The organism is Hominisplanchenecus murintestinalis, assembly GCF_943193015.1.
In the GTDB taxonomy this organism is placed as follows: domain Bacteria; phylum Bacillota; class Clostridia; order Lachnospirales; family Lachnospiraceae; genus Hominisplanchenecus_A; species Hominisplanchenecus_A murintestinalis.
In genome coordinates this window covers 1-115,343 of sequence record NZ_CALPCM010000005.1, presented here as the reverse complement: position 1 = coordinate 115,343, position 115,343 = coordinate 1, and the positions used below count along the sequence as shown (strand labels likewise).

At 46.6% G+C, this 115,343-nt stretch carries 89 protein-coding genes, 2 pseudogenes and 2 riboswitches (1 of these 93 running past the window's edge); of the genes and pseudogenes, 14 read left to right on the top strand and 77 right to left on the bottom strand.

The features are described 5' to 3' along the window. The 6 genes from rimO to NFR99_RS03610 form a co-directional block, all read right to left on the bottom strand. A protein-coding gene (gene rimO / locus NFR99_RS03635) for a 30S ribosomal protein S12 methylthiotransferase RimO (protein ID WP_251352782.1) crosses the window boundary here: on the bottom strand, positions 1-1,193 show its 5' portion. The gene continues 133 nt to the left of window position 1, outside the view; 1,193 of the gene's 1,326 nt are visible here — the first part of the coding sequence; the start codon lies at positions 1,191-1,193; its stop codon lies beyond the left edge, outside the window. Between the two features lie 17 nt (positions 1,194-1,210). After that, positions 1,211-1,474: a DNA-directed RNA polymerase subunit omega gene (gene rpoZ, locus NFR99_RS03630; RefSeq protein ID WP_120483204.1), complete on the bottom strand. Its 264-nt coding sequence runs from the start codon at positions 1,472-1,474 to the stop codon at positions 1,211-1,213. A gap of 4 nt (positions 1,475-1,478) precedes the next feature. After that, positions 1,479-2,111 carry a guanylate kinase gene (gene gmk / locus NFR99_RS03625; RefSeq protein ID WP_120483206.1) on the bottom strand — a complete coding sequence of 211 codons (633 nt, stop codon included), beginning with the start codon at positions 2,109-2,111 and terminating at the stop codon, positions 1,479-1,481. After that, positions 2,101-2,376, bottom strand: coding sequence for a DUF370 domain-containing protein (locus NFR99_RS03620; RefSeq protein ID WP_120483208.1), 276 nt, complete (start codon positions 2,374-2,376; stop codon positions 2,101-2,103). The genes gmk and NFR99_RS03620 overlap by 11 nt, the downstream gene beginning before the upstream one ends. Positions 2,377-2,439: 63 nt before the next feature. Then, entirely contained in the window at positions 2,440-3,318 is an 879-nt protein-coding gene (locus NFR99_RS03615; protein WP_120483349.1) for a YicC/YloC family endoribonuclease, read from the bottom strand. A gap of 199 nt (positions 3,319-3,517) precedes the next feature. Continuing rightward, positions 3,518-8,332: a glycoside hydrolase domain-containing protein gene (locus NFR99_RS03610; protein WP_251352775.1), complete on the bottom strand. Its 4,815-nt coding sequence runs from the start codon at positions 8,330-8,332 to the stop codon at positions 3,518-3,520. 433 nt (positions 8,333-8,765) lie between these two features. Between NFR99_RS03610 and NFR99_RS03605 the strand changes: the two genes are divergently transcribed. After that, positions 8,766-10,505, top strand: coding sequence for an Rqc2 family fibronectin-binding protein (locus NFR99_RS03605; protein WP_120483211.1), 1,740 nt, complete (start codon positions 8,766-8,768; stop codon positions 10,503-10,505). Positions 10,506-10,588: 83 nt separating this feature from the next. Here the strand turns inward: NFR99_RS03605 and NFR99_RS03600 are convergent, their stop codons facing one another. From NFR99_RS03600 to leuS, 3 genes are all read right to left on the bottom strand, one after another. Then, positions 10,589-15,913, bottom strand: coding sequence for a C1 family peptidase (locus tag NFR99_RS03600; RefSeq protein WP_251352773.1), 5,325 nt, complete (start codon positions 15,911-15,913; stop codon positions 10,589-10,591). Between the two features lie 155 nt (positions 15,914-16,068). After that, entirely contained in the window at positions 16,069-17,055 is a 987-nt protein-coding gene (locus tag NFR99_RS03595) for a hypothetical protein (RefSeq protein ID WP_251352771.1), read from the bottom strand. Positions 17,056-17,588: 533 nt separating this feature from the next. Continuing rightward, the gene (leuS, locus tag NFR99_RS03590) at positions 17,589-20,003 is read right to left on the bottom strand and encodes a leucine--tRNA ligase (protein WP_251352769.1); all 2,415 of its coding nucleotides are present in this window, start codon (positions 20,001-20,003) and stop codon (positions 17,589-17,591) included. Between the two features lie 300 nt (positions 20,004-20,303). Here leuS and NFR99_RS03585 point away from each other — a divergent pair, with 300 nt between their 5' ends. Continuing rightward, a complete protein-coding gene (locus tag NFR99_RS03585) occupies positions 20,304-20,945 on the top strand; it encodes a TIGR01906 family membrane protein (protein WP_251352767.1) in 642 nt (213 codons plus the stop codon). 81 nt (positions 20,946-21,026) lie between these two features. Here the strand turns inward: NFR99_RS03585 and rbr are convergent, their stop codons facing one another. The 7 genes and pseudogenes from rbr to scfA form a co-directional block, all read right to left on the bottom strand. Further along, positions 21,027-21,569, bottom strand: coding sequence for a rubrerythrin (rbr, locus tag NFR99_RS03580; RefSeq protein WP_251352765.1), 543 nt, complete (start codon positions 21,567-21,569; stop codon positions 21,027-21,029). 45 nt (positions 21,570-21,614) lie between these two features. Beyond that, a pseudogene (locus tag NFR99_RS03575) lies at positions 21,615-22,087 on the bottom strand (Uma2 family endonuclease). A 49-nt stretch (positions 22,088-22,136) separates the two neighbouring features. Further along, positions 22,137-23,729: a CvpA family protein gene (locus tag NFR99_RS03570; protein ID WP_251352763.1), complete on the bottom strand. Its 1,593-nt coding sequence runs from the start codon at positions 23,727-23,729 to the stop codon at positions 22,137-22,139. A 24-nt stretch (positions 23,730-23,753) separates the two neighbouring features. After that, positions 23,754-25,487 (bottom strand): single-stranded-DNA-specific exonuclease RecJ, encoded by a 1,734-nt coding sequence (gene recJ / locus NFR99_RS03565; protein WP_251352761.1) that lies wholly within the window; start codon positions 25,485-25,487, stop codon positions 23,754-23,756. Between the two features lie 121 nt (positions 25,488-25,608). Then, a complete protein-coding gene (gene secD, locus NFR99_RS03560) occupies positions 25,609-27,756 on the bottom strand; it encodes a protein translocase subunit SecD (protein ID WP_120483225.1) in 2,148 nt (715 codons plus the stop codon). Between the two features lie 3 nt (positions 27,757-27,759). Beyond that, positions 27,760-29,133 carry a thioether cross-link-forming SCIFF peptide maturase gene (scfB, locus tag NFR99_RS03555; RefSeq protein ID WP_251352759.1) on the bottom strand — a complete coding sequence of 458 codons (1,374 nt, stop codon included), beginning with the start codon at positions 29,131-29,133 and terminating at the stop codon, positions 27,760-27,762. 97 nt (positions 29,134-29,230) lie between these two features. Next, on the bottom strand, positions 29,231-29,374 hold the full coding sequence (scfA, locus tag NFR99_RS03550; protein ID WP_120483228.1) for a six-cysteine ranthipeptide SCIFF: 144 nt from the start codon (positions 29,372-29,374) through the stop codon (positions 29,231-29,233). 165 nt (positions 29,375-29,539) lie between these two features. Here scfA and tig (NFR99_RS03545) point away from each other — a divergent pair, with 165 nt between their 5' ends. Next, positions 29,540-30,742: a trigger factor gene (tig, locus tag NFR99_RS03545; protein WP_251352757.1), complete on the top strand. Its 1,203-nt coding sequence runs from the start codon at positions 29,540-29,542 to the stop codon at positions 30,740-30,742. A 78-nt stretch (positions 30,743-30,820) separates the two neighbouring features. On the opposite strand, the gene NFR99_RS03540 is transcribed toward tig (NFR99_RS03545), so the two are convergent. The 5 genes from NFR99_RS03540 to NFR99_RS03520 all read right to left on the bottom strand — a co-directional run bounded on the left by NFR99_RS03540 (position 30,821) and on the right by NFR99_RS03520 (position 36,400). Continuing rightward, positions 30,821-32,911 (bottom strand): elongation factor G, encoded by a 2,091-nt coding sequence (locus NFR99_RS03540; RefSeq protein ID WP_120483232.1) that lies wholly within the window; start codon positions 32,909-32,911, stop codon positions 30,821-30,823. 262 nt (positions 32,912-33,173) lie between these two features. Further along, entirely contained in the window at positions 33,174-34,265 is a 1,092-nt protein-coding gene (mnmA, locus tag NFR99_RS03535; protein ID WP_135976050.1) for a tRNA 2-thiouridine(34) synthase MnmA, read from the bottom strand. 10 nt (positions 34,266-34,275) lie between these two features. Beyond that, positions 34,276-34,719: a Fe-S cluster assembly scaffold protein NifU gene (nifU, locus tag NFR99_RS03530; protein ID WP_120483233.1), complete on the bottom strand. Its 444-nt coding sequence runs from the start codon at positions 34,717-34,719 to the stop codon at positions 34,276-34,278. 28 nt (positions 34,720-34,747) lie between these two features. Next, entirely contained in the window at positions 34,748-35,932 is a 1,185-nt protein-coding gene (gene nifS / locus NFR99_RS03525; RefSeq protein WP_120483235.1) for a cysteine desulfurase NifS, read from the bottom strand. A 12-nt stretch (positions 35,933-35,944) separates the two neighbouring features. After that, positions 35,945-36,400, bottom strand: a complete 456-nt coding sequence (locus tag NFR99_RS03520; RefSeq protein WP_120483237.1) for an RrF2 family transcriptional regulator — start codon at positions 36,398-36,400, stop codon at positions 35,945-35,947. A gap of 189 nt (positions 36,401-36,589) precedes the next feature. Here NFR99_RS03520 and NFR99_RS03515 point away from each other — a divergent pair, with 189 nt between their 5' ends. The 3 genes from NFR99_RS03515 to NFR99_RS03505 are packed head-to-tail and all read left to right on the top strand — an operon-like array spanning position 36,590 to position 38,608. Continuing rightward, a complete protein-coding gene (locus NFR99_RS03515) occupies positions 36,590-38,128 on the top strand; it encodes a putative polysaccharide biosynthesis protein (RefSeq protein ID WP_120483239.1) in 1,539 nt (512 codons plus the stop codon). Positions 38,129-38,161: 33 nt separating this feature from the next. Next, complete coding sequence (locus NFR99_RS03510; RefSeq protein WP_120483353.1) at positions 38,162-38,347, top strand: hypothetical protein; 186 nt, start codon at positions 38,162-38,164, stop codon at positions 38,345-38,347. Positions 38,348-38,359: 12 nt separating this feature from the next. Beyond that, the gene (locus tag NFR99_RS03505; protein WP_120483241.1) at positions 38,360-38,608 is read left to right on the top strand and encodes a spore coat protein; all 249 of its coding nucleotides are present in this window, start codon (positions 38,360-38,362) and stop codon (positions 38,606-38,608) included. Between the two features lie 564 nt (positions 38,609-39,172). Here NFR99_RS03505 and NFR99_RS03500 read toward each other — a convergent pair. The 3 genes from NFR99_RS03500 to NFR99_RS03490 form a co-directional block, all read right to left on the bottom strand. Then, on the bottom strand, positions 39,173-40,657 hold the full coding sequence (locus tag NFR99_RS03500; protein WP_135976049.1) for a glutamate synthase subunit beta: 1,485 nt from the start codon (positions 40,655-40,657) through the stop codon (positions 39,173-39,175). 12 nt (positions 40,658-40,669) lie between these two features. Continuing rightward, positions 40,670-45,223 carry a glutamate synthase large subunit gene (gene gltB / locus NFR99_RS03495; protein WP_120483245.1) on the bottom strand — a complete coding sequence of 1,518 codons (4,554 nt, stop codon included), beginning with the start codon at positions 45,221-45,223 and terminating at the stop codon, positions 40,670-40,672. A 121-nt stretch (positions 45,224-45,344) separates the two neighbouring features. Then, positions 45,345-45,965 (bottom strand): CPBP family intramembrane glutamic endopeptidase, encoded by a 621-nt coding sequence (locus NFR99_RS03490; protein WP_120483248.1) that lies wholly within the window; start codon positions 45,963-45,965, stop codon positions 45,345-45,347. 84 nt (positions 45,966-46,049) lie between these two features. On the opposite strand from NFR99_RS03490, the gene NFR99_RS03485 reads away from it, so the two are divergent. After that, entirely contained in the window at positions 46,050-46,460 is a 411-nt protein-coding gene (locus tag NFR99_RS03485) for a NusG domain II-containing protein (protein WP_158604837.1), read from the top strand. Positions 46,461-46,477: 17 nt separating this feature from the next. Continuing rightward, positions 46,478-46,984: a Gx transporter family protein gene (locus NFR99_RS03480; RefSeq protein WP_120483250.1), complete on the top strand. Its 507-nt coding sequence runs from the start codon at positions 46,478-46,480 to the stop codon at positions 46,982-46,984. A gap of 8 nt (positions 46,985-46,992) precedes the next feature. Here NFR99_RS03480 and rho read toward each other — a convergent pair whose 3' ends face one another. Next, entirely contained in the window at positions 46,993-48,456 is a 1,464-nt protein-coding gene (rho, locus tag NFR99_RS03475) for a transcription termination factor Rho (RefSeq protein WP_251352755.1), read from the bottom strand. A gap of 257 nt (positions 48,457-48,713) precedes the next feature. On the opposite strand from rho, the gene NFR99_RS03470 reads away from it, so the two are divergent. After that, positions 48,714-49,943, top strand: coding sequence for an AI-2E family transporter (locus NFR99_RS03470; RefSeq protein ID WP_120483255.1), 1,230 nt, complete (start codon positions 48,714-48,716; stop codon positions 49,941-49,943). Between the two features lie 212 nt (positions 49,944-50,155). On the opposite strand, the gene NFR99_RS03465 is transcribed toward NFR99_RS03470, so the two are convergent. Further along, complete coding sequence (locus NFR99_RS03465; protein ID WP_251352753.1) at positions 50,156-53,926, bottom strand: YDG domain-containing protein; 3,771 nt, start codon at positions 53,924-53,926, stop codon at positions 50,156-50,158. A gap of 181 nt (positions 53,927-54,107) precedes the next feature. Between NFR99_RS03465 and NFR99_RS03460 the strand changes: the two genes are divergently transcribed. After that, positions 54,108-54,302: a GHKL domain-containing protein gene (locus tag NFR99_RS03460; protein WP_120483259.1), complete on the top strand. Its 195-nt coding sequence runs from the start codon at positions 54,108-54,110 to the stop codon at positions 54,300-54,302. A gap of 27 nt (positions 54,303-54,329) precedes the next feature. On the opposite strand, the gene NFR99_RS03455 is transcribed toward NFR99_RS03460, so the two are convergent. The 3 genes from NFR99_RS03455 to nrdR all read right to left on the bottom strand — a co-directional run bounded on the left by NFR99_RS03455 (position 54,330) and on the right by nrdR (position 55,705). After that, complete coding sequence (locus NFR99_RS03455; RefSeq protein WP_158604838.1) at positions 54,330-54,470, bottom strand: hypothetical protein; 141 nt, start codon at positions 54,468-54,470, stop codon at positions 54,330-54,332. Between the two features lie 82 nt (positions 54,471-54,552). Next, positions 54,553-55,221, bottom strand: a complete 669-nt coding sequence (gene trmB / locus NFR99_RS03450) for a tRNA (guanosine(46)-N7)-methyltransferase TrmB (protein WP_120483261.1) — start codon at positions 55,219-55,221, stop codon at positions 54,553-54,555. A 34-nt stretch (positions 55,222-55,255) separates the two neighbouring features. Then, positions 55,256-55,705 carry a transcriptional regulator NrdR gene (gene nrdR, locus NFR99_RS03445; protein ID WP_120483263.1) on the bottom strand — a complete coding sequence of 150 codons (450 nt, stop codon included), beginning with the start codon at positions 55,703-55,705 and terminating at the stop codon, positions 55,256-55,258. A 137-nt stretch (positions 55,706-55,842) separates the two neighbouring features. Between nrdR and NFR99_RS03440 the strand changes: the two genes are divergently transcribed. Further along, a complete protein-coding gene (locus NFR99_RS03440) occupies positions 55,843-56,103 on the top strand; it encodes a PRC-barrel domain-containing protein (protein WP_120483265.1) in 261 nt (86 codons plus the stop codon). Positions 56,104-56,151: 48 nt separating this feature from the next. Here the strand turns inward: NFR99_RS03440 and NFR99_RS03435 are convergent, their stop codons facing one another. The 36 genes from NFR99_RS03435 to secA all read right to left on the bottom strand — a co-directional run bounded on the left by NFR99_RS03435 (position 56,152) and on the right by secA (position 102,785). After that, positions 56,152-56,790, bottom strand: coding sequence for a TetR/AcrR family transcriptional regulator (locus NFR99_RS03435; RefSeq protein ID WP_251352750.1), 639 nt, complete (start codon positions 56,788-56,790; stop codon positions 56,152-56,154). 1 nt (position 56,791) lies between these two features. Then, on the bottom strand, positions 56,792-60,853 hold the full coding sequence (locus NFR99_RS03430; RefSeq protein WP_251352748.1) for an efflux RND transporter permease subunit: 4,062 nt from the start codon (positions 60,851-60,853) through the stop codon (positions 56,792-56,794). A 102-nt stretch (positions 60,854-60,955) separates the two neighbouring features. Next, a complete protein-coding gene (gene yihA, locus NFR99_RS03425) occupies positions 60,956-61,549 on the bottom strand; it encodes a ribosome biogenesis GTP-binding protein YihA/YsxC (protein WP_135976139.1) in 594 nt (197 codons plus the stop codon). Positions 61,550-61,562: 13 nt separating this feature from the next. Then, positions 61,563-63,881, bottom strand: a complete 2,319-nt coding sequence (lon, locus tag NFR99_RS03420) for an endopeptidase La (protein ID WP_251352746.1) — start codon at positions 63,879-63,881, stop codon at positions 61,563-61,565. A gap of 38 nt (positions 63,882-63,919) precedes the next feature. After that, complete coding sequence (gene clpX, locus NFR99_RS03415; RefSeq protein WP_120483359.1) at positions 63,920-65,212, bottom strand: ATP-dependent Clp protease ATP-binding subunit ClpX; 1,293 nt, start codon at positions 65,210-65,212, stop codon at positions 63,920-63,922. A 90-nt stretch (positions 65,213-65,302) separates the two neighbouring features. Then, positions 65,303-65,884 carry an ATP-dependent Clp endopeptidase proteolytic subunit ClpP gene (clpP, locus tag NFR99_RS03410; protein ID WP_120483273.1) on the bottom strand — a complete coding sequence of 194 codons (582 nt, stop codon included), beginning with the start codon at positions 65,882-65,884 and terminating at the stop codon, positions 65,303-65,305. Between the two features lie 55 nt (positions 65,885-65,939). Next, positions 65,940-67,220: a trigger factor gene (gene tig / locus NFR99_RS03405; protein WP_120483275.1), complete on the bottom strand. Its 1,281-nt coding sequence runs from the start codon at positions 67,218-67,220 to the stop codon at positions 65,940-65,942. A 180-nt stretch (positions 67,221-67,400) separates the two neighbouring features. Then, entirely contained in the window at positions 67,401-69,215 is a 1,815-nt protein-coding gene (pepF, locus tag NFR99_RS03400; protein ID WP_251352738.1) for an oligoendopeptidase F, read from the bottom strand. A gap of 105 nt (positions 69,216-69,320) precedes the next feature. Then, positions 69,321-69,869, bottom strand: coding sequence for a hypothetical protein (locus NFR99_RS03395; RefSeq protein WP_251352736.1), 549 nt, complete (start codon positions 69,867-69,869; stop codon positions 69,321-69,323). Between the two features lie 4 nt (positions 69,870-69,873). After that, positions 69,874-70,266, bottom strand: coding sequence for a hypothetical protein (locus NFR99_RS03390; RefSeq protein WP_251352734.1), 393 nt, complete (start codon positions 70,264-70,266; stop codon positions 69,874-69,876). Positions 70,267-70,307: 41 nt separating this feature from the next. Continuing rightward, entirely contained in the window at positions 70,308-70,979 is a 672-nt protein-coding gene (locus NFR99_RS03385) for a hypothetical protein (protein ID WP_135976135.1), read from the bottom strand. 371 nt (positions 70,980-71,350) lie between these two features. Then, positions 71,351-72,529, bottom strand: coding sequence for a phosphoribosylaminoimidazolecarboxamide formyltransferase (locus NFR99_RS03380; RefSeq protein WP_120483285.1), 1,179 nt, complete (start codon positions 72,527-72,529; stop codon positions 71,351-71,353). Positions 72,530-72,541: 12 nt separating this feature from the next. Further along, the gene (locus NFR99_RS03375; RefSeq protein ID WP_120483287.1) at positions 72,542-73,255 is read right to left on the bottom strand and encodes an IMP cyclohydrolase; all 714 of its coding nucleotides are present in this window, start codon (positions 73,253-73,255) and stop codon (positions 72,542-72,544) included. 64 nt (positions 73,256-73,319) lie between these two features. Beyond that, positions 73,320-73,403: riboswitch (ZMP/ZTP riboswitch) on the bottom strand. A gap of 51 nt (positions 73,404-73,454) precedes the next feature. Further along, complete coding sequence (locus NFR99_RS03370; protein WP_120483289.1) at positions 73,455-74,306, bottom strand: AraC family transcriptional regulator; 852 nt, start codon at positions 74,304-74,306, stop codon at positions 73,455-73,457. A gap of 136 nt (positions 74,307-74,442) precedes the next feature. After that, the gene (locus tag NFR99_RS03365) at positions 74,443-75,936 is read right to left on the bottom strand and encodes a methyltransferase (RefSeq protein WP_251352732.1); all 1,494 of its coding nucleotides are present in this window, start codon (positions 75,934-75,936) and stop codon (positions 74,443-74,445) included. Further along, positions 75,937-76,683 carry a peptidoglycan recognition protein family protein gene (locus NFR99_RS03360; RefSeq protein ID WP_251352730.1) on the bottom strand — a complete coding sequence of 249 codons (747 nt, stop codon included), beginning with the start codon at positions 76,681-76,683 and terminating at the stop codon, positions 75,937-75,939. A 151-nt stretch (positions 76,684-76,834) separates the two neighbouring features. Next, positions 76,835-78,289, bottom strand: coding sequence for an IMP dehydrogenase (guaB, locus tag NFR99_RS03355; protein ID WP_120483363.1), 1,455 nt, complete (start codon positions 78,287-78,289; stop codon positions 76,835-76,837). Between the two features lie 143 nt (positions 78,290-78,432). Continuing rightward, positions 78,433-78,939, bottom strand: coding sequence for a DUF6106 family protein (locus NFR99_RS03350; protein WP_120483293.1), 507 nt, complete (start codon positions 78,937-78,939; stop codon positions 78,433-78,435). Positions 78,940-79,054: 115 nt separating this feature from the next. Beyond that, complete coding sequence (locus NFR99_RS03345; RefSeq protein WP_251352728.1) at positions 79,055-79,741, bottom strand: hypothetical protein; 687 nt, start codon at positions 79,739-79,741, stop codon at positions 79,055-79,057. 119 nt (positions 79,742-79,860) lie between these two features. Next, positions 79,861-81,483 carry a chaperonin GroEL gene (gene groL / locus NFR99_RS03340; protein WP_120483297.1) on the bottom strand — a complete coding sequence of 541 codons (1,623 nt, stop codon included), beginning with the start codon at positions 81,481-81,483 and terminating at the stop codon, positions 79,861-79,863. Positions 81,484-81,501: 18 nt separating this feature from the next. Continuing rightward, entirely contained in the window at positions 81,502-81,786 is a 285-nt protein-coding gene (locus tag NFR99_RS03335; protein WP_120483299.1) for a co-chaperone GroES, read from the bottom strand. Between the two features lie 343 nt (positions 81,787-82,129). Then, positions 82,130-82,915: a GTP-sensing pleiotropic transcriptional regulator CodY gene (codY, locus tag NFR99_RS03330; RefSeq protein WP_120483301.1), complete on the bottom strand. Its 786-nt coding sequence runs from the start codon at positions 82,913-82,915 to the stop codon at positions 82,130-82,132. 144 nt (positions 82,916-83,059) lie between these two features. Next, the gene (topA, locus tag NFR99_RS03325; protein WP_120483303.1) at positions 83,060-85,126 is read right to left on the bottom strand and encodes a type I DNA topoisomerase; all 2,067 of its coding nucleotides are present in this window, start codon (positions 85,124-85,126) and stop codon (positions 83,060-83,062) included. A 23-nt stretch (positions 85,127-85,149) separates the two neighbouring features. Further along, a complete protein-coding gene (gene dprA, locus NFR99_RS03320; protein ID WP_135976131.1) occupies positions 85,150-86,262 on the bottom strand; it encodes a DNA-processing protein DprA in 1,113 nt (370 codons plus the stop codon). An 18-nt stretch (positions 86,263-86,280) separates the two neighbouring features. Next, positions 86,281-87,828 (bottom strand): YifB family Mg chelatase-like AAA ATPase, encoded by a 1,548-nt coding sequence (locus tag NFR99_RS03315; protein WP_277613449.1) that lies wholly within the window; start codon positions 87,826-87,828, stop codon positions 86,281-86,283. 131 nt (positions 87,829-87,959) lie between these two features. Beyond that, positions 87,960-92,303, bottom strand: a complete 4,344-nt coding sequence (locus NFR99_RS03310; protein WP_251352726.1) for a GDSL-type esterase/lipase family protein — start codon at positions 92,301-92,303, stop codon at positions 87,960-87,962. Between the two features lie 213 nt (positions 92,304-92,516). Beyond that, complete coding sequence (spoIIID, locus tag NFR99_RS03305) at positions 92,517-92,774, bottom strand: sporulation transcriptional regulator SpoIIID (RefSeq protein WP_120483311.1); 258 nt, start codon at positions 92,772-92,774, stop codon at positions 92,517-92,519. Between the two features lie 119 nt (positions 92,775-92,893). Further along, positions 92,894-93,340, bottom strand: coding sequence for a LamG domain-containing protein (locus NFR99_RS03300; protein ID WP_251352724.1), 447 nt, complete (start codon positions 93,338-93,340; stop codon positions 92,894-92,896). A 328-nt stretch (positions 93,341-93,668) separates the two neighbouring features. Beyond that, positions 93,669-94,316, bottom strand: a complete 648-nt coding sequence (locus NFR99_RS03295) for a transglutaminase-like domain-containing protein (RefSeq protein ID WP_251352722.1) — start codon at positions 94,314-94,316, stop codon at positions 93,669-93,671. Then, entirely contained in the window at positions 94,216-94,848 is a 633-nt protein-coding gene (locus tag NFR99_RS03290) for an SH3 domain-containing protein (RefSeq protein ID WP_251352720.1), read from the bottom strand. Before NFR99_RS03290 ends, NFR99_RS03295 begins: the two co-directional genes overlap by 101 nt. Before the next feature lie 12 nt (positions 94,849-94,860). Beyond that, positions 94,861-96,249 carry an alginate O-acetyltransferase AlgX-related protein gene (locus NFR99_RS03285; RefSeq protein ID WP_120483319.1) on the bottom strand — a complete coding sequence of 463 codons (1,389 nt, stop codon included), beginning with the start codon at positions 96,247-96,249 and terminating at the stop codon, positions 94,861-94,863. Between the two features lie 12 nt (positions 96,250-96,261). Next, positions 96,262-97,656, bottom strand: a complete 1,395-nt coding sequence (locus NFR99_RS03280; protein WP_120483321.1) for an MBOAT family O-acyltransferase — start codon at positions 97,654-97,656, stop codon at positions 96,262-96,264. 12 nt (positions 97,657-97,668) lie between these two features. Continuing rightward, positions 97,669-98,307: a hypothetical protein gene (locus NFR99_RS03275; protein WP_120483323.1), complete on the bottom strand. Its 639-nt coding sequence runs from the start codon at positions 98,305-98,307 to the stop codon at positions 97,669-97,671. A 77-nt stretch (positions 98,308-98,384) separates the two neighbouring features. Next, positions 98,385-98,951 (bottom strand): transglutaminase-like domain-containing protein, encoded by a 567-nt coding sequence (locus tag NFR99_RS03270; RefSeq protein ID WP_135976129.1) that lies wholly within the window; start codon positions 98,949-98,951, stop codon positions 98,385-98,387. Between the two features lie 65 nt (positions 98,952-99,016). Further along, positions 99,017-100,154, bottom strand: a protein-coding gene (prfB, locus tag NFR99_RS03265) for a peptide chain release factor 2 (RefSeq protein ID WP_416388083.1) whose coding sequence is annotated in 2 segments (ribosomal slippage) — positions 99,017-100,090 and positions 100,092-100,154 — 1,137 coding nt in all. Because the reading frame shifts where the segments join, the coding sequence is not laid out codon by codon here. A 72-nt stretch (positions 100,155-100,226) separates the two neighbouring features. After that, on the bottom strand, positions 100,227-102,785 hold the full coding sequence (gene secA / locus NFR99_RS03260) for a preprotein translocase subunit SecA (protein ID WP_120483327.1): 2,559 nt from the start codon (positions 102,783-102,785) through the stop codon (positions 100,227-100,229). Positions 102,786-103,087: 302 nt separating this feature from the next. On the opposite strand from secA, the gene hpf reads away from it, so the two are divergent. Further along, positions 103,088-103,615, top strand: coding sequence for a ribosome hibernation-promoting factor, HPF/YfiA family (gene hpf, locus NFR99_RS03255; RefSeq protein WP_120483328.1), 528 nt, complete (start codon positions 103,088-103,090; stop codon positions 103,613-103,615). 278 nt (positions 103,616-103,893) lie between these two features. On the opposite strand, the gene ribH is transcribed toward hpf, so the two are convergent. The 11 genes and pseudogenes from ribH to NFR99_RS03200 form a co-directional block, all read right to left on the bottom strand. Next, positions 103,894-104,358 carry a 6,7-dimethyl-8-ribityllumazine synthase gene (gene ribH / locus NFR99_RS03250; RefSeq protein ID WP_251352718.1) on the bottom strand — a complete coding sequence of 155 codons (465 nt, stop codon included), beginning with the start codon at positions 104,356-104,358 and terminating at the stop codon, positions 103,894-103,896. Positions 104,359-104,376: 18 nt separating this feature from the next. Beyond that, positions 104,377-105,576, bottom strand: a complete 1,200-nt coding sequence (locus NFR99_RS03245; RefSeq protein WP_120483332.1) for a bifunctional 3,4-dihydroxy-2-butanone-4-phosphate synthase/GTP cyclohydrolase II — start codon at positions 105,574-105,576, stop codon at positions 104,377-104,379. 11 nt (positions 105,577-105,587) lie between these two features. Continuing rightward, positions 105,588-106,232 (bottom strand): riboflavin synthase, encoded by a 645-nt coding sequence (locus tag NFR99_RS03240; protein ID WP_120483334.1) that lies wholly within the window; start codon positions 106,230-106,232, stop codon positions 105,588-105,590. Further along, on the bottom strand, positions 106,213-107,319 hold the full coding sequence (gene ribD / locus NFR99_RS03235; protein ID WP_120483336.1) for a bifunctional diaminohydroxyphosphoribosylaminopyrimidine deaminase/5-amino-6-(5-phosphoribosylamino)uracil reductase RibD: 1,107 nt from the start codon (positions 107,317-107,319) through the stop codon (positions 106,213-106,215). Before ribD ends, NFR99_RS03240 begins: the two co-directional genes overlap by 20 nt. 154 nt (positions 107,320-107,473) lie before the next feature. After that, positions 107,474-107,621: riboswitch (FMN riboswitch) on the bottom strand. 65 nt (positions 107,622-107,686) lie between these two features. Continuing rightward, the gene (locus NFR99_RS03230) at positions 107,687-109,714 is read right to left on the bottom strand and encodes a DUF6449 domain-containing protein (protein WP_135976128.1); all 2,028 of its coding nucleotides are present in this window, start codon (positions 109,712-109,714) and stop codon (positions 107,687-107,689) included. Next, positions 109,689-110,591: an ABC transporter ATP-binding protein gene (locus NFR99_RS03225; RefSeq protein ID WP_135976127.1), complete on the bottom strand. Its 903-nt coding sequence runs from the start codon at positions 110,589-110,591 to the stop codon at positions 109,689-109,691. The genes NFR99_RS03230 and NFR99_RS03225 overlap by 26 nt, the downstream gene beginning before the upstream one ends. After that, positions 110,578-110,958: a GntR family transcriptional regulator gene (locus NFR99_RS03220; protein ID WP_120483367.1), complete on the bottom strand. Its 381-nt coding sequence runs from the start codon at positions 110,956-110,958 to the stop codon at positions 110,578-110,580. The genes NFR99_RS03225 and NFR99_RS03220 overlap by 14 nt, the downstream gene beginning before the upstream one ends. A gap of 672 nt (positions 110,959-111,630) precedes the next feature. Beyond that, positions 111,631-112,020: pseudogene (locus NFR99_RS03215) on the bottom strand (peptidoglycan-binding domain-containing protein); the annotation flags it as partial. Positions 112,021-112,236: 216 nt separating this feature from the next. Beyond that, complete coding sequence (locus NFR99_RS03210) at positions 112,237-112,710, bottom strand: hypothetical protein (RefSeq protein WP_135976125.1); 474 nt, start codon at positions 112,708-112,710, stop codon at positions 112,237-112,239. A gap of 350 nt (positions 112,711-113,060) precedes the next feature. Further along, positions 113,061-113,207 carry a hypothetical protein gene (locus NFR99_RS03205; protein WP_251352716.1) on the bottom strand — a complete coding sequence of 49 codons (147 nt, stop codon included), beginning with the start codon at positions 113,205-113,207 and terminating at the stop codon, positions 113,061-113,063. Positions 113,208-113,293: 86 nt separating this feature from the next. Beyond that, a complete protein-coding gene (locus NFR99_RS03200; protein WP_251352713.1) occupies positions 113,294-113,476 on the bottom strand; it encodes an AbrB/MazE/SpoVT family DNA-binding domain-containing protein in 183 nt (60 codons plus the stop codon). 202 nt (positions 113,477-113,678) lie between these two features. On the opposite strand from NFR99_RS03200, the gene NFR99_RS03195 reads away from it, so the two are divergent. Both NFR99_RS03195 and NFR99_RS03190 read left to right on the top strand, forming a co-directional pair. Beyond that, positions 113,679-113,900, top strand: a complete 222-nt coding sequence (locus tag NFR99_RS03195) for a hypothetical protein (RefSeq protein WP_251352711.1) — start codon at positions 113,679-113,681, stop codon at positions 113,898-113,900. Between the two features lie 48 nt (positions 113,901-113,948). After that, on the top strand, positions 113,949-114,227 hold the full coding sequence (locus NFR99_RS03190) for a hypothetical protein (RefSeq protein ID WP_120484131.1): 279 nt from the start codon (positions 113,949-113,951) through the stop codon (positions 114,225-114,227). Between the two features lie 21 nt (positions 114,228-114,248). On the opposite strand, the gene NFR99_RS03185 is transcribed toward NFR99_RS03190, so the two are convergent. Next, a complete protein-coding gene (locus NFR99_RS03185; RefSeq protein ID WP_251352709.1) occupies positions 114,249-115,070 on the bottom strand; it encodes a peptidoglycan recognition protein family protein in 822 nt (273 codons plus the stop codon). Positions 115,071-115,343: the final 273 nt, after the last annotated feature.

The window sequence follows — 115,343 nt, the reverse complement described above, 5'->3', positions numbered from 1 at the left end:
GTGCGGGCAATATAGGCATTTTCATCCGCCACTTTTCCTTCTACCATAGCCAGCAGCGTCCTGCCCGCCATATCTTCATTTTTGTCAAACGAAATCTCCTGCTGCAGCTCCATCAGTTCATCCCTGCGCTCTTCTTTGATTTCTTCCGGTATCTGTCCTTCCATCTGGGCCGCCGGGGTATCTTCTTCCGGCGAGTAGGCAAACACGCCCAGACGCTCAAATTCCATCTCGTCCACAAACTGCATCAGCTCTTCATGGGCTTCCTGTGTTTCTCCCGGAAAACCGCTGATCAATGTTGTGCGTAGTACAATATCAGGAATTTCCCGGCGCAAATGCGCCACGATTTCCTGCAGAGCCTTTTTCGTAGTTCTGCGCCCCATCCGTTTCAGCACATCATCGTTCGCATGCTGAATCGGCAAATCCAGGTAATGGCAGATCTTCGGCTCTGTCTTTATAGTCTGAATCAGCTCTTCATAAATTTCTTCGGGATAGCAGTACAAGACACGTATCCATCGGATGCCCTGAATACTGCACAACTCCCGAAGCAGTTTATGTAAGGATTTCTTTCCATAGATATCTACTCCATATAACGTAGTCTCCTGGGCAACCAGAATCAGTTCCTTTACACCCTGCGCCGCCAAATCCCGCGCTTCTTGCACCAGCTCTTCCATCGGAACGCTCCGGTACTTCCCACGCACGGCAGGTATGATGCAGTATGTACAATGCTTATCACATCCCTCTGCAATTTTCAGATGGGCATAATGCCCACCTGTTGTAAGCAGTCTCTCCCGTTTCCCGTCTGGTGTGCTGTTGATGTCATGAAACTCCAAAAGCCGTTTCCCTTCCAGGGCATCCGCCGCTGCTTTTACAATCTCTTCATACGTGGACGTGCCAAGAACCGCATCCACTTCAGGAATTTCATCCACAATTTCCTTCTGGTAACGCTGCGCCAGGCACCCTGTCACAATCAAGGCTTTACAGTTTCCGGATTTTTTATACTCTGCCATTTCCAGAATCGCCTGTACGCTCTCTTCCTTCGCATCATTGATAAAACAGCAGGTATTGATAATTATGACATCCGCTTCACTTTCGTTGTCCGTCAGGCTATAGCCCTGCCCATTCAGAAGGGCAAGCATCACTTCTGAGTCCACCAGGTTCTTATCGCATCCCAGAGATACAAACAGTAATTTCATATTTTATGCTGCCCTTTCTATTCTGCCAGCTCAATTTCATCTTCTGATTTCTCTTCCTCTGCCATAATCTTAATCTTCGCTTTATCCAGCTCCTCCACTGCTACAGACAGAGGCTTCTTTCCTGAACTGTATACCAGCGGATCTGCCCCTCCGATGATTTCCCGCGCTCTTTTTGCTGTTGCAAGCACGATTGAATATCTGCTATTCACCACCGGAGTCTCATTTTCCCCTACTTCACTATTTACTACATTCATTAAATCTGTATAAGATGGATGTAACATTCGCCTATTCTCCTTTCGAAAACCTCTCTAAATCTTTTCTTATCATTTTTACAAACCCTGTATTTCTTCTTATACGGTAATGCTCGCCCTGGATGATTCCATGCATCTCTTCCACTGCCGTATCCAAATCGTCATTTACAATCAGATAATCGTAATTCTCTATCCCTTCCGCCTCTTCCACTGCCCGCGCCAGACGCGACGAAACTACCTCTGCCGTCTCTGTTCCCCTGCCCAGAAGCCGCAGCTTAAGCGTAGATGCATCCGGTGTAGTCACAAACATCAGAAGCGCATCCGGATATTTTTCTTTTACCTTCAGGGCGCCCTGAATCTCTATTTCCAAAATCACATCTTTCCCTTGCTCCAGCATTTCTTCTACATAGGCTCTTGGCGTACCGTAATAATTCTCCACATACTGGGCGTACTCAATAAAAGCATCCTCATCTATCATACGGCGGAATTCCTCTACCCTTTTAAAAAAATATGCCTTTCCTTCCTCTTCCCCGTCCCTCGGCTGCCTAGTAGTTGCTGAAATAGACAGGGCATAACCATCATATTTTTTCCTAAGTGCATTCACCAGCGTCCCCTTTCCTGCGCCGGAGAAACCGGAAAGCACTATTAAAATTCCTCTATGGCTCATCTTCTTCCCCCTTCATCCCTATAATTGCAGCATTCGAGAACCGCTTTATCAGAGTGTCTGGCTGCAACGCAGACAATACTATATGATCCTCCTGGGTTACAAGCACAGACTTTGTTCTCCTCCCCTGGGTAGCATCAATAACCCTTCCGTTCTCTTTCGCCTGCTGCACCATACGTTTAATCGGCGCTGCGTCCGGATTCACCACTGCCACTACCTTATCCGTATTCACCGCATTACCAAAACCTATATTCATTAATCTCGCCACTTTATACTCCTGCCCCTAAACTTTAAGTAACCGTTCAGCTTTGCCAACCTGTCACAAACTTAACTACTCGATATTTTGAATCTGTTCGCGTACTTTCTCGATTTCTGTCTTTAAACTAATGGCGATATTTGAAGTCTCCAAATCATTTGCTTTGGACAAAATCGTGTTCGCTTCCCTATTCATTTCCTGTGCAATAAAATCCAGCTTCCTGCCGATGCCGCCGCCTTCTGTCAACGCATCCTTCATACTTTCAATGTGGCTTCTCAAACGCACAGTCTCCTCATCTGTACAGATTTTATCCGAATACAGTACCACCTCCGTGGCAATGCGTCCTTCCTCTATCTGAAAATCCCCCAAAAGCTCCCTGACCTTTTCTTCCAGTTTCCTGCGGTAGTTCTCCATAATCTCAGGATAGCGTTTCTCAACTGCTTCCACATCCTTCAACATACCGTTAAGCTTTCCAAGCAAATCATCCTTCAAAGCTTCTCCTTCTTTGAGCCTGGATTCTACAAACTGTTCACTGGCACACCGCATGGTTTTCTCAAGAGCCGCCCACAATTCCTTCTCATCTACGGCCTGCTCTTCCATCGTCAGTACCTCCGGACTCCTTGCAACCAGAGAAGTCCGAATATCATTTTCCAGTCCGAATTGCTCCGCAATCTGCCCATAATATTTCACATATTCTCTGGCAATTCCTTCATTATACTTCAAGGAAACATTGCTCTCGGCATAATCTTCATACGTAATAAAAACATCCACTTTCCCTCTCTGGATGTATTCTTTCAGTACATTCCGCAATGCCGACTCAAAAAAGCTGAGCTTCTTGGGCATCCTGATATTCACGTCAAAGTACCTGTGGTTCACGGCCTTCATTTCTACCGTGAATTTCCTGTCGCCCTGGAGATTCTCACACCGTCCAAAGCCTGTCATGCTTTTTATCATTTTTTCCTCTTTCTGACACATCTGCTGCGCCATCCTGTCGGATTTAGAAGTTTCCTTCCAAACTTACCTTCCATCCATTCATTAACAGTATAATCCAAATCCGTACAAGCGTCAATTCCCTTTTTCCTGTCATATAAGCCCTATAAAATAGCCATAGGTTAGACATTCCTCTTCCCCATGGCTATTTTCTATCCACTCACTATTTCACCTTAACTTTTTTGCTGCTTCCAGATTTCTTCAAGGCTTTCAGGAGCTTTGCTTTCTGCTTCTTATTCATCTTCTTTGCACTTACTTTCAGCTTCGCTGAAGTCTTCTTAAATGCCCTCGGACGTATGTTCTTCAAATCTTTCCCTTTTAGCTGAACATTCGCCAGTTTCTTACAATTCATAAATGCCTGTTTTCCGATTGTAGCGACATACTTGCCAAGGACTACTTTCCTCAGCTTGGAGTTGCCTTTCATGACTTTCTCTCCAACCTCCGTCACCTTACATATTTCGCCATTAATCTTAACTGTTGCCGGAACGCTCAAAGTAGTCTTTTTCTTATTGATTACTTCTACCAGCCTGGCGGTCTTCCGCTTTTCATCAATCACCTGGTAACGGCCGTTGCCCGCTTTGACGACAATGCCCTTCTTGAACGGCGGCTGCGGGGTTGGGGTTGGATTAGGCTGTGGCCCTGGATTTGGCCCCGGATTCGGGGTTGGTTCCGGTTTCGGCTCTGGGTTCGGGGTTGGTTCCGGTTTATCTCCTCCGGAACTCCCTGCCGGTTTTAACCCTTCGATTGCCGTTGTAAGCTTATTCAGCGCTTCTTCCAGTTCCTCCTTCGTACTTTTCGGATTACTCTGTATTTTTTTGATTTCATCCAATGCCGCCTGATATTTATCCCAGCTCTCTTTTTCATACTTGGAAGCATCTGACGGCTTCTCTTTATCGTTCAGGATATTCGAAATTTCATCGTCCAAATCATCTCGTTCATCCGTACCTGCAACCAACAGGGAATATCTCGCATCTTTCAGCGCGTCTCGTGCCGCATAACATTCATTCTGCGTACTGCTGCTGTTGTCTAATACCTGCTGTGCTTTTGCCAGTGCATCCTGGTATACTGCCCAAGTGCGCTTTGAATATCGTGACTCCTCAGACAGAGGAATTGCCTTTTCAATTTCTTTCTCCAGGCTGTTCCGCATCGATGGCAATACGAGCTCATCTAAATCAGACAGTTTAAATTTTGCCTGTTTAATATAGCACAGATCATTATAAACATTATACCCGCTCAGGCTTCCATGCTTCTCAGCCCACCACTCTTTATCCCAATGCCCATAAGCGTCCATGATAAAGGTTCCGTCCGGCTGCACAACAAGCCCCGTATACCCTGTATCACCGGATTTGGCATTATGCGCCCAATCTTCACAGAGCAAAATGCGGTACTCTCCCTGCTCCTGATTCATAATATCATCATAGGTGCCTACCCAGGCAATCCAGTCTCCTGCCACCCAATCGCTGCCCCCATTGAACTCATTGTTATCATTCAGATCATAGCAGATTTCACGGAAAGTCACAATCAGACGCTGGCCTGTCGGGTCTGTCGGGTCATACATGGCTTTATGGCGTTCACCCGCCAGTGATCCCGGAAGGTCCACCGGCTTGCTCCACGTCTCGCCTTCATCATCAGAATAAAACATAGTCGCCGGACCATTATGTGACTGATTTCTTGCCAATGCCACAATCCTCTTTCCGTCCGGTGAGCGGAACATTCCCACTTCACAAATCTGATGCGACGATTCGATAGAACGGTACTCGCTCAGATAGGGAACCGGCGTTGTCCACTGCTCATTACCTTCTTCATCAAACGTCAAATATGTCTTATAATTTACAAATGTGGTACCATTATGGTACACGCCCATCCATTTATCAATGTAATTTCCTTTTTCATCCTTTAACTGAATCAGGCTTGCCATCGCCACCACTGTCTCATTCCTGGTACCGTCCGCAAAGTTCTCGCAGAAAGTCTGATATTCTGACCATGTGATTCCGCCATCTTCAGATATGGAAGTATCCCATCCCCCTGTAGGTGCGCCAAAGCTTTCCGGTCTTCCTGAAATCATAATCAATTTTGTCGTCCCGTCTGTCATATTCAATTTGTACAGTGTCGGCGTTTCATAAGATGTTTTCCATGAGACAGGTGCAGACGGCCATAAATCTTCCCCTGTTTCTTCATCCTTCACCACCGGCTCCTGCGTTCTTTCTATCCATGTTTCTCCGGCATCATAGCTAATCTGCATGATAACTGAACCTTTCCCATGCCCTACCGGATAAACAGTAATCAATGTCTTCTCATCATCCAGCATTACCATATCCGGCTGTCCCAAATAGAGACGGCTATTCGGATTCGACTCTGATATTGGTTCATGGTCTGCATGTTTTTCAACATCTGAAAGATATTTTTCCGGCAGTTTATAATCCGTCAGCTTGTTACTGATATACATCACTTTCTTTGTAACAGTAACTTCTACCATATCCGCGTATCCGCTTGCTTTATTCATAGCTGTGATAGTAACCGCTCCCGGTTTCCTTGCGGTTACCACACCGTTTGCATCCACTGCAGCCACAGACGTATCTGAAGACTTATAAATCACTGTCTTATCCTCAATATCGCTCCGTAACGTTACCGGAATCTGCCAGGTAGTATCCTGTACCAGTTCCTTACTGGATTCTTCGATATAAAGGCCATCTACTGTTTCTTTCAGATATTTCTTCGTAATTCTTGCAACGCCTTCTTTAAAGGCATTCATTTCCCCCTCAAGCTGTGTCTTTTCTGCTGCTGAGAGATATGTTCGGCCTGTACTTGCCGTTGTGAGTATTCCCGCATACAACGTTTCAATTTCTTCGGAAAGCTCTGGCACCTCCTTTTCTATCAGACGCAGCTTATTTACGTCACGTACACCCTCCGCCATGCGTTCCAGGCGCACTGAACTTTTACATGTCTTATCTGCCGCGTCTTTCTCGGCCGGATATATAAGGAAACAGTCTCCCGGCTCAAAAGCATTGTGAGTAGCGTCATTCAGCGGATCTGCAACCCATGCGTCATACGCCCAGCGCAGGAACCCTGCCGTACCCGCTTTTCCCGCATTTACAATAGACCAATAGCTCTCCATCGGCGTGCTCAGAGAGAAATTGCCCGGACGGTGTTCCGTACAGGAATACAGTGTAGTACGGAGTCCTGCCGCCTCCCTGTCAGCCAGAAGCTGCGCAAAGTCATCCGCATGCGCAACAGCAGCATTATCGCCTATATTCAAATCATCCACACGCATAGCCAGATCTCGCTTACCTACGAAATTGTCCATCGCGCCTGCTGTCTTTAAACTTTCGCCGTTGCTGTTCTCCACTGAATCTACCAAATCAAATGCCGCCGTACTGAACCCTCTCTCATCAATTCCAATATAAGCGTCATCAAACCACTCATTTTCCTCCAAATGCTCAATCAGATTCTCCAGAAAATCCGTCCATACTTCCCTATATCTGTCGCTTCCGGCAGTAAAACTCTCATATTTCAGCTCTTCCCCCTCCCAGTACGTAAAGGAATTATGCCATGGAGCGATGCTATAAAGAACAATTTTATCTCCGATTCCAAGAGATTTGCAGAAATTTACCCATGCATCAAAGTCTTTATAATCATATGCAAAACTGCCGTCCGCCTTCTTTGTCCATTTCACCATAGAGGGGTAATGGACTTCGTTTGCACTGTACGTCTGTCCGCTCCACGCCTCTTCTACAATGGTCGTGGTAATCGCATGACCGCCTACCTCTTTATATTTCAGCATAGAAGAACGCATGATATTAAGATGCTCTTCTGAAAACGGAGTTACATTATAGTATTCCGCACTCGCATAAGGATACTGCCACAGCTCTACATCAAACGCACCCGCCATCTCCTCAATATCCGGCAGAACTGCATTCTGCACAGTTACTGTATAGTTAAATACTATAGGGTTCTCAATACCGTCCGCCGTCGCTTTCAGCGTTCCGGTATAAATTCCTGCCGCTGCATCCTTTGGAATATTGAATTCTACCCATACCGGCTGCAATTTGTTCCACCCGATGTCAACAGGCGTAGTCTGATAAAGAATATCGGAAGACTCGCTCCTGTTGGATGCAGTCGCCGCAGGAACTTCGCGGTCTTTACTTCCATATCCTAAGTAACTGCCATTGTATGCTTTTGTTGATTTGATAAATGTCGCTGTAATGTTGTCCGCCGGAATCGTATCACTCCCATTTGTCAGCGCACCGGCTTCAATGCTTACATTTTCCAGGCTGCAGTTTTTAGAATACAGAACCAGCTCACTGACTGCCTTATCATTTTTCCATGCCGTCAATTTCGCAGATGTCGTGCTTTTCGCCGAAATTTCGCCGTAACGCTCCTGTGTATACTGCGTATTCGTGTCTTCAATCGTACCTCCAAGATTTGGAATGCCGCCCTTATACGGCTGGTGCGTAATTTCTGCATAAGATACCTGATTTACAATACTTCTTCCGCTTTTCTCCGTCTGCGTTATCGCTTTCAGTACATGTTCTCCTTCCGAAAGACCGCTGACTTCATACACGAGCTGCTCGGATCGTGAAGAATTGTACAAATCTACCATCTGGCCTTCTTCTCCATCCACTGTAAACGCTACTTTCCCATGATTAGATGCCTTTACGGCATACACCTTAATCCCGCTTCCGCGAAAATGAATCTCATAGTAGCATTCATTTGCCTTGGCATCAGACGCCCCCAAATCAATGTACGATTCGTTTGCATTCAATGTCCAGGATTTCCCGCTATAAGCCGTATAGCTAAAATAATTAAGCTGTGTCGAATCTACTATACCGCTTTTCAGAGCGGTAACTTCATCCGCTGCACGCCCTATCTTCCTCTCTTCCGGCAAGCTATCCGCTGCCTGTACCCCTATCAAATTCAGGGGCAATGCCAGCAGCAATGCCAAAAAACCACATAGTATCTTTTTTACAATTTGTTTCATTTAGCTTTCTCCCTTTCATAATTTTAGCGGAACGGCCCTAAACCTATGCGCATTGTACAATTCACCATTAAATTTACGACCATATTCCTAAAAAAAGTGCCAAACTCTTCTCTATATTATAAAATTATTTTATTCATTATGCAATACTAACTTTATTAATTTTGTCAATAAACGTAGCCGTTCAGCCCAGGACTTTGCACCTGCTGCAAAGTCCCTGAGAATGCGTAAATTCAGCCAGAGAATCCAGCCCTTTGCGAACAGCAAACTTTAAATGGGCTGGATTCCGTAACAGTGAAGCCGAAGGCTGAAATGTTACCAATAAACATAAACAGCACATAACGAGGAAATCTATGCGCGTCTGTAGCCAAAAAACAACTTTTCTGCTATACTGGCTGATATATATTTCATGAATCTATCACAGAAGGAGAAACTTATGGCACTTGACGGAATCGTAATCGCAAATATGGTAAAAGAACTGAATGAATCCATACTTGGAGGAAAAATCAACAAAATCGCACAGCCGGAAAATGATGAATTGCTGATTACTATAAAAAACAACAAAACTCAATACCGCCTGCTGATTTCAGCGGGCGCAAGTCTTCCGCTTATTTATTTTACACAAAAAAACAAACCCGGCCCTTTGACCGCCCCTAATTTCTGCATGCTGCTGCGCAAATATATTGGCAGCGGAAAGTTCACAAAAATATGGCAGCCCGGCCTGGAACGTATTATCCATTTTGAGATTGAACATCTCAATGAAATGGGTGATCTATGCCGGAAAGATTTGATTGTGGAGATTATGGGAAAACACAGCAATATCATTTTCTGCGACGATAAGGGCATGATTATTGACAGCATTAAACATGTAAGCGCACAGATGAGCTCTATCCGCGAAGTGCTTCCGGGACGAAACTACTTCATCCCGGCCACATCAGAAAAATATGATCCCCTCATCATTTCAGAACGGGATTTCAAGGCATCTGTGTGTACCAGGCCCATGCCGCTGGCAAAGGCATTGTATATGACGCTGACAGGAATCAGCCCTCTGATTGCAGAGGAAATTTGCCATCGCAGCTCTCTGGAGTCCTCCCAAAGCGCCAATTCCCTCTCGGAGTCTGAGCAGACACATCTATACCATATTTTCTCTATGCTGATGGACAATGTACGGACAGGGCATTTTTCCCCTCTTATCATCTACAACGGAAAAGAACCCGTGGAATTCTCCTCTGTGCCGCTCACGCAGTATCAGGACTTTACATCCCTGGAATATACTGCGGTATCCGATGTACTGGAAACTTACTATGCCGCTAAAAATGCTATCACACGCATTCGCCAGCGCTCCGCCGATATCCGCCGCATTGTACAGACCGCCCTTGAACGGGATTATAAAAAATACGACCTCCAGCTCCGCCAGCTGAAAGATACGGAGAAACGGGAAAAATACAAAGTTTACGGGGAATTGATAAATGCCTATGGATACGGCCTTGAACCAGGCACGAAAAAGCTGGATGCCCTGAACTACTACACAAACGAAATGATATCCATACCTCTGGACCCAACCATGACTCCCCAGGAAAATGCCCGGAAAAATTTTGACAGATATAATAAACTCAAGCGTACCTGTGAAGCTCTGCAAAAATTGACCGTAGAAACGAAGGAAGCCATCGAACATCTGGAATCCATCCGCACTGCACTGGATATCGCGCTTTCTGAAGAAGATTTAGTACAAATCAAAGAAGAGTTGACCCAATACGGTTATATCCGCCGGAAACACGCCGGAAAGAAAGTAAAAATCACCTCCAGGCCCCTGCATTTCCTGTCCGGCGACGGCTATCATATATATGTAGGAAAAAATAATTTTCAAAATGAAGAGCTGACCTTTAAATTTGCCAGCGGAAACGACTGGTGGTTCCATGCAAAGGGCGCTCCCGGCTCCCACGTCATCGTAAAAAACCCGGACGGCGGAGAAATGCCCGACAGAACTTACGAGGAAGCTGCCCGGCTTGCCGCGCACTATTCTGCCAACAGCGAGGCAGAAAAAACCGAGATTGACTATGTGCAGAAAAAGCATGTCAAGAAAGTCAATGGAAAACTTCCGGGCTTCGTAATCTATCACACAAACTATTCCATGCTCATTGATTCTGACATTTCGGAAATTGAACAAATCATCTAAAAAATCCGGCAGAACGCACTCTTCTTTGCTTTCTGCCGGATTCCCTTTTGTTATCCGCTCCGTTCACAGTGACGGTTTTTATATTATTTTACTTTGTATGTCTTTGTATTGGATGCTTTTCCATATACATAAGTACTTCCATTTTTGATGTAAGCTTTCACCTGGAAACTATATTTCTTCCCTTTCTTGAGTTTCTTCACTGTGAAGGATGTTTTTTTCGTAGTTCCTACTCTCTTATACTTTCCTTTTCCCATTTTGCTGAAAACCGCATAGCCCTGGGCTTTGCTTACTTTTTTAAATGCCACTTTCGCTTTTCCCTTTCCTGCTTTTTTCACTGTGGAAAGCTTGGGCTTGCCCGGGCATGTTCCCGTTTTCACGAGAGCGGAATCCTGTCCCTGCCCGGCCTGGTTCACCGCTGCAACCTTTACAGAATACTTCGTCACCTTTTTCAGTTTTTTTACTGTCATGCTGCACTCTGCTGTTGTATAGGATTTCAAAAATTTGTTTCCCTGGTAAACAGACACTACATACCTGTCTGCACCTTCTATTTTGTTCCATTTCACTTTTATAGAGGCTGTGTTTGGTTCTGCTGTCACCCCTGTTACAGCAGCCGGTTTCTGCTTTACGGGAAGGACTGTCACCGGGCCGGGCACAGGCGCCGCCTTTGCCTTTACGGTTACTTTTCTGCTGATCCTGGCAGATTCCGGTACAGTTACCCACTCTGGCACATCTTCATATATTACAACCCCGGTAAACTCCGTTGAATTTCCAACTACCGTAAGGTCTAATCTTTCTGTCTGATCCCATACAACGCTGTATGAAACGTCTGCGCTGCCCACCCTGACAGTTCCTGTATTCGGGAACATTCCCTGTCCCAAATCCGATATCCCAGCCAAAGCATTGCCAGCCTGCTCTACTTCTATCGAGGGAAGCGACAGCACTCCGCTCAAAACCACCGGTTCTACAGATATTGCCGTTTGAAGTATCATATCTTCCGGCACATCAATATTTTCATTGCCAAAAATCTTCCCGGTATAATGGTATGTGCCTCCTTTTATACGGTATGCGTCTGATGTACTCCATTCTACCGGAAGATACCTCTTAATCCCGGAATCCGTCATCACTTCTATCTGTTCAATTCCAATAAGCGCTTTCAGCTCATCTTCTGTGTACTGTTCGGAAGCCGACACAGTCTTTCTTTCAGGAACTTCCGTTTTTATTTCTGCAGCAGCCGCCTTGCGGATACTCAGCTGGCATTCCCCGGATTCGCAGTTTTTAAATGGTGTTCCTTTTCCGTTATAAGATGCTTTATAGGACTTTGTTCCCACATTTCCGTACAGGGAATCCAACAATTTAAACTGCGCCCGGACTTTTCCTCCCTCTCCTGAAACCATATCCGCGGTTCCCAACAGGGTTCCATCCAATGCTAAAAAGGTTACTTTCCCATAATTAGACACATTCTCCAAATCCTCTGCGATAAGCTCCGCAGTAAGCATTACCTCTGCTCCATATGGACAAGATTCCTGATCGGCTGAAAGCGTCAGCGCACTGTCACGTTTTACAGATGCCGGAATCGTTGCCGAACCTGTATACTCTGCCACATTTCCTACATTATCACGAACCATAACCCGCCCTGCTAATGCCTGTTCAGATTCTCCGCAATCCGTCAAATACTCATTCTCTTCCTGCCAGGTCTTACCTCCGTCAAAAGAATATCCCGCTATACCGCTCTCAGCATCGCTCGCCTCCACCCGGATGACTGCCTCGTCATAATAGTCTCCTTCTGTCACATTTTCCACGGAAGCTATCACCGGAGCCGTGGTATCCACCTTATCAAAAGTAATCGTTTCTTCATCGCTCTGAATGCCTTCCCCGTCGCATGCCACTACTGTCACGCTCCTATCCGTAGGCACTGTAAGGCTGTCAGAAAACTCATTTGCTCCTGCTGCTTTTATTCCGGATGCAGGCGCTTTCGGGGTAATTACCGCCTCCGCCCCTACAAATCCATTATACTTTTCCACAGTATAACAGCCATTTGCGAGCCTGATACCTTCAACACTCAATGTTACATCCGAAATTATGCCGTCAACCTGATAGATTCCGTTCAGTGGAATTACGGCGGCTCCGGTGTCGCTGCGTTTCACAGATGTCACTTCATATCCTGGTACTGTCTCTATGGTAAACCGATATTCACCGTCAACGCGTCCGCTCACATACCCCTCACAGGATTTCAGCTCATATCTGCTGTCCGTCGGAAGGGTTACTGTGTACTTTTTAGTTTCCACACCGCCGGACACAACTGTACGCACATCTTCCTCTGGCATAATAAATGTGAAGTAGTCCGCTTCTGAACGCACGAGGTTTGTCGCGCTTACCACTACCAATTCCTCTCCGGCCTCCGGTTCCCGCCCCTGGGATTTTGTCACGGCAGCCGTTACCTCACTTCCTCCCTTCACGTAAAGCTCTCCGGATGATACTCCGTGAAAAGAAACTGTATAGTCACGATTGCCCTGGCTGATATCTACTTTTATAACTGCTTTATTTTCCTCATCCGCAAATATCGGCGCTCCTTCTCCCTGTGACCATGCTCTGGCGCTCGCTCCATTGCCGCCATTTGTATTCAGGTAATATGCCGTTTTTCCTGACGCGAATTCGTCTGCAGTCATCTTGCCAATCTGCGATTGGTCTGCATATCCGCCCTTTGCGCTGCTGCTATCCAGGTAGTAGCAATTCGATACTGTCCCCATTGGCTTCCCGTTCTCATTCAGCCAGACATACACCGCGCCATTTGCTCCTGCCGGACGCCGGATTACGCCATAATTAAAGCAGTTGGCAGTCGTACCTGCCATCATCACGCCTATACCTCCGGTACACGTATTACCAGAAGGCGCACCGTCGATGACTGCCATATTATAACACTGTTCCACCACGGAATCCGGTTCGCTCCATCCCACGATTCCCCCTGTAGATGCATTGCTGTCCGAAACAATCTGACCTTCTATAAAACACTTAGAAATATTCCCCCAATTGTTCCCCACCAGACCGCCTACATAATATCCTGAACTTGCTCCTGTCGCCGCGCTGAAGGTAACTTTTCCATTTAAAGACGACTCTTCTATTGTTCCCTTATTGCTTCCTGCCAAACCTCCCAGTTGAAAACCTGCGCAGTCAAAAAGGATGTTCCCCTCTATCTGGCATCCGCTGATCGTTCCTCTGTTCTCCGCCGCTATCCCGCCTGCCAGCCATTCTTTAAATACAAATTCCACCTCCGTCAGTTTCAGGTTTTTGACTGTTCCCTTCTCTCCTATCAAAGCGAACAGGCCGCTGTACCCATATTCGTACTCATTTTCCAAATTCACGATAGAATGTCCGCCGCCGTCAAACGTTCCCTCAAAAGCTGCCTGGCCGCTTCCGACCGGATGGTGGGAAATACCACTCATATCTAAATCCTGCATGAGCCGCACCGTCTGTCCCTCATAATCCGCACCGCTGGATACCATATGTGCAAAATTCTCAAACTCCGCCGGATTTTTTATATATATTTCCGCCGGAGCAAGCGCCATCCGGGCTGCCCTGAGATCCATAACCTGCCTCAGAATAAGATTCTTTTTCTCTGCTTCCGTCCAGGTTTCTTCCTCCAGTGTATCCAGATGCGCAAAAATCCATTCCGCAAAGCCGCGCTTCTCAGTAAAAGCATCCCAGGATGCTTTTGTATACTTTTCGGAGTCCGTCACTTTCGCCGCCTCGTCAATTTCAGCCTTCAGCATGGGCTTATCCCATTCCCTGATATAATCGCTGAATACCTTAATGCAGACATTTTTAAATCCCAGATTCTGTCCCTGCCCGTCCGTCATTGTGGTGGTATCTGTCCATTCCCCATTGCTGTAGAAGAAAGATTGCCCAGGTTCTGCCGTATACGCATCACCTGCTTCAAAATATGTAACCGCGCTCCCTCCATCCTTCGGTATCAGCTGCACAGATACTGCGTAGTCTATGCCGCTCCAGAGAATCACGCCGGTATCCAGTGGAATCGTATGATATCCGGGGGTGTCCAGGCTTCCCTGCTGGGAATATGCCAGAGTACCGTCGGAGGGTTTCTCCAGTTTCACATCAGGATTATCCTTTGCAGGAATGTCTCCTGTGTAAATCTCTATCAGATAATCATAGTCTTTAAATGCATAAAAAGAAACTGCTTTCAGCTCCTCCACATACTCTGTATGAAAAATATTTGCCGCCTTCTCATAACCGATGGTACTGTTGTAGCCTGCGCCGTCATACTGATGGACTTCTTCATAATTAGACACCGCATCCGCCTCAAAGCTGCAGAATTCACCGAGAGTCGCATCCTCATAAGATATCCAGAAATACCCGCCGTCTCCCCAGGCGCTGCCCCAGCTGTTTCGGCACAGCCAGGCTCCATTTGCTTTTGGCTTCCTTCCTTTGTCAGAAAAATTGGATTCTGCCGACGTCGTGTCATGGTTGTCATCCCACCCTACAATGCTCACCGAATGATCTATGTCATGCTTATCCGCATTGTATACCTCCTCCAATGCAGATGCTAAAGTACCATCGCCTGTATAATAAGAGCACATCACCGCGCCGTTATCCATCACAGCACGTTTCACCCTGTCCATCGTCTCAAGGCGCATCCGCTCCTTTTGAGCTTCTGTCTGCCCGCTCTCTTCCGGCATACTCAGCACACTGGCATTTGTCAAATGGCTCACCGCCTTACTGCGTTCTCCCTCTGCCAGATCCCTCATCTCGCCTTCTGTTGTATATGCATAATACGGATAATCGCTTTCCGCCGCTGCGCCATACCAGCCTGCCAGCTGTGCCACAGCCATCTGATAATTGCCTCCTCCGTACCAGAGATACTGATTGTCTTTATTATCTGTTCCATCCCCAAGCGCCGCGTTCCTTTTATGAGAAAAATACGAAAGATGCCGCTCGGAGTAGTCCACGCTTCCGACATTTGCCAGCCCGTTCTTCACCATATTCGTCTCTACAGAAGCTATCGCCGCATGCGCCCAGCAAGTCCCCCATTGTCCCTGGTTCCTCACACCAGGAAGCTCTCCCTGCTCACGCATATCGTATGCATCCGGAAGGACACTCCTTGCTTTTACACGTGCAGCCCCTCCTTCCTCCGAATAAAGGGATTCCCCTTCTACCTCATTTCCGTCCTCATCTACCCATGCCATTGCCTGGTAACCATAATCGGAAGCTTCTCCTTTTTTCTCCAGTCTGTAGACCGGAACCTGCTTCTCTGCCACATTCTCTATAGGCTCCGCCATAGATACTGCCTGCTCTATCCCTTCCGCTCGTACATAAGTTTCCGGCATCCCAGCCAGCACCATAACTGCTGCCAGCAGGATGCTTATTCGCTGGTTCTTTAAAAATTTAATTTTCATCTTCTACCCCTTCCCCGCATATCGCTGCTCGAAATCATATGGATATAGGATAATCGTTTTCCATAGGTAAAGTCAAGCAATTTCTGGCACTGGATTACGCCAAACCCTAGAGCCTGTTTGAAAATTCATTCCTGTCTTTTGTGTTTTCATCATATTTATATGGTGCTGTTTTTCATTTTCAAATACTTTCTGTAAAACTCATCATCACTTAATCCCGGTTCTTCTTTAATTAGAATATAATATTTCTGCACGGTTGATACGTCTATTTCCAATATATCTGCCGTTTCCTCAGCCGAAAGTCCCTTTTCCATCTTCTTACGGATAAGATTCCACAAATTTAGCCAGCTGCCCTTTTTTACTCCTTCTTTTATTCCCTCTTCCCTCGCATCTTCGCGTTCCTGTTGGATATGAAGTTCTTCATTATATTCATAGATTCCCACTTTTATCACCTCCGCACGGTTTTTCCTTAAAAAATCGGCAAGTATGTTTTCTTTAATAGCCCCGGCAACAGCCTTCTCCATTGCCTGTGACAATGGCATCCCTCTGCTATACTCCCGGACTTTGCTCACAAAAATCATGTATTCCCACAATGTCCGGCATTTCCCCATCAATTCCATATTATAGCCTGGATTAATATTCAGTACCAGTATCTTTAGCTCCAACGCTGGATTATCTACCGGATGAAAATATAAATCAGACAGTTTCCGCTCGCTGCGTTCCGGCAATTCTTTTGTTCCATTGTAAAATTCCACAAATCGGGGTTCCGGTATCTGCACCGGACGGGAACGGTATAAATTCTCTAACTGCACCAGCCCGGAATACACATCTGCCACATAGAAAAGATTCCGCAGTGGCATATTAGGGTTATTTGTGGATTGGTGCTCATACAGGGTAAGCTGGTCATGCAGAAGAAACGACACATCATTTTTCATATTCATATAGATAGCATTTTCCAACGTCGTCACTACCAGTTCGTCCGAATTAGCATAGCCCGTGCCATTCAAGGCATTATACAGTTCCAAAAATTCTTTCTTTTCCTTAAAAATCATCCGGAAAATCCTGTCTTTGTAAACACGCACAGGCGCAGGCGCTGAGCCTGCCGGCTGCTTTATGGTTACTGATTCATTTTTTATTTTATTCATCCATTGTCCTCCTTTAAACAGCAGGGAGGACGCCTGTCTCTTTTAGAAATCCTCTCCGCCTTTTTTCTTTGGGTTTCAGCATCGAACATTTCTAAGAACGGCAGACTTGCCATAGATAGAGAGTGACTATATGCCACAAAAAGAATCTGTTTAGAAATAAAATGCTTATGTGCAGTATAGCACTGTTTAAAGAAAATGTCAGCCCCTTTTTCACAAGATAGAAAAGTATCTTGAAACTAACTGTTTAGTACCTTCACAGTTACTCTTGAAATTACAAATTCAGCTCTTCCCTGAACGAATATTTCATTCGGAAAAAAGCCGAATTCAAACTCTGGCTGTCAGATATCCTTTCTGCACGCCTGTAATTCCCCCTGATGCTTCAAGTTCCAGATTCATACTGAATTTAGGCAGAATAGCTGCCTCAAGGTAACCATCCGCCTGAAGATGCCGAGCTTTCCATGATTACAGAACTTTTCAAATGTAGAAAAACTGCCGCACCTGAAATTTTTCATTTCCTGTGCGGCAGTCATATTTTATTTCACAACAAAGTTAAGGATTTTCTTCGGTACATAAATTTCTTTCACAACCGTACCTGTCAGCTTATCAGCAATCGCTGCTTTTCCCGATGCAAGCGCCTCTTCCTTCGAACATTCTGCCGGGATACTGATCACCACTTTCGTTTTTCCGTTAATCTGTACCGGAACCTGGACTTCATCATCTTTCATCGCCTCTGTATCGTACTTCGGCCATTCATTTTTAAATACAGACTCTGTATGTCCAAGCTGCTCCCACAGTTCCTCGGAAAGATGCGGCGTAAACGGCGCTAACAAAATTACGGCTGTCTCCAACGTCTCTTTGTCAATGCCACCCTCACGCTTTGCCAGTTCAATCATTTTATTATTAAACTCCATGAATCCGGAAACTACGGTATTCAAGCTGAAGCTTTCCAGCCTCTGCGTAATCGTGTGTACCATAGTATGACGCACTTTCAGCATTTCTTTTGTAGGCTTCACATCTTTGTCTTTATTCTCCGTTACCAGTTTCCAGAAACGGGTAATGAAACGGTACACGCCGTCGATTCCCCTGTCGTCCCACTCGGCGTCCAGCTCCGGCGGTCCTACGAACAGCTCATACATCCTCAGAGAATCGCAGCCGTAATCTCTTACCAGATCATCCGGCGATACTACATTCCCTTTGGACTTACTCATCTTAATTCCATTCTTTCCGGTAATCATACCCTGATTAAACAACTTCTGGAACGGCTCGTCAAAATCAACAGCTCCGATATCATACAGGAACTTTGTATAAAATCTCGAATACAGCAGATGAAGCACCGCGTGTTCCACCCCTCCGATATACATATCTACCGGAAGGTACTTGTCTGCTTTCTCTTTAGAAACCAGTTCCTTATCATTATGGCTGTCCACATAGCGCAGGAAATACCACGAAGACCCCGCCCACTGAGGCATCGTATTTGTCTCTCTCTTCGCATCTGCACCGCAAACAGGACATTTACAATTTACCCAGTCCTCAATCGCAGCCAACGGTGATTCTCCGGTTCCGGTAGGCTCATAGGATTCCACATCCGGCAGACGCAGCGGAAGGTCTTCCTCCGGGACAGGTACGTTTCCACACTTCGGACAGTGTACAATCGGAATCGGCTCGCCCCAGTAACGCTGGCGTGAAAATACCCAGTCACGGAGCTTATAGTTCACGGTCTTTCTTCCAATCCCCCGCTCCTCAATCATCATCGGAGCTTCTTTCTTCAGCACAGAAGATTCCATACCGTTCCACTCACCGGAATTAATCATCGTTCCCGCCGCCTCTGTATAAGCCTCTGTCATATGTTCAATTTCTTTCCCGTCTTTCGCAATAACCTGGATAATCGGAATATTAAATTTCGTCGCAAATTCAAAGTCACGATCGTCATGGGCAGGTACGCACATAATAGCGCCCGTACCATAATCAGCCAGCACATAATCAGAGAGCCAAATCGGCACTTTCGCCCCGTTCAACGGATTGAGCGCATAGCTTCCTGTAAATACGCCTGTCTTTTCCTTATCCTGCAGACGGTCTACATTTGATTTCATAGAAGAATCATAAATGTATTTTTCTACCGCTTCTTTTGTTTCCTCTGTGGCAAGCCCTGCCGCTAACGCATGCTCCGGCGCCAGCACCATAAATGTTGCGCCGTACAGAGTATCCGGCCTGGTCGTATAAACCGTAATCTTCTCGTCTGTTCCCTCCACTGGGAACTCAACCTCCGCCCCATAGGATTTTCCAATCCAGTCCGACTGCATCTTCTTAACCTTTTCCGGCCAGTCCAGCTTATCCAGATCCGCCAGCAGCCTGTCTGCATATTTCGTAATGCGCAGCATCCACTGACGCAGGTTCTTCTTCGTCACGGCAGTTCCACAGCGCTCGCAGACGCCGTTTGTAACCTCTTCATTTGCCAGTCCGGTCTTACAGGATGGGCACCAGTTAATCGGAAATTCCTTCTCGTATGCCAGTCCCTCTTTAAACATTTTCACAAAAATCCACTGCGTCCATTTATAGAAATCCGGATCCGTGGTATTTACTTCCATATCCCAGTCATAAATTGATGCAATCTCATTAATCTGGCGCTTAATATTATCAACATTCTGTTTCGTCGAAATGGCAGGATGCTGGCCTGTCTTAATGGCGTAATTTTCAGCCGGAAGCCCAAACGCATCCCAGCCCATCGGATGAATCAGATAATATCCCTGAAGCATCTTGTAGCGGCTCCACACATCTGAAATCACATAGCCTCTCCAATGCCCTACATGAAGCCCATTTCCTGACGGATACGGAAACATATCCAGACAATAATATTTTGGTTTCTTTCCGTCATTAACGTTTACCGGTTTCTCTTCCCAGTGTTTGCGCCACTTTGATTCAATCGCCTTATGATTATAAGGTACGCTCATAATTTCTGCCTCCTAACACTTCGTGTCGTCTCTTTATTTTCATTCCTGATGGCAACGAGCCAAGCAGACGTGTCTGCACGTATATTTGGCTGCTATTTGCTCCGCTCATAGTAACTTTTGCTACAAAAACTCTTAATAATTCTACTCATTTCCCTTGCATTTGTCAATAGATGCAGTATACTTTATTCATAGGCAGAGGAGACTGCGGCGCCTTCAAACTGCGGTTTGTCGCTTACCCCTGACAGCCACGGAACCGACAGTCCCCCGCTCCAAAATCGCACATAAAGAAAGGACTCCATTATGAAGAAATCATTTTCGCCATCAAATCTCGCCCTGGCGGTGGTTTTCATGTTGTTTTTTATCAGCTTTTCGGTGGTTCTGGTGCTGAACTTCCGCCCACTGTATTACCATGATATTGAAGCCTTAGGCATCGTAGAATCCTCCGGCATATCGGAAGAGGATATCCGTACAAATTATGATACTCTGATTTCTTATAATTCTATATTTGGACAAAAAGAATTGGATTTCCCCACTCTCGCCATGTCAGAAAGCGGAAAAATCCATTTCGAAGAAGTTAAAAATATTTTTGTATTTGTCCAGTGGCTCTGTATATCCACACTTTTCGCAGGCACCGCCGGCTTATTTTTCAAATTCCGAAAAAAAGATGCGGGCTGTTTAAAGCTGGCTGGTGTCCTTACACCTCTGGTTCCTGCTGTTCTTGGAGGCTTGATTGCGCTAAATTGGGAGAATTTTTTTGTGACCTTCCATCACATTTTCTTCCGCAATGATTACTGGCTGTTCAACCCGGCGACAGACCCTGTTATTACTATACTGCCGGATGCATTTTTCCTGCACTGCGCAATTGCTATTTTAGTTCTGATAATCTTTTTCAGCCTGCTGTCCTTTCTGGTTTCACAATTGCTTTCCAGGCACTGGAGCTAAAATATCATGATATACGCAGAGAGAAGGGGCGAAATAACCGCCCCTTCTCTCTCCCTAGAACTCCGCGCCTTTCAAATTTGACTAATAATTCTCCGCATACACCTCGAAATAACTCTGCGGATGGTTACAGGTCGGGCAAACTTCAGGCGCGCTTGTTCCAATAACGATATGTCCACAGTTGCGGCACTCCCATATCTTCACTTCGCTCTTTTCAAATACGGCGGCTGTCTCCACGTTTTTAAGCAATGCACGATATCTCTCCTCATGGCGCTTCTCGATTGCCCCTACAAGCCTGAACTTTTCTGCAAGCTCCGGGAACCCTTCTTCCTCTGCTGTTTTGGCAAATTCCTCATACATATCTGTCCATTCATAGTTTTCGCCATCTGCAGCCGCGGCAAGGTTTTCTTTCGTATCGCCGATTCCTTTCAGCTCTTTAAACCACATCTTTGCATGTTCTTTTTCATTGTCTGCTGTTCTCAAAAACAGGCTCGCAATTTGCTCGTAGCCTTCCTTTTTTGCTGCGGAAGCAAAATAAGTGTACTTATTCCTTGCCTGTGATTCACCTGCAAATGCGGCCTCCAGGTTTTTTTCTGTCTGTGTTCCTGCATACTTTGTTGTTTTCATGTTTTCCTCCTGTTAATTTTTGACGCAAAATTTGTTTCACTCTTCTTATTCCCCAATTTCTTGAAAATCAATCCACAAATCCTCATAAATATGTGTCTTCACCTTATCTTCAAAGCTATAAATGTCCAGTTCAACCCCAGACTCTTCCAAATGGTACACCAATACCTTCTTTTTCATCGGGTCTGCAATCCAGTATTCTTTCACCCCTGCATCCAGATAAAGGTTTAGCTTCCGCACATAATCATGGCTGAATGTTCCGGGAGAAATAATTTCGATAATCCAGTCCGGCGCGCCCTCGCACCCCCTGTCCGTAAGTTTATCCGGGTCGCAGATTACACTGATATCCGGCTCCACAATCGTCCGCCTGCCCTCCCACAGTTTAACTGCGAAAGGCGCGGGATAAACCTCGCAGGCGCCGCCTAATAGTAAATCTGCCCGTCAATCAGTTCCGCCCTGACATTCTCCGGGGTATTGTAATAATCGTCTGCTGTATAAAGCCCCTGCTGTGCCAATGCCATAATCACACACCCTTTCTCTTATAAAATTAAAGCATTTTGGCATTACCCGCTATTTAATCCCCAGCACCACATTCGCCGGCTCGCCTTCCTGGTATTCAAGCGTGACTTTATCCCCTTCTGTATAGCGGATAATATCAATATAATCCACCACAGACACATCAAAGATTCCATCATTTCCTTCCAGCATCAGATAATAATGGGAATTCCCATCTACCACGCCTTGAGCGATCTTGGTAATTTTCCCACTGATGCTTTTTGTCTGGATATTTTCCGTGGTACGGATGCCGCTCTCTCTCAGCAGGCTGTTATAAGACTTCTCACACTCTGCCACTGTATCGCCGATTGCTACATTTTGGTATTTCTTAATGTTCACCATAGCGTACTTCTTCACAAGTCCCGCGGCATCTTTCAGCGCCATAAAGTAAGTAGGTTCTCCAGAAATATTTAAAAGAAGCGGGAACGTGGACTGATAGCCCAGGTTCTGTACCTGCCCTTCCGCCGACGCCATCGCCGAATACTCCTGGGCACCTGCAATTTCATAATAGCGGCACTCCATCGTCCGCTGGTTCATCAGTACAAATCCTACGTTAGACTCATCTCCGCTCACGGACGTGATGCCTGTGTAAACCCATACGTCATCTTCCAGCGCCAGATAATTGTACCCGTCGGTAGTCATCAGGCATCCCTTCTGCCCGAGCACGCTATTGATAAATCCATTCTGCAGAGTCCCGTGGTAATCATAGAGCTGTGTCAGCAAATCTGCCGCAAATACATGGTCTACCCAGTTGGGGCAGTCCTCTACCGCATAGTCAGCCGTTTCCCCGGTCACTGCATTACACAGCACGACCCGGCCGATGGTCACACCGCCAAAGAGACCGATATTAAACTTTTTGACCGGGCATACCCAGTAGGGCGTTCCTTCATCATCAATCTCAAAACTCAGTTCATCAAAAATGTACGTAGGATAATGGAACCGCAAGTGACGGTTAATATTCCTGTTGAAATGCTCCGACTGTGAATAACGGATTGGCTGCTCCAGCTTCACCAGCTCTGTGTCCTGGGTAGCCATATCAATTTTAATATATGCCGGAATACCGTTGCTCTGGTTCGTAAACCACTTAATCAGGTTCGCATATACCAGCGGCGTTACCCGGACGGGCGTATCCTGATAATTAATCTGAGTATACAGGCTGCTCACTTCAAACTGGGACACCATGTCCACCATGCTTCCCATCTTCCTGTTGCCAAGCAGCGTAGCGGAATCCCTGTCCAGAAGCGGAATCCTTCGGTAATCTACTTCTTTAATATCCTCTGTAAACTTCCTGTTCTCCACGGTAATCAATTGCTGGTATTTATTTGCATTTACAATAGGCGAGGACAAAACAGAACCGATTAGATACACAACTCCGATTCCAAGTATTACAAAAATCCCCACCTTAATCCCCTTATCTGTTTTTAAATCATCCGGCGTCCGCACCCTGGGCGCTGCATAAAGCACAAGAAGCACAACGGCCGCAATTGCAATAAATACCCAGAAACCCGATGAATGGATATTAATTGCCGGAATCGTCACATAGTAGTAGACTGCCGCTATGATAACTGCCGCCAATATCAGTATCGCCTTTTTTCCGATTTTCTTCATAATAATGTATTCCCCCTTCGATGCTTATTGATAGCTCTGAATCACAATCTGCAGTGTCCTGTTTCCGCGGAATTCATTGATACCCGGATAGTATGCCAGAGACAGGGTAACTGCATTTTCGCGTCCCTGAAACAGCTTTTCTGTTTCTGTATGGCCAAACTTCTCTCTGAGATATTCCTGAAACCGTTCCACATCCCCAAAATACATGGCCTCCATCACCGTCCCGGCCGCACCCAGAACCTGCAGCTTGATGACATTTCTATTCTTGCCCAAAATGCGGGCGCTTAATATATTTAAGCTCTTCTCCGCAAACAGCGGTTTCGTATTCCCTTTCCCAAAAGGCTCCAGAAGCCCCAGCTCTTCCACCAGCCTCTCTGTAATATAGCTGATTGGCATCGGAACGTCAATCGTGACTTTGGGAATAAAATCATCTTCGGTAAGGACAGAATTTTCATTTATTTTCTTGTGAAAGGCTTCCATATTCTCCCGTGGAAGCGACAATCCTGCAGCCATAGGGTGTCCCCCGAATTTGGTGAACAGCTCCGCACATTTACTCATCTCTGCAAACATATTATAAGTCTCTATAGAGCGCCCGGAGCCTTTGAGGCTGTCTGCCGCGTCTGTCAGAACGAACACCGGCTTATGATAGCGCTCCCGGATACGCCCTGCGATAATTCCGGCCAGGCTTTCATGACAGTCCGGAAGATATACTACCAGCACCTTATCTTCTTTCAGGACTCCTTCCTCTATCAGCTCTATCGCCTGCGCAACTCCCTGCTGTGTCATGTCTTTGCGCTCGTCATTCAATTCCTTTAATGTATGCGCCAAATCCTCTGCCACCGCATCATCCTCTGCCAAAAGCAGCTCCAGCGCCCGTTTTGCCGTATCCAGGCGTCCGCTGGCGTTAATGCATGGTCCCAGCACAAAACCGATATGATAGGATGAAATCTGGGCATCCTCCAGTCCATTTGCCCGAATCAGCGCTTTCAGCCCTCGGTTTGAGGTCTGGTTTATCATCTTTAGCCCTTCTTTTACAAGAATCCTGTTTTCTCCCGTGAGATCCATTACATCCCCCACGGTTGCAATCGCGGCAAACTCAATAAACGCATCTGTCTCTTCCACCGGAATCCCACACAGCTCATAGAGGCATATCATCAACTTATAGGCCACCGCCGCCCCGCACAGGGATTTGTAGGGGTATGTACATTCTGGCTGCTTAGGGTTTACAATCGCATCTGCCGCCGGAATTCTTTCCTGGAGCTCATGATGGTCAGTAATCAGCACTGTCATCCCCAAACGTTTTGCCTCCGCGATCTCGTCCACGGCCGCTATGCCATTATCGCAAGTCAGAATCGTATCGATTCCTTCTTCATATGCATATTGAATCAGGTTTTTATTTAGTCCATAGCCATCTTTCATCCTGTCAGGTATTTCCACATCTGCCTCTGCCCCGCACCGTATCAGCCCTTTATACAATATACAGGTGGCATTTACCCCATCAATGTCATAATCCCCAATAACCCTTATTTTCTTTTTCTCTGCAATCTTTTCCTTTAATATTTCTGCCGTTTTCCTGCAATCCTTCATCAACTGCGGCGCATATAAATCTTTCCGGCTCCCATACAGGTATTCCCGTACGGCCTCATCTCCCACCACGTCCCTATTCCTGATAAGCCTTGCCGTCACCGCATCAATGCCAAACTTCCTGCCGATTTCCTGAAAATCTGCCCGTTTTGCAGATACAAACCATTTCTCCACTTTTCATCTCCTGTATCTAAGAAAGCCTCGGCATTTCCTGCAGGGTGCGCGTCATGCAAAGCATGACATAATTTTTCTGCGCACCTTTGCACTCCCGCCGGGGCTTTCACGCTTCTATATCTTATGCCTTTTTCTTTCCTAATTTCGTTTTCATCACATACCACAATGCGCCTGTAATACATACGGAAGAATATCCTCCACACACTACGCCCACGATCAGCGGAAGCGCAAACTCACGGATAGACGGAACACCTAATACATACAGCACCGCAATCATAACAAATGTTGTGAAAGATGTATAGATGCTTCGCGTCAGCGTCTGCGTGATACTCGCATTTACCACTTCTGACAGCTCTGTTTTCTTTGACATTGCTTTCAGGTTCTCACGGATACGGTCGAAGATAACGATGGTCGCGTTAATCGAATAACCTACAATCGTCAGCATACATGCAATAAAGGTATTTCCGATAGAAATACGTGACACCGCGTAAAATGCCAGAACTACCAGGACGTCATGTACCAGGGCTGCCACCGCACTGGTCGCAAACCTTACATCCTTGAACCGGAACCAAATGTAGAGCAGCATACATATGGTAGCTACGATAACTGCCACTACCGCATCGCTTCTCATCTCATTGCTGACCGTAGAGGAAATACTCTCTGCCGTAATCAGGCTTTCATCTACATCGAAGCTCTCTTTGAGCGCCTCATTCAACGACTGCCTTTCATCCAGAGTCAGTTCCCTCGTCTTGATAATAACCTGGTTCGTTCCGGAAACCTTCTGTGTCTGAATATCCGCATCTCCTGTCACTCCCTGGACAACAGGTTTTACCTTGGAATCAATATCCGCAATGCTCATATCCTCATTAAAGGTCACATTTGTTGATGTACCGCCCATAAATTCAAGGCTGTAATTTAATGCCTTGCCCTCGGAGCTGCTGAAAACTCCCATCGTAACCGGTCCTGCGATAATCAATACCAGGGACACGATAAAACAAATATTTTTCTTGCTGAGGAAATTGACAGTCTTTCTTTCTTTCTGTTTCCCATAATATTTCTCATCTTTCAGTCCCAGGGCATAGAAAGCATTTACCAGAAGACGGGAAATTACCAGTGCAGTAAACATGGATAAAACAATACCCATCGCCAGTGTCTGTGCAAACCCTTTCACGCTTCCGGTTCCCATCATACCCAGCACCAGAGCAGCAATCAACGTCGTAATATTGCCGTCTACAATCGCGGAAAGCGCTTTCTGGAAACCTGTCTGGATTGCCCCCTGCACACTCTTGCCTGCTGCAATCTCCTCACGGATACGGGCATAAATGATAACATTTGCATCCACCGCCATACCAATAGAAAGAATAATACCAGCAATACCCGGCAGCGTCAGCGTGATATCAAATGCATTCAGCATTACCAGCATCAGCGCCGTATAAATCAGCAGGGAAATCCCGGCTGCCACACCTGGAATCAGATAAACAATTGCCATAAATACAATAACAATAGCAAGTCCGATAGCACCCGCAGTCAAACTGGTAGAAATCGCCTCCTCACCCAGCTGCGCGCCTACTACATTGGAACGAAGCTCTTCCAACTCCAGCGACAGAGAACCAATACGGATAGAGGACGCCAGGCGCTCTGCTTCTTCCTGGTCCGCCATTCCGGTAATCTGAGCCCTTCCTCCGGTAATCGCTGACTCAACCCTCGGTGCACTGATGATATTTCCATCATAAACAATTGAAATTTGATTTCCTATATTCTCAGATGTCGCCGTGGCAAACTTTGACGCGCCCTCGCTGGTCAGAACCAGCTCCACCACATACTCTCTGTTCTTCATGTTGTCCTGGGAAACCGCTGCTTCCGCAGACTCCACATCCATACCTGTCAGAACTTCCGTACCGTCTGCCAGAGTAAACTCCAGGGAACCCGGCTTACCAAGTTCTTCCAGAATCTTATTCGCATCCGACACACCCGGAATCTCAATATTAATCCGGTTATCGCCTTCCTGGTATACCTGCGCCTCTGTACTGTACTGCTGGACACGCTGCTGCAGCTTGTAAATCGTGTCCGACATATCCTCGGCAGACGGGGTCTCATCGCCCACTGTCGTATATGTAATACTTACACCGCCGGCCAGATCGAGACCTGTGATGATGTTCTTAGCCGATCCTGTCCCGGTCGGTCCAAACCCTATTGCTGCGGTGAACGTCAACAGCCCTAAAAATAAAGCCATCACTACGACAACCGCAATTGCTCTGTTTTTTTTCATCGCTTATTTCTCCTTTTCATCTTCCTCCGCTAACGCGGCTTTTATCATGACTGCACACTCAATCCGCTTTCTCTGCAGTTCGCAGCCGACGTCGTATGCGTCATTAATGGAGCCGTGGAATTTATACGCATTTGCCGCACACCCGCCGCTGCAGTAGAACTTTGCAAAACAGTTCCTGCACTTTTCTTTCGCGTATACATTGCAGCCTTTAAACTCCTCCTGAAGCTCCGATGCTTTCAGCCCGTCAAAAACATTTCCCATAAGAAACGCTTCCTCTCCCACGAACTGATGGCAGGGATAGAAATCCCCCCACGGGGTCACTGCCAGGTATTCCGTGCCCGAGCCACAGCCCGATAACCGTTTGTACACACACGGCCCGCCTGTCAAATCTATCATAAAGTGGAAAAAGTTAAACTCCTTTCCCTCTCTATGCCTCTTTATCATCTCTGCTGCCAGCCTGTCATATTCTTCGCAAATCTGTGGAATATCCTCTTCCCGAAGCGCATATTCCTCCTCCGGCAGCGCCACCACCGGCTCCACGGAAATCTGCTTAAATCCCAAATCCGCCAGATGCAGCACATCCTTCGCAAAATCCAGATTATGCCGGGTAAACGTCCCCCTGACATAATATCTATCCTGATTTCTGCTCTCTGCAAATTTGCGGAATTTCGGTACAATCAAATCATAGCTGCCTTTCCCTCTCCGAAACGGGCGCATAAAATCATGGACTTCTTTCCGCCCGTCGATGCTGAGAACCACATTCGCCATCTCCCGGTTGCAGAACTCCATGACCTCATCATCTAATAGTACTCCATTCGTTGTCAGTGTAAAGCGGAAATTCTTTCCATGCTTCTTCTCCTGCTCCCTGCCGTACTTCACCAAGTCTTTCACAACCTGCCAGTTCATCAGCGGTTCGCCTCCAAAAAAATCCACTTCCAGATTTCTCCTATTTCCGGAATTCGCAATCAGGAAATCAAGCGCCTGTTTCCCCACCTCAAAACTCATAAGCGCCCTTCTGCCGTGATATTCTCCCTCTTCCGCAAAGCAATAGCGGCATGCCAGGTTGCAGTCATGGGCAATATGCAGGCAAAGCGCTTTCACCACTGTAGGACGGTGCGAAAAATTTTCGATAGCATTCTCATAGACATCCTCCGTAAACAGGACGCCCGCCTCTTCCAGCTCCCTGCATTCAGAAAGAGCCTCCCGAACCGCTTCTTCCGAATATTTTCCTGAAAGAACCGCCAGGATGTCTTCCTCCCTCTTCTTTTCCTCCAGGAGCGGAAGCACATCATAAACGACATCGTCAACAATATGTACAGCCCCGCTGTTAATATCCATGACGATATTATAACCATTGCTCCTGTACTGATGGATCACAGTAAATCCCCTTTCTAAATCAAAAATAACACAATTTTCCCATACCTGAACTAATAAGCAGCGAACAGTGTCCGCTGCTTACTGATTCTCTTCTATCTTATTTATTATTTTCGCAGCTCTGATTTCCAACAGTACAGGATGTCTTACATGCTGACTGGCAAGATGTCTGGCACTCACCGCAGCCGCCTTTTTTCACAGTTTTCTGCAAGCTCTGTGTATTCAAAGTTCTTACGTGCTTCATCACTCAGCCTCCTTACATAATTAAACTTTCTGTATTATAGCATACCTTTCTTCGTTTTTCCATACCTGTTTTAGAAATTTTTTATAGCTTTGTCCACACTTTTTTCAAATTTTTATGCTATAGTTGTACAAGCGCATGAATAATCTAAAGAAAGGATACCAAACAATGAAAAGAAAAGTACTGTTATTGGCAACAGCCATCTGCACCGTCAGCCTTCTGGCAGGCTGTTCCGAAAAGGACGGTTCCACAGAATCTTCCGCCACTGGTGCAAACGCTTCCACAGAATCTTATGAGGAGTATGTTACACTGGGCGAATACAAAGGGCTGGACGTACAGCTTATCAAAGCAGAAGTTACCGATGATATGGTCGATGATGAAATTGACATGCTGCTGGAGGACAACGCAGTTTACACTCCCATTTCAGACCGGGGCGCCGCAGAAGGAGATACTGTCAATATTAACTATACCGGAAAAATCGACGGCCAGGAGTTTGACGGAGGCTCAGCCGAAGACTTTGAGCTGGAACTTGGAAGCGGCTATCTTCTGGACGATTTGGAGTCTCAGATCGTCGGTATGAAATCCGGTGAAACAAAAGACCTGAATGTCTCCGTACCCGCTGATTATATAGAGGACACTGTTGAGGAAGATGCTCCCGATAAAGACGCCGTATTCACAGTTACGGTAAACAGCGTTTCCGAAAAGAGCCTTCCCGAATATTCGGACGAATTCATAGCCGGCGTTACTGACTACAAGACTACCGCAGAATACGAAGAGGGCACCAAAAAAGAGCTTTTAGCGAGCCTCGAAAGCGACAACCGCTCTACAGCCGGAATGGACGCCCTGTCTCAGGTTATGGAGAATTCCACCTTTAACGGATATCCCCAGGAACTATACGATTCATGCAAGCAGGAATATGACGCTATGAATGAAATGTACGCAGAAATGCTCGGAGTAGATGTCGCTGATCTTGACACGGATGAAGAAGAGACAAAAAGTACGATTGAAAGCATTGTAAATGAAAAAATGGTCTGCGCCGCCATTGCAGCAGCTGAAAATATCTCCGTATCCGATGAGGAATACCAGAAGTATCTGGAAGATAACTATGCTCTCTATGACTACGCATCAGCTGCAGAATATGAAGAAACAGAATCAAAAGAAAGCCTTATGAATGAAATACTCACAGAAAAAATTTATAATTTCCTGATAGATAATGCAAAAATCACTGAAATCTCTGAGGATGAATACTACGGTGATGATGAAGATTTAGATGACGAATACTTAGACGAAGACATTGACCTTTCTGATGACCTTCTTCTCGAAACGGAAGATCTTCATGCCGCAGAAACAGAGTCTGAGACTGCTGAATAAACCGCAGTTGTATCTGATTTCATTTTAAAAAGCTCCCCGTGAAACTACACGGGGAGCTTTCTTCGTCTATACTATTCCCTATTCTTCGTTGGAGTTCACTTTACTTGCCCGCGCTGCCACTTCTTTTTCCTGAATATCGTTTGGCGCCTGCTCATAACGCGCGAACTCATAAGCAAAGTCACCGCTGCCGCCTGTCATGGATCGCAGCGTTGTGGAATACCCATACAGCTCCATTGTCGGGATATCCGCCTCAATAATCTGGTTTCCTTTATGGTCAGGATTCATGCCCAAAACACGCCCGCGCCGCTTATTCAGATCGCCCATGACATCGCCTGTGTACCTGTCTGGTACAGTCACTTTCAAAGAAGAAATAGGCTCTAACAATACCGGGCCTGCTTCCATAAATCCTTTTTTGAACGCCTGGACTGCCGCTGTCTTAAACGCCATCTCCGAGGAGTCCACCGGATGATAAGAACCGTCATACAGCACTGCTTTCACACCTACCACCGGATATGCAGCCAGAGGCCCTTTCAGCACTGAATCCTGAATGCCCTTTTCAACTGCCGGGAAGTAATTCTTCGGAACAGCGCCTCCCACAACTTCCTGCCCAAACTCATATGCAGTCTCCAAGTCTCCCAGCGGAGAGAAACGCATCTTAACATGTCCATACTGTCCATGTCCGCCAGACTGCTTCTTATATTTAGCTTCCACATCTGAACTTTTACGGATTGTTTCACGGAAAGCCACTTTCGGCTTGCTCAGCTCAATCTCTATCTTGTATTTTCCAAGCAGCTTACTCTGAATAATATCCAGATGCTGGTCTCCCATACCGTAAATCAATGTCTGACGGTTTTCAGAGTCATTGACCGCTTTCATGGTTAAATCCTCATGCATCATCTTGGAAAGAGCCTGGGAAATCTTATCTTCATCGCCCTTTTTCTTTGCCGTATAACGCTTATATGTATACGGTGTCGACACCTCAATCCTTCCATAGCGAACCGGCGTCGCCTTTGTGGAGAGAGTATCTCCTGTACGCGCCTTGTCAAGCTTCCCGATTGCCCCGATGTCTCCGGCATGAAGCTCCGGCACCTCGATTGGCTTGCTTCCCTCAAACACGTACAGCTTATTCAGCCGCTGCTCTGCTTCCTTATCAATATTAAACAGTACGTCATCATTTTTGATAACGCCGGAACATACTTTAATCATTGAGTATTTTCCAATGAATGGGTCGACAATCGTTTTAAATACCTGCGCAGATTTTGCCTTTGCAAAATTGTAATCTGCCTCAAAGATTTCATTCGTCTTTGTATTGATTCCTGCTATCTTGCGCTTGTCCGGGCTCGGGAAGTACTGTACAATATCATCCAACAGATTTGCTACTCCGCGAAGCTGAACCGGGGAACCCATAGCCACCGGAACGATATCGCATGCCTCTACGTTCACAGTCAAAGCCATCATGATTTCAGCCACTGAAAACTCCTCACCGCCAAAATAACGGTCCATAAACTCTTCACTTGTTTCGGCTACCGCTTCCAACAGCGCCTCCCTGTATTTTTCCAGATATTCCTCAGAGTATGCCGGAATTTCACATTCTTCTTTATTTCCGCGGTCAAGCCACTTCCTTCCGGCTTTCTTTACCACGTTCACATATCCTGTAAACTTCTCATTCTCACGGATCGGGAAATGGATTGGAGCAATTTTCTTTCCATATAACTCTGTCAAACTTTCTACAATCTCACGGAAACTGGCATTATCCATGTCCATATTCGTAATAAAAAACATACGGGGCAGTTTATACTTTTCACACAACTCCCATGCCTTCTGAGTTCCGACTTCCACACCGCTTTTTCCTGACACTACGATAATCGCAGCGTCGGCTGCCGCTGCCGCCTCCTCTGCTTCCCCCACAAAATCAAAATATCCCGGCGCATCCAGAATATTCACTTTTACATCTCCCCAGCTAATTGGTACCACGCTCGTGCTGATGGAAAACTTTCTTTTTGTTTCCTCTTTATCAAAATCACTGATGGTATTACCTTCCGCCACATTTCCCAGCCTGCTGGTAATTCCTCCAAGATAAGCCATTGCCTCGGTCAAACTGGTCTTTCCTGCGCCGCCATGTCCAAGAAGCACGACGTTTCTGATTCTGTCAGTTGTGTAAACATTCATACTGTTAATCCTCCAATTCTAGTTCTTTGGGAATGAAACTCCGCCACTTTTTAAGTCTATGGCTATATTCTACTAAAATTACTCTCTTTTTTCAACCACTTTATTTCTTTTTTACCAAATATTCATCACCCGCATCTGATATATCTGGAGAAAGTGTACAGATTCTCATATCAAACTCCCGCTTTTTATGTCGATTCACATAGATTTATAAAAGAAATACAAAAAGACCGCTGCAAAATTTTCTGCAACAGTCCTGTTCTTTCTAATATTCTCCTGCTCCGATAATCGTACCGCCGCCAAGCACATAATCCCCATCATAAAATACCACAGCCTGTCCGGGCGTAACCGCCCGCTGAGCCTCCTGAAAAACGCAGCGTATCCGCCCTTCCCCGGCTTTTTCTATCCGACACGGGGAACCTTTGTGATTATAGCGTATTTTTGCCGACACCGCCATCCCATCCTCAAACTCCGGCGCCGCCATCTTATTCAGATTTTCTGCATAAAGCGTATGGCGGAAAATATCTTTATTTTCCCCAATCACCACTTCATTGGTTTTGGAACGAATTTCTGATACAAATACAGGATGCCCCATCGCCAGATTCAATCCTTTCCTCTGCCCAATCGTATAGTGGATAATCCCTTTATGGCAGCCTATGATTTCTCCCGCAGTATTGATAAAATTCCCTTTCGGGACAGCCTGTCCCGTATACTCTTTAATAAATCGCGCGTAATCTTTATCCGGGACAAAACAAATTTCCTGGCTGTCCGGCTTATGCGCCACGCGCAGCCCAATCTGCCCGGCAAGCTTCCGAATCTCATCTTTCGTATATTCCCCCACAGGCATCAGCGTATGGGCAAGCTGAGCCTGGGTCAGATTATAAAGCGCATATGTCTGGTCTTTCGCTTCCGTGGCTGACTTCACCAGTGCCAAACGGCCATTTTCCAGCCTGCGGATACGTGCATAATGCCCTGTGGCAATATAATCCGCTCCGATTTCCAGACTGCGCCTGAGCAAAGATTCCCATTTAACATATCGGTTACAGGCAATGCAGGGATTCGGCGTCCGGCCGCAGAGATATTCGTGAACGAAATAATCCATCACATTTTTCTTAAACTCTGCCTTAAAATTCATCACGTAATAGGGAATTCCCAAATCCTGTGCCACCCTCCTGGCATCGTCTACGGCACTCAGCCCACAGCATCCCCCGTTTTCCTGCTGCGCCGCCTCATCTTCGTCCTGCCAAATCTGCATCGTAACGCCGATGACTTCATATCCCTGTTCTTTTAATAAATATGCCGCCACTGAAGAGTCTACACCGCCAGACATGCCAACTACCACTTTTTTCTTTTTCATGGAAACCCCTTTAATATTCTTCCTCTTCTTCCTCTTCTCCTTCATGGACATCAGATTTCGGCTTTTCCAGGCCTTCTATCTGAATTCCCTTTTTCTCTGCGTAATCCCAAAGCGCCGCATGGATTGCCTCTTCAGCCAGCAGCGAGCAGTGGACTTTTACGGGCGGAAGACCATCAAGCGCCTCCATTACTGCCTTGTTCGTTACCTGAAGAGCTTCTTTGATATTTTTTCCCTTTACCAGCTCTGTCGCCATGCTGCTTGTTGCCACCGCAGCGCCGCAGCCAAAGGTCTTAAATTTTACATCACGGATAATCTCATTTTCATCAATATCCAGGTAAATCCTCATAATATCGCCGCATTTTGCATTGCCTACAGTCCCCACGCCACTGGCATCCTCTATCTCTCCGACATTCCTCGGATTATTAAAATGATCCATAACTTTTTCGCTGTACATATGATTTCCTCCAAATGCATTTTCTCTATTATTTTCTATGCTTCTTCATAAAATCCTCATAAAGCGGCGACATGCTGCGCAATCTTTCCACAATCCGTTTAATCGCATCCGCCACGTAATCCATATCCTCTTTTGTAATCTCCTCGCTCAGTGTCAATCGCAGAGAACCATGAGCAATCTCATGCGGCAGCCCGATAGCCAGAAGCACATGGGACGGATCAAGGGAACCCGAAGTACATGCCGAGCCGCTGGAACCGCAGATTCCTTCCATATCCAACATAATTAAAAGGGATTCTCCCTCAATAAACTGAAAACTGAAATTGATGTTATTGGGCAGCCGATTTGTCCTGTGCCCATTCAGCCGTGTATATGGAATCTCCCCAAGGACTTTCTCAATTAAGTAATCCCGCACTTCTATCTCATGGGCAGTCCGCTTTCCCATAGAAGTCATGGCGCGTTCCACCGCCTTGCCAAGCCCAACGATACCCGGCACATTCTCTGTTCCCGCCCGGCGCTTTCTCTCCTGTGCGCCTCCATGAACAAAGGAACGTATTTTTACTCCTTTTCTGATATACAAGAAGCCGATACCTTTTGGCCCGTTGAGCTTATGGCCGCTGGCGCTGAGCATGTCAATATGAAATTCATCCACTTTTATCGGTATCTGTCCAAACGCCTGTACAGCGTCCGTATGGAACAGAATCCCATTGGCATGTGCAATCTCTCCGATTTCTTTCACCGGCTGGATTGTACCTATCTCATTATTTGCAAACATAATGGAAATCAGTATCGTATCCGGCCGAATAGATTTTTTCAGCTCTTCCAGTTTTACCACGCCATTTTCATCTACATCCAGGTATGTCACTTCATACCCCTTCTTCTCCAAATACTCTGCTGTATGAAGAATTGCATGATGCTCAATCTTTGTGGTAATGATATGCTTTCCTTTGCTCTCATAAGCTTCAGCTGTCGCTTTCAGCGCCCAGTTATCTGCCTCTGAGCCTCCCGCAGTAAAATAAATCTCATTTGCCTGCGCCCCCAGGGCATCGGCAATCGTCTCACGGCTCTTCGTGACTGCTTCCCTGCTCTTACCCGCAAATTCATAAACGCTGGAGGGGTTTCCGTAATCCTCTGTAAAATACGGAAGCATCGCCTCCACGACTTCAGGCGCCGCCTTTGTGGTGGCGGCATTGTCCAGATAAATAAATTTTGACATCTCTATCACTCCTCATTTACAGCCGTTCTGGCATGGCTGTTCTATATTTTTAACTTTCTTACCCTCTTCTACCAGTTGGGACAGCTTGATATCATCCACCGCCCGGGTAATGCTTTCATTAATCTTCTGCCAGACATATTTCGTCACGCACACATCCGCGTCCTCGCATCCTCTGTCAGACTTCAGTCCGTCGCACGCCACGGCTTCCAGGTTTCCCTCCAGGGCACGTAGAATGTCTCCCACAGATATTTCCCCTGCCGGGCGCGCCAGCCTGTAGCCTCCTCCTGCGCCCCGTATGCTGACTACCAGCCCTGCCTTCCTGAGCTTCGCCATGAGCTGCTCCAGATAACTTTCCGAAATCTTCTGCCTCGCAGCAATGCTTCCGATGGATACTGCGGATTCCTCGCTGTAAACTGCCAGGTCTATCAATGCCCGCAGACCATATCTTCCTTTGGTTGACAGCTTCATTCCGCTTCCCCCTTTCAAATCCGAGTATTTTACTGGGATTTATATTCCTGACTATATCACTTCTTCCGTTTCCTGTCAACCCCCGGACACAAATACAAACCGCAATTTGAACTCCGCGCAGCTGCGAATCCTGGCATGGTACAGACGGACAGCTCATATATTTATAGAAACCATTCGGAGCTTCTATCTATGAATCAAAAACGCGTCATTCTTCAAGGGGCATTTGTTCTGACTATTGTGGGATTTGTCAGCCGGATTATCGGTTTCTTCTATAGAATATTCCTATCCCACGCAATCGGTGCGGAAGGCGTGGGCATTTACCAGCTCATTTTCCCGGTTTACACTATGGCATTTTCCCTTACTGCCGCCGGAATACAGACTGCTATTTCAAAAAATGTATCGGAAAAAATGGCTTTAGGCGATAAAAAGGGGGCACGTAACACCTTTTTTGCCGGACTCATTCTAACCACATGCGGTACTCTCTTTGTCTCTTTATTTTTATATCATGGGGCAGGATGGATTTCCTCTGCCTTTTTAAAAGAAACACGCTGCGAATCTCTCGTCCGCATGCTTGCTTTCGCCCTGCCTTTTGCCGGAATACACTCCTGCGTGGGCGGATACTATTTTGGTCTGAAAAAAACGCACGTTCCTGCCATATCCCAGCTTGTGGAGCAAGCCGCCAGGGTTTCCGCCTCATACTTAGTATATATAATTTTTTTGGAAAAAGGCATCCGTCCTACTCCGGTTCTAGCTGTTATCGGCCTGATTTTTGAAGAGCTTGCCTCTGCGCTCTTCTCTTTAACCGCCGCTGCACTGCATTTTGGAAAAACAAAGATATCCTCTCTTGCTTCCAAATCAAGCCTGCCCTTTACCGGTATTTTAAAAATCTCTCTTCCACTGACTGCAAATAGATTACTCATTAACCTGCTGCTGAGCGTGGAGGCAATCTGTATCCCGCTGCGTCTCCAGCTGGCAGGGCTGTCTGTTTCTTCAGCGCTCAGCATCTACGGCGTGCTTACCGGAATGGCGCTCCCTTTGGTGCTTTTTCCCTCTGCCATCACCAACTCTATCTCCGTGATGCTGCTGCCCACAGTCTCGGAGGCACAGGCCGCCGGAAGCCAGAGACAGATTTCCCGGACGCTGGAGAATACCATCCAGTACTGTCTGATTCTCGGAATCCTCTGTACCGGAATTTTTCTTTGCTTCGGCGAAAGCATGGGAAGAGTTCTCTTTGCCAGCTCCCTCGCCGGAAAATTTATCCTTATCCTGGCGTGGATCTGTCCTTTTCTGTATTTGGGAACTACCCTCACCAGTATCCTAAACGGTATGGGGAAAGCCGTAACTACCTTCTGGCAAAATACTGTTTCCCTGCTCATCCGCATCCTTTTCGTGTGGTTTGCCATCCCACGCTTCGGGGTCGCCGGATATCTCTGGGGAATCCTGGTCAGCCAGCTTCTTTCTGCAGCCCTGGCGCTTTTTGTGCTGTCGCGGCATGTACCTTTTCACTTCGACAGCCTGGGCTGGATCGTAAAGCCTCTGGCCGCCCTCAGCGTAAGTGTAGGAATTATGCTATTTTTCCGTTCCTGCCTGCTGTACATTCCGTGGAAAATACTTCCTGTACTGGAAATGTTTCTTTCTATTTTAATCCTGTGCGCTGTTTATATTGGTATTATGTTCTTTTCTCAGATTTACATACTTTTGCGCGGACGTGGGATAATAAAAGCGTAACAAAAAAGATTACAGGAGGTTTTCTTAATTATGATGACAGAAATTTCAGAATTAGACCTGCAGAACCTTCGCCATCTAATTGGCGGATACAGCACCACCCACTGTAAAATGACAGACTATGCAAACCAGGCCACTGACCAGAGCGTAAAACAGTTTTTCCAGAAATCTGCGCAGTCCGCAATGGAAACAAAACAGCAGCTCATGAAATTCTTACAGTAGGAGGGAACAGACATGGATGAGAAAACAATGGTATCAGACACACTCGCAGGCATTAACGGCGAACTTACCCGCTATGCAGGTATGATTGCACAGTCCGAGAACCCGCAGCTGAAACAGACCTTAAAACAGATCCGCAACCAGTGCGAAACTTCTCAGGAAGAGCTTTACCAAATCGCACGCAGCAAACAGTACTATGTTCCGGCAGCAAAAGCTACGGCTGAAGAAGTTGCCCATGTGCGCAATGTCCTGACACAGGGCTAAGAGCGGAGCAATTTAAATCCTGCAGACAGGGTGTATGGCATATTAGATTCCATATACCCTGTTCTTTTTTTTGATTTTATCTGAATATTTTAAATAATATACTCAATTAAGTTATTAATATCGAAAAATATTTTAAAAATTTTAAAAATAAATCTTGACAAATCCTGTTTTCAGAGTTACAATAAACTCAACAAAAACAAAAGAAACGAAGCAAAACACCAATTTAGGAAATTTGTTCCTGGCAAGCAAAGCCGCTAAGAGTGAAAGCTTTTCGATTCTTTAGAAAATAGGAGGACGGTCCAATGGCATAGTTAAACCCAATCAAATGCAATCTCTCATAAGAGTTTAAGAAAAAAACTGAACAAAGAGATTTCGCAGCGTGGCTGAAGGAGGGGATTCCAATGAGAGGCAGAGACCCATAGCCAATTAAAAAACAGACAATAGAAAGAGAGGTTATTAAGTGAAGCTTCTGGAAATTCATTAAAAGGGCTATCTGATTTAAAAGAAAATCAGGTAGCCCTTCTCATATGTTCATTTCTATCCGATTGGCGTACGCTGCCTTTTCTACAGATTTGTATATCCCATCAAAGATTCGTCTACAGCCCTCGCCGCTTCTCTTCCTTCCCGAATAGCCCACACCACAAGAGACTGCCCTCTATGCATATCTCCTGCCGTAAACACGCCGGGAACAGATGTCTGGTATTCGCCCGGAGCCGTTTTTACATTCGTCCTGCCGTCCAACTCCACTTTGAATGCATCTGTCACGTATTTCTGGGAACCAAGGAATCCTGCCGCAATAAGCACCAAGTCTACATCTACTACATATTCGCTCCCCTCTACCGGCGCCATCCTCATCTTCCCGGTCTTTTCATCCTTTTGACCCTGGAGCTTCACCAGCTTCGCTTTACATACTTCGCCTTTTTTATTTTTGACAAACTCCGTAACCGTAGTCTGGTATACTCTGGGGTCGTGACCAAATACAGCAATCGCCTCTTCCTGCCCGTAATCTGTCTTGCACACCCTTGGCCACTCCGGCCAGGGATTCTGCTCTGTTCTGGTATCTGGCGCTTTCGGCATCATTTCCAGCTGGAGCACGGAAGCGGCTCCCAGACGAATAGAAGTTCCCACACAGTCATTCCCGGTATCGCCGCCTCCGATAACCATAACCTTTTTCCCTTTTGCCGGAATAAATTTATGATCCGCAAAGTTACTGTCCAGCAGGCTCTTTGTAACAGAGGTCAGGAAATCCACTGCAAAATAAATTCCAGATGCATCGCGTCCCGGAACATTGATATCCCTGGGATTTGACGCGCCGCAGGCCAGCACCACCCTGTCATACTCTTTCAACAGCCTGGATGCCTTGATGTCCCCGCCCACGTTTGCATTTGTCACAAACTCAACGCCCTCCGCCTCCATAATCGCAATCCGGCGGTCTATCACGCTTTTGTCCAGCTTCATATTTGGAATACCGTAACGCAGCAGGCCGCCGATGCGGTCTCTTCTTTCAAACACAGTCACCTTATGCCCTCTGGAATTCAACTGCATAGCCGCCGCCAGCCCTGAAGGACCGCTGCCCACGACTGCCACCTTCTTTCCTGTCCGCACTTTGGGCGGATGCGGCGCGATGAGTCCCTGTGCAAAAGCATATTCAATAATCGCATGTTCATTTTCCTTTGTCGCCACCGCCTCCCCATTCAGGTTACAGGTACACGCCGCCTCGCAGAGTGCGGGACACACTCTGGAGGTAAATTCCGGAAAACAATTTGTTTTCGCCAGCCGTCTATAGGCCAGTTCCCATTTCCCATGATAAATCAAATCATTCCACTCCGGTACCAGATTATTTAGCGGACATCCCGAAGCCATGCCGCCTATTATCTGTCCATATTGGCAAAACGGTACGCCGCAGGCCATACATCTGGCTCCCTGAATCCGCTGCTTCTCAAGAGGCAGCGCCACATGAAATTCTTTAAAATTCTGAATCCTTTTCTTTGGAGGGATTGTCTCGCTGTTCTGTCTTTTATAGTCTAAAAATCCTGTTGGTTTTCCCATGCCCTCTCCCTCCTATTCTTTTTTGTTCGCATAAAATGCTTCAATCTGCGCCTGCTCACTGCTCAGTCCCTTTTCCTCCATCTGGACGATTGCTTTGAGCATACGGGCATAATCATGCGGAATGATTTTCTTGAATTTTGGCAGATATTCGCTGAAATTTTCAAGAATTTCCTTTCCTTTCGCCGAATTCGTGTATGCCACATGGTCCTTCACCATCTCTTTCAGCTCTAGCACATCATACTTATTCATGAGCTTGTCAATAGAAACCATCTGTTTATTCACCTTCCGATAAAGGTCATTCTCCTCATCCAGTACATAAGCAATACCGCCGCTCATGCCCGCCGCAAAGTTCTTTCCTGTCTTACCCAAAACAACTACACGGCCGCCTGTCATGTATTCGCAGCCGTGGTCTCCCACGCCTTCCACCACTGCTGCTGCACCGGAGTTCCTCACACAGAAGCGCTCTCCCGCCACACCATTAATATACGCTTTTCCGCTGGTAGCGCCGTAAAGCGCCACGTTTCCGATGATGATATTTTCATCTGCTCTATATTTACTGCCCTTCGGCGGGTATACAATCAGCTTTCCGCCGGAAAGACCTTTTCCAAAATAATCGTTGCTATCCCCCACCAGCTCCAGGGTCAGCCCTTTCGGGATAAATGCCCCGAAGCTCTGGCCGCCTGTTCCGTTACATTTAACCGTATAACTGTCTTCTTCCAGGGTATCACCGCAGATTCGGGTAATTTCCGAACCGAAAATCGTGCCGAATGCCCTGTCTGTATTGATTACATCCACCTCTACGCTGCGCTTCTGCCTCTTCTCCAACGCTCCCCGCAGCTTTTTCAGCAGCACTCTTTCGTCCACGGTTTTTTCCAGTTGGAAATCATACACCTGTGCCGGATCAAAGGTCACCTTATTCTCAAGTGCGGAGTACGTATTATCCAAAATTGCATGCAAATCCACACGTTTTCCATGAGCAGTCTCAATTTCGTCCTTCCGCTTCAGCAAGTCGGTGCGCCCTACCAGCTCGTCAATCGTGCGGACTCCCAGCTTTGCCATATACTCCCGCAGCTCCTGCGCGATAAACCGCATGAAGTTCACTACATATTCCGGCTTTCCCCTGAAACGTTTCCGAAGCTCCGGGTTCTGGGTAGCCACGCCCACCGGACAAGTATCCAGATTGCAGACACGCATCATCACACAGCCCATAGTCACCAGCGGAGCAGTGGCAAATCCAAACTCCTCCGCACCAAGTATCGCCGCAATTGCTACGTCACGACCGCTCATCAGCTTGCCGTCCGTTTCGATGCGCACTTTATTTCTCAGCCCATTCATCAAAAGTGTCTGGTGAGTTTCTGCCAGCCCCAGTTCCCAGGGAAGCCCCGCATTGTGGATAGAACTTCTCGGCGCCGCCCCGGTACCGCCGTCATAACCAGAAATCAGGATTACCTGTGCCCCCGCCTTTGCTACACCCGCCGCCACGGTTCCCACGCCTGCCTCCGAAACCAGCTTCACGGAAATCCTTGCTTTCGTATTGGAACTCTTCAAATCATAAATCAGCTGTGCCAAATCTTCTATCGAATAAATATCGTGATGCGGCGGCGGGGAAATCAACCCGACGCCTGGCGTGGAATGACGCGTTTTGGCAATCCACGGATACACCTTGCCTGCCGGAAGGTGGCCGCCCTCTCCAGGCTTTGCCCCCTGCGCCATCTTAATCTGCAGTTCCTGCGCGCTCACCAGATATTCAGATGTAACGCCAAACCGCCCGGAAGCCACCTGCTTAATGGCAGAGCAGCGGTTCTCTCCGTCCTTTCCCGGCCTTAACCGCTCCAGGCTCTCGCCTCCCTCGCCGCTATTCGACTTTCCATGCAGCCGGTTCATGGCAATTGCCAGCGTTTCATGGGCTTCCTGGGAAATCGAGCCGTAAGACATGGCGCCTGTTTTAAATCTGGTCACAATAGAATCTACGCTCTCTACCTCTTCCAGCGGTACGCCCTCTTTTGGATAGTTAAAATCCATCAGGCTCCGCAGATACCCGGATTCCTCCTTATCCACCATCTCCGTGTAGGTTTTAAACATCTGATAGTCGCCCTGTTTGGTGGACTGCTGCAGCATGTGGATAGTCTGCGGATTATAACGGTGCTTTTCCCCCGCGCTCCGCATCTTATGCCGCCCTGCGCTGTCCAGAGTCAAATCAGCATCCAGTCCCAGCGGGTCAAATGCCTTTGTGTGGAGCGCATCCGCCTCTTTCGCAATATCCTCCAGCGTAATCCCACCCACACGGCTTACAGTATTTGTGAAATACCTGTCAATCACCTCAGGTGCGATTCCAAGCGCTTCAAAAATCTGCGCCCCCTGATAAGACTGAATCGTAGAAATCCCCATCTTGGACGCAATCTTTACAATGCCGTGCAGGACTGCTGCATTGTAGTCTTCCACTGCCGCATAATAATCTTTATCCAGCAGCCCGCAGTTTACCTGATGACGTATCGTCTCCAATGCCAGATAGGGATTGACTGCACATGCGCCATAGCCAAGCAGCGTCGCAAAATGATGGACTTCCCGCGGTTCCCCAGACTCCAGCACGATTGCCAGGGATGTGCGCTTCTTCGTCTTAACCAAATGCTGATGAACCGCCGAGACTGCCAGCAGAGAAGGAATCGGCACATGGTTTTCGTCCACGCCCCTGTCTGTAAGAATCAGGATATCCGCCCCGTTTCTGTGCGCCCTGTCCACTTCCACAAACAAATGGTCAATAGCTTTTTCCAGGTTTGTATTTTTATAGTAAGTAATAGGTACTTCTTCAACCTGAAACCCTTCTACTTTCATATTTTTAATTTTCAGCATATCCGTGTTCGTCAGAATCGGATGCTCGATTTTCAGTACCTGGCAGTTAATGGGCTGCTCATTTAGCAGGTTCCCATCCTTACCTACATACACTGTGGTGGAGGTCACTATCTCCTCCCGGATGGCATCAATAGGCGGATTTGTAACCTGTGCAAAGAGCTGCTTAAAATAGTTAAACAGCGGCTGGTGCCGGCTTGACAGCACTGCCAGAGGTGTATCGATTCCCATAGCGCTGATCCCTTCGGCTCCATTTAACGCCATCTGGCGGATAGACGTCTGGTACTCCTCATAGGTATAGCCGAATGCTTTCTGCATCCTTGCCAGTTCTTCCTTACTGTATTCCTGCACCCTGATATTCGGAATCTTCAAATCCTTTAATTTCACCAAATATCTATCAAGCCACTCCCCATAAGGCTGGCTCACCGCATATTTTTCTTTCAGCTCATCATCGTCAATCACACGCCCCCGGACAGTATCTACCAGAAGCATCTTGCCCGGATGCAGCCGCTCCTTCTGGACAACCTTCGCAGGATCGATATCCAATACGCCCACTTCCGAGGAAAGAATCAAATATCCATCCTCTGTAATGTAATATCTGGACGGACGCAGCCCGTTCCTGTCAAGTACCGCCCCAATCAAATCACCGTCGCTAAACACAATAGACGCCGGCCCGTCCCAAGGCTCCATCATAGTCGCATAATACTGGTAAAAATCCTTCTTCTCCTGGCTCATCGTGTCATTATTCGCCCACGGCTCAGGAATCGTAATCATCATCGCCAGAGGCAGCTCCATCCCGCTCATCATCAGGAATTCGAGCGTATTATCCAGCATGGCAGAATCGGAGCCGGAAACATTCACTACCGGAAGCACCTTATGCAGTTCCCGGTTAAAATACTCGCTGGACATGGTCTCCTCCCGCGCCAGCATCTTGTCGGCATTCCCGCGGATGGTATTAATCTCGCCGTTATGTACAATCAAACGGTTCGGGTGCGCCCGTTCCCAGCTCGGATTTGTGTTGGTGCTGAACCTGGAATGTACCGTAGCAATGGCAGATTCATAGTCTTTACTCTGCAAATCCTTAAAGAATGTCCGGAGCTGCCCCACCAGGAACATGCCCTTATATACAATCGTCCGGCTGGAAAGTGAAGCCACATAAGTATCCTCTATACTCTGTTCAAATACCCGGCGCACTACATAAAGCTTCCTGTCAAAGTCCAGCCCCGCTGCTACATCCTTTGGTTTCTTCACGAATCCCTGAAGAATACAGGGCATCTTCTCCAGCGCTTTATGCCCCAGCACTGAAGGGACTGTAGGCACTTCCCGCCAGCCCAGGAACTCCAGCCCCTCCTTCTCTACAATGATTTCAAACATCTTTTTCGCCTGGTTCCTTTTCAGCTCATCCTGAGGGAAGAAAAACATACCGATTCCGTATTCTCTCTCAGAACCTAAAAAGATGCCGAGGGATTCGCAGGTTTTGGAGAAGAACTTGTGTGAAATCTGTAACAGAATTCCTACACCGTCACCTGTTTTTCCTTCGGCATCTTTGCCAGCTCTATGTTCTAGGTTTTCTACAATCCGCAGCGCGTTCTCAACTGTATCATGAGTTTTGATTCCCCTGATATTGACCACTGCACCGATCCCACAGTTGTCATGCTCAAACTCCGGCCGGTATAAGCCGGGAACTTTGGGCCGCAACGCTTTGTTTTTCGTATCCATACGACCAACCCTTTCTGTCTAAATTTGTATCATACTATACACTTATTTTTTTCAGATGTAAAGAATGACTTTTTTGTGAATTATCTGATTATTTGTTATTTTAAATATTTTTTATATTTTATCAGATTATATTCAGCAGCACCGCCGTAAGATTCGCCGCCATATGGAAAATTATCGGCACATACAGGGAATTCCATTTCTCATATGCCAAAAGCATTACCAGCGCCATAGGAAATGCAAAAAGAATCTGCACCATATTTCCATGATACAACGCAAATATCCCCGCTCCTGCCAAAACTGCAGACCATACAGGAATATATTTTTTCAGCCGCTGGTATATCAGCCCGCGGAATAAGAATTCCTCTGTTATCGGCACCAAAATACCAAGCCCCACTGCCTGAACTGCAAGGTTACTTTCCAAAAGCCCTTCCTGCACGGCATTTGAAAAGTTCTCCGTCACTGTAAAATAGTCCATGACTGCCGTCAGGCATAGATTCAGCGTAGCGCCGCCTGCTGCCATCAGGGGATATACCCACCGGGGAATACAAGGTTTTCCCGCCGGACATTCCCTTCTGTCCCTGAGGTACAGAAATATAAAAAACGGCAGCGACAATACCGCCGCGACAGCTGTAACCGCTGCCGCATCGGGTGTGCTTCCCTGCAGCGCCAGCGCCACCGCATTCGAAACCGCCATATGTATCAACAACGGAATAAAAATATCTTTTATACCCAAAAACACCATATCTGCCTCATCTCCAATTTGACACCCTGCATTCCCAGGGATATAATCAAAACATCAAAATATATTTTACAGAAAGGAACCGCTATGGATAAATCTACCAGACAATTCCCCCGCAGAGATAAAAAAACTCTGCTTTTAACCTTGCTTATCCTGTTTATCCTTATCCTGTCTGCCGCCGTGCTGCTTATTCGGTATTTTACTGCCGGCAAAGCGGGAACCGCCAGGATTTACCAGGATGGCGCACTCGTCCGCGAAATTGATTTATCAGATATTGCCGCCCCTTACACCTTTACCATAACAAGTACAGACGGCAGCTATAACACGATAAAAGTTGAACAGGGCGCCATCGGGGTTACCGACGCTGACTGCCCGGACAAGACCTGCCGCAATATGGGAATGGTGCGAAGCAGCGCCTATCCTATCAGCTGTCTCCCTCACAAGCTGCTGATTCAAATAGCAGATAATGACAGCGGCATAGATGCAGCAGCCCAATAGACAAAGGAGGCATCCTTATGAAAATCCGCCATATGGCAATGTTAGCCATGTACACCACTATAGCGCTTACCATTTTCACTATAGAATCTTTGCTTCCCGGCCTGGCCCCGGTTTCGGGTATCAAACTGGGACTCTCGAATATCGTCACGCTCTGGCTGCTTCTATACGCTTCCCAAAAAGACGCTTTTCTCTGTCTGGTAATGCGTATCCTTACCGCCAGCCTGATAGCCGGACAGATGGTGTCCTTCGCCTACAGTCTGTGCGGCGGCGTCTTCTGCTTCTGCACAATGGCTGTCCTGTTCCGTATCTTCGGCAAAAAATATATTGTTTTTATCAGCGTCATTGGGGCTGTCTTCCACAACCTGGGACAAATTCTAATCGCTGTAATAGTCCTTCAATCCTTCAGCATTCTTTCTTACCTGCCGCTTTTGACGATAAGCGGCATTGCCGCAGGCACATTTACCGGACTTTGCACGCATTATGCTGCAAAGCGGCTCACAAAAGACCAGGTCTGGCTTCCGTAAATGCTCTCCTAAATATATCTCTTCTTAATTACTGTCTGGACGAATTCTTTATTATTTCTTGTATTGACAAATGTATTCAATATCGTCTCTACGGCTTCGTCAGATTTCATGCTGTTCAGCGCCTTCCGCATGATATATGCCGCCTCCTGCTCTTCTTTATTCAGCAGCAAATCCTCCCTCCGCGTGCCGGATTTCTGAATATCAATCGCCGGGAACACACGTCTCTCTGAAAGTTTTCTGTCCAGAACCAGTTCCATGTTTCCGGTTCCTTTAAACTCCTCATATACAACATCATCCATCTTGCTTCCGGTGTCCACCAGCGCCGTTGCCAGGACAGTAAGGCTGCCGCCCTCCCGCATCTTTCTCGCCGCTCCGAAAAACCTTTTGGGCATATGGAGCGCGGCCGGGTCCAGACCGCCGGAAAGCGTACGTCCACTGGGCGGTATCGTCAGGTTATATGCCCGTGCCAGCCTTGTAATGCTGTCTAAAAGTATCGTCACATCCTCATTATGCTCTACCAAACGTTTCGCCCGCTCAATCACCATCTCAGACACCCTCTTGTGGTGCTCCGGCAATTCATCAAAAGTAGAGTAAATAACCTCCACATTATCTCCCGTAATGGCTTCCCTGATATCGGTCACTTCCTCCGGACGCTCGTCAATCAGCAGGATGATCAGGTGCATATTTTTATCATTCTGCAGAATAGATTTGGCAACGTCTTTCAGCAATGTTGTCTTTCCGGCTTTCGGCGGGGATACGATCATGCCTCTCTGCCCTTTTCCGATTGGGGAAACCATATCTACAATCCGCATGGCAATTCCCCTGCATTCGCGCTCCATCATCAGGCGTTCATTCGGGAAAATCGGCGTCATATCTTCAAAATTATAACGTTTTGAAGCTTCTGCCGGGCTTCTCCCGTTAATTGTCTTTAAATAAAGCAGCGCACTGAACTTTTCCTGCTGCGTCTTAATCCTTGTGTTCCCTTTCAGGATATCCCCTGTCTTTAATCCGAAACGGCGAATTTGGGATGGAGATACATACACGTCATTTTCACCCGGAAGATAATTTGCACACCGGATAAAGCCATAACCGTCCGGCATCACTTCCAGAATCCCCTCTGCCTGAATGCCACTGTCCAGATTTGACAAATCCGGAGTGGAACGCTCCTCCGGGTTCTTGGCGTCTGCGCGCCTGTTCTCCTGATTTCTGTTATCTATGCCCCGGCTTTCTACGCCCCTGCTCCCCATTGGCTTTCCTTCCGTAATCCTATTTTCTATGTTCCCATGCTCTGACACCCCGTTGTCCTGCCCGGATATCCCGGTATTTTTCTGCGTCTCCAGCTTCTCATCCTCTGCCAGCATTCTTTCAATGACATCTTTCTTTTTCAGAGCAGAAATATTTCTCAGTCCCCGGCTCTTCGCCAAATCTTTAAGTACAGTTACAGATAATGCCTCATATTGTTCTCTTGTCATTCTTATATTCCCTTCTTTTTCTATCCATAATAAAATTGCTTTTCATACTTTATAAAGTTTTATCAAATGGGAGTTCGTGTCTGAAACGACATGATAAATAAATCAAATAGAAAGCTTCTTAAGCTTTCTATTTGATTTAGTATAGCATACCCTCTCAAAAAAATCCAGAACTTTTCTTATATACTTGAATCCCCCGGCAAAAAACTATATACTATAGAGAGGATATCAACTATAAAAAGGAAACGGACGTGATACATATGAAAGAAAATCCTACACTCAAAAAAAATACCGGAAAGAACAGTTCCGGAAAGAACGAACCTTCTCGGTTCCTGGCAAATAACAACTACTTCACCATATCAGTCTACGCCATAGCCGTCATATTCATCGGGGCGCTGATTCTCAAACTGCTTGTCTCCTGGAATGGCACCGTGCGGACTATCAAAGAAATCGTGAACATTCTGATGCCTTTCATCATCGGAGCGCTAATCGCTTTTATCCTGAATCCCGCTGTCCGGAAAATCAGCATCCTGATGGGGCGGTTTTTCCATATGAAAGACGGAAAGCTTCGGAAAATCCTGGCAATTGCCATTGCCTACCTTCTGGTTATTGGGTTAATTGCTGTTGTGTTCTTCGGTATCGTCCCGCAGATTGTCAGCAGTATTACGGATTTGGTAAACTACATCCCCACGGCAGTAAATGATACGTATTATTTTATCGACAACCTGGAACAGCATTTTCCTGATTTGGATATGGAAGTCATCAAAAACTCCATCAACAAAGCTCTCCCGGATGTTATTGCTTCCGTACGTGACTTTGCCGGAAATCTGGTTCCTGCTTTATACCAGGTTTCCATGATTGTCGTACAGTGGCTTGTAAACCTGATTATCGCTATCATCGTTTCTATTTACATGCTTTCCGACAAAAAGCCATTAAAGAACTCCCTGAAAGCGGTCGTTTATGCTTTCGTTCCAACGAAGCACATTACTTCTGTCACTGAAATTTTAAAGGAAGCTTATAAACTGTTCAGCAGTTTCATTATAGGAAAAGCGCTGGATTCTACAATTATCGGCTGTCTCTGCTTCCTGTTTATGACCATTTTGCAGCTGCCTTATGCCGTACTGATCAGCGTTATCGTAGGCATCACGAACATGATTCCTTATTTCGGACCTTTCATCGGAGCGGTTCCCGGCGCGCTGATCCTGCTCCTGATTTCTCCGGTAAAAGCTGTCATCTTTGTTATCCTGATTCTCGTCCTTCAGCAGTTTGACGGATTGATTCTGGGGCCAAAGATTCTGGGAGACTCCACCGGGCTGAAGCCCCTCTGGATTATCGTAGCCATCACCATCGGCGGCAGCCTGGGCGGCGTTCTGGGTATGTTCCTCGGAGTTCCGATTGTGGCATTCCTGCGTTATCTGGCTAACCGCTTCCTGACGTACCGGCTGCGCAAACGCAATTTTCTTCCAGATGACAGTGAACCGCTCGCGTAAGAACAGGCAAATACCACCTCACGATGGACACCCCTGCTCCTGGCTATACACATCCCACTACCAGGGCGTGTTACGGACTTTCACCAATTAGATTGCGCCCATACTGGGCGCACCATAGAAAGAGGATGGGGATTAATCTCTCCCATCCTCTTTCTGCGTATCTCCTGTCTGTCTTTTCTGCTATCCCTGAACGTACCAACAGTTTATTTCACTTATTTAACCGTGACTCTTATCTTCTTCGCGTATCCATTTCTGGCGCAGACATAGATAAGGCATTTCCCCTTACCTGCCGCCTTAATCTTTCCGCTTGCAGATACCGTCGCCACCTTTTTATTGGTACTTATATAACGGAACGGCCTGGCTCCTACATTGGAAAGCTGCTTTTTCTTTTTATCCGCCAGAATAACGCTTGCCTTTATTTTTGCCGTCTTTCCTTTTTTCAGCCGATACGAGCTTTTCTTTACTTTTACCGCCTTCGCGTTGGTATATTTTTTATTATTTTTCCCGGCGGCATAGACGGTCATGCTTTCCCCCAGGGTTACTTTCCTGCCGTCCGCCATCCTGTAGGCAAGGACATATGCCTTGTAGCTCTTCTTTAAGTCTAGCGCCTTTCCGTTCACCTTCTGAACCGTGGCTTTTCCTGCCTTTCCGTTCTTTATCGAAGTAATACTTTTTTCGGTAAATTTCCTGTCGCTGTACTGCACATAAATATCATATCCGTCCGCCCCGGCGACTTTTCCCCAGCTAACGCTGATTTTTTTGCCGGACTGGCTGATTTTCAGCTTTCCAGTTAAGGCTGCGGCATTTTTTTCCTGTTCCTCTTTCGGAACAGAGACATTCCCTGCGCCGCCTGTGCCGGAATTTCCCGTTCCGCCCGGCGCGGATTTTTTGGTGGTAAAGCTTGCCGCGCCGCTGGCCGGGGAAGCGTTATGGTTCGCGTCCTCTTTCACCCTTGCATAGAACGTATATGCCGTATCCGGGGACAGACCCGTAAACTCCGGGCTGTCCTGCCAGTGTTCGCCGTCCCTGCTGTACTGGAAATTATCTCCTGCCGCCGTCAGCGTGATGCTGGTGTCCCTGATATTTGTGTCCAGCGCGGTGGGTGCGCCAGGCGCGGCCTGGCCTGCCTTTTCAATTTTCCCTTTGATCGCAGCAGTATTGGAGGCGAGCACATACCTTTCAGCCTTGTCGCCGCTCAGCTCTGTGATCGTGGCTGTAATCGTCTTATTCTCCCCCGCGTCGGCGCTGTCGAAGGCATAGGAAGCTGACGCCGTCACGCCGCTTCGGTCAGCTTCCAGCACGCCGTCCAGCGAAAGCGAAAGCCCCGCGCCGTCATATGCGGCCGTACCGTCATAAACCTTCGCCGCGCTGCCCGTGATAACCGGGATGACGGTCTTCGGCTCCACTGTCACGGTAACGTGAAGCTCCACCGACCAGCTCACTTTGGCCTGGAAAACATACTCATATTCTCCAATTTCCAAGTCGCCTGGCAAAGCATAAACGTCGCCGTCCCCAAGTTCAACGCCGTCCTTGCACCAGTACCCCTCCAAAGCTTCGCCCCCGGGCGCCACTGTGACTTTCAGTTCTTTGTCTGAGGTCTGCCCGTACGGCACGGTAAAATCCTCCGTTATTTCGGCAGTCCAGGGGGAATCCGTCTGTGCCCCGCAATCCTGGCACGATGAGGTATATTCCGCCGACTTGTTTCCCTCCGAAACAACATATACATTTCGCGCCGCATGGGGCATGTCGGACTGATGTATCCCGCAACCGTCGCAGTTTATATTATGGGTTCCGTCGCCGTTATCGGAGACTTCTTCGTGCGTACAGTCTTTCACCGTCACGGCTCTTTCCAGCATATATTCTCCGCGTTTTCCCGTAATAAGCGCGCCGTCACCGTCAAAATAAGCACATTTATACCCAAGCAGGTCTCCTACGGTTTTGCTTCCGGAGCCGGAACCACTGTCAATGAGGATAGCTGCCTTGTCCCCGGAGAACGTTCCACCGTTCAAGGTGACACTACTTCTGTCATTTCCCGGCATATACAGCCCTGCGCACGGTGTATCCGGATCATCATTCCCGCTCCGGCCTTCCAGTGTTGCCGCGGCAGTGGTGCCTCCGCCAATCACGACATTAATGTTTCTCTCAACAAATATCCCATAAAAAACGCCACGCAGCGTACAGTTATTTATGCTTGCGCTTCTGTCTGAGGAAATATACAAAGCTGTCCCCCTTTCAGTACCCATCTGCGTCTCATCATAACTGTCTAAGACGTCAACGACGCATCCATTAAGAACTACAGAGCTGTTACCCATAATATATAAGGTGTTGGGCAGATGTATGTCATGAATCTCCCACATTCCGCCCATAACTGCCAGAGAGCGCCCGGAAACCGTATGCCCTTCGCCTTTTAAGACAACGTATTTTGACGCCTGTAAAACCAACGGTTCCGTCGTATCATAAGACACATCCTTTAAAACGGTAAGCACGGCCATCTTTGTGGCGGCGCCTGCCTCGGCACATGCCTCGTTAAAAAACAGGTAATACTCCGTCTCTCCGTCGACAGTTACGCTGGCTTCCGCCTCTCTGTGACACTTTGAGCAGATTCCGTCCGCCCATTCATGCGCGCAGAGATTTCCCTCTCTTACAGTGACCGTTCCAGAAAGCTCTTTCACGCCCATATTCTCAATGGCAACGCCGTCCGCATCGTAATAGAGGTAACCGCTGCCTAACAGATGCCTTACTGTCGTATTACTTATTATTGTTGTATCGGCTGCGGTAAATGTGCCGCCGGTGAGCGTGACCGTGCCGCCCTCCACTGACAGGCTGGAACGCATCCTTCCGTCAAATCTTCCGCCGGTAATTGTCAGGCTGCCGCCGCCGCTGTAGAACACCTCCGTGTCGTTTTCTACTGTAAGCGTATATTCTCCGCCATCGAAGGTAATATCGTTGCCTTCCCCCACCTCCAGTCTGGAGGAACGGGATACATCGGCGAGCAGCTCTATGAAAGCGTGTTCTCCGGCAGCCTTTGCAGCTTCCCACGCATCGCCGACTCTCAGATAATAACGGACGTCGCTGCCAACCGTCAGCCTGGCGGTAATCTGCCCCTGGCACTCGTTACAGCGTCCATCCTCACCCAAACTGTGCTGGCAGATCTTTTCCACCGAGATATCGCCAAACAGACGGTTTACATCTGTGTCTGTAACAACTGTATCATTATTTTTTATATATTGGAAGCCTTCCGAAAGTAAACCGCCGACTGTACCATCTGCGGAACCAACATTTATCGCGCCTGATGAGGTGGCCTGGAACCTTCCTCCGGAAAGTTCGGCTAAGCCGTTTTCACCGATTTCCAAAGCGTACGCTTCCGTAGTGGAAATCGTACCGCCACTGATAATTGCTTTACCGCCATCTATCCGTACGCCGACGCCAGTATTGTAGGCAGAAATATTTCCCCCGCTAATCTCAATCGTACCGCCCTTGCACCACAGGCCTTCGCCATAATTCGTCGCGTTAATCGTACCGTTTTGAATCTCAACCCTGCCATCGTCGCACTGTACGCCATAGTTGCCCCTGCCTGATATGTTAATCGTGCCGCCGATTATGTTCAGCCTTCCGCCGTTTACAAGAAATGCCGAGACGACAGATAGCAGACGGTACGAGCCGCCGTCAAAGGTAATATCGTCGCCTTCCCCTATCGTCAAAGCATCTGTGATATCCGAATCCCTCAGCAGGGTGACGGTAGCGGTTCCGCCTCCTTTTGCTGCCGCCCACGCGCTTTCAATAGTATCGTAATACGTGGTTTGACCGTCTTTTTTCACATTTGCCTCGGCTGTTGTTTCATCGCCCATAAAAAGATTGCCCGCCGCAGAAACGTTTATCACACCTGGAAAATCACAGGCAGAACCGGTAAATATCATAATTACTGCTAAAATGATACCCAGCCATCGTTTCATTACGCATAGTTTCATTGCACATTTCTTCATAAAATTCTTCCTTTCACATTTTCTTTCTTGCTAAGTGTTTGCAAAACGCCAGCGCGCCGCGCACACATATAATTTAATACATTAATTTTAGTAAAAAGCAATACTTCTGGCAAGAACGTCATTTTTCTGGCAAAAACATCCTGTCATTTTCTGCCTTACTACGGAAGTCCGTTATGAGAACATGCTATATATTGTCTCCACCAACAGCTTTGACGGAAAAGTCAGAAAAGGCAAGGGCGGATACTGCTCCACCAAACACGGCGGAACCAGCATCGGCCTTGCCTCCATTTCCGCCGTTTCAGAAAAATACGGCGGTTCCGTAAAAGCCTCTAACAGCGACACGGAATTTTTTGTGGATGTGGCTCTGAAGATATAAAGAGAAAGGGCATAATAAATGCAAACCCTATTTCTTTTTTTCGCCAAATTTCCCCAACACCTTATTCACTTCATCCAGCGACTTTTTCACCATAAGCATTTTCTTATTCAGCCCCGGCTTTTCCATCACTGCCATTCCAATCTTATCCTGCAGGGTTCTTTTCCGCATAGACACCGCCTACCGCCTTTTGCTGTTATTATATGCCAAGACACCCATTCCGTGATTAGCAGCCCCCGCCTTCAGCTGAACGTTACGCCTGCATCTCTACACTGCGCTTTTTCCGGCTGATAATCATTTTGTGGATAGGATTCCCTCTTTCCGAAAACTTCTCTTCATATTCGGTCATCACGTTTCCCTGCATCATCTCTTCATTGTGATGCAAATCAAAGGTGCAGGTCTCCAGTTCCCATTCGGATTCTTTTGCTTCTTCCAGTGCAAACTCAAACAACCCTCTGTTGTCTGTCTTAAACTCTACTTTCCCGTTTTCTTTCAGGATTTTATCATAGCGGCTTAAGAATTCCCTGGAAGGAAGCCGCCGTTTCGCGTGGCGGTCCTTCGGCCACGGGTCTGAAAAATTCAGATAAATTTTTTCCACCTCATTCGCCTCAAAGATATCCGGCAAATCCCTGGCGTCAATGCAGAGATAATATAGATTGGGTATTTCCTCCATTTTCTCCCGCTTCTGAAGCGCCCGCAGCAGTACGCTGGTATATCTCTCAATTCCCACATAATTGATACCCGGATGAAGGAGCGCCATCTCTGTTACGAACTGTCCTTTTCCCATTCCCACTTCAATATGCACAGGGTTATCATTCCCGAAAATCTCTCTCCATCTCCCTTTCCAGACTTCCGGTTCCTGAATGACCCATCTGCTGTTTCCTACTGTCTCATCAGCTCCCGGTATATTTCTTAAACGCATAATTTTCCTCCCATGTAATCCATCTGCTTCCTGCCTAATTCAAAATTTTCTTCAACTCATCCATAAATGTATTGACATCTTTAAACTCTCTGTATACGGAAGCAAACCGCACATATGCCACTGCTTCAAGGTTTTTGAGCTTATCCATCACAATTTCACCAATAACCTTGCTCTCAATTTCGCGCTCTTCCCGGTTAAATAGTTCTGTTTCTACATTATCTACCAGTTCCTTAATTTTCTGTACAGGAATCGGCCTTTTGTAACATGCGCGCAGCACACCGGCCTCTATCTTTGACCTGTCATACTCTTCACGGCTGTTATCTTTTTTTATGACAACCAAGGGAATTGTCTCGACTTTTTCATATGTAGTAAACCGCCGTTTACACTCATCACACATCCTCCGCCTTCTAATTGAGCTATTATCATCTGCCGGCCGGGAATCCACGACCCTTGTATTATCCTGATTGCAAAATGGGCATTTCATAGTTTTCCTCCTTAGCTGCACTTAAAATTCCAACGCCGATTCTTTTCTTTTTTTATACCCCACTTTCCCCTGAATTGTCAATGCATGGTTTCCTTTTTTTTGCATAGGCTGTAATAAAACCCATGTGTGAGGTTCTTATGCGTATCTGTGATCTCCGGCAAAAAGAGGTAATTAATATCTGTACCTGCCGTTCCCTTGGCTGTGTCAATGATGCGGACATCGACTCCTGCACCGGCTGCGTCGTGGCGCTGATTGTCCCGGGTCCCGGAAAACTCTGTTCCTTTCTGGGGCGCGACACAGAGTACATCATCCCCTGGAAGTGTGTGAAACAGATTGGGAATGATATCATCCTGGTAGAAATTGACGAGGATGAGTGCAAAAAGAAATGTGACGGATAAACCGCCGGGCGGGCAGCAGTCCTTTTTCTGCTGCCCGCCCCTATATTACTATGCCTGTGCATTTCCCTCAAAGATTTTTACGATATTTTCATATACAAACTCTTTCATCTGTCCCATACTGATCTCCGCCGCCTGCCTATTCCCCAGATAAAAGCAGAATCCCATGAACTGGGTAAGCAGCGTCTCAATCGCTAAAAAATCCGGCTCTTTTTGCAGCAGGCCTTCTTTCCTTGCCTGCCCTAAAAGACAGTCTGCCGTCTCTTTCAGCCTTCCTTCTCTAAGGAAACCGCCAGACTTTTCCCCGCCGCACTTCTTCGCCGCCTCTGAGCCGAGCACATAATAGCAGAGATAGCGGATAAGCACCTGCCTTTTGGGAAAATTCTGTTCCATATCGTCTAAAATCGCAAAAATCTGCTCCCGGAAGCTTCCCTGTTTCAGCGCCTTTTCCGTCATATGGCAGAGCCCCTGGTGGAGCTGATAAAAAACCGCCTTTCCCAGCAGCTCCTCTTTCGTGTCAAAATACTCATAAGCTGTTCCTTTCCCAATTCCCGCCTTAGCGGTAATCTCGGAAATTTTCATGCCATAAATTTCTTTTCCTTCTTCCATCAGTTCATTTACTGCCTCATACATCGCCACTGCCTTTGGAGCTGAAAGCCGGAGGATACGCTCTATTCCAAAATCTATCACATTAAATTTCCTCCTCCGTCATATCTTTCTTCCTGTTCAGTAAGTCATAAATGCACGGAACGACTACCAGTGTCAGCAGCGTGCCATAAAGAAGTCCTCCTACGGCCACAATTGCCATAGGCTGCACCATATCCGCACCCATTCCCAGTCCGACGGCCATTGTACTCAGTCCAAGAATTGTCGTGAGCGCCGTCATCAGGATTGGGCGCAGCCTGGTTCGGCCTGACTCTATGATGGCCGCTCGTTTCTCCATGCCGCCCCGCCTGAGCTGGTTGATATAGTCCACCAGAACGATTCCATTATTTACGATAATACCCGAAAGCATAACAAAACCTATCATCGCGATAACGCTCACCGGCTTTCCTGTCGCCCAAAGTCCCAGGAAGCCGCCTGTAAATGCCAGAGGAATCGTAAACATAATAATAAACGGAGAGAGCAGCGACTGGAACTGCGCCACCATAATCAGGTAAATCAGCAATACCGCCAGACCAAGCATTTTCAAAAGCTCCACCATAGATTCGTTAATCGTCTCATTTTCTCCCGACATCTCAAGTGTATATCCTTTTGGCAGCTCTATCTCCTTTAGCTTCTGTTCCGCCTCGCCTGCCACCAGCCCGATATTATAGCCCGCGTCTACTTTCGCGCTGACTGTCACATACCTGGTCTGTGCTTCACGGTTGATCGAGGAAAATCCTTCTGTCTCCTGAAATTCCACAATATTTTTCAGCGGCACATCTTTCGGATTCCCATTCTTATCTTTGCCTTCAATTTTCAGTTTCTTAATCTGTTCCCTGGTAAGCTTCGTATCATTCTCACTAATGACCATAACCGGATAATCTTTCACATCCGTTGTAAGTGTTGTCGCGCTCTTTGCATCCGCCAGTTTTCCCTGAAGGAACTGGAATACCTGCGCCGTAGTAAGCTGATATTTCATAGCCTTATCTTTATCTACCACGATACGCATTTCCAGAGTCTTCTCTTCAATACCGTCGGAAACATCCACAGCCCCTTCTACCGTTTCGAGAACCGCTGCCGCCTGTGCCGCCAGCTCTTTTAGCGTATCCAGCTCACGCCCTTTCACTTTGACAGAGATTCCGCTTCCGCCAAGCGCCGACATATCCATGCTGGAAGTCTGAATATTCAGCTCACACGCTAAATCGGCGGTACGTTCTTTAATTTCTTCCGCCAACTGCAGACTGTCCAGTTCCTTATCCTCTTTTAAAATCAGATACATGGAAACTGTATCAGAACCACTGTCTCCCATAACTCCCATCATGCCGCCGCCCTGAGACATGGCTCCGATTTCTTCTACATCCGGAATATCCTGTATCCTTTCTGTTACTTTATCCGACATCTCGGCAAGCTCCTGTTTCCCTGCGCCCTCGTCCGGCAGCGACAGGGTAAGGGACATCTGCGTACTCTCCATTTCCGGCATAAACTCCGTCCCCTTTGAGACAGACAGCACCGCACTCAATACCAGCGCCAATACCGCCCCAATCAACACGATTGCCCTATGGTTCAAAGCAAAACCTATCATCTTTCCATAACCGCTCTGAAGCCCGCCAAAAATACGGCTCTTCTTTTCATCCGTATTTTTCAGCAAGCCCGACCCCAGCATAGGAACAACAGTAAGCGCCACTGCAAGGCTCGCCAACAGGGAATAAGCAATCGTCAGTCCCATATCCACAAAGAGCTGCCTTGTAATTCCCTCTGTAAACACAATCGGCAGAAATACACAAATGGTAGTAAGCGTAGACGCCGCAATCGCCCCTGCTACCTGGCGCGCCCCTTCCACTGCCGCTTTTTTTGCAGAAACTCCTTCGTTTCTCAGACGATAAATATTTTCAATAACCACGATAGAATTATCCACCAGCATACCGATTCCCAACGCCAGTCCCGAAAGGGATATGATGTTGATATTGATTCCTGAGAAATACATTAGTACAATTGCTGCTAAAATACTGATTGGGATAGAAAATGCAATTACCACAGTAGGACGTACACTTTTCAGGAATAGCAAAAGAATCAAAACTGCCAGCACCGCGCCTGAAATCATATTTTCAAGTACGGAATTTACAACCATATCTATATAAATCCCCTGATCCATCAGCTTTACAAAATGAGTATTCCCGGATTCCTCCTCAATCTCCGTAAACTTTTTCTGAATCCTTTTAGAAACGTCTCCTGTGGAATATCCCGACTGCTTCTGCATGGAAAACAGCACGCCCGCATGCCCATTAATTTTGGCGTAAACCTCACTGCTGTTATCTGTTACCGTCACATCTGCAACGTCTGAAAGGTAAATAGGTTTCAAACCCTTCATATGTAAATCCACAAGCATCAAATCTTCCAGAGACTGCGTATCCGTGAGCTTATCGCCCACGCGCACCAGGAAATCAATACCTTCTTCCGCTACATACCCGGCCGGCATGGTGAAGTTCTGCGCTGCAAGAATTCCCTTTATCATGTCAGCCGTAAGGATTCCTTCTACGTCCGACTTTTCATAAGCCGCGTCTTTCTGGCTGTCCAGCTCCTTCCTTGCCGTGTCAAGCTGGCTCTCCCCGGCAGTAATCTGTGCTTTGCCTGACGCGATCTCTATGGTCGCGCTGATTTTGTTTCTGTTCAGTTCAGAAAGAGCTGCCGAAAGTGAAATTTTTCCTGATTCAATCTGGCTCTTTGCGTCGGTAAGCTGTTGCTTTGCCTCCGTAAGCTGTGACTTTCCTGCTTTTATCTGCTTTTTTCCATCTCTTATCTGCTTCTTCCCTTCTGCTATCGCCTGCCGCTGGTTCGGAATTTCTTCTGCCATTTCCCTTAATAGCCCAACTGCCGTTTCCATCTGGGTTTTCTGTGAAATCAACTCTGACTTCTGAGTATTAATCTTCTGCTGGATTTCTTCATAGCTTCCGCTGGTATCTATCCCCATAGCTGCCAAAGGCTGTAATACTGCATCCAACTGCTGCTGGAGAGCCGTAAGCTGCTGCCGCAGCGCTGCCAAAGCCGCCGGCGGAGTATCAGGGTTCTTCTCTGCCTCGTCAAGCTGCTTCTCCAGCTCCGCCTTTCCCTCAAATGCAGGCTTCGCCTGTTCAAGCCCTGCCGCTGCCGCCTCCAATCCTGTAATCCCGCTCTCTATCGCTGCAAGGCCCTCCTCTGCTTCTGTAAGCTGCCCTGGAAGCGCGTCCAGCTGCTCTTCTGCCTCGGCAAGCTGCGCTTCCTGCGCCTGAATTTCTTTTTCCGCCGTCTCAAGCTCCGCCAGCCCGCTCTCCACCTCGGCAATTTTCTGGTTCAACTCCGCTTCACCGGAAATCAGCTGGTTCTGTCCGCTGGAAATCTGGCTCTCTGCATTGGCAGTCTGCTCTGCCAGTGCCCGCTCCCCTTCTTCCAGCTTCGTCTTCCCGTCTTCTAATTCCGCTTTAGCGTCCTCCATCTCGCTCTCTGCCTCGGCAAACTTTCCGTCCAGGGCGTTCTTTACTTTCTTGTTGACCGCATCAATCTTATCCTGCCTGATTACCACCTGGACTTCTTCGTCTATCAGGCCCGAAGCTGTCACAGATGCCACGCCCTCGATACTTTCCAGTTCCGGAAGCACGGTATTATTCACATAATCTGTCAATTCTGAGCCTTCCATATCCCCTGCTTCCGCCGCCGCAACCATAACCGGAAGCATATCCGGGTTCATTTTCATAATAATCGGGCTTCCCACACTGTCATCCCAATACCCCTTAATCTGATCCAGACTCTCCCGCATTTCAATCGTGACCGCATCCATATTTACGGTCTGGGCAAATTCCAGAACAACCACAGATACATTCTCACTTGAAACGGAAGTGACGTTCTCAATGTTGCTGATGGTCGCCATAGACTGCTCCACGGGCCTGGTAACCGTAGTCTCCACCTCTTCCGGGCTGGCGCCTATGTATGTCGTGTACACCAGGGCATAGGGCAGAGTCATATCCGGCAGGAGATCTGTTTTCATCTTTGAGAAAGATACAAATCCCAGCACCAATACCAGCACCATACCCACCACGACTGTATAAGGCCGCTTTACGCTAAATTTTGCAATCATATGCTGTTCCTCCTTGTATCGTCCGACCGGTCGGTCGGTAATTATTTAAAAGAAAACCAGGCAAACCTGGTTTTCTCAAAACCGCTTCTCACTCTGGGCATTTTAACATTCCTGTGCCATACAGCCCTCTATAATCTCCCAGATTTCATCCCTTCCATCCTTCGTAACCGCCGAAAAAGGAATTACGGCAGTTCCGGGAACCACATGAAGCCCCTCTTTTACCATCTTTATATGCTTCGCCACCTGGCTGCGTTTCAACTTATCCAGCTTCGTGGCAATGATAATCGGCTCATAGCCGTTATGCAGAATCCAGTCATACATCATCTTATCATTCTGGGAAGGCTCATGCCGGATATCAATCAGCAGAAATACTGCCCGCAATTGTTTGGAGCTGTGGAGATAACGCTCTATCAGCTTTCCCCATTTCTCTTTCTCCGACTGGGACACCTTCGCGTATCCATATCCCGGCAAATCCACCAGATACACCGTCTGGTTGACATTATAAAAATTAATCGTCTGGGTCTTTCCCGGCTGGGAACTGGTTCTCGCCAGGGATTTCCGGTTCATCAGCCCGTTAATCAGTGAAGATTTCCCCACATTGGATTTCCCGGCAAATGCAATCTCTGCCTTGTCATGATCCGGCAGGACGCTGGTAATCCCACAGACTGTCTCTAACTCTGCATTCTTTATAATCATACTTTACTTCCTTTTACTTTATGAGCGCCACTGGCAGGACGTCCTTCATCGTTTCCACATAAACCAGCTCCAGCCCTTTTTTTATTTCTTTCGAAATTTCTTCCACGTCTACCTTATTTTTTCCAGGCAGCAGTACCGTATTCATCCCTGCGTTCCTGGCTGCCAGCAGCTTCTCTTTCAGGCCGCCCACTGGCAGGACGCGCCCCCGCAGGGTGATTTCCCCCGTCATAGCCACATCCGCCCGCACTTTATGTCCGGTAACTGCTGACAAGATTGCCGTCGCCATCGTGATTCCCGCTGACGGGCCGTCTTTCGGTACCGCCCCCTCCGGGATATGGATATGAATATCATGCTTTTGAAAGAAATCCTCCGGAATATCGTATTCTTTGCCTACGGAACGGATGTAGCTGATTCCCGCCTCCGCAGACTCTTTCATGACATCCCCAAGCTGTCCCGTAAGCTGAAGCCTGCCCTTACCGCGCATAGCATTCACTTCAATCTCCAGGGTATCGCCACCCACGCTGGTCCACGCCAGCCCGCATACAATGCCCACTTCATCCTCTCTCTGGCGCAGGCTGTCATTGTAACGCTCCGCGCCGAGATATTTATCCAAATTTCCCTCTGAGATTTTCACAGACTTCTTTCCATTCTCCAAAATCTCCCTCGCGGATTTCCGGCAGATTTCACCAATTTTCCGCTCCAAGCTGCGTACGCCGGCCTCCCTCGTATAACTGGAAATTATTTTCTTTAACGCGCCGTTTGTCACCGTCACATCGTACTTTTCCAGCCCATTCTTCTTTATCTGCTTTTCGAGCAGATGTTCTTTCGCGATATGGAACTTTTCATTCTCTGTGTAGCTGGAAATCTCAATCAGTTCCATGCGGTCCAGCAGCGGGCGCGGTATCGTCCGCGTGTCATTTGCTGTAGCGATAAACAGCACCTCCGACAAATCCATCGGAATCTCCACGTAGTTATCCCGGAACTTTACGTTCTGTTCGGCGTCCAGCACCTCCAAAAGCGCAGAAGCCGTATCGCCCTTATAATCACTGCTGGTCTTATCTATCTCATCCAGAAGCATCAGCGGGTTTTTCACCCCCGCCGCCCTCATTCCATTCGCAATCCTTCCCGGCATGGCTCCTACATATGTGCGCCTGTGCCCCCGGATTTCCGCTTCATCCCGCACGCCGCCCAGGCTGATGCGCACATATTTCTTATTCATCGCGCGGGCAATGGATTTCGCGACAGAAGTCTTTCCTGTTCCCGGCGGCCCCACCAGACAGAGGATGGGACTTTCCCCTTTCTTTGTAAGCATACGCACTGCCAGAAACTCAAGCACACGCTCCTTCACCTTCTCCAGCCCATAGTGGTCAGTCTCCAGAACTTTCCTGGCGTCTTTCAGGTTCTTATTGTCCTTCGACATTTTATCCCAGGGAAGCTCCAGAAGCGTTTCAATATAGCTCCGGACTACAGCGCTCTCAGAAGTATTTCCCGCCATATTTTTCAGATGGCCGATTTCTTTATCCAGTTTTTCCTTTACATACCTGGGCGCTTTCAGCTTTGCCGCCGCTTCCTGGAACTGTTCCGCATCCGTAAAAACAGACTCATCTCCCAGTTCCTCACGGATAACCTTCAGCTGTTCCCGTAGCATATAATCCCTCTGGTTCTTATCGACACGCTCCCTCACCTTTTGCTGAAGCTCCACCCTGGCACGCATGATTTCCGTCTCACAGCAGAGAATCACACAGAGCAGCTCATATCGCTCCGCCAAGTCCGCCGCCTCCAGGATTTTCTGCTTTTCCTCATAATAAAGCGGAAGATTCACCGCAATATCTGTCACCAGTTTCGAAAGCTTCTCTTCCCTTATAATCTGAGTTGTAAGCTCTTTTCGCATCCTTCCGTTTACCTGGGCATACTCCTGATAAAGCTCTTTCAGGTTTCGGAGCATCGCTTCTCTCTGCGCCTCTCCAGGTTCATCCTCCGCACGCTCCTCAAAAGTTTCTACCTCTGCGCGGAGATACCCCTGTTCCTCATCCAGATCCACCAGTTCTGCCCTTTCAGTTCCCTCCGCCAAAACCCGGAAAATGTTTTGCGGAAGGCGCAGAAGCTGACGAATGTTTACAACCGTACCGACACTGTATAAATCCTTTTTCTCCGGTTCCGGGGTTTCCGGGCTCCGCTGGGCGACCACAAAAAGCTGCTGGTTCTCCTGCATTGCCTGCTCCACTGCCTTTATGGATTTCTCCCTGCTGATATCAAAATGCACGGTCATTGACGGAAGAATTACCATTCCCCTCAATGCCACTGCCGGCATCTCCTTTGTTAATTTACTCATATCTACCTCTTACCTGACGCAGGATATCCCGCTTATCCTCAAGCCGTCTCTATTGACGTTCTCGTCTTTCTTTTCCTTCCCGCACTACGGACCGGAAGCTTTTCCCGGTAAGAAAATTTCGGGCTTCCGCTTCCATCGATAACATCTTTTGTCACTACGCAGCTTTCAATCGACTCGTCTGAAGGCACTGTGTACATCAAATCCATCATGGATTGCTCAATAATAGAACGCAGCCCTCTTGCTCCCGTCTTTCTCTCCAAAGATTTATCTGCAACCGCTTCCAGCGCTTCCTTCTCAAACTGCAGCTTTACGCCGTCCAGCTCAAAAAGCTTTTTGTACTGCTTGACAATGGAGTTCCTCGGCTCCTGAAGGATACGCATCAGCATTTCTTTATCTAAAGAATTCAAAGATACCACCACTGGCACGCGCCCCATGATTTCCGGTATCATTCCAAACTTAATAAAATCCTGCGGAAGCGCATTCTGATAAAGTTCGCCGATATTTTTTTCCTGCTTTGCGCCAATCTCCGCATTAAATCCTATAGCTTTCGTATCCATCCGGGTTTCAATAATCTTGTCCAGCCCTTCAAACGCGCCGCCGCAGATAAAGAGGATGTTCGTCGTATCAATCTGGAGAAGCTCCTGCTGCGGATGCTTTCTCCCTCCCTGCGGCGGCACAGAAGCAACCGTTCCCTCCAAAATCTTCAGGAGCGCCTGCTGCACGCCTTCCCCAGACACATCGCGCGTAATCGAAGCATTTTCCGACTTCCTGGTAATCTTATCAAACTCATCAATATAAATAATTCCATACTCTGCACGCGCTATATCATGTTCCGCCGCCTGAATCAGTTTCAGCAGAATATTTTCCACATCTTCGCCCACATACCCGGCTTCTGTCAAGGAAGTCGCGTCCGCGATGGCGAACGGCACGTCTAAAAGTCTCGCCAGAGTTTGTGCCAGCAGCGTCTTTCCCGAGCCGGTAGGCCCCAGCATCAGAATATTGCTCTTCTGCAGCTCTACGCCTAAATCCCGTCCGGCCGTAACCCTCTTATAGTGGTTATACACTGCCACAGACAGCGCTTTCTTTGCCTCATCCTGCCCGATTACATATTCATCAAGAAACCTCTTTATCTGCTCCGGCTTCGGAAGATGAGAACACTCCCCTTCCATGTACTCATTTTCCAGCTCTTCCTCCACGATTTCGGAACACACTTCAATACACTCATCACAGATAAAGACGTCATCCGGCCCGGAAATCAGCTTTCTTACCTGATCTTCTGATTTATTACAAAAAGAACACCTTACCTTCTGTTCTTGAATTCTCACTTTTATTCCTCCTGTTCTCACTTTAAAGCAGCAATTTTTTCCTAATAACAGGTTAAAGACTCCCGCCAATTAAGCAGGAGCCTTGCTTCCTCTCGTTTATCGATGGGTAATTACGCTGTCAATCAGGCCGTATTCCAACGCTTCCTGAGCGCTCATGTAATTATCCCTCTCTGTATCTACCTCAATTACTTCAATTGGCTGCCCGGTATTCTTCGCCAGCTCCTCGTTCAGCCTCTTTCTCGTCTTTAAAATCATGTCCGCCACGATTTTAATTTCTGTCGCCTGTCCTTTCGCGCCGCCTGACGGCTGATGAATCATGATTTCCGCGTTCGGGAGCGCCATGCGCTTTCCCTTCGTCCCGCCAGCAAGCAGAAACGCGCCCATGCTGGCTGCCAATCCCATACAAATCGTAGAAACATCACACTTGATATAGTGCATGGTATCATAAATCGCCCATCCTGCCGTCACAGAACCGCCCGGACTATTAATATAAAGCTGGATATCCTTGCCCGGATCTTCCGCTTCCAGGTGCAGCATCTGCGCAACAATCAAATTTGCAGTTACATCGTTCACCTCTTCACCCAGGAAGATAATTCTGTCTTTCAGCAGCCTGGAATAAATGTCATAAGACCGCTCCCCACGGCTTGACTGCTCAATGACATAAGGTATTAAGCTCATGATGACTCTCCTCTCTATGCCCCATTACTCTCCTCGCAGCCTGTCCCGGCCGCTTCTATACTTCTACTGCCGAATCCCTTACCAGGTCAACTGCCGCCTGAACCTGCAGATCCTTCTCCACCTGTTCCCTTGCATATTCATTGTCTTTTATCTGATCCGGCTCCATGCCGTAACGCTTTGCCAGATCCTCCAGACCCTCGTTCAGCTTCTCCTCGCTGATCTCAATCTGCTCTGCCGCCACAATAGCCTCAAGTACCAGGCTGTTCTGGATGCGCTTCAAAGCTTCTGGGCGCATCTGCTCAGACAGCTTCTCAAACGTCAGACCCGTAAACTGGAAATACTGATCCAGCGTAAGCCCCTGTGCCTGCATCCTGCCTGCAAACTCGTCAACCATACGGTCTATCTGGCTGTCAACCATCGCATCCGGAACTTCCATAGACGCTTTCTCCACGATTTTTTCTATTACTTTCGCTTCTTTCTCGTATTTTGCTTCTGCTTCCTTCTTCTCTGCCAGGTCTTTCCTGATGTCCTCTTTATATTCGTCTAATGTATCAAACTCAGAAACATCCATCGCAAACTCATCATCTGCTTCCGGCAGCTCTTTTACCTTGATTTCATGTACAGTACACTTAAATACGGCAGCTTTTCCTGCCAGTTCCTTCGCATGGTACTCTTCCGGGAATGTAACGTTTACCTCTGTCTCCTCATCAATCTGAGCGCCGATCAGCTGCTCTTCAAAGCCGGGGATAAAGCTTCCGGAACCAATGGTCAGATCATAATTCTCGCCTTTTCCGCCGTCAAACGCTTCGCCGTCCACGAATCCCTCAAAGTCCAGAACTACCATATCGCCGTTTTCCACAGCCCTGTCATCCACATCAATCACTCTGGCGTTCTTCTCACGCTCTTCGTCTACCACTTTCTGAATTTCCTCGTCGCTCACTTCGACAGACTGCTTCTCCACCTCAATGCCCTTATACTCACCCAGAGTTACTTCCGGCCTGAGCGCTACTTCCGCCGTAAAAATAAACGGCTGTCCCGGCTCTACCTGTACGACGTCAATCTTCGGACGGGAAACGATTTCCAGCTCGCTGGCGTCCACTTCCTTGTCATATGCCTCCGGAATCAGATCGTTTACTGCATCTTCATAGAAAATACCTGCGCCGTACATTTTTTCGATCATCTTGCGGGGTGCTTTTCCTTTACGGAATCCCGGAATAGAAATCTTTCCTCTATTTGCCAAATATGCTTTCTGAACTGCCGCGTCAAACTCCTCAAAAGGAACTTCGATCGTCAGTTTCGCCATGTTCTTCTCTAATTTCTCTACCTGTAAACTCATTCTTCTTCATTTCCTCCTTGATTTTATATGAAAAGTACTAAACTTGCCACACTTACAGTCATTGTAAGAGTATAACACAGGCCTTTCCAAAATTCCAGCCCTTTTTGCCTTTAAATTGTAACCGCAACGCTATTTCACGGACTTTGCAGCAAGTGCAAAGTCCTGGGCTGAACGGTTACTTTAAATTTCCCTCTGTCCTCCGGCAAGTATTTTTTCCAGTTTCCCCACATACTCTTCAAAGACTTCCAGCGCATCTTCCACAGGCTCCTTCCCTGCCATATCCACTCCTGCAAGCCGCAGCAGCTCAATCGGCGACTTCGAGCTTCCCCCTTTCAGGAACTCGAAATATCCTTCCAGCGCGCCTTCTTCTCCCGCCAGAATCCGGCTGCTGATGGCAATCGCCGCCGAAAATCCCGTGGCATACTGATAGACATAAAACGCCCTGTAGAAATGTGGAATCCTCGACCATTCATACTGGATTTCTTCATCTGATACCACGTCCGTCCCATAATACTTCTTATTTAAATCAAGATAAATCCCGCACAATGTTTCTGCATTTAACGTGCCACCCTCATCGACAATTTCATGGGTAACCTTCTCAAATTCCGCAAACATCGTCTGGCGGTATAACGTCGTCCTGAACTGCTCCAGAAAATAATTTATCAAATATGCCTTTTCCTGCTTATCCCTGCTATTTTCAATCATATGCCGAATCAGCAGGGCTTCGTTGCAGGTAGACGCTACTTCCGCGACAAAAATCCGGTAACCGGCATAAATATAATCCTGTTCCTGGTCAGAATGCCAGGAATGGAGCGCATGGCCCATTTCATGCGCCAGGGTAAAGACATCATTCAGGCTTTCCTGATAATTCAGCAGCACATAAGGATGCGTGCCGTATGCGCCCCAGGAATACGCCCCCGTCCTCTTATTTTCATTTTCATAAATATCAATCCATCGGCTGTCAAAGCCTTCCTGCAGCAGAGCCTGATACCTTTTCCCCAAAGGCGCCAGCCCCTCTTTCACGATCTCTTTCGCCCGTTCAAAAGAAACCTTCATATCTACTTCCTGCACCATCGGCACATACACATCATACATGTGAAGCTCTTCCACACCCAGAACTTTCTTCCGCAGGCGCATATAGCGGTACATCGGCTCCATATGCCCATGTACGCTGTCAATCAGGCTGTCATACACTGCCACGGGAATTTCGCTGTCGTCCAGAGCCGCTTCCAGTGAAGAACCATAGTTCCGCATTTTAGCATAAAATGCCGTCTTTTTCGCATTTGCCTCATAAAGCGCTGCCAGTGTATTCTTAAATCCAGCGTAGCCTTGGTAGAGATTCGCAAACGCTTCCCTCCTCACCCGCCTGTCCGGGCTCTGCATATAAGCTGTATAGCGCCCCTGCGTGAGAGGCTCTTCCTTTCCTTTTTCATCCGTCACCGGGCGGAACGTAATATCCGCATTATTAAACATAGTAAATACATTGGAAGACGCTTTCGCCAGTTCCCCAGCTTTCGCCAGAATTTCCTCTGACCGCTCGTCCAGAGTGTGCGGTTTCTGGCGGAAAATTTCATCTAAAAAATGCCGGTATTTTTCCAGACGCCGCTCTTCCCTGCAGTATTCCGCCAAAAGTTCCTCCGGAAGCCCTAAAATCTCAGGAACCATATAGGATTCGGCAGCATTCATCTTATCCATCAATACCTCTGTAGAAGCCGCGGATTTCTGGCTTGCCGCATTCCCCATATCCTGGTGGAGTCTCTGGTTCGCATATACATAAACCTTTTCAAACAGCCTATTCATCCCGCTGTAATCCTCCAGCATCTCCAGGAGCACGCCGCTCCCCTCCTTTAGGCGTCCTTTGTACTTTGGAAATTCCTCTATCATTCCCGCCAGCCTGCCGCAGTCCTCCTCAAAAAGCTGCTCAGACGCATACAAATCCTCCAATGCCCAGGTATCTTCCTTCTTTACTTCCTCACGTTTCCTCGTTTTTGCCATGATTCCCTCCTGCCACTATGTTATTTTCCTTATCCTACCACATTTTTAGGCGGCAGGAAAGGGGGCGCAGTTTCCTGCTCCCCCTTTCTTAACAGCGCTTCCTTTTCACTGTGCTGTACGGTAACGGTATAAAAGATAGTCGCCATATTCAATCGTAGCCGGAGTAGTAATTACATCTTTCAGCCACACTTCTGTTATCCCATCCGGAGACTCTACCTCATAACAGCGAGGGTCGAAATATTGCCCGGTACTTTCGTCCTTCTGCTTTTTCAAATGATAGACATAAATAGAGAAATAAGGAATCTCCTGAAGTGAAGAAGCCCTGTCACGCCACAGCCCCCGAACCACGATTCCTTCAGATGTACGCGTAAACGTTTTCAGCCCTGCCTCCTGGCCTGATGCGGCTTTGTGAAAAAAGTCGGTTATCTGTTCGCTTTTTTCCGGCTGTACATCCGTTAAATCCAGATAGCCATCTTTTATCAAATCTTCTGCCGTAACATCTGCGTCAAGATTGTAAATAGACTGAATGAACTGTTCATTAGCCGGATGCTTTTTATCCCAGATTCCCTTTCCGCACCAGGCAGCCGCGAAAAGCAATACAAGTGCTGATAATACATAAATATACCACGGATATTTCTCCCTCTCTTTTTTCATTCTCTCATCTCCACTTTTCCCTCACATGGGTATAAAAACGGTAAATATTCTCGCTGATTAACAACGCCCCTAAATATGCGCATTTATAAGTGTGCAGGGTCAAAAAATTTGTTTTTACCGGAACTAAAAACATCAGGATTCCAGTCAAACCAACCACAATACCCGGCAGTTCCAAAAAAATTCTCAATATATTCAAAGTCCTTGATGCATTGCAAAGACAAAGGAAAAGCAGCAGCATTACCACATAAGATACAAGTTCCATAACATTCCGTGTTAATAGCAATGATATGTCTGCACCCTCATTTATTTTGCCTGTCATATAATGATAGAAGACACATTCCCCCGTAAAAACTACGTACATAAAAATCAAATAAAAGAATGCGTTGTATTTTTTCATTGATGCCTCCTTAGCAGAATGCTGTTCTATATAATATTCCATTATCCTATCGTACCCAATGTAATATAACTATTTGGCGTATAAGAAGAATTTCCATGTGAATACGTTACCTGTGCTTTATATTGTATAAGTGCAGCTGTCGTTACGTAATGATATTTAAATCCTGTATTCAATGAATATGTAGTGCCAACTTTAGGTGACGCTACTGTAGTACTATTTTTTTCATTATATACAGCCGTTTCCTCTGCTGTACCACTACATACTGCAGATAATTGCAAGTTTCTAAGTTTAGTCTCTACAAACCTTGTAATTTTTGTACTCCCTTTGGTAAGTTTTAATACCCTAAAATTGTTACTTGTATAATAACTATAATACGCTGTATTCCTAAATGTAATATCACTCTGCGCCGAATCTTCTGTTACACTTCCAGTATTTTCTTTTGCTTTCATTATATATGAGTATGAAGTAACATTATATATTCTCTCTACATTTCCAGATTGAAATTTTTGAATCTCTACAGGATTTTTAGATTTTAATGTGTACGTTACTTGAATACGGTTATTGTCTAGTTCTTCAACTGCCTTCTCAATATTAGCAATTGGCTCTAATAATTTTAATGCTTCTTTTGGCATTTTTTCCGATAAATCGTAGTAAAGTTCCACTGAATTAAGGCGCTCTTTCAAAATATCCTTATATACATTGATACTGCTCACCGTCTCCATACTATACTTGGCTTCTACAGCGTCCAACTTTGTCAAAGACGTACTAACAATAGATGATGCATTTACAGGAATACAATATAATACCAAAAGAATAATGCCTAAATATTATAGAAACTCTTTTTTTCATACTTCAAATCCGCCTATCTTTTTACTTGCCTTTTTCCAACTTTTTATAATTATACTGAAACACTGGTATCACCTCTCATTTTGTTTATTTTAATTATCATAACATACTTTTATTATTTATTCAATTATTTTTTTATTATTTATAATAAAAAGTGACGGTCAGTTGAGATATACTATCCTCATCTTAACTGACCGTCTTTCTATTATACGATTCTATATACTTCCAAATCCCTTGCTCAATGATGGAACAGACGGATTCCCGTAAACGCCATCACCATCTGATACTTGTTGCAGCACTCGATGACCGCATCATCCCGCACGGAACCGCCCGGCTCTGCGATGTATGTCACGCCGCTCTTCTTCGCCCTCTCGATATTATCGCTGAATGGGAAGAATGCGTCGGAACCAAGGGTTACGCCCGTCATCTGATCAAGCCATTCCCTCTTCTCTTCACGGGTAAATATCTCCGGTTTTTCTTTGAAGATCTTCTGCCATGCGCCGTCTGCCAGCACGTCCATATATTCTTCGCCTATATAGACGTCAATTGCATTATCCCTGTCCGCGCGGCGGATACCGTCAACAAACGGAAGGTTCATCACCTTCGGGCACTGGCGCAGAAGCCAGTTATCTGCTTTCTGTCCTGCCAGGCGTGTACAATGCACCCTGGATTGCTGCCCTGCGCCGATGCCGATGGCCTGTCCGTCCTTTACAAAACATACGGAATTTGACTGCGTATATTTCAGGGTAATCAGGGCAATTTTCATATCGCGTACGGCTTCTGCCGGAAGTTCTTTATTCTCTGTCACGATATTCGAGAGCAGCTCATCATTGATTGGAAGCTCCTGCCGTCCCTGCTCAAAGGTAATCCCAAACACTTCCTTATGCTCAATCGGGTCTGGCCGATAGTTTTCGTCAATCTGGATAACGTTATAGTTCCCATTTTTCTTCTGCGCCAGGATTTCCAGCGCTTCTTCTGTGTAGCCCGGAGCTATCACGCCATCTGATACCTCCCGCTTAATCAGGCTTGCCGTATCCTTATCGCACACATCAGACAGCGCCACAAAATCGCCAAAGGAGGACATTCTGTCTGCGCCTCTCGCCCTGGCATAAGCACATGCCAGCGGGGATAACTCTCCCATATCATCTACCCAGTAAATCTTTGCTAAAGTTTCCGTCAGAGGCAGGCCGATTGCCGCTCCTGCCGGAGAAACATGCTTAAAGGAAGTTGCTGCCGGAAGCCCTGTGGCTTCTTTCAACTCGCGCACCAGCTGCCAGCCGTTAAAGGCATCCAAAAAATTAATGTACCCCGGTTTTCCCATCAATACCTTAATCGGCAGCTCATTTCCGTTTCCCATGTAAATCCTGGACGGTTTCTGGTTCGGATTACATCCGTATTTTAACTGCAGTTCTTTCATAGCACTTTCCTCCTACTGATTTTTATTTACGATTCTTGTTTCATAATTTCCGGTAGCGATGTCAATATACCGCACAAACAGGGATACCTTATTCTCCGCATTCAAGCTGTTCCAGAGCATTTCCGTAAACGCATCCATGTCGTCCGGAATCTCCACAAGCTTCGGCTCACCCTCAAAGCTGGGAAGCGGATTTCCGTCGCACATGTATGTGTGGATAAAATGTCCTTCACCGTTCACAGGAGCTTCATAGGCAAACGTATAACGGTGGCAGGAATCCGGGTTGCCGTTGCTGCTCTTCAGGATAGACATAGCATAATTGTAACCGCCGCCTTCCAGATGCATAATTCCTGAAATCCTGGGAGTGTAGTTCGGTGCGTCCGGCTCAAACTCCCTCGTCCGGAGACACTGCTCAAACGTCAGCTGCTTGTCCATGCCTTCGTAAATCGTATCCGTCTGGTCGCCGTTAGTTACAATCGTTTTATTTCCCAGAACACGCACCGGCGCGTAAATGATAAGGCTCGGGTCTGTCAGCTTCGACGGATCAAATGCCTGGGTACGGATGCCATCCCCGTCCTCCACGAACACCCGGTTGCGGCTATTCTCGCTTCTTCCCATAATAAAATAGGCAGTAACTGCTTTCGTACCATCCGCCGATTTACCGATTACGATCCCTCTTCCCGGGTAAGCATTCCCCTTTAACTCCAGCTCCAGTGACATTTTTTCCATAGATTTTCCCCTTTCTTGATAAAAGTATAATCAAAAAACCGCCTGAGGACCCTTGCATCGTTCAAGTGGTCGCCCAGGCGGTCGGCATCATCTTCACACTGTACTCCCTGTAGGTGCTCCTACGAATCCGCCAGTCGTACAGCTTACGCTCATCTTACACTATTTTCCTGCACATTGCAAGGCAAAACTTTACATCGCGTCAGACTATTTTTTTTACTACAGGTATCCATACTTCATATTGTGCATTTTGCGGGTCAGGATTTAAATAAACTTCTACATCGGCGGCATTGCCATACTCGTAACCTGAAGTTGGCAGCCATTCTGTCACAATGCGCTGTTCCAATTCCTGAATAGACTGGTTTGTACCCTGACCGGAGAATACCGCCCAGGTAGCTGCCGGCACAAGATATTCTTCCAGATCCTCCTGTGGTTGTGAAGTAGCTACGGCAATATAATATCTCCACTGCTCCGCATCGTTACAGATGCTGACACCAAGCACACCCATAGGCGGTGTATCCATCATGCCAGCCAATCTCTGTAATGTTCCGTTTTCAGATATTTCCTGCCATTTTTGGGGAATAACTGTAAAGTTCTTTTCAATCTCCTTATACAGCGGTACGGATACTCCTACGATACGGAACGCTTCTTTTGTTTCAATCCGATAATTCATTTCTTCCACTCCTTTGACTGTGATTTTAAATGTAAGAGGCGGGAAAGATTTTACAGATATGCCCTCGCTTTTTACAGCAGACGGCGCAATTCCATGAACAGACTGAAAAGCTCTGTTAAATGAAGTAGGGGAATTGTAACCATACTTACCTGCAACATCAATGATTTTCATACTATTCCCCTGCAAATCTACAGCAGCAAGTGACATTCTTCTTCTACGGATATATTCAGACAAAGGAATACCTGCCATGTAAGCAAACATTCTCTGAAAGTGATAGGACGAGCAGCAGGCAATACGTCCAAGCTGCCCATAATCAATTTCATCTGTCAAATGTTCTTCGATATAACCGATTGCATCATTTAATCTTTCAATCCATTCCATGATATAAGTCCTCCCGATGAATTCCAGTATATAATATTACTTTTATTTTTTCCTCTTAATTTCTGCACAAAAAAGAGAGGTTATATATCCTTTTGCTATTTTAGAGTTTATAAAATATAATCCCTAAAAATGCTATTTATCTTTCATTCTCCAGCTGCAATACATATAATACACTACCTTCCTTTTCTCTCACCGTCCACCGTTTCAGAAGTTTTATAAAATCACATTTTTTCAGGCAGCGCTGCAAAATGCCTTCTTCTGTAGTATAGATTGCCATAATACCTCCCACCGCCAGCATTCCCGGCGCCTTATGAAGAAATCTTTCATACAATTCCATAATTTCTCCCTTGCTCTTCGTTCCGGTAACTGTGGGCATATTTGTAATAATCTCATCAAACAAATATTTGTGATGAAAATCAAAGAAATCACGGGTAATAAAATTAATGTCAACTTCCGCCGCTTCTGCATTTACACGCGCTTTCTCAATTGCATTCGCATAGATATCGACACCGTACATATATCCCGCCTTCAGCACCCGAGCGCGCTCAATCAGCATAGTTCCTACGCCGCAGAATGGGTCAAGTACCTGAGCTCCTTCTTTCAGATAGGGTTTCAGCAGAGCCGTCACCAGTGCTGCGTTTGCCGGATGGATAGACGCAGACAATACCTGCTTTCGATAGGAAAACCTTTTATCTTTTAATGTATAAAGTTTCAGCAAGGGCAGAAATCCCCCGTCTTTGCGCTGAAGAATGCGCAGTTCCATTTCATAATCCGAAACTGAATTCATAAATTTCCGGCCGGAAGCCTTCTCGAAAGCTTGGGAAAATTTTTTAATAAATGCTGTCTTTTCATTTCTCTCCATATTCCCGCGCACCTCTGCCCGGAAATAAAAAGTCCCTTCTCCCTTATGGCAGCTCTCCAAAAACGGCAAAAGCCCCGACTTTGCCAGCACATCTGCCGCTTCTGACGGATTCTCCGAGAGAAGTGCAGCTCCCCGAATGGGAAAAAGCATTTCTGTCCAGGTGCGGATATGAAAAAGCCCCTCTACATCCTGCGTCCGCACCCGGACGCCTCCGGCAAAGAGTGCCGTATGTTCTTCCTTTAGCTGCTCCCTAGTGATTTCCCTGTATGCCCGGTTGGTGAGCAGAATCACATCCGTTTCCCGCATCACTCCGGTAAACACATGTCCTTCCTCCCTTTCATACCCGGCAAGGAGCACACGCAGTCCGGCCAGTTCTTCACGCACATGTTTCTCCGTCTCCTCCGAAACCAAGTTCTCCATTAGAAAATCCCTGCGCTTTTGCAGTTCCTGAAGGTATGGCCGGCAGTCATATGACGCCATCGCCTTTACATAAGACGGACGGACAAAAAACTGCTGCTCCGCCTGGTATCCCTGCCACAAAACCGGAAGCATATCCTCACATTCCATTTCCCCTAAGATTAATGCGGCATTTTTTCTCACCTTTGCATCCTTGTGCCGCAGTAGTTCTCCTATCTTAGAGTAATCCCCGGCTAAGAGATATGCAAAAGCGCGTTTTCCATTTTCACTCTTAATTTCCTTTTTTAACGCTGCCAGATTTGCCCGCATATCCTCATCCCGGCAGATATTTTCATACAGTTCTTTTATCATCTATTTTCCATTCTCCTGAATATACTTTGCCACATCATGTTTAAAGGCCTCCCATTCATCCTCATAATCTACGAAATATTTTGGGCATTCCTTCCCTGTGACATCATAGTGCCGGATGATATCATCCATCCCCAAATCAAATTTCCCACACAGAAACGCCACCAGCTCCACCAGCGACTGATACGTAGCATCCTCAAACTTTCCTGTCTCATCCGGATGGCAGCATTCAATCGAAACACTGTCATGATTCCGGCTATTGGACGCATATGCCACTTCCGCGGTGGGCACACACTGGATAATCTCTCCTTCCAGCCCTACGATGAAATTGCTGCTCACCTTCGTCTCCTGTGTATCTTTCAGATTTTCGAAATAATCCCTGTTATTCTGCGCCGTACTGCCCGGATTTGCCGTATAGTGGACAACCACGCTCCGTATCTGATCGGCAGGCGTCCCCGGCCGGGAATACTCATTCACTGTCAAAAGCTGTACGTCCAGCTCCGGTCTTTCCACCTGCCTGGTAGGATTTCCGATATCATATTCTCCGTAATTCCGCCTCGCCACAGGCATCGAGCTTCCTCCCCGAAACCAGAAAATAGCTGCCGCTATCACTGTCACTGCTGCAATTCCTCCGCCAACCGCTGCCACGCGTTTGGCAATCTGCCTTTTTCTCTCTTCCTTTGTCATGCGCTTTCTCCGTCTTCCTCTCCTGCGCGCAGTTTCGTCTGTTCTGTATCTCTCCTCGCTCATCTGCCGTCCATCCTTATATTTTGCAAAAACTCACCCTGCCCAAAGGCCGGATAGCTATGAAGAAAGAGCCCCGCTTTGCGGAACTCTTCTCTCTATTCACACAGACAGCAAACCAAGTCCATGATCTCAGGGCTGCTGCGAACGATATATCTTACTCATCAACGCTATAGTTTGGCGCCTCTTTCGTAATATGGATATCATGAGGGTGGGATTCTTTCAAAGATGCCGCCGAAATCTTCACAAACCTTCCTGTCTTTTTCAGCGTCTCTATATCCAATGCCCCACAGTATCCCATACCAGAGCGGAGCCCGCCGATTAACTGGAATACAGTATCTTCTACGCTTCCCTTGTAAGCCACGCGTCCCTCTACGCCCTCTGGAACCAGTTTCTTCGCATCCGTCTGGAAGTAGCGGTCCTTGCTGCCGTTCTCCATCGCCGCGATAGATCCCATGCCGCGGTAAACCTTATATTTTCTTCCCTGGAAAAGCTCAAAAGTTCCCGGGCTCTCATCACAGCCCGCAAACATGCTTCCCATCATACACACATTCGCCCCGGCCGCAATCGCTTTCGTCATGTCGCCAGAATACTTGATGCCACCGTCCGCAATAATCGGAACGCCAGACTCCTTTGCTGCCTCATAGCAATCCATAATCGCTGAAATCTGAGGTACACCGATACCTGCGACTACACGGGTCGTACAAATCGAGCCGGGCCCAATACCCACTTTTACAGCGTCTACCCCGGCTTCAATCAGAGCCTTTGTCGCCTCCTTTGTCGCTACATTTCCTGCAATGACCGGAAGCTCCGGATAATTCTCCTTAATCATCTTCACACAGCGGATAACATTCGCGGAATGTCCGTGTGCAGAGTCAAGAACGATAACATCTACATGCGCTTTTACCAGCGCCGCTACGCGCTCCAGAACATTTGCGGTAATTCCTACTGCCGCGCCGCAGAGCAGCCTGCCCTGAGAATCCTTTGCTGACAGCGGATATTTAATCTGCTTTTCGATGTCCTTAATCGTAATCAGACCCCGCAGATTATTTTCATCATCGACAATCGGAAGCTTTTCTTTTCTTGCCCTCGCTAAAATTTTCTTTGCTTCCTCAAGCGTAATTCCCACTTTTGCGGTAATCAGCCCTTCAGATGTCATGCAGTCTTTAATTTTCTTTGAGAAATCTTCTTCGAACTTCAAATCACGATTGGTAATGATACCTACCAGCTTTCCATTTTCCGTGATAGGTACGCCAGAAATCCGGAACTTCGCCATCAGTTCATTCGCATCTGCCAGCGTATGCTCCGGCGATAAGTAAAATGGGTCTGTGATCACACCATTTTCAGAACGCTTTACCTTGTCTACTTCTTCTGCCTGCGCTTCAATCGACATATTCTTGTGAATGATGCCGATGCCGCCCTGCCTGGCCATCGCGATAGCCATACGGTGTTCCGTAACGGTATCCATCCCGGCGCTCATCATCGGAATATTCAGCTTTACTGTCTTTGTCAGCATCGTCGACAAATCCACCTGATTTGGTATCACTTCTGAATACGCAGGTACTAAAAGTACGTCATCGAATGTAATGCCTTCACCAATAATACTACCCATTTCCATATCCTCTCTTTCTCTAAAAGTGTATTATGTAATTGTAAGTTTCCTTAGTGTATCAAATTCGAAAAGGCATGTCAACACCAAGTTTTTTCAATTTTCTACCTGTTCCGCCACACAACTTAAACCAGAAATCCCGCGTTCTATTTCCCAATATGGACTTTTCTGGGCGCTATCCGCTGAATATCCTGCAGGATGGCTTCATCCGGCTCAAACAGAATGATTTCTGTCCCTTTCTCACTCCCATATACCATGGCATAAATATCGGCATCTTTCCTTCCTGATGAAAAATCCGTTACTTTTTCTTTTTGTCCATTCCTGTAATAATCCATCTCATGGGAATCCCAGCGCGCAATCAATTCCATTTTCTCCATATCATAACTGCCCGCCCGCTTCCTTGTAGAACGCGACATAATTTTATCCACATCCAGCTCCCCATTCACATAAAGATATTCAAATTCCAGCCGGAATGACGGAAATTTAAAATAATTAAAAAGACACAGTCCCAAAAGCACTACTGCCGCCCAGGGCGTTATCAGCACCACTGCTGCCGCTGCCAATACCGTCAAAACAATCAGGCCCGCTTTCAGCAGCTTGTCTGACGGCTGCGGCTCTCTCTTTACTAAAAGCTCTCTGTATGTATCACTCATGCTTTGCCTCCTTTTTCTTTATTATACGCATTTCACATTATACCGTCAATCATCCGGCTCCCTTTCCTCTTCCGTTCACAGATTGTATCTTGTCATACCGGAACGCAGATATTTATTACTGTGAATAGGGCAGCAGGTAATCCACAAATTTCTCCACATTTTCCAGATGTACTGCCCGGGCAGTCACGGCGAAATAAATCGTTCCCTTCCCACATACGTCCCGCAATTTTTCGTTTTTCTCAAATTTCAGAGCGTACGCCTTTTCCCCGGCATCGTTTTCTACTGTTCCAAAAACCAGCATATCCTTATGCTGTTCCAAAAATTCTTCATCCAGCGCCTCCTCCAACGGCATAAAAGCACCGGAAGCCAGATAGCTCTTGTAAACTTCTTCCCGCATCACCATCACGTCCACCATCTCAGCCTGAATCGCCGCCATCAGCTTCGTCTGTGCTGCCATTGTAATCGTATCTCCCTGTTCCGGATTCATTAGATAGGAATCATCAAACGAAACCTCTTCCTTTTTTTCGTCTATCTTTATATATTCTGCAAAATCCCGTCCCAGCTCCGGCACTTCAACGCCTCCCGCTTTCTCAGCATTTATCAACGCCGTCGAAAAAACAATCGTTTTCCCCGCGCCCTTTACTGCCTGGGCAATAATAAAAAGAATGAAAACCAACACCACGGCCGCCCCAATAACTGCCTTATAATAATCCCATATATACCCCAGCTTCTTTTTTAAAGGCATTCCCTGCAATTTTTCCCGCTCTTCTCTCATCAATTCTTTCCGTGTTTTTCCATCCATCTGCTTTACTCCTATATCTGACAAGGGACTGCCGCAAAAATAGTACAGGCCCCACACATATTTTATGTGCACCAAAACTACTTTGCAACAGTCCCTCAATAACTGTTTAACTCAATTGTTTACATCATTCCCATTCCCGGATTTCCTGCCGGCATTGCCGGAGTTTCTTCCTTAATGTTCGCCACACAAGACTCTGTGGTAAGGAATGTAGAAGCCACACTGGTAGCATTCTGCAGTGCGCTTCTTGTCACTTTTGCCGGATCAAGAATGCCTGCTTCTACCATATCCACATATGTTTCTTTATATGCGTCAAAGCCTACGCCTGTCTGTGATTCTTTTACTTTATTGATAATCACAGCACCTTCCAGACCTGCATTCGCTGCAATCTGGTATAATGGGGATTCCAGGGCTTTCAGAATCACACGTGCGCCTGTTTTCTCATCTCCCTCCAGTGTATCTACCAGTTTTGCTACTTCCTTGGATGCATGAATGTATGCAGAACCACCGCCGGATACGATACCTTCCTCTACAGCCGCTCTCGTTGCATTCAGTGCATCTTCCATGCGAAGCTTCGCTTCTTTCATTTCAGTCTCTGTCGCAGCACCCACACGAATAACAGCTACGCCGCCTGCCAGCTTCGCCAGTCTTTCCTGGAGTTTCTCTTTGTCAAACTCAGAAGTGGTCTTTTCAATTGTTGCCTTAATCTGGCCAATTCTGTTCTGAATCTCACTCTTATCACCCATGCCATCTACGATAACTGTGGTTTCTTTCTGCACTTTCACAGATTTTGCACGTCCTAACTGGTCGATGGACGCATCTTTCAGCTCCAGCCCCACTTCCTCGGAAATCACCTGTCCGCCTGTCAGGATTGCAATGTCCTGAAGCATCTCTTTCCTTCTGTCGCCATATCCAGGAGCTTTTACGCCTACTACCTGGAAGGTTCCGCGCAGTTTATTCAGAATTAATGTAGTAAGAGCCTCGCCCTCAATATCCTCAGCGATAATCAAAAGCTTCTTGCCGGACTGCACAATCTGCTCCAGAAGCGGCAGAATTTCCTGAATATTGGAAATCTTTTTATCTGTAATCAAGATATATGGATCCTCAAGAACTGCCTCCATCTTCTCCATATCTGTTGCCATGTATGCGGAAATATATCCTCTGTCAAACTGCATACCTTCTACTAAATCCAGCTCTGTTTTCATTGTCTTGGACTCTTCAATGGTGATAACGCCGTCATTGGAAACCTTTTCCATAGCATCTGCCACCATATTGCCCACTTCATCATCCCCGGCGGAAATTGCTGCAACACGCGCCATCTGATTCTTTCCTGTTACCTTGCTGCTCATGGCTGCAATGGCTTCCACAGCTGCATCCGTAGCTTTCTTCATTCCTTTGCGAAGAATAATCGGGTTCGCGCCTGCCGCCAGGTTTTTCATCCCTTCATGAATCATAGCCTGCGCCAATACCGTCGCCGTGGTTGTCCCGTCCCCGGCTACGTCATTTGTCTTAGTAGCAACCTCTTTTACCAGCTGCGCACCCATATTTTCAAATGCGTCTTCCAGCTCAATCTCTTTTGCAATCGTAACGCCGTCATTTGTAATAAGCGGTGTGCCGAACTGCTTGTCGAGCACCACGTTCCTTCCTTTTGGTCCCAGTGTTACTTTTACGGTATCTGCCAACTTGTCAACTCCGGCCTCTAAGGCTGCTCTTGCTTCTGCGCCGTATTTAATTTCCTTTGCCATGATGTTCTGCCTCCTCTATTATTCTACAATTGCTAAAATATCATTTTGTTTTACGATAATATACTCTTCGTCTTCCAGCTTCACTTCATTTCCCGCATATTTGGAATAAATAACTTTATCGCCCGGTTTTACCTGCATAGCCACTGCTTTACCATCAACCATTCCGCCAGGTCCTACAGCCACAACTTCTGCTTCCTGAGGTTTCTCCTGGGATTTGCTTGCCAGGATGATTCCTGATTTCGTCGTTTCTTCTGCCTCAAACTGTTTTAATACAACTCTGTCACCTAAAGGTACTAATTTCATCGTATGACGCCTCCTTAATTTAATTATCAGGTTTTTGAGTTTATTAGCACTCACTTTTGTTGAGTGCTAACCATTGCAATTATAATAGAGAAAAAAATTAAAATGTGCAACCGCAAATACTTCTGCCTATTTTAAATTTATCCCGCTTTTCCTCTTTTATGCTAACTTTTTCTTCTGTTTTCTCATTTTTATAATTTTATAGTTTTTTTATACATCATACATCAGGCAGCTCCCGCATACAGTCAAGCGAATTTCTTACCTGCGTACTTAACCATTCCGAAAAAATCCCTGCCCTTTTATAAGATTTTTCTTCATAAAAAAGCAGGGATACATTTTTTCCAAATTAATTTTTAATTTTTTGCTTCTTTATTTCTTCCAGTTCATCAAATACTACGTCATTAATAACTTTGATGTAAGTACCTTTCATACCCGACGAACGGGATTCTATCACACCTGCACTCTCAAACTTTCTAAGTGCATTAACAATTACCGATCGGGTAATGCCCACCCTGTCTGCAATCTTGCTGGCAACCAGGATTCCTTCCGTGCCATCCAATTCATCAAAGATATGGACAATTGCCTCCAGTTCTGAAAACGATAACGTACCGATTGCAGATTTCACAATCTGTATCTTTCTGTTCTCTTCCGCATTTTCCTCATGTACGGAACGCATCATTTCCAACCCGACTACCGTAGTGCCATACTCACACAAAATAATATCATCAATATCATACTGGCTATTGCACTTATACATAAACACAGTACCCAGACGTTCTCCGGCAATATCAATTGGATTGATAATTGCCTGATACTTCTTAACTCCGTCCCCCACAAAACCGAGTGTTTCCAAATTCACATTCTCTTTCGTTGATAGTACTCCCAGAAGCCTTTCATTCAGCATAGCGTCGATATGGCCGCCCACCTTGTCTTCGATGAGTTCTTTAATTTCCTCCACACCTTCGCACAAGCTTACACCCAAAACTTTCCCTTTTCTGCTGATTACCAGAATATTTGAATCCAGAATCTCAGTCAGCACTTCACAAATATCGTTGAAAACGACCTTGCTTGAATTGTTGTTGTGCAAAAGCTTGTTGATTTTTCTGGTCTTATCAAGTAATTGTACGCTCATGTCTCCTCCTGACCTGTCCACTCTGTCTCAAAGCTGACATTATTTTAATAATTTTTATTTCATGTCAACTAAAATACTATCATACAGTTGTCAGAATTTCAACAGGAAAAAGTAAAAATTCTTATTGTTTTAACATTTACATGCTTACTGTTTTTTTTCTGTGTATCCGCAAGCCTGATCTGCACATACCAGCTTGTTTCCTTTTTCCAGCATAATGTTCCCGCACTCAGGACATTTCTTTCCAGAAGGCTTCTGCCACGCCATAAAATCACATTCGGGATTGTCCTCACACCCATAATATTTTCTGCCCTTTTTCGTCTTTCGAAGTACAATCTCTTTTCCGCACTTTGGACAGGAAACCCCGATTTTCTCAAGATATGGCTTTGTATTCCGGCATTCCGGAAACCCCGGACACGCCAGAAAACGCCCATGAGGTCCATATTTAATTACCATATTCCGGCCGCACTCTTCACAGACAACATCCGTAACTTCATCTTCCAGCTTCACCTGTTCCAATTCTTTTTCTGCGTTACAGACCGCCTCATCTAAATCGGGATAAAAGTTCCGGACCACTGTTTTCCAGTTCACTACGCCTTCCTCTACCTTGTCCAGCAGCGATTCCATATTAGCCGTAAAATTTACGTCCACAATACTCGGAAATGCCTGGAGCATGATGCTGTTGACTACTTCTCCCAGCTCTGTAATATACAGGTTCTTATTTTCTTTCGCCACATAACGCCTGTTGATAATTGTCGTAATTGTAGGTGCATAAGTACTCGGCCTGCCAATTCCCAGCTCCTCCAGGGTTTTTACAAGCGCCGCCTCTGTATAGTGAGCGGATGGCTGCGTAAAATGCTGTTTGTTTTCAAACTCTTTCAATATCAGCTGTGTATCTGTCTCAAGTCCTTTTATCAGCACATTCCCTGACTTCTCCTCGTCGCCATCCTGCACATAAACATTCATGAATCCGTCAAACACCAGCTTGGATGCAGACACGGTAAACCGATAATTCCCCGCCCCGATTTTCACCGAAGTCGTCTCATAACGGGCATTCTCCATGCGGCTTGCAAGAAACCGCTTCCAGATCAGCTGATACAAACGGTATTGATCACGGCTCATAGACTCCTTTATGTTGAATGGAGTCCTGGTCACATCGGAAGGGCGTATTGCCTCATGGGCATCCTGGATTTTCTTCCCGCTTTTCTTCTCCGGCTGCGGCTCAGCGGCATACTCACTGCCGTACTGCTGTTTCACAAACTCCCTTGCAGCATGGTCTGCTTCCTCGGAAATACGCGTAGAATCCGTTCTTAAATAAGTGATAAGACCTACTGTCCCATTCCCTTTAATGTCAATTCCCTCATAAAGCTGCTGGGCTATCCGCATAGTCTTCTGTGTAGAAAAATTCAATACTTTAGACGCTTCCTGCTGCAGCGTACTGGTTGTAAACGGAACAGGCGCTTTCTTCACCCTCTCACCTTTTTTCACATCAAGGATACGATATTCTGCGCCCTCCAGTTCCTTCAAAATCCTGTCCAGCTCTTCCCTGGAATGAATCTGCACTTTCTGTTTATCCGTCCCGTAGAACTTCGCAAGCAACGGTTTCTTCTCGCCCGGCACCTGGAAAACAGCATCCATCGTCCAATATTCTTCCGGGATAAATGCATTAATTTCCTCTTCTCTGTCGGCAATCAGCCGCAAAGCCACGGACTGCACCCGCCCGGCGCTCAGCCCTCTTTTCACCTTCGCCCACAACACAGGGCTGATTCGGTATCCCACCATACGATCCAGGATTCTCCTCGCCTGCTGGGCATCCACTAAATCCACATCCAGCTTCCGCGGATGCTTCAGCGAATCCTTCACCGCACTTTTTGTAATCTCATTAAATGTGATACGGTTAATGCTCTTTTCCTCTAACTTCAACGCTTTTGACAGATGCCATGAAATTGCCTCGCCCTCCCGGTCAGGGTCAGTCGCCAGAAACACTTTGTCCGCTTTTTTCGCAGACTTACGGAGTGCGGCCAGAATATCTCCTTTTCCCCGGATGGTGATGTACTTCGGCTCATAATCCTTCTCCACATCAATTCCAAGCTGGCTTTTTGGCAAATCCCGCACATGCCCGTTAGAAGCCGCCACCTCATAATTGGCGCCCAGAAATTTCTTGATTGTCTTTACTTTCGTCGGTGACTCCACAATCACCAGATATTTAGCCATGTATATCCTCCCATGCATACGTGTCATACTTGTCTCACATAATGATTCTTTCTTGGTTCTTCAACGTATCCTTTCATCTCCAGGACAGTTAATCCCGCCATCACTTCCTGAACCGGAAGCTTTATGTCCGATACTATCTCCTGCAGACTTTTGGGATGCAAATCCACACAACTATACAACAATTCTTCTTTTGTTTCAAGTGGCTTTCGAGGTTTTTTATTTTTCCTTTTTTCTTTTTTATGAAAATTTAAGACGGAAAGCAACTCGCTCTCCGATATAATAATCCCGGCGCCCTGGCAAATCAGGCGGTTGCACCCTGCGCTTAAAGTATCTCCTACACGTCCGGGCAGCGCATAAATATCCTTTCCCTGCTCCAATGCCAAATCAGCAGTTATCAGCGACCCGCTGCTTTCTTTTGCTTCAATTACCAGCACACAGTCTGACATTCCGCTGATTATTCTGTTTCTCATCGGAAAATGCAGTGCAAGCGGTTCCCTGCCCGGCGGATATTCAGAAAGTATACTTCCGCCTTCTTCCAGCCTCCGGTAAAGAGGCAGGTTTCTCCGGGGATAACATACATCCGCTCCGCATCCCAGAACTGCCAGACTCTCTCCCCCCGCTTCCAACGCCGCCGTCTGGGCATATCCGTCAATTCCCAGCGCCATACCGCTGACAACCACCGCGCCGCATTCTGCCAGCGCCGCCGCCAGACGCTCTGCCATCTGCTTTCCATAATAACTGCACCGCCTGGCTCCCACAATCCCTACAGTTTTCCTATCATCTTCCGGAAGCTTCCCTTTGAAAAAGATTCCAAAAGGACAATCTGGAATTCCCTTTAACCGCTTCGGAAACTCCTCCTGTCCGGCGCTGATAAAGCTTATTCCCTTTCTCTCCAGTTGATGCCTGGTTTCTTCTTTATCCCATCCTGCCCGGCTTTTCAGCAAACCTGTTACCTGTTTCCCGGTCAGGCATCCACTGTCCTGCAGAGCTTTTCCGGACGCTTGGAACACTTCCCGCGGACTTCCAAAATACTGTATCAATTTCGCAATATGCGGGCGATACAGCTCTTTTTGACAACAGAGCCACAGCCAGTAATCTTCCATAACATTTCCTTCTAATCTTCTTACTTCTGTCACGCCGCCTGTCAGCTCCTCTCAAATCCAAAACTTTCTCTCTGCGGCACGATAACAAATCGCTTCCGCTATGTGGCTGCACCGAATGCCGGCGCTTCCCTCCAAATCAGCAATCGTCCTGGACACCTTAATAATCCTGTGATATGCCCGCGCACTCAGTCTAAGCTTCTTAAATGCTGACTCCAACATCTGGTTCTCCTCTTTTCCCAACGGGCAATATTTCCGGATATCCTCAACCGACAAATCTGCATTAAAATGTATCCCCGTTCCTGCATAACGCCGTTTCTGCACCTCATGGGCACGGACGACGCGTTCCCTGATACTCTCTGACGATTCATTCTCCCTGCCGGATACAAGCTGTTCATATCCGATCTCAGGCGCTTCTATGCTGATATCTATCCGATCAAGAATAGGCTGGCTGACTTTCCCCAGATAATGATGTACTTCCGCCTCCGTACACGTACACCGTCCATCCGGATAATAACCGCATCTGCATGGGTTCATGGCTGCCACCAGCATAGTATTTGCAGGATAAACAAAGCTTCCGCTCATGCGGCTGATACACACCTGATGCTCTTCCATAGGCTGGCGCAGGATTTCCACTGCTTCCCGCCGAAACTCCGGCAGCTCGTCCAGGAACAGCACTCCTCTGTGGGCAAGGCTGACCTCCCCCGGCCTGGGTATCTTCCCGCCCCCCGCCAATGCCTGAGGTGAGATCGTATGATGTGGCGCCCGGAATGGGCGTTTTTTGATAAGAGGCTCATTTTCCCCAAGCATCCCTGCCACGCTGTAAATTTCGGAAATCCCAAGGCTTTCTTCCAGGCTCAGCCCCGGCAGGATTCCCGGAATGCATTTTGCCGTCATGGACTTCCCCGCGCCCGGTGGTCCTATCAGCAGCAGATTATGCATCCCTGCTACTGCGACCTCTGCCGCCCGTTTCACCGCTTCCTGTCCATTTATATTTTTGAAATCTTCCCCATTGTCCGCCTTACTGTTTTGTAATACTGCTTTCATATCAAATACTGCCGGGATAATATCTTCCACCCCGTTCAGATAATCAATTACCTCCCTAAGACTGGACACGCCAATCACACGGATTCCTTCTATAACTGCTCCTTCTCTCTCATTTGCTTTGGGAATAATGCAGCTTTTCAATCCCTCCCGCGCCGCACGGCGCACCATGGGCAGGATTCCCCGTATAGGGCGTATCTCTCCATTCAAACTCAATTCTCCTGCAAACAGCACGTCCTGCAAAGCCTCCTGCGGGATATAACCATAAGCAGCCAACACTGCCACTGCTATCGGCAAATCATACCCCGAACCGTCTTTACGTAAATCTGCCGGGGATAAATTTACGGTCACTTTTCTAGGCTGCAGGCGAAGACCGCTGTTTTTCATAGCTGTCTTTACCCTTTCCTGCGCTTCTTTCACCTGGGACGAGAGGTATCCTACCATAAGAAACATCGGAAGCCCGTCCCCTGCGTCGGCCTCCACATAAATAATTTCTGCTTTAATGCCGCAAATCGCAGCTGACTGTACAATGCTAAACAACATTTCCTCCTTTTTTATTTTCGTGTTATAAATATTATGTTATGTATCTTTTTGATTATATTATCAGGATTTTATGAAAAAAGCAAGTACAAAATCACATAATCTTGTACTTGCTATAATATTTCACAGCGCTTCTATTCTGAACTGCTTTATTTCTTTAATTTTATTTTCTTTGCTTTGCTCATCAGACTTACCTGGTTCTTATCCTGTATCACAATTTTATAATAATAAGTTTTGCCTTTCTTTACTTTTTTATCAAGAAAACCTGCTTTAGATTTTCCAAGAACCTTTATCCTGGTATAACCGGAACTCTTTTTCATCGAACGGTATATGATATATTTCTTTGCGCTCTTAGACTTCTTCCAGGTCAATTTCACTTTCTTTCCAAATACTTTTGCCGATTTAAGCTTCATAGTTTTTGCCAGCGTAAGTTTCATCCTGGTGCCTGCATCACTTTTCATACCGTCTGCCGCAACTGCTACTGCATAATACTCTGCACTCTTCTTGTTAAGTTTTTTATCAGTAAACTGACCATTCTGCGTAGTTCCTGCCAGAGCAGTTTTGCCGCCCGCAATCCGGTAAATTTCATAGCTTACCGCTTTCTCTACCGGTGTTACCACAACTTTCACTTCTATACCTTGTTTGCCTGCCGCACTTTTTACACTTCGAAGCGCCGGTGCTGCGGGTTTCAAATTAGCCGCCGGATCTTTTTCCTCTTTTAAGCTCCCGGCTGTCTGCCGCAATTTGTTTAATAATTCTGTCAGTGTCCTTATATCTGCAGTCTCATCTGCCCCCTTTGCTGCTTCATATGCTTTCACAAAAGCGTTCCAGCTCTCCCCAGTATACTTCTGCTGCCCTGTTTCGTACTTTCCTCTTGCCTTAGAAAGTTCTTCTTTCAGTTTCCCTTTGATTTCTTCCCTTGCATATTTTTCAGCATTCATTTTTATCGCTGCAATCTTATTCAATGCTTCGCTAATCTGCGCTGTCGTCAGCTCACTGCTGGACGCCAGCAGTTTTGCCTCTTCAATTGCTTTCCGATACTCCGCCTGAAATGCTTCTGTAAAGCACGAAATATCCTGCTCCTCAGCTTTGGAAATTTCTGTAAAAAACTCTTTCTTCTCCTCATCTGTCGCTGTAACAGCTTTCAAGTTCCCGGCTGCCTGCTGCAATTCGCTTAATAACTCTGTCAGCTTCTCTATATCTGCAGCCTCATCTGCTCTTTCTGCCTTTTCATAGGCTTCCACAAAAGCATCCCAGCTCTCCTTAGTGTAATTCTGCTGTCCTGCTTCGTACGTTCCCTTTGCCTTGGAAAGTTCCTCTTCCAGTTTCCCTTTGATTTCTTCCCTTACATATTCTTCGGCATTCGCTTTTACCGCTGCAATCTTATTCAATGCCCCGCTAATCTGTGTAATCGTCAAACCATCACTGGACACAAGCGATTTCGCCTCCTCAATTGCCTGCCGATATTCTGTCTGAAAAGCTTCTGTAAATCCCGAAATATCCTGCTCTTCAGCTTTCAAAATCTCTGTCAAAAATTCCTGCTTTTCTTCATCTGTAGCTATAAGATTGGTATCTTTAACAAGCAATGCAGTAAAAGTAATCTCTTTACTGGTTACCGCATGCTTTGCGCTGACTTCCGCCTGATAAGCCCTTTCTGTATCCAATCCGTCCAGCCGGATGACTCCGTCTTTAACATACGCTGCACGTTTAGAAATCTTCTTTCCTGTTTCATCCGTAAGCGTAAGCGTCACATCCATAAGACCTTCCCTGTCATTCAGCCCATATTCATCGTCTTCCACTTCCTCACGTGTCGCCTTAACATTATCCGCATATGCCGACACCTCACTCATTGCAAAACTTGCTTTTCTTCCCCTCTGTGTCACAGATACTTCCGTTGAATTACTTTCTGCCCAATCATTCAGTACAAATTTGTAATTTGCAATCGCAGACGTAGGATTATACAGCCCTAATTCTTTAATAATCTGCTGGAACATAAATATATTTCCCCTGCCATTTGGATGTACGTTATCTACCAGCCAGCAATAGGCGCCCGTTTTTGCTATATTGTCATTTCTTACATTATTCTTGTAATCATTCCATGCCTGCCTGTGGTTCACGACTGCAATATTCAATCCTGGAATCTCCGCTCGCATTTCACTTGCTACATCGTAAATCGCTGCAAACTTAGGCTGGTATCCTGTATGGGCGTCTCCATGAGGCAGGATCATTTCACTTGGAACACGGAGAACAATGCTGCTCTCATTATTATTCTCATGTATTTTTCTTACCAGAGTTTTGTAACGTTCTTTATATTCTTCTACTGTAAGACTTGCTTTTGACGCCGCTCCTTCCTCACTCACCGCATTCTCACCATTATAGGAAACATCGTTTGTCCCCAGCATAATCATCACCACATCCGGCTGATACCGTGTAAGACGCGCCTCCACTTGTGCCAGCGTAGTAGTCAGCGTTGCATTGCTTACGCCTGTATTCAAAACAATGTCATCCGCACGCCCCTGCTCATCCAGATACTTTGCAAACATCTGAGGCACATTGTCATAACCGCTGGTTACAATACCATGAGTAATGCTGTCGCCCATAAACAGCCAGGTCATTGGCTCTTCACAGCTAAACAGGCTCTGTATCTCCTCATTGACTGAAATATTCCCCTCTGTATACTCCTGGGAAATCCCCTGCCCATTAACAATATTTCTAATTTTTACCGGACGGTAAGACTCTTTTATGCTGCCGTCAGCTTTTCGGCTGCCGTCATAAACATGAAGTATATATTCTTTTCCCGGTAAAAGGCCATCTACAGTAAAATTCAAATTTCCATCCTGAATCGTGCCGGAAATCTCCTGCCCGTCTCCGCATTCCAGCATATAGCTAAGCTTCGCCGTCTCCCCACTGATCGTCTCGCCATCTACTTCTACAGAAATGGCGGCGCCATCTGATATTACCCTCTTAACTTCAGTCTCTGTACCGTCTGCATTCTTCTTTGCCAACGTGTAAGAGCCTTCCGCCAAAGTATTTAATGCATAATTCGTCACTGTATTACTTCCCACTGCTGTTTTAATGGCATTCGCCACTGCCTGATGGCCAAGCGGAGCGAGCGTGCCATCCGCATTTATATAAGAAGTATTGATACCGCCCAGATCAACTACTTTGACGCTATCTCCGACCACCTCTGTTAGCGCCGTTTTATAAAGCGCGATATTAGCATTATCCTCCTCCCCTTTTGCGGGATAAGGCGTCAGCAGCAGCGGAAGCTTCCCATCACTTTTTATTTTCTCCAGGAGCTGCTGCAGGTCTGTCTTAAATTTCTCAACTCCCGCCTGCCCCTTACGGTAATCTGCAGCGCCTATCATAATTCCAACCGCTGAAGTACCAAATGCTTTAATCCGGGTATCATACTCACTCAAGATCTGAGCCACATCCGCATCTTTTCTGGACGTGTTAAATACAAAACGGCCACGCTCAATATAATTATATCCGGCTGTAGGTCCGGCATCGCGGAACTTGTCCTCAAACAGTCCTACCCAGTTACGTGTAAAACCATTCACCCGAAAATCAGCCACCGCTTCCGTACCTCCGGTAAACAGCCATGTTTTGCCGGTCTTAGCCATATACATAGTGCCAAAGTTGGTAAAATCTCTATCACGCATACTGAATCTTTGAAGTTCTTCCACGCTGTACGCTTCATCCAGCACAGTGATAAAATCAATCTGTCCATTAAACGCCGCTTTTCCGGATATATCGCCATTCCCTATGCTTACCATACTGCCGCCGCCAATCTGGAATGCGGTATACGGCGTATTCTTCCTCTGGTTAAAACCAGTTATTCCCACCTTCCAATTGTTAGGCGCATAAATCTCTTCCCCGCCGTCAACTACCATTCGGACATTTTCCGGGACCAGGCCCTTTGACGCCATAAAACTGACAGCTATCGTATGCCATTTGCCGCTTGACATATTTCCTGCACCTACAAAATTCGCCTTTAAGCCTGCACTCCTGTCATTTCGAAATATAACCCTCAGCTGTCCGCCTTTAACTCCAAATGCCATATTACTGCCATCATACGCTGAAGTGTTCGACCCCGCTCCAAACAACATTCCATTCTGCTCACTGGTCTTAAACCGTATAATCAGGGTTTGATCTTTGTCACTTGCCAAAAGGTTATTAAATACTTCTATGTATTTCCTGTCACCCTCATCCGTGGAATAATTCAGCGCAGTATTCCCATCAAAAGTCTGCCCTGACAAATCCATGTCAAACCCTGTCTTTACCGCTCCTGCATACTTTTCCCTGGCTTTTTGCCTCACATCTTCCAGCGTAACTTCTGCTTCTGATGCCTGAAAATCCCCCATCTCCAGAGCCGTCTCTGATGCCTCCGCCTTCAACGGCATCTGCCACAATGGCAGAGAAACTGCTGTCATGCCCAATGCCAGGCACAACGAAACCATCTTTCTTTTCATTCTACTGCTCAAAATCATACTCTCTTCCTTTCTGTACTTAAAAATTACATTTCCAATGCCTGACGCCGTACAAAAACACTTTGCACAATATTATTTTAATTATATCACACTTTTCTGGCATTTCCCACAAATTATAAAAAATTATTCTTTTCTTAATATATAGAAAAACAGCCGGGAATATCCCCGGCCGTTTCACTCTTTTCCCCTGTCTTCAAATCCGCTCTGGTCTGCCTATACGCTATGCTGATGGGCATATTTTTCTTTTGTTGCCATGCCGCCGCGTATATGGCGTTCCTGTTTGTTCACGTCCAATACTTTTCTTGTCCGCGCCGCCAGGTCTGCATTGATCTGCACAAGGCGGTCTGTTACGTCTTTATGTACCGTACTCTTACTAATCCCGAACTTTTTTGCCGTTTGTCTCACCGTCGCCTTTTCTTCAATAATATAATTTGCTATTTCAATTGCACGTTCTTCAATGTAATCCTTCATCAGGGAATCCCCCGCAAAACTTATTTCTACAATCTATGCGGGGGAATGAAGCCGTATTCTTATTTAACCCTTTCCCCATAGCTGCTTTTAAAATCATATACCCAAAAAGCCGCTATGTTCTATTTCTTTAATTTTACTTTTTTTACCGCAGAATACTTCCCATATATCTTAACTTTCCCTGCTTTTCTGTAAGCTCTTACACGGAAACGTACTATCCTTTTACTCTTTACTGTTTTCTTGTAGCTTTTTACCGTCTCCGGCTCCGCAAGCGGTGTTGCTTTTAACTGTAACGCGCCATTTTCCAGAAAAACATTTTCGTTTTCCAGTTTTCCCTCCTCTGTTTTGGCAGTGTTATACTTGTGGCTTCCATTTTCCGGTGTATTCCCGATTCTCCATTTTGTATCGTCCAGGTATTCTCCGTCAAATTCATCATTCCAGACCAATTCATATCCTTCATACTGTGTGATCTCATTTTCTGAATCCTGTCCTCCCACTGCTTCCACAAAGCCAAAACTGTTTCCCAGCACTGATGCCGCAAAAAACAGCGCCGCTCCTGTAATTCTCACATCTCTTCTTCGCATATTTTTCATTTTTTCCGAAATTACAATATTTCAAAAGCATTATATCATACTTTAACTCTTTTAAATGGAAAAAAAATTAAAATATTTGCAATACTTTAGGCATTTTAAACAGTCAAAAACCCCGCTGCAAGCAACGGGGCATCAAACTTGAAGCGCCCCAAGGGGCGGGGTATTTGACCCTCGCGGCAGTCGCCAAATGCCTGCAAGCAGTCACTTGGCTCGTTGCTCGCGGGAATAAATATAAACTTATTCCGTTAGAGTCTAATACATAAAAAAGATGCGGGTACTTTTTCCGCATCTTTTCTCATATCTTTTATATCCGGTTTCTCCCCAATATCTGAATCATCGGCGAATAAGACACGCCATAAATTCCCGGTGAAGTCCCGGCAAACTGAAGCTCCGGGTCATAGTACAGACCATCGATAGACACGCAGGCATGACGGGTCAGCCCATCTGCCGCGCCGTCCCGGCTTCCACGGACACGCCCGCGCACCACATAAGGCTCATACCCAATGACCTTTGCCAGCATGGCAAATCCACTGGCAAAATTATAGCAGTTTCCGCCCCGTCTGTCATAGATTTCTATAGCGTAGTCGTACTCCCAGCCCTTGTACGCTTGGAAGCTCCTCCAGGTAACATACGTAAGGTTCGAACGGCTGGACATATAGTCAAATGCCGCCCGCAGTTTCTGGCTTTTACTCATTCCGGGGCTTGTAATTGAATCCAGGAGTTTCTCCGCTTTTTCCAAAGCCTCCTGTCTGGCAAGCTCCGTCCTGCCGGCTTTCGCATAGCCTTTCTTATTTATCATAGCAGGAGCATCAGCCCCCCTGCCGTCCACCGCCATTTCCCTCTGGATTCCATTAGTACTCCTCCGTCCGCACACTTCCGTCAGAATACGTAATTTCATAATACCCGTGGCCGCTTCCATCGCAGTCATCGAACGCCTGCCGGCTAACTTCATACACCCCGCCGCCAGAGGGCGCTGCCTGGGGCTGTGCCGCCTGTGCAGCAGCCTCAGCCGCCGCTTTTGCAGCTTCTTCAGACTTTACTGCCTGGTCTGCCTCTTCTTTGGAATCGGTCAGGTAATCTTTCACCACATAACCTTCTTTGTCTCCCAGCTTTACTTTACACCATTTACCATCTTCAGGGACTGCCGTTACTTCATCACCCAAATGCGCCACTGCTACTGCTTCAGAAGAAGCGTCCGCTGTCTGGCGGATATATACATCGCTGACCACATACATAGTTTTTGGTTCCGCTGCTGCTTCCTCCGTAGCTTTCTCTGTTTGAGCCGCTGTTTCTGTCTCGCTCTCTGTTTGCGTTTCTGGCTCTGTTTCTTTCTCTGTCACCTGCTGCGTTTCCGTCTCTGCCACACTTTCCGTCTGTGTCTCTGATGCTTTCTCTGTCGCCTTTTCTTCAGCGCCTCCACATGCTGTCACCATACAGCCTGCTACCGCCAGTGCACAAAATACCATCAACCATTTCCTTCTCATCTTTTCTCCTCCTTATAAAATAATTCTGCCTGTATAAATTCTCTGCCAGCCATCGTCCTTTTGGACAAGAACTGAAATCTCCTCTGCCCCCTGCTGCCATTTCTCCAAAAGATACAGCACAAATCCGCTGTCACTATGCCCTTTCTCTGTTTCCAGGCTAACCGGAAATGCCTCATACATATTTCCTTTCACTTCTATACAAATGCGGGAATCCGTTTCCAAGGCATTCCTATCAATCACGCCGCTCAGTTTCACATAGTTTCCCTGCTGCTCCGCTTTCAACTCTGACACTTCGCCTTCTCTTTCCGAAATATCTCCTTCCGGAAGCATCAGGGGCGCCGGCATCTGCGGAGGATTTTCCGCCATCTCCGGCAGAAAACGCTCTGCCCTTTCCACAATTACCGTATCTGCCCGGTGCTCTGAAAGCTCCTCCATCCGATAAGGAATCCCCCTTGAAAAATATGCGTTGGCATATTGATTTGCTAAAAACGGAAGCAGGGCATTTCCAAAAGAATCCCTGTACATCACCAAGCTTCCCTCTGCGGAAGGATTTACTGTAGTAATCCTGGAATCAAAGTTGCTCTCCACCTCGCCTACATAAGCAAACACATCATTATCATAATAAATTTCTTCCTCCGGCGTCAGTGCCAGGGGATAAAGCATTTTATCCAAATCCCCTGTAAAATCTTTCCTCGTCTCGCCGGGTGCTTCTACATATGGAAGATGTTCTCTGCCAAGAGCTGCAAGCAAAGTATCTGCTGCCAGCGCCGCCCCTTTATTATTCCAATGGGAATCCTTTTTATGGTAAAGCACTTCTTCCTGCTCCGCAAATACCTGGGAAAGCGCTGCATAATGAACTCCCTCTTTCTCAAGCCAGGGGACAATACGATCCATATTCTTTTCATCCGAAACTTTCAAACTGTCATAGTAGGGCATATGCTCTCCGTACAGGCTGTTCTTATTCGGTGCAATCGTAAATAAGAAATCCGCCCCCTGCCGCTCCGCATACTCCTGCATCATAGACAGAGAGTGCGCCACATTAAACAGCGCCCTGTCGCTCATCAGCCCCGCCCCCAGATAATCATTCAGGGAATCCTGATAATACAGCCAGCCGTCCGTTCCCTGAATCACACTTCCTGCTGCCGAAACACCAAAAATCTTTCCCTGCATCAGCGCATTCACCGTGACCAGTTCCTGCCGGAATCCGAAATGATCCTGAAACCACTCGCCTGCATCCGACAGGAAGTCCGGATTCCATCCATTTTCGTCTTTCAGCGCCGGGGCTTTTGCACGCGTCCGGTTCTCGGAAACCTCTTCCCGTTCCGGCACCGCCAGACCTGCCACCGGAAACAGGCAGATTGCAAAAAAGAGTACCGCATACAGAATATATTTCTTCTTCATTTTGCCGCCCTCCTAAAATCTGAAATAGATGAACGGGTTATACGTTCCGCCAGCCAGATTCAGCATACACAGCGCCAGCCCCGCCAGGCTGCACACATAGGCGAGCGTCTCATAACCCCTCCGCTTTTTCCATTTCCCGCATACAGGAAAAGATGCTGTACAGGCCGCTGCAAAAGTCACAAGATAAAGCGGGGTAAGCTGCTGAAGACAAAGACTCAAAGAACTGCTTCCTGCGGAAACTCCGATAAACATATTTTTCACCCACAAGAATCCCTGTCCTATCGTGTCTGCGCGGAAAAATACAAACCCGATGCACACTACCAGAAGTGTATAGACATGCATACATGCCTGTTTTACCCTGCCGCCTTTTTTTCGCAGCCACGGAATAAATTCTTCCAACATCAGGAAAAATCCGTGGTAAATCCCCCAAAACAGGAAGGTCACATTTGCTCCGTGCCAGATTCCGGTACATAAAAATACAAGAAACTTGTTGATGCAGGTGCGCGCCCTGCCTTTCCGGTTCCCTCCCAGCGGGATATACAGGTACTCCTGAAACCAGCTTGACAGAGAAATATGCCATCTGCGCCAGAATTCCCGGATACTGGAAGCGCCGTAGGGATAACGGAAATTTTCTTTAAAATGAAACCCAAACATCCATCCTAACCCTATTGCCATATCACTGTATCCGCTGAAATCAAAATAAATCTGGAACAGATACGACAGCGCGCCGACCCAGGCGGCGGCCATGCCGATGCTCCCCGCCTCTGCTCCAAACAGAGTATCCGCAGCCAGCGCCATCACGTTCGCAATCAACACTTTCTTTGAAAGCCCCGCGATAAAGCGGCGGATGCCCTTTGCCACACGTTCTGCTGTCTGCTTCCGCTTCCCAATTTCCAATTCCACATCATGATACTTGACAATCGGTCCCGCGATGAGCTGCGGAAAAAAAGATATGTAAAGCAGCACCTTCCCAAAATTCCTTTGCGGAGGGTTTACCCCCCGGTATACATCAATCACATACGACATTGCCTGGAATGTAAAAAAGGAAATCCCTATCGGCAGCCGTATCTGTGGCACCGGAACTGACGTCCCCGTAAGAGAATTCAAAGTTTCCGCCAAAAATCCTGTATATTTGAACACAAGCAAAAGCGCCAAATTCATACTAACCGCCATTCCCAAAAGAAGCTTCCGCTTCTTCCGGAAACGTGACACCCCCAGAGCCCACAAATAGTTCATAAATGCTGAACCAATCATCATAAACACATAAATCGGCTCGCCATACGCATAAAATGCCAAGCTGGCTAAGAGCAGCATCGCATTCTTTGCCCGGATTCCGGGCAGAAGCAGATGCCCAAGGAATACCACGGGCAAAAAAATGCACAAAAATACCAGTGAACTGAATACCATGCCTTACCTCCGCTATGCCCCAAGTATCTGCCACACGATTTCTTTGTCACCGTAGCGGAACGTAAACACAGTGAAATTTTTATAAGTCAAAATTCCGTCGTCTCCTGTCTGTCCCTCCCAGGTCATACAGCTCGCCATATATTCTGCCGAGGACGGTTCGCCAAGCAGAGCTTTCAGGGCCGCCGCATCCGTTCCCTGTACGCTGTACTGCTGCAGGTTCTTTGTCTGCTCAGCATTCTGCTTCCCGTCTTTCCCAAAAGCATACAGTTTCCCTTCAATCACATAGATACCTGTATATGCTTTGCCATTACCCGCAAAGTAGTATGTCTTTTTATACCAGCAGTCCGTTTGCATCTGGCCTTTTTTATTGAAATAATAAGTCTTTCCTTTCACTTTCTTCACTCCGGTATAAGCCGCGCCGTTTTTCCCAAAGTAATATTTCTGTGTCTTGCCTTTAGACTTTATACTTACCCACTTGTTCTTAACTTTCCTGCCCTTTTTGTAATAAAAATATTTCTTTTTCTCTTTTACCACGCCGCTCTTCTTCTCCGCCGCTGCCTGAACCCGCATAGCAGGAAGAACCGCCTCTCCCGGAGCCTGGAAGAAAAATCCCAGCGCCAGCACGGCAATGCCGATTCTAATTCGTTTCATAACCCTGTCCTTTCTTTATCTCCGCCCCCGGCGAAATCATGACTTCTTTTCCAATTGTTAAACAGTTTCACCCTGCGCTAAAACTTCACATTTATTGTCTTGCTCTTTTTAAAGGTTTTCTTCATGGTTTTAACATTCTTCATGAAATATTTCCCTGTACTTTTCGCTCCGAATTTATCCAGGTTCGTATCGCACACATACCATATTTTCCCGACTTTCACCTCACACCATGCATGAGGCTGCCACCGGGATACGTTAAAACCGTTCGTAGTCCCCGTGCAGATTCTTACCGGAAGCCCCGTAGCCTTCTTTGCCAGAAATGCATATACTGCTGCAAAATGATAACAGCTTCCTTTTTTATTTTTTATCATTTCCGCCGCATAAGCTTTCTCCCAGCCTTTTTTACCTGTAAAGCCCATGACACGGGCATAACCGTAAGTCTTTTCTACATATTGAAATAGCTTTTTCAGCTGCTTCTTCTGATTCTTCTCTTTCTTAACCACTTTCTTTACAAGCTTTTCCGCTGATTTCTCCAGGCTGCTCTTTGCCGCGTCAACTGTCACTGCCGGGGCTGCCGCTCCGCCTGCCGCCAGCATTCCTGCCAATGTGAAAACAGCCGCCCGCTTCCCTGTCCATCTTCTCATTTTCGATTCCCTCCTTCTTTACAGCGCTACTACTTATATCAGTTTACAAAATCTAATCAAGCCCATCACTCTATCTCATCTGTATTCCCTGCACTCTCCCCCAAAGTTATCCACTTTAAGTACGCATTCATAAACAAATCCAGGCTTCCATCTAAAACATTGTCCACATTCCCGGTCTCAGCGCCTGTCCGATGGTCTTTTACCATCGTGTAGGGCTGTAATACATAGGAACGTATCTGGCTGCCCCAGCCGATTTCTTTGATTTCTCCCCGGATGCCCGATACTTTCTCTGCATTCTCCTGCTGCTTCAGAAGATACAGCTTCGCTTTCAGCATCTGCATCGCCTTATCTTTGTTCTGAAACTGAGAGCGCTCATTTTGGCACTGCACCACGATATTCGTAGGGAGATGGGTGATTCGGATTGCCGACGAGGTCTTATTGATATGCTGTCCACCCGCACCGCTGGAACGGTAAGTATCAATACGCAAGTCCTCCTCACGGATTTCAATATCTAAATCCTCCTCAATATCCGGCATTACATCACACGACACAAAAGAAGTCTGACGTTTACCCGCCGCATTAAACGGCGAAATACGCACCAAACGGTGAACACCCTTCTCTGACTTCAGATAACCATAAGCATTTTCCCCATTCACCTGGAATGTCACGGACTTAATTCCCGCCTCATCACCATCCAGATAATCCAGCACTTCCACAGAATAGCCTTTCTTATCCGCCCAACGGCAGAACATTCGGTAAAGCATTCCAGCCCAGTCACAGGACTCCGTACCGCCCGCCCCTGCATGAAGGGTCAAGATAGCGCTATCCTTATCATACTCGCCGGAAAGCAGGGTCTTGATACGGATGTTATCATAAGTGCTGATAAAAGCCTCCAATGTCTCCTGAATTTCCGGAATTAAAGAGGTATCATTCTCCTCATTCGCCATTTCAATCAGTGTCTCAATCTCCTCATACTGCTCCTTCAGCGCCTGGAAAGTTTCAATGTCGCTTTTCAGGTCTTTCAGGGTTTTCATTGCCTCCTGAGACTCTTCCGGCTTATCCCAGAAATCAGGCTCTTCCATTTTTCTCTCTAATTCCTGAATCCGCTTCTCCTTGTTAGCCAAGTCAAAGTGAATCCCTCACTTCCACTAATGGTTTTTCATACGTGTTCAATGTATACTTGAACTGATCTAACTCAACCACCGCTTCACCTTCTTTCATTTTTTAATATCTACAAAGAGACCGTTTTTAATAACGGTCTCCTGTATGCACTTCCTATTTTTTCCTTCCGCAGCACTGTTTATACTTCTTGCCGCTTCCGCACGGACATGGATCATTTGGATAAACCTTCTGCTCTACACGCTTTTTGGGCGCTTTCTGCAGGGACTCATCCTTATTCGTTCCTGTTACTTTCGCTACTTCTTCTCTTTCAACCTTTTGCTCAATCCTTACATGGTACAGCAGACGCAAGGTATCTTCCTGGATAGCTGCCGACATAGCGTCAAACATCTCATACCCACTCATCTTAAACTCAACCAGAGGGTCTCTCTGACCATAAGCCTGGAGACCGATTCCCTGGCGGAGCTGATCCATATCGTCAATGTGATCCATCCACTTCCTGTCAATCACTTTCAGCAGCAGCACGCGCTCCAGCTCACGAATCTGCTCTGCCTCCGGGAATTCTGCTTCCTTAGATTCATACAGCTTCACCGCCTGTTCTTTCAGAGACTGCTTCAGTTCATTCTTCTTCATATTCTCCTGAACAGTAACCTTCATAGGAATAATCGGCGTCAGCAGGGACTCAAGCTCATGGATATCCCATTCCTCTGTACCCTGGTCATCTGAAATGCACATATCTACCGTATTATCTACAGTATCAGCAATCATTTTCAGAATCGAATCCCTCATATTTTCCCCGTCGAGCACACGCCGTCTTTCATTATAGATAATTTCACGCTGTTCATTATTTACCTGGTCGTATTCCAGCAGGTTTTTACGAATTCCATAGTTGTTGCTCTCTATCTTCTTCTGTGCATTCTCAATCGCTTTCGACAGCATTTTGTGCTCAATCTGCTCATTCTCCGCTACGCCCAGAGATTTAAAAATGCCCATCAGACGCTCAGAACCAAAGAGCCTCATCAAATCATCTTCCAGCGAAATGTAAAACCTGGATTCTCCCGGGTCTCCCTGACGTCCGGAACGTCCGCGGAGCTGATTGTCAATACGCCTGGACTCATGACGCTCTGTACCGATGATTTTCAGTCCGCCTGCTTCCCTGGATTCATCATCCAGCTTGATATCCGTACCACGTCCTGCCATATTGGTAGCAATCGTAACGGCCCCATGACGCCCTGCCTCGGCCACAATCTCTGCCTCCAGCTCATGGAATTTCGCGTTCAGCACTTTGTGGGGAATGCCCTCCCGTTTCAGCATGCCGCTCAGAAGCTCCGAAGTCTCAATGGTAATCGTACCTACCAGCACCGGCTGCCCCTTTTCATGAGCCTCTACAATAGATTCCACAACAGCCTGAAATTTTTCTTTTTTCGTCATATATACCGCATCATCCAAATCTTGGCGCACTACCGGTTTGTTCGTCGGAATTTCGATAACGTCCATTCCGTAAATATCACGGAACTCTTTTTCTTCTGTCAGAGCCGTACCGGTCATACCGGATTTCTTCGCGTATTTATTGAAGAAATTCTGGAACGTAATGGTTGCCAGCGTCTTACTCTCCCTCTTTACCTTCACATGCTCTTTCGCCTCAATCGCCTGATGAAGCCCGTCAGAGTAGCGTCTTCCCGGCATAATACGCCCGGTAAACTCATCAACAATCAATACCTGGTCCTCTTTTACTACATAATCCTGATCCCTGTGCATCAGATTATGGGCGCGCAGCGCCAGATTGACATTGTGCTGGATTTCCAGATTTTCAGGATCAGCCAGGTTCTCAATCTGGAAAAATTTCTCGACCTTCTTGATACCCTGCGCCGTCAGGTTCACCACCTTGTCCTTTTCATTTACGATAAAGTCCCCGGTCTCTGTGATTTCCTCTCCCATAATTGCCGACATTTTCGTTACTTCTCCGCTCGCCTCGCCTCGCTCCAGCTGTCTCGCAAGAATGTCGCAGACCTCATAAAGCTTCGTGGACTTCCCGCTCTGGCCTGAAATAATCAGCGGGGTCCTCGCCTCGTCAATTAAAATCGAGTCTATCTCATCGATGATCGCATAGTGCAGCTCCCTCTGCACAAGCTGCTCTTTGTAAATTACCATATTGTCACGCAGATAATCAAAACCAAGTTCATTATTCGTCACATAGGTGATATCACACGCATACTGCGCCCGGCGCTCGTCATTGTCCATCTCATTGAGCACGCATCCCACCGTTAGCCCCAGAAACTCATGGACTTTCCCCATCCACTCTGCATCACGGTGCGCCAGATAATCATTTACCGTAACGATATGGACGCCTTTCCCCGCCAGTGCGTTCAGGTACGCCGGCAGCGTGGATACCAGGGTCTTACCTTCTCCTGTCTTCATCTCTGCAATACGTCCCTGATGAAGGATGATACCGCCGATAAGCTGCACTCGGTAATGTTCCATATTCAGCACACGCCGTGCCGCTTCCCGCACCGTGGCAAATGCTTCCGGAAGGATATCATCAAGTGTAGCACCCTCCGCCAGCCTGTCCTTATATTCCCTTGTCTTATCCCGCAGTTCTTCATCTGATAAAGCCTGCATGGTTGAACGCAGCCCTTCGATTTTTTCCACAAGCGGCATAATCATCTTAACCTCACGTTCACTGTGCGTACCGAATATTTTTTGAATCAGATTCATTTTTTTTCTCCTATACTCTCATCTATTTCACGCAAACTACCTAGTATTCTACCACTTTCCCTCAGAATAAACAATAGCATTTTTATGAATAACCTATGAACGATTTGAGCTTTTACGGCATCTTCTGCACAGTTGCTCTCCATTCTTGCCCACGCCCTTGGGATTCTCCATTGACCATTTCATTACAAATTTACAGATAATTTATAGATTTCTTCTTGAAATTCATGTAAAATATGGTATAATAATTGTACGGCATGGCACCCATCAGGTGCCGCAAATTTACAAAAAAGGAGTTGGATATTATGCGTTTTACGATTAGCGGGAAAAATATTGATGTTACGGAAGGCTTAAAGAATGCGGTTACGGACAAGCTTGGAAAACTGGAAAGGTACTTTACCCCCGAAACAGAGATTCAAGTAACTCTGAGCGTTGAGAAAGAAAGACAGAAAATCGAAGTGACGATTCCTGTAAAAGGAAATATTATCCGTTCCGAACAGGTAAGCAATGATATGTATGTATCCATTGATTTAGTAGAGGAGGTTATCGAGCGGCAGCTTCGCAAATATAAGAATAAAATCATCGAGAAACACCAGGACGGAGGAAATTTTAAGAAGGAATTTATCGAAAAAGAAGTTCCGGATGAAGAAGATGTAAAAATCATCCGCACCAAACACTTCGGCATAAAACCAATGTTCCCGGAAGATGCCTGTATACAGATGGAGCTTTTAGGGCACAGTTTCTTTGTATTCACTAATGCAGAAACAGATGAAGTGAATGTAGTATACAAAAGAAAAGGAAATACTTACGGCCTGATTGAGCCAGAATTTTAACAGACTAAATCTCCCGGCAAAAGGAAGATTCTGAAGCTGAGTTTATTTTTGCATATCTTCTTCTGTAATAGAGTCAAAAACCCCGCTGCAAGCAACGGGGTATCAAACTTGAAGCGCCCCAAGGGGCGGGGTATTTGACCCTCGCGGCAGTCGCCAAATGCCTGCAAGCAGTCACTTGGCTCGTTGCTCGCGGGAATAAAAAGGCTGGTAAATACAGTTATTCATACTGCTTTTACCGGTCTTTTTAAATTTAACGCGGTTGCCGATAAGAGGGTGTCTTATTCCATTTCCCTTATCAGGTTCACCATTTCAACCGCCCCCACTGCACAGTCATACCCTTTATTCCCCGCCTTGGTTCCTGCACGTTCAATAGCCTGCTCAATATTCTCTGTCGTAAGAACTCCGAACATTACCGGAACGCCGCTCTCCAGTGAAACTGCCGCAATTCCTTTTGACACCTCGCTGCACACATAGTCGTAGTGGCTCGTGCTGCCGCGGATTACCGCACCCAGACAGATTACTGCATCATACTTCCCACTCTTCGCCATTTTTGAGGCGATAAGCGGGATTTCAAATGCTCCCGGAACCCACGCCACATGGATATCTTCTTCCCTCACATCATGCCGCAGCAAGCCGTCCATCGCGCCCCCCAGCAGTTTCGATGTGATAAACTCGTTAAACCGGGCGGCAACGATTCCGACCCTGATCCCTTTTGATACCAGATTTCCTTCAAATGTTTTCATATAAAATTCCTCCTGTTCTTAAAAATTCAAAATATGCCCCATGCGCTCCTGTTTTGTCTTGAGATAGCGAATGTCATGTTTTGTCGCTTCCATCTGGATAGGAACCCTTTTCGCAATTTCTATCCCGAATTCTGAAAGCTGATAAACTTTATCCGGATTATTTGTCAAAAGCCTCATGCTTTTCACACCCAAATCCCGCAAAATCTGCGCTCCGACATAATACTCTCTCTGGTCTCCTGCAAACCCCAGCGCCAGATTTGCCTCCAGGGTGTCCATCCCCTGCTCCTGGAGCTCGTAAGCCCGCAGCTTGTTAATCAGCCCGATGCCCCGTCCTTCCTGGCGCATATAAAGCAGGACTCCCCGCCCTTCTTCTTCTATCTGCGTCATTGCGGCAGCAAACTGCTGCCCGCAGTCACAGCGCAGCGAACCAAAAGTGTCTCCGGTCAGGCATTCCGAGTGGACCCGGCACAGCACATCCGTGCCGTTACCAATCTCCCCCTTCACCAGCGCCACATGATGCTCACCATTAAGGCGGTTTACATACCCATATGCCCTGAAACTTCCATACTTTGTAGGCAGATCCGTAACCGTCACCCTATCAACCAGCTGCTCATTGCATTTCCGGTAATTCTGTAAAGCCTCAATCGTAATGAATCTGATATTCCACCGCTTCGCCAGTTCCATCAACTCAGGCGTGCGCATCATCGTCCCATCCTCCCTCATGATTTCGCAGCACAGACCGCACTCTTTCAGTCCTGCCAGACGGCACAGATCCACTGTCGCCTCCGTATGCCCATCCCGCTCCAGTACGCCGTTTTTCTTTGCCAGCAATGGAAACATATGCCCCGGCCTGCGGAAATCCTCTGGTTTCACCCCTTCCTCCACACACTTCATCGCCGTGACGGAACGCTCGGCTGCTGAGATTCCCGTGGACGTTCCCACATAGTCAATCGACACGGTAAACGCCGTCTCATGATTATCTGTGTTCTGCCGTACCATCTGAGGAATCTGCAGCCTTCGCACATACTCCTCAGACATAGGCATACAGATTAACCCCTTTCCGTGGGTTGCCATAAAATTAATATTCTCCGTAGTGGCAAATTCTGCTGCGCAGATGAAATCCCCTTCATTTTCCCTCTCTGCATTATCCGTCACCAAAATAATCCTGCCTTTTCTCAGTTCTTCAAGTGCATCTTCTATTGTGTCAAATGAAACCATATTCTCTCCTCCTAAAATCCATACTTCGCTAAAAATTCTTCTGTTATACCGCCTTGCCGCATCTCTTCTGCCGGGCGCAGCAGTTTTTCCACATATTTTCCGATAATATCTGTCTCCAGATTCACTTTATCGCCCACTTGGCGCTCTCCCAGGATTGTCATCCGCGCTGTATGTGGAATAACGGAAACAGAAAATGAATGTCCCGATATTCTCGCCACCGTCAGGCTGATACCATCCACTGTAACAGAGCCCTTTTCTACAATATATCGCAAAATAGAAGGCGGCGCCTGCACCGTATACCAGACTGCCGTATCATCACACTGAATCTGCGTAATCACCCCCACGCCGTCTACATGCCCTGAAACAATATGTCCGCCAAATCTCCCGTCTGCCGCCATCGCACGCTCCAGATTCACATGGATGCCCGGCCTTAATCCTGACAGCGAAGAACGATTTATCGTCTCATGCATCACATCTGCTATAAAAGTATGGGGAAAATACGCCGTCACCGTCAGGCAGATTCCGTTTACCGCTATGCTATCCCCCGCCTTCAAACCTTCCAGAACCTTCTTTGCTCTTATTTTCAATATAGCTGAATACGCCCCTTTTTTCACGCTTTCTACCGTTCCGATTTCCTCAATGAGCCCTGTAAACATCTTGCCTCACCTCACTTTCAACCAAAAAATCCTCCCCCAGACGTGTTATCACGCTGTCTTTCAGAAATACTGCAGCGTCCGGTGAATGAAATCCCCTGCCTTCCACCGGGGTTTTCGCTTCCCTGCCCCCGAATAGCTTTGGGGCAATATATGCCTGTATTTTCTGAACAATCCCACTCTCCAGCGCCGCCCAATTCAGCGTTCCTCCCCCTTCCAAAAGAATACTGTCAATACCGTACCGTCCCAGCTCTTTCATCAACTCTTTCAAATCTACGCATCCCGATTTCTCCGGAACCGCAAGTACGGTACAGCCTGCTTGCTGATAAACTGCATGCCGCTCTTTGTCCGCATTGCAGGTAGCCAAAATTGTCGGCGTTTCCTTAGCCGTTTTAACCACCTGCGCGGTAAGCGGCGTCCTGAGTCTGGAATCACAGATAATGCGTATTGGATTTTTCCCGCCCTCTATACGGCAGGTCAGCAGCGGATCGTCCGCCAACACGGTACCCACCCCAGCCATGATGCCGCTGTACCGATGACGCTGTGTCATTACATGCCTCCTTGCTTCTTCTCCCGTAATCCACTTTGAAGCTCCTGTATATGCTGCTATTTTCCCGTCCAGCGTCATAGCATACTTCATAACTACAAACGGCTCCCTTGTCTGTATGTAATGGAAAAACACCTGATTCAGCCTGTCACATTCTTCCCGCAGTACATGTTCCGTTATGCACACTCCATGTTCCCTCAGCGTCCGGATTCCTTTTCCGGCTACCAGCGGATTCGGGTCGTCAGAACCTGTCACAACCCTCCGAATCCCCGCTTCCAGAACTGCATCCACACAGGGGGGCTGCTTTCCATGATGGCAGCATGGCTCCAGGGTTACATACATCGTCCCTCCCTGCGGCGGTTCCGTGCAGGAACGCAGCGCATTCCGCTCCGCATGGAACCCTCCATACGTTTCATGCCAGCCCTGCCCGATCACCCGTCCATCTTTGACAATGACCGCCCCCACCATAGGATTCGGCGCCGTCCATCCGGCTCCTCTCTCAGCCAGCTCCAACGCCAGCCTCATATACTCCAAATCATTCATTTCCCTACCTCCAAAGAAAACAAAAAGCCCTGAATAAAATATCCAGAGCCAAAGCAGACAGAAATGCGGTTTTATATTTAAAAAGAAAAACTCTGGAACAAATATATTCCAGAGCAATCGCACATATACAGGATTCCATCATCCTGCATCTGTCTGTCATCTTCTTTCATCCAGACTATACTGTCGGCTTCGGAGTCTCACCGAATCATGCCTTGCGGCTCGTGGGCTGTACCACCGGTAGGGAATTCTTGCCTGCGGGACTGCGAACGCCCCGCAGGAGTCACCCTGCCCTGAAGACTTTATTCACTTAAATATTAGTATACACATGATGAATGCCTCTGTCAAGCCACGAAACCAAAGAGAACCATTATTGCTCTTCCAGAATATCCGGCAATTTTCCTTTCAAAAAATAGAGATTCCCCGACGGTATTTCCCCACTTTTGAGAACAATCTCAATATTTACTTCTTCAACGCTCATCCAGCCACTATACAAAGGAAGATATTCCATGCAGTCCAATACGTTCTGAATTTCCTCTGCATCATTCACTGTAGTTGTAGTAGTCTCTCCTTCTCCCTCGCTTCTGTAATCCGTCAGAACGATTCTCTCCACGTCTTTTTCCGTCAGCCGGTGCTCTAAATCAATACCTGCCTTCTCACGCAGAAAAGCGATTGTCTGCTGAAAACTGCTGCAGATGGGATATCCCTCTTCCCTGAAACTGGTAGTCGAAAATCCATATCTTCCTCTTTCCTCCTCAATGACAACGGAAAATCCTATCGTTCCAATCACATGGTTCTGGTAATCCTCATAGCTGATATGGCGCAGTTCCTCTCGATAAATATCCAAGAATTCCTGACACTCTTTTTCACTAAGCTTTAATTCAACATTTCCAAACAGGCTGCTGATATTGATATCTCCTTCCAAATTCGCATCCCGCCAGAAAACCGGATAAATCTTTTCTGCAAACTCAGGAGTTTCAAACAGGGCTTTTATCGTTTCCTGAATATCCTTCTCCGCTACAATATAATTCCGCCGCTCACGTTTTCCATTTCTCAGCTTATACTCCACTGAAATGCTGCGGCATTCTCCGGTGTTTTCCTCTCTCGCGCCTTTTCTCGCCAACTCATAAACGGGGGCAAAATTGTCCAAAAGCGTACTGTCCAGCGCCGCATTGACCGAATATAAATCATATCCTTCTACAAACGGCCTGTAATAGAAGTTCCCATTCAGCCGTTCGTCATAGAAAGCCATCTGCGCCACATCTTCCCTCGCCGGAAGATACGTATCATACCCCATAATATCATATCTGAAAACCAGAGCTGCTCCCAGGGAAAGCGCTACCGAGAGCATCAGGGAAACTTTATTCTTAAATAGCTCCCTCATATTCAGATGGTAGATAAATTCAATCACTGATGACAGAATCACTGACGCGCACACAGTGCCGAAGAAAAACCAATGCATTCCTCCGTCAACTCCTATCATCCGTGAAGCCAAGCCTGCCACCAGCGACATAGGCACTGCAAGCAAAACTTTTATCACGCCTTCACTTTTTGGAAACGCCATAGAGTGATCTGCCGCCTCTGTCTTCCGCACACAGTAAAGCCATAGGGCAATCCCCGTCATAAGCGCTATCCAAAAAATCTGGATTCCCACGCCGATCACCAGCCATTTCTCTTTCGCTTTCATCAATTCTTCTATATAATAGCCCGAAAACGAAGGCGAAAACAGCATAGAGATTTTCTCTGCTGCCGTGTTAGATATATAGGTCTTAAAAAATACGCTTTTCATACCGGCCCACACAAGCAGTACCGCTGGAATATACACTGTAAATACTGCTGTTCCCAGGATAGCCGTCAGCGTTTTCCCCGTCATAACCGTCGCCAGGATAGCCGTCCCATAACCGGCCAGATATTCCAGAATCCGGAAACTTGTCATCCTCACTGCCATAAGAACCACGCCTCCCGTAAGCAGCCCATTTACGGCGCCAACCAGCAGGCACAGCAGCATGCTCACAATAAACGGAACTACAAAAATAATGACTCCAGACACATACTGTACAAAAAAATACTTTTTTCTGGATATCGGAAGGCTATGGAAAAAGTCCACTTTCACCTTAGAATGAAGATAACTGTATCCGCTGATTCCCGCCAGCACAGCAGCGCCAAACGCCAGCACCCCGCCAACGCCGTTTCCCATCCTGACAGCATCCATATAATATTCCTGTACATAAGAAAACTCTGTATATCCGTCGCGGACGCTGTCCATCATTCCGTCAATACTCAGCAGCAGAACAATCGGAAGCAGAATAAAGCATGCCAGAGAGACCAATGCAATCAGCCAGCTTCTGCGTTTAAAATCTTCTTTTAACAGTCTACAAAATGAGATTTTTGATGTCATAACCCGCCACCTCCGTTTCACTGATAAATATTTCTTCCAAAGTCAGCGGAAGTACCTCTGAGAAAATCGGATGCTTATCTTCAATGCTCATCAGAATTTCCTGTTTCGTCCCCCGCGCTACAACAGTAAGCAGAGAACCTCTCTTATCATGCTGCAGCACATGAAGCTCCGTTAAAAGTTCTTCTTCTTTCACCGGGTCCTGAATAACGCACTGTACCTTATGGATATGGAACTTCATATCTTCCAAATCCTTCGATAAAAGAATGCCTCCCTTATACAACAGCCCCACATGGTCGCAGATATCCTCCAGCTCCCGTAAACTGTGGGATGCGATAACAGGCGTAAACTGACGATTCATCAACTCCATCGCAAAAATACTTTTCACCGCCTGGCGCATGACCGGGTCAAGCCCGTCAAACGTCTCGTCACAGAGCAGATATTTTGTCCCTGTACAGATTCCCAGCAGCACAGATACCTGCTTTTTCATCCCTTTAGAAAAACTGTTGATTTTACGGTTCCTGTCCAACCCAAACTTTTCTACCAATTCTTCAAAACGCTCGCTGTTGAAATTCGGATACACAATCTCATAATAATTCTGCATCGTCCGAATCGTGGCATTCGGGAAAAAATACGCTGTATCTGAGAGAAAACACACCTTTTCCTTGGCATGTGGATTCTCATATACATCTTCTCCGTCAATCAAAGCCGTCCCAGTGTCAGCTTTCAGCACGCCGCACAAAATCCGCAGCAAAGTACTCTTCCCGGCTCCGTTTGTCCCTACCAGCCCGAATATGCTCCCCTCCTGTATTGTCGCAATAATATTATCCAGAGCCTTCAGACTGCCGAAGGACTTATTCACGCCGTTAATTTCTATCATAACTGCCCTCCTTAAAATATTCCTCCGCTTTCTGCAGGAAAATTTCCCTCTTCACGTCCAACTCCTTCCCTTTCTTTACCAATCCCTCCAGAGAAACAAAAAAGGCTTCCTGTTTCTTCACTTTCAGTTCACTGTTTCCCGAAACAAAATTCCCCCTGCCCTTTACAGGGTAAATATATCCCTCCTGCTCCAGGACAGAATACGCTTTCTGAATCGTATTCGGATTGATTGATAAATCCACGGCAAGAGAACGGACGGACGGCATCTGGCTGTCTGGCTCTATCGCGCCTGTGATAATTAAGGTCTGGAAGCGTTCCACAATCTGTTCGTATATCGGCTTCCTGTTCTGATAATCAATCACTATCATAATTCCTCCAATTCCTGCCATTTTCGTGTATCTAGTGTACTATGCTTCCTAGTACACTATGGTTATAACATAGAGAGCAGAGCAGGGCAAGGACATTAATGAATACTTAAGGAAGTTAACGGTTTTATGCGGTTTTTCAGGCTTTTTTGTTGCTAATGTGTTGCTAACCGTTCACATTTATCAGGCTGTTTTATGGCTCGTCCCGGGTTCGAGTTACAATTTCTGTCCAGCATTCAAACCTTGAATTATTTCTTTACAATTAGCAGCTATTTATTCTCACCCATATTTTCTTCCCCAAAAACCCAAATATCCGACATATTAAAAACCACAGCATTATTGTTTTCAGAGTATATCCCCGAAAGATAGATATTTCCAACTTTAAATTCTGGTTAAGGAGAATCCTGTCGAAAACAGAAAGATTTTCACAAGAAAGATATTTTTGAATATACTAAAGAAAGGAAGCCAGACATGCAATTTTATAGCTGTTATATATAAGACAAAGGCGAAAAGCTGATTTTACTCAAGCCCTTCGCCTATCATTATCATAGAAGATCCTATTTACAGACTTTTCTTCATAATCTCAAATAAACCTAGTAAAATGAGATTGCCAACAAGTCCAAAGTTACACACACTCCCTTTTTGTTATCTGCAGGATACTTATATGCCAAGCCGTCACGGATTCAACTCCGCAATACGGGTCACTCCCACATAAATCTCCTGAATTTTATACCAGGTACGATAATCTACCACACCTGTCTCCGGAAGCCCAAACACTTCCTGGAATACCCGAACGGCGTTCTGCGTACGCTCACCATAGATTCCGTCAACAGCTATCTTCGGTATCCGGGGATAATTGTTAGAAATAGCATTAAGCTGATCTTGAATCTGCTCTACTTTATCTCCCCTAGTTCCGATATCCAATAGCTCGCCCGGCCAGGAAAGCGGAATTCCTGCAATCTCCTCTGCCGTATTAATATACATACTGCTGCCGTAATAATAGCGCAGAATCTCAATTGCTGAATATCCCTGGTCTCCCAGAGACTTTGACCCCCACTGACTCAACCTGATTGTAATAACGTGCAATATTGTACCTAGCAAAAAACCGATATATATTGCACTAAAAAGTCGTATCTGTGCAAATCCTCTTTCAACTCTTTTAATAACTTACCTAATTTCTTCTTTGTATCCTCTTTATATTTTTTTATTCTGCTTATAAAACTGGAGAAATGCAGCTTTTCGCCGCACTTCTCCAGTTTTTAGAAAAATTCTCTATTTAGATTAGGGAGATTCTAACTCGCATTCATCAATAACAAAAGGCATTTCTTCCGTCAATTTTCCTTTTACTCTAATGAATTCGTTCACCTCGGGCAATTCCTTAATATTTTCTTTAAATCTTCCTGCTACCATTGATTCAGGATTTACATCCCCTTCTGCCCGCATCAATAGAAATGTCTGTGGATTCGGGAAGGAGCCATAATACCCGCTTATTATAATTTCCTGCCCTACTTCCAACCCGTGCTTTTTATAATGCTTGCTGAAAATTTCTTTGCGTTTGTTTCCTATTTCTTCCTGATTTTCTTCTCTTTCATCATCTGTCACATCTTTAAATTCATTGACGCATTCATTCGTTATATCCTCCATAATTTGACTAAATTCTTCTATACTATATTCCGTTTTTGCTTTTTCTCCACAGCTGCCTAGTATTACCAAACACATTAAACTCATTATTAAACATGTAATTTTCTTTTTCATAACGCACTCTCCTCGTAATATTTTTATCATGATATCACATATTCCGACATTTTGCAATTATTAAGTAATTATTGTTCTTACATGAGCGTATTGTTGTTGCTAACCATTAATATTTATCCGGCTATTTTGTGGCCTGTTGGGGGCTATCATACCGCCCGAACCCGGTACTTCCCTTTCACCACAACAGGCAGCCAGCTTTTAGCTTGAATCCTGCTGCTTCTAGCCTAGTTGTGATAGTATATTTTCTTCACTGAAATAATTTACCGAAAAAGAGCGGTATCGCTGCCGCCCCCTTGTCATGGGAGATTTTCGAAAGGAAAGAGCGGTGGCAAGCCCGCCCTTGATTCACTCTAATCTTCCAAGTATTGCTGAATGTGCTCCAGTACCCTGTCTATTTTTTTATTCTTTTTTTCTGTTTCTTCGCTCTCTTTTGCTTCTGTCAAGTCATCTTTAATAAAATTCATAAGTAGTTTCAATTCCTTTTCACTAATTGCCATGTCTAACATCCTCTACCTCGCTTTCTGTATTTCAGATTTACTTGCCTCATCTGATGATACTATTATATCATAATTGGTTACCAATATCAAGCGTTTATTTTCTTTTCTATAATTATTTTGCCCCCTTCAAAAGAAACTAAGACGCTTTTATCATCAGGGGTTACTCCCATCTCCTTTACCATTTCCGCTGGAAGGCTTATTTTATAATTAACTGAATTCTTTCCCGCCGTTCCTCCTGCTTTCGCTATGATTATATTTCTTTCTATCATCTGTATACCTCCTCTTCATTGGTTACCTATCTATATCATAAAGTAATTGGTTGTAGGATTCAAGGAAAATATTTTTAAAAATTTGCAAAATCCGCTTGACTATTGGTTACCAATAATGTATACTAATATCATCAAAGGAAAACAAACAACCTAGTTGCCAGGGTTGGAATAAAAAATATCAAAGGAACGGAGGATATGGAAAATGCAGATACTAAGAGGGACAAAAAGACAAATCACATTGATGGAGTGGAATGAACAACTCGAAAAAGCAAAGAAGCGTCTTGAGAATAGCAAAGAGTGCTATCGGCGTTTCGGCGATGGTGATAGTAAACAATGGATTGCGGAGGATGAACAGAAGGTTGCTGAAATCGAGCAGAAAATAGAAAAGGTCATTGCTTACATGGACGCACACAACATTCAGTAACCACACCACCCACCCGGTGGGGATGCGCCGGGAGAAAGAAGGGAAGATATGACAATAATTTATGATGTAATCGCAAAAAGACATGAAAATTGTACCAGACCAGACGTTGTCCTTTTTTATGATGAAAATAAGGAAACAGCAATAAAATTTATGGGAGATTATGACAAGAAAAACGGATTTACACTTTATGAAAAGGACGGGCGTTTTACCATAGCTGATATAATCTTACGCGAGAGATATTCAACTGGCGAAGAAATAAGCCAGAAATCCTATATTGAAATTTATGACGAATGTGGCAGGAGAAGAAAAGAACAGGCGGCAGGGTAACACCTACCGCCCCTTTTTCATTTATACCGCTTTTACCCGCTGCTGCCCTTTCACCACGACAGGAAGCCAGCCTGATTTAATCTGAATCCAGATACTCCCATTCCAGGCGGTAGTGGCTTTCTTAACCTTCACCACATTGCCCTTTTTCAGTTTGGCTTTATTCCCGGACAGGCGGAGGCACTTTTTCTTTGCCGATGCGGAAAGCTGCGTATACTTTACGTACCCCGCCTGCTGGAACTTGGTGGAAACGCTGTCCCGGATTGCGATATCCTGTGTCAGCTTTACTTTCATCCCAGCTTTCAGCTCCAGTTTCTGTCCGGTATTGAAGTATTCTTCCGCCCTCTGTTTAAACGCTGTCCACGTCCAGCTTGTCTTATACCCGTTGTTATGCACGTATGGAGCCGGACAGGTCTTATTTACGATATCGTAATGGCGCAGTACATTTGTGGATGGGACGCCCAGTTCATGCCGGAGCTTCGCCACCAGCCACGCACACGCCTCTTGTGTCTCTTTCGTAAAGTACCATCTCTTATCCTCCGCGCTGGCCGCGTTCCCGTCGCACTTGCAGCACATTTCAATGCTGATAGTGTTGCTGTTCCGGGCTTCCGGGTGCTTTTGGGTGTAATATCCTGCCGTGCCTACCGCCCAGGGCACGGCATCCAGGCTGCACCTCTGGTAGATAGTCCCGTCCCAGTAAATGTAGTAATGCGCCCCGCATCCGTCTGATGCCAGGTCATGCGCCTGCCCAACTACACCCAGATAGTGGACAGCAATATATCTTTTCTGGTTGCCCCAGCAAGGGACGCTCCTGGAGCTGATGGCATTAATGATTTTATGTGTCATATGGTTCTCCTTTCCTGCTGCATTTTTGCAGCACTAAAAACACCGCCCATTTCTGAGCAGTGTTAGTTTATCGGAAACTTACAATTTCTCCCACTTTCCCCTTGACTACCACGTTATAACGTGGTATAATTTAAACATAGAAAGGAGGTGACAGGAAATGGAGAATAAAATAAACGAGCTGAAAAAAGTGGTTAGTGCACTCATCCAGCTCGCTCTCGAAATTGGAACTCTCTTAGCCGTAATCAAAATGATTATCGAAAGTCTCCAATAAGA

What these genes read in the sequence shown, in the direction of transcription:
- rpoZ (WP_120483204.1), bottom strand. Translation starts at nt 1,474, where the DNA reads ATGTTACATCCATCTTATACAGATTTAATGAATGTAGTAAATAGTGAA.
- gmk (WP_120483206.1), bottom strand. Translation starts at nt 2,111, where the DNA reads ATGAGCCATAGAGGAATTTTAATAGTGCTTTCCGGTTTCTCCGGCGCA.
- NFR99_RS03615 (WP_120483349.1), bottom strand. Translation starts at nt 3,318, where the DNA reads ATGATAAAAAGCATGACAGGCTTTGGACGGTGTGAGAATCTCCAGGGC.
- NFR99_RS03610 (WP_251352775.1), bottom strand. Translation starts at nt 8,332, where the DNA reads ATGAAACAAATTGTAAAAAAGATACTATGTGGTTTTTTGGCATTGCTG.
- NFR99_RS03605 (WP_120483211.1), top strand. Translation starts at nt 8,766, where the DNA reads ATGGCACTTGACGGAATCGTAATCGCAAATATGGTAAAAGAACTGAAT.
- NFR99_RS03600 (WP_251352773.1), bottom strand. Translation starts at nt 15,913, where the DNA reads ATGAAAATTAAATTTTTAAAGAACCAGCGAATAAGCATCCTGCTGGCA.
- NFR99_RS03595 (WP_251352771.1), bottom strand. Translation starts at nt 17,055, where the DNA reads ATGAATAAAATAAAAAATGAATCAGTAACCATAAAGCAGCCGGCAGGC.
- leuS (WP_251352769.1), bottom strand. Translation starts at nt 20,003, where the DNA reads ATGAGCGTACCTTATAATCATAAGGCGATTGAATCAAAGTGGCGCAAA.
- NFR99_RS03585 (WP_251352767.1), top strand. Translation starts at nt 20,304, where the DNA reads ATGAAGAAATCATTTTCGCCATCAAATCTCGCCCTGGCGGTGGTTTTC.
- rbr (WP_251352765.1), bottom strand. Translation starts at nt 21,569, where the DNA reads ATGAAAACAACAAAGTATGCAGGAACACAGACAGAAAAAAACCTGGAG.
- NFR99_RS03570 (WP_251352763.1), bottom strand. Translation starts at nt 23,729, where the DNA reads ATGAAGAAAATCGGAAAAAAGGCGATACTGATATTGGCGGCAGTTATC.
- secD (WP_120483225.1), bottom strand. Translation starts at nt 27,756, where the DNA reads ATGAAAAAAAACAGAGCAATTGCGGTTGTCGTAGTGATGGCTTTATTT.
- scfA (WP_120483228.1), bottom strand. Translation starts at nt 29,374, where the DNA reads ATGAAGCACGTAAGAACTTTGAATACACAGAGCTTGCAGAAAACTGTG.
- tig (WP_251352757.1), top strand. Translation starts at nt 29,540, where the DNA reads ATGAAAAGAAAAGTACTGTTATTGGCAACAGCCATCTGCACCGTCAGC.
- NFR99_RS03540 (WP_120483232.1), bottom strand. Translation starts at nt 32,911, where the DNA reads ATGAATGTTTACACAACTGACAGAATCAGAAACGTCGTGCTTCTTGGA.
- mnmA (WP_135976050.1), bottom strand. Translation starts at nt 34,265, where the DNA reads ATGAAAAAGAAAAAAGTGGTAGTTGGCATGTCTGGCGGTGTAGACTCT.
- nifU (WP_120483233.1), bottom strand. Translation starts at nt 34,719, where the DNA reads ATGTACAGCGAAAAAGTTATGGATCATTTTAATAATCCGAGGAATGTC.
- nifS (WP_120483235.1), bottom strand. Translation starts at nt 35,932, where the DNA reads ATGTCAAAATTTATTTATCTGGACAATGCCGCCACCACAAAGGCGGCG.
- NFR99_RS03520 (WP_120483237.1), bottom strand. Translation starts at nt 36,400, where the DNA reads ATGAAGCTGTCAACCAAAGGAAGATATGGTCTGCGGGCATTGATAGAC.
- NFR99_RS03515 (WP_120483239.1), top strand. Translation starts at nt 36,590, where the DNA reads ATGAATCAAAAACGCGTCATTCTTCAAGGGGCATTTGTTCTGACTATT.
- NFR99_RS03510 (WP_120483353.1), top strand. Translation starts at nt 38,162, where the DNA reads ATGACAGAAATTTCAGAATTAGACCTGCAGAACCTTCGCCATCTAATT.
- NFR99_RS03505 (WP_120483241.1), top strand. Translation starts at nt 38,360, where the DNA reads ATGGATGAGAAAACAATGGTATCAGACACACTCGCAGGCATTAACGGC.
- NFR99_RS03500 (WP_135976049.1), bottom strand. Translation starts at nt 40,657, where the DNA reads ATGGGAAAACCAACAGGATTTTTAGACTATAAAAGACAGAACAGCGAG.
- gltB (WP_120483245.1), bottom strand. Translation starts at nt 45,223, where the DNA reads ATGGATACGAAAAACAAAGCGTTGCGGCCCAAAGTTCCCGGCTTATAC.
- NFR99_RS03490 (WP_120483248.1), bottom strand. Translation starts at nt 45,965, where the DNA reads ATGGTGTTTTTGGGTATAAAAGATATTTTTATTCCGTTGTTGATACAT.
- NFR99_RS03485 (WP_158604837.1), top strand. Translation starts at nt 46,050, where the DNA reads ATGGATAAATCTACCAGACAATTCCCCCGCAGAGATAAAAAAACTCTG.
- NFR99_RS03480 (WP_120483250.1), top strand. Translation starts at nt 46,478, where the DNA reads ATGAAAATCCGCCATATGGCAATGTTAGCCATGTACACCACTATAGCG.
- rho (WP_251352755.1), bottom strand. Translation starts at nt 48,456, where the DNA reads ATGACAAGAGAACAATATGAGGCATTATCTGTAACTGTACTTAAAGAT.
- NFR99_RS03470 (WP_120483255.1), top strand. Translation starts at nt 48,714, where the DNA reads ATGAAAGAAAATCCTACACTCAAAAAAAATACCGGAAAGAACAGTTCC.
- NFR99_RS03465 (WP_251352753.1), bottom strand. Translation starts at nt 53,926, where the DNA reads ATGAAGAAATGTGCAATGAAACTATGCGTAATGAAACGATGGCTGGGT.
- NFR99_RS03460 (WP_120483259.1), top strand. Translation starts at nt 54,108, where the DNA reads ATGCTATATATTGTCTCCACCAACAGCTTTGACGGAAAAGTCAGAAAA.
- NFR99_RS03455 (WP_158604838.1), bottom strand. Translation starts at nt 54,470, where the DNA reads ATGCGGAAAAGAACCCTGCAGGATAAGATTGGAATGGCAGTGATGGAA.
- trmB (WP_120483261.1), bottom strand. Translation starts at nt 55,221, where the DNA reads ATGCGTTTAAGAAATATACCGGGAGCTGATGAGACAGTAGGAAACAGC.
- nrdR (WP_120483263.1), bottom strand. Translation starts at nt 55,705, where the DNA reads ATGAAATGCCCATTTTGCAATCAGGATAATACAAGGGTCGTGGATTCC.
- NFR99_RS03440 (WP_120483265.1), top strand. Translation starts at nt 55,843, where the DNA reads ATGCGTATCTGTGATCTCCGGCAAAAAGAGGTAATTAATATCTGTACC.
- NFR99_RS03430 (WP_251352748.1), bottom strand. Translation starts at nt 60,853, where the DNA reads ATGATTGCAAAATTTAGCGTAAAGCGGCCTTATACAGTCGTGGTGGGT.
- yihA (WP_135976139.1), bottom strand. Translation starts at nt 61,549, where the DNA reads ATGATTATAAAGAATGCAGAGTTAGAGACAGTCTGTGGGATTACCAGC.
- lon (WP_251352746.1), bottom strand. Translation starts at nt 63,881, where the DNA reads ATGAGTAAATTAACAAAGGAGATGCCGGCAGTGGCATTGAGGGGAATG.
- clpP (WP_120483273.1), bottom strand. Translation starts at nt 65,884, where the DNA reads ATGAGCTTAATACCTTATGTCATTGAGCAGTCAAGCCGTGGGGAGCGG.
- tig (WP_120483275.1), bottom strand. Translation starts at nt 67,220, where the DNA reads ATGAGTTTACAGGTAGAGAAATTAGAGAAGAACATGGCGAAACTGACG.
- pepF (WP_251352738.1), bottom strand. Translation starts at nt 69,215, where the DNA reads ATGGCAAAAACGAGGAAACGTGAGGAAGTAAAGAAGGAAGATACCTGG.
- NFR99_RS03395 (WP_251352736.1), bottom strand. Translation starts at nt 69,869, where the DNA reads ATGAAAAAAGAGAGGGAGAAATATCCGTGGTATATTTATGTATTATCA.
- NFR99_RS03390 (WP_251352734.1), bottom strand. Translation starts at nt 70,266, where the DNA reads ATGAAAAAATACAACGCATTCTTTTATTTGATTTTTATGTACGTAGTT.
- NFR99_RS03380 (WP_120483285.1), bottom strand. Translation starts at nt 72,529, where the DNA reads ATGAAAGAACTGCAGTTAAAATACGGATGTAATCCGAACCAGAAACCG.
- NFR99_RS03375 (WP_120483287.1), bottom strand. Translation starts at nt 73,255, where the DNA reads ATGGAAAAAATGTCACTGGAGCTGGAGTTAAAGGGGAATGCTTACCCG.
- NFR99_RS03370 (WP_120483289.1), bottom strand. Translation starts at nt 74,306, where the DNA reads ATGGAATGGATTGAAAGATTAAATGATGCAATCGGTTATATCGAAGAA.
- NFR99_RS03365 (WP_251352732.1), bottom strand. Translation starts at nt 75,936, where the DNA reads ATGATAAAAGAACTGTATGAAAATATCTGCCGGGATGAGGATATGCGG.
- NFR99_RS03360 (WP_251352730.1), bottom strand. Translation starts at nt 76,683, where the DNA reads ATGAGCGAGGAGAGATACAGAACAGACGAAACTGCGCGCAGGAGAGGA.
- guaB (WP_120483363.1), bottom strand. Translation starts at nt 78,289, where the DNA reads ATGGGTAGTATTATTGGTGAAGGCATTACATTCGATGACGTACTTTTA.
- NFR99_RS03350 (WP_120483293.1), bottom strand. Translation starts at nt 78,939, where the DNA reads ATGAGTGATACATACAGAGAGCTTTTAGTAAAGAGAGAGCCGCAGCCG.
- NFR99_RS03345 (WP_251352728.1), bottom strand. Translation starts at nt 79,741, where the DNA reads ATGGATGGAAAAACACGGAAAGAATTGATGAGAGAAGAGCGGGAAAAA.
- groL (WP_120483297.1), bottom strand. Translation starts at nt 81,483, where the DNA reads ATGGCAAAGGAAATTAAATACGGCGCAGAAGCAAGAGCAGCCTTAGAG.
- NFR99_RS03335 (WP_120483299.1), bottom strand. Translation starts at nt 81,786, where the DNA reads ATGAAATTAGTACCTTTAGGTGACAGAGTTGTATTAAAACAGTTTGAG.
- codY (WP_120483301.1), bottom strand. Translation starts at nt 82,915, where the DNA reads ATGAGCGTACAATTACTTGATAAGACCAGAAAAATCAACAAGCTTTTG.
- topA (WP_120483303.1), bottom strand. Translation starts at nt 85,126, where the DNA reads ATGGCTAAATATCTGGTGATTGTGGAGTCACCGACGAAAGTAAAGACA.
- NFR99_RS03310 (WP_251352726.1), bottom strand. Translation starts at nt 92,303, where the DNA reads ATGATTTTGAGCAGTAGAATGAAAAGAAAGATGGTTTCGTTGTGCCTG.
- spoIIID (WP_120483311.1), bottom strand. Translation starts at nt 92,774, where the DNA reads ATGAAGGATTACATTGAAGAACGTGCAATTGAAATAGCAAATTATATT.
- NFR99_RS03295 (WP_251352722.1), bottom strand. Translation starts at nt 94,316, where the DNA reads ATGAAGTTAGCCGGCAGGCGTTCGATGACTGCGATGGAAGCGGCCACG.
- NFR99_RS03290 (WP_251352720.1), bottom strand. Translation starts at nt 94,848, where the DNA reads ATGAGAAGGAAATGGTTGATGGTATTTTGTGCACTGGCGGTAGCAGGC.
- NFR99_RS03285 (WP_120483319.1), bottom strand. Translation starts at nt 96,249, where the DNA reads ATGAAGAAGAAATATATTCTGTATGCGGTACTCTTTTTTGCAATCTGC.
- NFR99_RS03280 (WP_120483321.1), bottom strand. Translation starts at nt 97,656, where the DNA reads ATGGTATTCAGTTCACTGGTATTTTTGTGCATTTTTTTGCCCGTGGTA.
- NFR99_RS03275 (WP_120483323.1), bottom strand. Translation starts at nt 98,307, where the DNA reads ATGAAACGAATTAGAATCGGCATTGCCGTGCTGGCGCTGGGATTTTTC.
- NFR99_RS03270 (WP_135976129.1), bottom strand. Translation starts at nt 98,951, where the DNA reads ATGAGAAGATGGACAGGGAAGCGGGCGGCTGTTTTCACATTGGCAGGA.
- secA (WP_120483327.1), bottom strand. Translation starts at nt 102,785, where the DNA reads ATGAATCTGATTCAAAAAATATTCGGTACGCACAGTGAACGTGAGGTT.
- hpf (WP_120483328.1), top strand. Translation starts at nt 103,088, where the DNA reads ATGCGTTTTACGATTAGCGGGAAAAATATTGATGTTACGGAAGGCTTA.
- ribH (WP_251352718.1), bottom strand. Translation starts at nt 104,358, where the DNA reads ATGAAAACATTTGAAGGAAATCTGGTATCAAAAGGGATCAGGGTCGGA.
- NFR99_RS03245 (WP_120483332.1), bottom strand. Translation starts at nt 105,576, where the DNA reads ATGGTTTCATTTGACACAATAGAAGATGCACTTGAAGAACTGAGAAAA.
- NFR99_RS03240 (WP_120483334.1), bottom strand. Translation starts at nt 106,232, where the DNA reads ATGTTTACAGGGCTCATTGAGGAAATCGGAACGGTAGAAAGCGTGAAA.
- ribD (WP_120483336.1), bottom strand. Translation starts at nt 107,319, where the DNA reads ATGAATGATTTGGAGTATATGAGGCTGGCGTTGGAGCTGGCTGAGAGA.
- NFR99_RS03230 (WP_135976128.1), bottom strand. Translation starts at nt 109,714, where the DNA reads ATGACATCAAAAATCTCATTTTGTAGACTGTTAAAAGAAGATTTTAAA.
- NFR99_RS03225 (WP_135976127.1), bottom strand. Translation starts at nt 110,591, where the DNA reads ATGATAGAAATTAACGGCGTGAATAAGTCCTTCGGCAGTCTGAAGGCT.
- NFR99_RS03220 (WP_120483367.1), bottom strand. Translation starts at nt 110,958, where the DNA reads ATGATAGTGATTGATTATCAGAACAGGAAGCCGATATACGAACAGATT.
- NFR99_RS03210 (WP_135976125.1), bottom strand. Translation starts at nt 112,710, where the DNA reads ATGAAAAAGAAAATTACATGTTTAATAATGAGTTTAATGTGTTTGGTA.
- NFR99_RS03205 (WP_251352716.1), bottom strand. Translation starts at nt 113,207, where the DNA reads ATGGCAATTAGTGAAAAGGAATTGAAACTACTTATGAATTTTATTAAA.
- NFR99_RS03200 (WP_251352713.1), bottom strand. Translation starts at nt 113,476, where the DNA reads ATGATAGAAAGAAATATAATCATAGCGAAAGCAGGAGGAACGGCGGGA.
- NFR99_RS03195 (WP_251352711.1), top strand. Translation starts at nt 113,679, where the DNA reads ATGCAGATACTAAGAGGGACAAAAAGACAAATCACATTGATGGAGTGG.
- NFR99_RS03190 (WP_120484131.1), top strand. Translation starts at nt 113,949, where the DNA reads ATGACAATAATTTATGATGTAATCGCAAAAAGACATGAAAATTGTACC.
- NFR99_RS03185 (WP_251352709.1), bottom strand. Translation starts at nt 115,070, where the DNA reads ATGACACATAAAATCATTAATGCCATCAGCTCCAGGAGCGTCCCTTGC.